Raw genomic sequence first — 107,944 nt, forward strand, 5'->3', positions numbered from 1 at the left:
CATAGGTTAGATAGGCCAACTTCTGGAGTTATAATTTTTGCAAGAACCTCTAAAGCTTTAGAGCGTTTAAATAAAATGTTACGTGACAAGGAAATTCATAAAACGTATTGGGCTGTTGTAAAACATTATCCAAAGAAAGAAAAAGTAACATTAATCAATTACCTGAAAAAAAATCCGAAGAATAATAAATCTAGTGTTTTTCAAAAGGAAATTGAAGGCTCTAAAAAAGCAATTTTACATTATTCTACTCTAAAAAAATTAGACAATTACGCACTCTTAGAAATTGATTTAGAAACAGGAAGACATCATCAAATTAGAGCGCAATTATCTAATATAGGATATCCTATTAAAGGCGATTTAAAATATGGTTTTAACAGAAGTAACAAAGATGGAAGTATTCATTTACATGCCAGAAAAATAGAATTTATACATCCTGTTGCTAAAGAGAAAATTTCTATTCTTGCACCAACACCAAACGATGTAATTTGGAACGCATGTAAGTAATTACTATATTTAAGAAATTAAATTCTAAATGAAATCCCTAAAATACTTTACCATTTTAGTTCTACCATTAATAGTATACATTTCTTTTACAAATAAAGGTTGGCTTACTTATTTACCTGCACTTGTTTTTTTTGGATTAGTTCCACTTTTGGAGTTTTTTATAAAACCTAACACCCATAATCTCTCAAAAGAAGAAGAAAAAATAGAAAAAGAGAACAAACTATACACGTATTTACTATATGCAACTCTACCCATGCAATTTGCGTTCTTAATCTTCTTTTTTTATGCAATTCAAGAACCAAACCTTAATAACTCAGAAATCTTTGGTAGAATTTTTGGAATGGGTATCATGAGTGGAGTAATAGGTATTAATGTAGGTCACGAATTAGGACATAGAAACCAAAGGTTTGATGAATTTATTGGCGAAATTTTATTGCTTTCATCTTTAAATACTCACTTTTTACCCTACCATAATGGAGGTCATCATTATAATGTTGCCACACCAAAAGACGCAGCTACTGCTAGAAAAAACGAGGTTTTATTCATTTTTTGGATTCGCTCTCATTTTACAAGTTACTTCCAAGCTTGGCAATTAGAAAACAAACGCATGAAATCTTTAAATAGAGATTTATTTCATTATCAAAATAGAATGATAATATATACACTTTGCAACATATTTCTACTAGCACTAATCTATTTTATTTTTGGGCAATTTGTGCTATTCGCATTTATAGCAGCAGCAGTAATTGGCATTCTTTTATTAGAGACCGTAAATTATATAGAACATTATGGTTTGTTGCGTAAAAAGAACAATCATGGAAGATATGAACGTGTAAAAAGAAACCACTCTTGGAATAGTAATCATCAAGTTGGGCAAGTTTTACTTTTTAATTTGTCTAGACATTCGGATCATCATTATAATGGTTCTAAACATTATCAATTATTAAAATCATTGCCAGAAAGTCCGCAAATGCCAACAGGTTATCCAGGCATGATGTTACTTTCGTTTATACCGCCAATTTGGTTTTGGGTAATGAATAAAAAATTAAATAAGCTATCATAGATACTTTATGAATCAAGAAAAAACAGTTTCTGCAGCAATTAACTACAGAAGATCAGTAAGAATTTATGATGACAAGAACCCCATACAAACAGAAATTGTTAAAAAATGTTTAGAACAAGCTGCTTTGGCTCCTAATAGTAGTAATATGCAGTTGTGGGAGTTTTACCACATCACTTCTAAAGATATTATAGGTAAAATTGCGCCTTTCTGTTTTAATCAAAATGCAGCAAGAACTGCACAGCAATTGGTGATTTTTGTAACGCGTAAAGATTTATGGAAAAAGCGAGCACAAGCCAATTTAAAGTTTATTGATAAAAAATTTGGAGCAGATAACCCAAAAAGCGAACAATCTAGTAGAGAAAAAACAGCAAGAAATTATTATGGTAAAATTATACCTTTTGCTTATGCTGATTTTTTGGGAATTCTAGGTTTTTTAAAATTTATAATGGTTACAATAATTGGTTTTTTCAAACCGATTTACAGGCAAGTTAGAAAAAGTGATATGAGAATTGTAGCTCATAAAACTTGTGGTTTAGCAGCAGAAAACTTTATGATATCTATGGCTGCAGAAGGTTATGATACTTGCCCAATGGAGGGTTCAGATACACTTAGGGTTAAAAATTTGTTAGACTTACCTTTTGGTGCTGAAATTAACATGATAATTTCCTGTGGAATTAGAGATCCAAAAGGTGTTTATGGAGAACGTTTTAGAATTCCATTCAACGAAATTTACAAAGAAGTATAGCTTAAGCTAATCTTTTGGCTGTAAGACCAAAACATTTTCGCTTTTCTTTATTTCTTCCTCATTTAAACTCATTTTCACAAATTTACCATCTACAAATTTTTGAGCTTGATCTTTATAATGCTCACTAAAAACATTACCAGATTGACCTGTTGGTAAAATTGCTGAACTGTTTTCTATGTCAGAAAAATCGATAACTCTTCTTGTTGACGGGCCAGCTGTAATTTTATAAACTCCTGTACTATCTAATTTAAAAATTTGATTATTAATTACTTCATTACCTCCTATAGTTTCAAATGGACCAACATTAAAAATGCTTCTTAAAATGCCACCTGCTTTACCAATAGCATGTTCATGCTCTAAAGAAATTACTCTTTTCCACAACCAATTATCAACATTTTCTCCTAACTGATTTTCTAAAAAAGCATACGTATCTAAAAATGAAGAGGTAATAATTTCTGCTCTAGATTCTTTTCTAGATGCAGTTTTTACATTATCCCACCAAATGGAATTTTCTCTATTAATTTGAATTGGCAATGCCTGATCTTGCAATTGAGAATTAATAAACAACTCGAAACTTCCTCCTAATTCGTCTTTATAAGTAGCTGCTAAAACTTCGTATAAAAATCGATTGTAAATAGTTGGTGCAATTGCTTTTTTTTGATAATCACCATTCCAATTTTCTAGAATAAAAATTGCTTTTTTCTGTGAGGTAGATAAATTCTCTTGATCTACACACTGTATTAAATCATTTGCAATATCAGAAACTGTAGCAGACTGCACATCATAAATCATATTTTGTACATCTTCTTTCGTAAAATCGTTTTTTTTATTTAATAAAGCTGATATTCTCTTAGCTCTATCTTGTGGTTGATAATATCCTGGATACAATTTACCCCTAACAGAAGCTGGCTGATTATTTGCAGAATACACGTAATTCCAAGAAGGATTCACTGCTTGCGGATTTTCATCAAAAGGTAAAAATTCAGTTATTTCATCATTTCCAGAAGCACCATTTAAATACAATTTAGAAGACAAACTATCTCTTAATTGATATAGTTTAGCAGAGGCAAACCAAGCTATATTTCCTTTTGCATCTCCATACATTACATTTAACCCTGGAGCATTTATTTTAGCCACAGCCTCTCTAAATTTTGATAATGATTTTGTATGAGACATTTCATAAGAAACATCTAATTGCTCATTTTTTAATTGCGTATATAACCAATGCATGGCTATAGGTCTATCGCCGTTCATATGAGAAATTAAACCATTCATTATGGGGCCATGTTTAGATACTTTTACAATAAAAGTAGTATCAGCTTCATCTTTAATTTTTATGTTTTTACTTAATAGTTTGTAATCTTTATAACCTTCTGAGGTTTTATATTGATTGTCATTATCGACATTGTTTTCCTCTACATAAAAATTTAAATCATCATTAGCTAACATGGTTAAACCATAAGCATATTCTCTATTATGCCCTAAAAGCGGAAATGGCATTAAGGCTATGTTAAATCCGAAAATTTCAAAATCTGGAGTTTTTATATGATTTTCGTACCAAACAGAAGGTTGTGAATAACCAATATGAGGATCATTTGCAAAAAGCACTTTTCCGTTCTTAGTTTTTTCTGGTGCTATTACCCAAGAGTTACTCCCAATAAAAGTAGACACTGGTAATTTATCCATCAATCTACTTACTGCTGCAGAAAGTTTACCCTTAATTTCTTTAGTCTCGTATTTATTTATGGTTAACTCATTAAGATCAGTCGTCATTATTTCATTCAAATATGCATCACCTAACTTCTCTTTTATCTCCGTTAAAAGAGGATCTGTTTTATGGGCTACAGCAAAACTGAAAGCCATATAACCAAACACATTGTAAACATCTTTAATTGTATAGTTTTCTTTTTCTACACCTACTAAAGAGAACTCTATAGGAGTTTTACCTTCGTTTATGTATTGGTTAATTCCATTTAAATAAGCCTCTGTTGATAAATAAGACTGACTATTTTTATCTATTGTTGCAATGGTTTTTTCAGCAGCTTCTTCTATACCTAAACCCGAAAAAAACACATCTGTTTGTAACAAATCTTTTCCAAATATTTCAGACAATCTACCAGAAGCAATTCGTCTAATCAGCTCCATTTGCCATAATCGGTCTTGTGCATGAACGTAACCCAAAGCAGTATATGCATCTTGCTGATTTTGTGCTTCAAGATGCGGAACACCAACCTCATCAAAATAAACCGTTACTTCATCAGATAAATTATTTAATTTTAATTCTCCAGAATAATTAGGTTGATAACTTTTAGAATACATCCATGCACCTAAAACTACAAGCACTATTAAAACTAAAATAACTTTTAAAGTTTTTTTGATAAATTTCATTTGAAAAGTTTTGATGTAGCCAAAGATAAAATAATTATGTTGTATTTTTGATACACTAACAATTTGATGATTTATGAATAAAATTCAAATGGTTGATTTGCAAAAACAATATCAACAGATAAAAGAAACTGTAGACAACACAATACAAGATGTTTTAAACTCATCTTCTTATATAAATGGCCCTTTAGTTAAAGATTTTCAGAAAGATTTAGAGGCTTATTTAAATGTAAAACATGTTATCCCTTGTGCAAATGGAACAGATGCTTTGCAAATAGCAATGATGGGCTTAGGATTAGAGCAAGGTGATGAAGTTATTACTGTAGATTTTACATTTGCAGCAACTGTAGAAGTAATTGCGTTGTTAAAATTAACACCTGTTTTGGTTGATGTTGACAAGAAAACCTTTAATATAGACATAGATGCTTTAAAAAAGGCAATAACACCAAAAACAAAAGCTATAGTCCCTGTTCATTTATTTGGGCAAGTTGCAAATATGGATGCCATTTTAGAAATAGCAAAAGAACACAATCTATTTGTTATTGAAGATAATGCACAAGCAATTGGAGCGAACTACACCTTTAAAGATGGTGCTCAACAAAAAGCAGGTACTATTGGAGATGTAGGTACTACTTCTTTTTTTCCATCTAAAAACCTAGGTTGTTATGGAGATGGAGGTGCTATTTTTACAAATAATGATGAGCTGGCACACACCATTCGTGGAATTGTAAACCATGGAATGTATGAGCGCTATTATCATGATGTTGTAGGTGTAAATTCTAGACTAGACTCTATACAAGCAGGAGTTTTAAAAGCAAAATTACCTCATTTAGATACCTATTGTACTGCTAGAAGAAATGCGGCTCGTTTTTACAATAATGCTTTTGCAAATCATTCTGCAATTGTAACACCAACTGCACAATCTAACAAAACAGCCAACTGTGGCCAAATTTGCGAGGTTTGTGATTGTCATGTATTTCATCAATATACTTTACAAATAACAAACGGTCAAAGAGATGCTTTACATAAACATTTGTTGAGTAAAGAAATTCCAAATGCTATATATTATCCTGTAGCTTTACATGCCCAAAAAGCATATAAAGATGACAGATATTATGAAGCAGATTTCCCTGTGACTAATGAATTAATAAAAACGGTTATTTCATTACCTATGCACACAGAATTAGAGGAAGATCAATTGCAATTTATTACTAACACAATTTTGGATTTTTTAAACTAAATTCATCAGATACAATTAACCTTTTTTTAAAAAGTTAACCAATGAAAAAGATTTTAGTAACAGGAGGTCTAGGATTTATAGGCTCTCACACAGTAGTTGAACTACAAAACGAAGGTTTTGAAGTTGTAATTATAGACGACCTATCTAACACCACCTTATCAGTTTTAGACAGCATTACAGATATTACAGGCGTAAAGCCAACATTTCACAAAGCAGATGTTCGAGTTAAAAGTGATATTAAAACTGTTTTTGACGCTCATGATATAGATGGTGTAATTCATTTTGCAGCTTTTAAAGCTGTTGGTGAAAGTATAGCGAAACCATTAGATTATTACGAAAATAATTTAAGCTCTTTAATTTACATGTTGCAAGAACTAAGAGATAGAAAGTTAGACAATTTTATTTTCTCGTCTTCTGCCACTGTCTATGGAGAACCAAACCATTTACCTATAACAGAAAATGCTCCTGTTAAAAAGGCTGAATCTGTTTACGGAAACACTAAAAAAATTGGTGAAGAAATTATAAGAGATGCAAGTAAAGCTTATAGCATTAATGCAATTGCTTTACGTTATTTTAATCCAATAGGTGCACATGCTTCTGCTAAAATCGGTGAATTGCCTCTGGGTGTTCCTCAGAACTTAATTCCATTTGTAACACAAACAGCTGCAGGTATTCGTGAGCAATTATCTGTTTTTGGAGATGATTACCCAACCAAAGATGGTACTGCAATTCGTGATTATATTCATGTAGTAGATTTAGCCAAAGCACATATAGCAGCTTTAAAAAGATTAATCAATAAAAAGAATAAAGAGTCTTTTGAGTTTTTTAATATTGGAACAGGTAAAGGTACTTCTGTATTAGAGGTAATTCATACCTTCGAAAAAGTAAATAACTTAAAATTGAATTACAAAATTATAGGCAGAAGAGATGGAGATGTAATGTCTTGCTATGCAGATACTACAATTGCAAATAACGAATTGAATTGGAAAACAGAAATTGAGCTAGATGAAGCCTTACGTTCTGCTTGGCAATGGCAACAAAAACAATCTGTTTAAAAAAAGAAAACCTCAAAAACACCATAATGCTTTTGAGGTTTTTTTATTGAAGCAAATTTCAATTACCCTTTAACAGGAACAGAAACTCTGGTTTTCCCCCAGCCTAAATGCATCATTGCTTCTTCATCTTCACCATCAAAAACAATAGAAAAAGCTTCTAGACTATTTTTAGCTTGAGAAACCGCTGCTTCTACTCTTGCAACGTCTTCTTTTTTATCATAAAAGTAAGAACCCCAAACATTTTTTTGGTTACTTAAAATTACCGTCCAATTTCCATATTTAGGAATTGTAAATAAAGTATAGGTTCCTGCCTTTACTCTTTTATCTCCAAACATTACATTTTTATAAAATGTAATTTCTGCAGCTTCATTTGCACCTGTTCTCCATACTTTTCCATTTGGAGCTAACTTGTCTAAAGATCTTCCTTTTAACTGTGGTCTACTATAAATCACCTTTACAAGTTTATCTGCTTCTCTCCAATTAGAAGGATAAGATGCAGCATCCATAGGGCTTACATCCATTTTAGGAAATTCTTGAGCAGTAACTTCTGAAGATGAAATTAAGGCGATTGTAAAAATTGCGATTGTAAAAACTGCTTTTTTCATGTTTATTAAATTTTAGTTTTTGTTGTATCTCTGTCTTCCAAAGTTATAAAACCTTGCACAAAAGCGACTTATTTTTTAATGACAATTGCAGTCTGAACTACAACCTTTAGATTGTCTTGTAGGCAATACATATTTTTTAACTAAAAAAAGTAGTGCAAATGCTAACAAAACATAAACAATAACTTCTTGCATTAACTTAATATTTGATAGGTTAATAAAGAGGAAACATAGGCTAAAAATGCCATTCCAAATAATTGAATTAAAGGCCACTTCCAAGTTTTTGTTTCACGTTTCACAATGGCTAATGTTGCCATACACTGCATAGCAAAAGCATAAAACACCATTAAAGATATACCTACAGGGAAATTAAATTGCTTTTTACCTGTATCTGGGTTTATCTCTGAAGCCATTTTTTGTTTAATGGTAGTTGTATCTTCATCATCTGCTTGAACACTATAAATTGTAGCTAAAGTACCTACAAAAACTTCACGAGCTGCAAATGATGTTATTAATGCGATACCAATTTTCCAGTCATAACCCAAAGGCTTTATAGCTGGCTCTATAGATTTACCCAACATACCAATGTACGATTTCTCTAATTTGGTTGATGCTATTCTTTGCTGAATCTCTTCTTGACTTAAATTCTGATTTTCAACTTTGGCAATTACAGTTTGTTCTGCATTCTTAAACTCATCACCTCCATTAGAAGCCAAAAACCAAAGAATTACAGATAATGCTAATATTATTTTACCAGCGCCAAAAACAAATGCTTTTGTTTTTTCTACAACTTCGTAAAACACATTTTTAAAGGATGGTAGTTTATAATTTGGCATTTCTATCACAAAAAATGACCTTGCCTTTATTTTTAAAGTTTTATTTAAAATGTATGCTCCTAAAATTGCAGAAGCAAAACCGAGTGCATACAACAACAATAAAACCAAACCTTGTAAATTTAAGAACCCTAATATTTTAGTGTCAGGAATAATTAGTGCTATCAAAATTGCGTAAACTGGTAACCGAGCAGAACAAGTAGTAAATGGTGTAACTAAAATGGTAATTAAACGTTCTTTCCAGCTACTTATGGTTCTTGTTGCCATTATTGCAGGTATCGCGCAAGCAGTTCCAGAAATTAAAGGAATTACACTTTTACCATTCATACCAAACCGTCTCATGATTTTATCCATTAAAAACACAACTCGACTCATGTAACCAGTTTCCTCTAAAATGGCTATAAACAGAAATAAGATAGCTATTTGCGGAATAAAAATTACAACCCCTCCAATTCCAGGAATAATTCCTTCTGTTAATAAATCTGTAAAGACGCCTTCAGGCAAGCTATTTCTTGTAAAGTTTGCAAGTTCAGCAAAAATACCGTCAATAAAATCCATAGGTACAGAAGCTATATCAAATATAGATTGAAAAATGATGAGTAAAATCAAAAAGAAAATAGCATAACCAAATATCTTGTGTGTAAATATTTTATCTAACCTACTTCGTAAATCTTTTGCTTTAGATTTATCTACAATGTAGGTTTTCTTTAGTATTTTATTAATTTCTTGATATCTGTAAATCGTTTCTTTATGTTGATATTTTTTTAATTTAGGAACATCTTTCTTAAAAGACAACAACTTTTCTTTCTCTTCTTTTGTAATGGTATCTGGATAATTATTTTGAGTTACCATTAACCACAATTCATACAAAGAGTAATTGGGGCTTATTTTCTTGAGATTTTCAAAATAATCTGGATCTATCTTAGAATTGATACCACATAAAGGGGATGCTTTTGCTACAACATGACAACGAATTATTGCTTCTTTAACGTCTTGAATACCTTCATTTTTTCTTGCACTAATTAAAACAACCTCTGTATTTAACTCTTTTTTTAAGAGTGATAAATCGATAGAAATGCCTTTTCTATTCATTTGATCTACCATATTAATAGCCAATACAGTTGGTATTTCTAAATCCTTAATTTGAGAAAAAAGTAAAAGATTACGTTTTAAATTTTCGACATCTGCAACTACTAAAATTACATCTGGAGATGCTGCAATGTCTTTTTTAAGTAACGTTTTTAAAACGATACTTTCATCTAAAGAAGTTGGATTTATACTGTATGTACCTGGTAAATCTGTAATGATTGCATTTTGTGTAGCAGACAGTTTACTTTTACCTAGCTTTTTATCTACAGTAACACCTGGATAATTACCAACTTTTTGGTTTAAACCTGTAAGTTGATTAAACAATGAAGTTTTACCTGTATTTGGATTACCTATTAAAGCAATTTTGATATCGTTTTTAGACATTAAATTTCGCTTTTAAGGATTTGAATAATTGCTGCAGTCTCTTTTCTAATAGCTAAATGACTACCATTTACGCATATATAAATTGGATCTTTTAGAGGTGCTTGCTGTATTAACTCTACTTCAGCCCCAGGCAAACAACCCATTTCTAATAACTTTAATGGAATTATCTCTAAAGATTCTTCAGATATATAACCAATTTCCCCAATATTTAAAGATGCAATTGTATTCAAAAGATTTTTTATTTGGTTAGCAAAGATAATACTTTAGAATGATTCTAAACAAGTTATTTGCGTTCATATTCTTCTTTTAACAAAACCATATCATCTTTCAACTTTTGCATGTCTTCGTTGTTAGTCCCATCATAATACCCACGTATGCGTCTTTCTTTGTCTACCAAAACAAATTGCTCTGTATGAATAAAGTCATCTTCTCCTCCATCACCATCTTCTATTACAGCAAAATAACTTTTTCTTGCTAACTCGTATATGTGTTTTTTAGCACCTGTGGTTACATTCCATTTACCATCAATAACACCTTTATATTTTGCATATTCTTTTAATACAGGAACACTATCCATAACTGGTGTAACTGAATGACTTAGAAACATAATATCATTATCAGCTTTATAATATTCTTGAAGCTCGTTCATATGATATGCCATTGTTAAACAGATATTGGTGCATCTTGTAAAAAAGAAATCAGCAATGTAAATTTTATTATTATAGTCTTTCTGAGTTATGTTTTCTCCATTCTGATTAATCAATTCAAAATTTGCAATGGTATGGTCTTTAGTTATGTGCTTCATCGATTCGTGCACCAAACTTGGGTTTACATCTGAAGGACTATATACTTTTAACTTCTTATCTACTTTTAATAAGTGATAAAACACAGGGACAGTTATTGCAGAAAAAATGACTAAAAAAATTAAAGTAGCCTTACTTTTTTTAAAAAAGGTAACATCCATAGTACATATAATATTATACAAATTTACGGTTTAAAAAAATCAGAAAAAAGCGGTCATATGTCTTTGTAACTTAAAAGACTGTTAATTTACAAATACTGGGTTTAAGTTTACTTTTTAAACTCTCATTAAAAATGTACCTTTGTGGCTTTTATAAATTAGAGGAAACACCAAATGGAAATCATAATAAAAGCATCACAATTCATTTTAAGCTTATCATTATTAATTGTTTTGCACGAATTGGGGCATTTTATCCCTGCAAAATTATTTAAAACAAGAGTAGAAAAATTTTATTTATTCTTCGATTACAAATTTTCTATTCTAAAGAAAAAAGTGGGGGAAACCGTTTACGGTATTGGTTGGATTCCTTTAGGAGGGTATGTAAAAATATCTGGAATGATTGATGAAAGCATGGATACTGAACAAATGAAACAACCTGCTCAGCCTTGGGAGTTTAGATCAAAACCAGCATGGCAACGTTTAATTATCATGTTAGGTGGTGTTTTCGTAAACTTTGTACTAGGTATCTTTATCTACATCATGTTAATGTATTCATATGGAGAACAATATTTACCAAATGATAATGTAAAAGATGGGGTCTGGGTACAAGACTCTTTAGCTATGAATTTAGGATTACAAACTGGTGATAAAATTTTAACGATAGATGGTCAAAAGATTAAAAAATTCGCCAATTTATCTTTAGAATTTATTAATGGTAATCGTTTTGAAGTTGAAAGAAATGGAGAAATACTATACCAAGATATACCTACAGATTTTATTTCTCAATTAATGGACAGAGGTAAAAATGCAGGCCCTTTTTTATACCCACGCTACCCTTTTGTTATAGGTCAAATTTCTGAAGATTCACCAAATTTAGAAAGCACACTAGAAGCTAAGGACATCTTAATAAGCATAAACGGAACGCCTTTAAAATATTATGATGAAGCTAAGCGTATTTTAGATATGTATAAAGGCCAAGAAGTAACTGCCACTGTAGTAAGAAACAATACAAATAAAGAACTTAATTTACAAGTTACAGAGCAAGGGACTTTAGGAGTTGTTTTTACCGCTGTTCCATTATCTGATTTAGAAAAATTAGGATATTATGACCTAGCCGATATTGAATATTCATTTGGAGAAGCAATTCCAGCAGGAGTTAATAAATCATGGAAAACTTTAACTGATTACGTAAAACAATTAAAGAAAATATTTAATCCTAGCACAGGAGCTTACAAAGGCTTAGGTGGTTTTATTTCTATAGGAAGTATTTTCCCAGATGAATGGAGTGCAGTATCTTTTTGGAACATAACCGCTTTCTTATCCATTATGTTAGGTTTTATGAACTTATTACCAATACCAGCTTTAGATGGTGGTCATGTTGTGTTTACACTTTGGGAAATGATTACTGGAAAAAAACCAAGAGATAAATTTTTAGAATATGCACAGTTAGTAGGTTTTGTTTTATTGATAGCACTACTTCTATTTGCAAACGGAAATGATTTATTTAGGTTACTAAAGTAAATTCAACAAATAAGAAAAACCTTACTTCTAGTAAGGTTTTTTTATACTTATATAGAGCGAAAATTATTACACTAAACAGTTTTAGTCAACTTTTTTCAACTATCTCTTGTTCTTTAAAACAAATCTATTTGATAGCAGTGGTGCTAAAAATGTTTAATTATAATTCGTAAAAAAACCATTGCGCTAAAAAATAGTGCAATGGTTAAATGAATATTTATACCTAAATATTCCTCTAAAGATTATAACGTAAACCAAATAAAACAGAAGTACCTGGCATTGGCACATAACCCGTTTCTATATAATCTGCATCAAATATATTATTAGCAGTTACAGTAAAACTAAATTTATTAAAATCTACAATTACAGAAGCATCCCAAACATTATAACTTTTACCAATAGTTCGTTCTGCATGTTTATATATAATATTTTGTCTTACATTTTTAAACAGCTTACTTGCAAAACAAGTTATAAATTGGTGCTTTAAGGTGCTTAAAGAATAACGCGAAAATTCTTTCTTTTCTTCTGTAAAATTATCATCTAAAAAACTATATCCAAATGATAGAGTTTGTTTAAATTGATTAATTTTAAAACGGTAATCTGCATTAAACTCAAAACCTTTTGTATTAAATTTTGGAATATTAGTTGCAGCATACTTTGAGTTTAAATCGAATCTAATAAAATCAATTAAATTATCAGCATCTCTATTAAAAAATGCTATAGAAGTTGTAAATCTATCTGAATTATATTTCAATCCAATTTCTTGCGCAAATGCTTCTTCTGGTTTTAAATTTTCGTTACCAATAGTACTTCTGTCATTATAAAACAAATCTGTATATGTTGGTATTCTATACGTAACCCCTAAATTACCATAAGCTTTTAAATTATCAGACAAATTAAAACCAATGTCTAATCCTGGAAAAGCATGGAATTTAAAATCAGAAAAATAAGTAACCGCAACTCCAGGAGTAATATCTATTTTGTCATCTACTAATTTAAAACGGTGTTCTAAAAACAAATTTACCATGGTTCTTTTTCTATTTCCCAAATTATTACTGCTAATAAAAACTCTAGAAATATCTACTCCAAAACCTGTAACTCCTAAATTTGATGTGTAAGAAGCATTTGTTTCTAAACCTACCTTATTAGTAATATGCAAGTTTCTATACACACTTGGATTGTCTCTTATATACACATAATCATCTTGACCTCTTTTCCAATAAACTCTTGGTGTAATTTTAAATTTTTCCGTTTTAAAAACAGTAGAAGCACCTAACAAACTACTTTGCGTTTCTTCATATTGTTCAGTGGCAGTTGCACTTGCATAAAAACCGTTTGCACCAAATTTTTTATCAAAAAAAGTAGCAATTACTTCTATAGGTTGCTCCTTTTTATTAAAAATTCCTTTTAAGAAATAATTGTTGTTATCATAATCTGAATTATTTCTGTAACCGTCAGAAGTTAAAGCACCAACATGTGCAATAAAAGACGAATTCTTAAACTCTTTACCAACAGTTACAGAACCATTTAATTGGCCAAAAGAACCTGCTTCTAGATTTGCAGAAACTGTGTTTTCTAAATTCTTTTTTGTAACAATATTTATAGCTCCTGTAAATGCATTTTGCCCAAAAACTCTGGCAGCAGGACCCTTTATAATTTCTATTCTTTCTATTACTTCTATAGGCAAAGCAGCATTCATGGTGTGGTGCCCAGTTTGTGCATCATCCATTTTAATACCATCAATCAATAATAAGGTTTGATCAAAACCACCACCTCTAATATATAAATCTGCTTGACTACCTGCAGTACCTCTTCTTCTAATATCTACACCTGCTACTAATTGTAAAAGATCTGCAACATTGGTTGCGGCACTATTTGCAATGTTTTTACTAGTCACAATTTTAATAGTTCTAGAGTTTTCTTTAAAAGGAATGTCTATTCTAGTTGATGTAATTACAACCTCTTTTAATGTATCGTTCTGTATCGTATTTGATTGAGCTCTAAATAAAGAAGAACTGGTTAAAATAATAACAAGTAATAGAGAATTTTTAATTTTCATAATATAAAGTTAAATCTACTGCAAAAATCGTAACTTTATGGATAAATTTAATAGTCCGGTTTTGCACATGGAAGATAGTCCACTTTTATCGATAATTCAAAATAACATCAATTTTGATAAATCTAAAACGCAAGCAATTTACATTCAGGCTGCTCAAAATTTTATTGGCCTATTTCAAAGAAAAATAATTCTAGAAAAGACAAAATTACCCGGCACAAGAGCGCTAGCTAAAACTTTACAAATACACAGAAATACTGCTGTTGCAATTTATGATGAGTTAGCTTCACAAGGTTGGGTAGACATAAAACCCAATAAAGGAACGTTTGTATCTGTCAGAAAAACAACTTCTACTAACAAAAAGAGTAAGACTGATTTTTCTACAAAATCTACGATTTCTGAAACTACTGGATTCCATTTTCAAAAATCGTTTCACTTGGCGTCTACAGTGCAATCAACAGAAGCAAAATACTCTATAAATGATGGTAAGCCAGACTTACGTTTGCATCCTGTACATCAATTTACAAGATGGTATAGTGCAGCCATGAAACGAAAAACTTTAATTAAAAAATGGAACAGACCACAAGAGGCTTCACTTTCTATGTTTCAAACACAATTATGTAATTATTTAAATGCTACAAGAGGCTTAAATGTAAGTCCAAAAAACTTAATTAACACAAGAAGTACTGAGATGAGTTTGTACATTGTATCTCAGCTTTTAATTCAGAAAGATGATGTTGTTTTGGTAGGCGAATTAAGTAATTACGCTTCAAACATGATTTTTCAGCAGGTAGGTGCTAAGCTGATAACAATACCTGTTGATGAAGAAGGTTTAGATGTAGAATTTATCAGAAAAAATTTTATTAAAAGTAGCATTAGGTCTGTTTATGTTTGTGCCCACAGAGATTACCCTACGACTACTACCTTATCCTATAATAGAAGAAAAGCATTACTGGAATTGGCCAAAGAATTTGGCTTTGCCATTATTGAAGATGATTTTGATTATGATTTTCAATTTGATGGCTCTCCTAATTTACCAATGGTAAATTCAGACGAAAATGGATTGATAATTTACTTAGGTAAACTCGGCCAATCATTATTTCCAAGCTTTCAAACAGGGTTTGTAATTGCTCCAGAGAACTTAATTCAGGAAGCTAAGAATTATCTTTACTTAATAGATGAGCAAGGAGATCTTATACAGCAACAAATGTTATCTGAACTTATTAATGAGGGTGAAATTTATATATTAATGCAAAAAAATATTGTAGTCTATAAAGAACGAAGAGATTACTTACATCAATTACTTACTCATCAATTTAAAAATATTGCTACTTGGAAAATTCCTAATGGAGGTTTAGCCGTTTGGTTATCTTTTACACAAAATATTCCTTTAGTAAAATTGGCTAAAGAAGCTGAAAAAAATAATTTATTTTTGCCTAAAACTATTTTATATCAAACTAAATCTAATTGTGCTATTCGATTTGGCTTTGGTCATTTAAATAAGGAAGAATTGGGAAAAGTCGTTTACATATTAAAAAATGCGTACGAAAGCATTAATACCCATAAAATACCTGTTTAAAATCATTATATTTAGATAAACGTTTTAATTTGCATACTCATGGACATAACAAGCAATCTTATTTTTTTTAAACCAGAAAAAACGCCACATGAAGGTGCATTATTAATTGATACTGGAATTTCTGCAGGATTCCCTTCAAATACAGAAGATATTGTTGGCGAAAAAATTTCTTTAGATGAATCTCTTATCAAAAATAAAAACACGACTTTTTATGCAAAAGTAAGAGGTCAATCTATGATAAATGCAGGTCTAAATCATGATGACTTGTTGGTTATTGATAGAAGTTTAGAACCTGTAGATAAAAAAATTGCAGTTTGTTATATTGATGGTGAATTTACAGTAAAACGGTTACGAGTAAAAAATGATGAAATTTGGCTGCAACCAGAAAACCCCAATTACCCAATTATAAACATTACAGAAGATAATGATTTTATGATTTGGGGTATTGTAACTAACGTTATTAAAAAAGTATAAATTATTTTTTTAGAATATTTTATTATTGTTTTTCGATATTTTTATATATTTGCATTGTTATAATGTATGAAATGAAAACAACTAATAAATTAAAAATAGCATCTTACTTTTTAAAATTTTTAATGAGCATTCAAATAATTATATGTCTAGTCCTCATTTTTGTCTATTTCCATTCTATGACTGCTCCAGAAAACTATAATAGTTTAACAATTAACACAAATAGAGATATCATCTTTAATTTTGATGTAAATGAAATCCCTCAAACATATGATGATTGGAAAGAAACAAATCAGCTTTATCATTTCAATTTATTAAATGATTATTATAAAGCATATGTTATTTGGTCTAAGGTGATAATGTTTACAGGTTTCTTCTTTATACTTTTCTTTTTAAACAAATTCCTAAAAAACACTAATAGTTTTATCTTGTTTTTTGAAAAAAATATTAAAATTCTAAATAAAATTATTTATTTAATTATAAACTTATTTATTCTAAATTTTCTTCTAAAAGGATTTACAATAAAACCTTTAACGATGGTTTTTGATAATAACACATCGCATTTTTTAACGAAAAGAAGTGCCTCTTTAAATATTGTATTTTATTATCCTTTAGCAATAATATTCTTTTCTATTTTAAAAGTAGTTTTTAAACTAGGACGAGAGCTAAAACAAGAAAACGATTTAACCATATAATATGGCAATTATTGTAAATTTAGATGTAATGCTTGCAAAACGCAAAATGCGCAGCAAAGAGTTGGCTAAAATTATTGGCATAACCACAGCAAACCTATCTGTCTTAAAATCGGGAAAAGCAAAAGCTGTTCGTTTTTCTACATTAGAGGCTATTTGTAAAGCCTTAGATTGCCAACCTGCAGATATATTAGAGTATCAAGAAGATTAAGACATAAAAACTCCGAATTTTCATTCGGAGTTTTTAAATAATTTTAATAGTACTTTATCTATTTTTAGGCTCATCCATATTCATAAACAATATGTCTGTATCTGTAACCTCTTCACCTAGTAAATACTTACTAAAATGATCTGCTCTTAACCAGAAAGAATACTCTGTCATGCTTCCAAAACCATGTCTTTGGCCTGGCATAATCATAAATTTAAAACGTTTATGCGCTTTAATTAATTCGTTTGCCATTCTTATCGTTCCTGCAGGATGCACGTTATTATCCATATCTCCATGAATTAACATTAAGTGTCCTTTTAAATTTTTAGCTAAAGATTGATTGTCATCAATTTTATATTTATGCGAAACTTTACCTTTCTCATCAATTTCTTCTTTAACTCCATGATGTGTTTCAGACCACCAAGAGTTATACACGTTGTTATCATGATTTCCTGCAGAAGAAACTGCTGCTTTAAAGAAATCTGGATACACTAACATTGCTGCTGTAGACATAAAACCACCTCCTGAATGTCCGTAAATACCTACTTTTTCGATATCTATATAATCATGTCTATTAGCCAATTGTTGTGCTACATATTTTTTGTCAGCCAAACCATAATCACGTAAATTACCATAACCATAGTTATGATACCATTTAGATCTGTCTGGATGACCTCCTCTGTTACCTAATGTAATTACTACAAAACCTACTTGAGCCATTCTGTCTAAACGATCCATTCTATAAGAAAAAGACTTATTTACAGCTTCGGTTTGTGGCCCAGGATAAACATATTCTAATAACGGATATACTTTAGTAGTGTCCATGTCAAAAGGCTTGTATAGTACACCATAAATATCTGTAATTCCATCATCTGCTTTTACTTTAAACGGTTCAGGAAACTTGTATCCAGAAGCAAATAATTGCGATAAATCCGCAGTTTCTAAATCCATTACTTTACGTCCATTAGCATCTCTGACTTCAGATTTTGGTACAGTGTTTACTCTAGAGTAATTACTAACAAAGTATTGATTTGAATCTGACATGCTTGTATTTGCTGTAAAATCACCTGGATCTAAAGTTCTCATTCCAGAACCATTTAAGTTGATTTTATACGTATGTAAATAATAAGGGTCTTGTTCTTTGTTTACACCATTTGCAGTAAAAAACAACTTTCTGCTTTTCTCATCTAACCCTGCAAAACCATCTACATGATAATCACCTTCTGTAATTTGGTTTTTTAAATTACCTTCTGCATCATATAAATAAAAATGTGCCCAACCATCTCTTTCTGCCCAATGTAACATTTCTGTTTCATTGTTAAACAACACTAATGGTCTAGACTCAATATATGTATTAAATCGTTCTTCAATTAAGGTTTTGTATTCTCCTGTATTTAAATCTGCAACATTAATATCGTACTTTTTACGATCTCTCGAAATTACACTAAAATAAAGTTTGCCTTTTTTTGACAATAGTAAAGAAGGTGTAAAATCATCATCTCTTTGCGATTGTTTTCTTGGCGCTCTAAATACATTTAAACTTTGCTGACGAGTAGAATCTAGAGGAACTGTAATATGCGTTTTACTTGGAATATCAAAAATCATTAATTGTGATTTGTAATATTCTTGTTCTCCTGGCATATGATATTTATAGGTTTCTAGAGTAGGCCTTTTGTTACCTGTAGAATTGATAACCCATAAGTCTTTAATATGTCTTGAATCTGATTTTTCGAAAACAAACTTTTTAGAATCATGAGACCAAGTGCCCCAAACTCCTTTTTTTTTGTCTTTATTTTTTTCTACATCTTCATTGTCTTGACCTCTACCTCCCCAAGTATATCCATAATTCTCTTCACCATCAGTTGTCCATTGGTTTTCTACAACAGTAGTATCTTTTTCGTCTTTAATAAACTTTTTAAAGTTTACTTTATCCATCCAATAAATGTTATGATTTTTACCATATAGAACAATTGAACTATCTGGAGCAATATTTGCCCAACGTTGCCAAGGCTTTTTCTCTAGCTTTTTAGTATCTATAATAGTTAAGCCATTACTACCTAATCTGTATTCTAAATGGTACGTTTTCTTCTCCATTTTAGGCTTTTTCTTTCTAACTTTTTTAGAAGCAGTAGAATCTTTCTTTTCTTTTTTTTTATCTTCATCTACAACCTCTACCTCTTCTGTAGATGTAACCCTAACACGAATTGCATTTTCTGCTTCGTTAAATTTAAAATTAAATCTTGGTAAATGTTTTGCATCATAAGGATCTTTAGTGATTTCTGTTAACCATTTTGCCATTTTTACATTATCAAATAATGGTTTCTTGGTCTTTTTATCTACATCTACTATGTAGTGATTTGAACCTTCAGAAGTTTTATATGCATACCAAAAACGGTTTCCTTTTTTTAGCCAATGAGGGCTAACTGAAGTAGAATGCACCATTTTAGCAAGGTTTTTTGGCGAGTATTTAGCTGCCTGTCTGTAGTTAGGTTTTGGAGTTTCTTGAGCAGATACAACAGAAATAGCAAAAAGAAACACAAAAAATAAAGTAATTTTTTTCATTTGAAGTGTAAGATTAGTTTGAATTATTTATAAAGTTGACCAAAACTATCTAGACTGCAAATTTTTTAAGAAATGTTTGTTAAAATTTTAACAGTTTACCCCTCAGTTTAGGTTCCTTTTCTCAATAAAGAAGCGCTTTAATAATAAAGAGCAATCATTTTCTAAAATACCTGAAGTAACTTTTGTTTTAGGATGTAATTGTGCTCCTAAATTTACAAAGCCTCTTTTAGGCTCTGAAGCTCCATAAACAATTCTAGCTATTTGAGACCAATAACTTGCGCCTGCACACATTTGGCAAGGCTCTAAAGTTACATACAAAATACAATCTTTTAAATATTTACCTCCTAAAAAGTTAGCAGCTGCTGTAAATGCTTGCATTTCTGCATGTGCAGTTACATCGTTTAATATTTCTGTTAAATTATGAGCTCTTGCAATAATTTGATTGTTTAATACAATAACAGCACCTACAGGAATTTCACCTTTATCAAAAGCAATTTCTGCTTCCTGATAGGCTTTTTTCATAAAATAAGTGTCATCAAAAGGCTGAATCATGTTTTTGGATCTAAAAACTCAATATTACAAAATTTGATATTGTATTTTTGTAAACTAATGAAAAACTTATTAGCCAACATATCAAATCCTTCAGATTTAAGAAAACTGAATTTAAGCGAACTTCCAGAACTTGCGAAAGATCTGAGAGCATTTATTATTGATATTGTTGCTACTAAAGAAGGTCATTTAGGTGCAAGTTTAGGAGTTGTAGAGCTAACCATTGCATTACATTATCTATTTGACACACCTAATGACTTATTGGTTTGGGATGTAGGTCATCAAGCCTATGGGCATAAAATATTAACGGATAGAAAAAGTGTTTTTCATACCAATAGACAATTTAACGGAATTGCTGGCTTTCCTTCGAAACAAGAAAGTAATTTTGATACTTTTGGAGTAGGACATTCCTCTACTTCTATTTCTGCAGCTCTTGGTATGGCTATAGCCTCAAATTTAAAAGGGGAAACAGAGAAACATCATATTGCTGTTATTGGTGATGCTTCTATTGCAAGTGGAATGGCTTTTGAAGCTCTGAACCATGCAGGTGTTTCTAAGGCAAATATTCTAATTATTTTAAATGATAATGCAATTGGCATAGACCCTTCTGTAGGTGCTTTAAAAGAGTACTTAACTCGAGTAAAATCAGATAAAAAACTAGCAGCTCAAAACAACATTATTAAAGCTTTAAATTTTAATTATTCAGGTCCTGTAGATGGTCATAATTTACCAAAATTATTGTCTGAATTAGAACGACTAAAAAAAGTTAAAGGCCCTAAGTTTTTACATGTTATCACTACAAAAGGTAAGGGTTTACAGAAAGCTGAAGAAGACCAAATTACTTATCATGCCCCTGGAAAATTCGACAAGATTTCTGGAGAGCGATTAGAGAAGGTAGACAGTTTGTTTACTAAATATCAGGATGTATTTGGTAAAACTATAGTAGAATTGGCCAAAGAAAATATCAAGATAGTAGCAATTACACCTGCAATGTTAACTGGTAGTTCTTTAAAATTGATGATGCAAGAAATACCTGACAGAACTTTTGATGTTGGTATTGCAGAGCAACATGCAGTTACACTTGCTGCAGGAATGGCTACACAGGGTTTAGTGCCTTTTTGTAATATTTATTCCACTTTTTTACAAAGAGCGTACGATCAAGTAATACATGATGTTGCCTTGCAGAATTTACCTGTAATATTTTGTTTGGATAGAGCTGGTTTGGTTGGTGAAGATGGTGCAACACATCATGGAGTTTTTGACATTGCTTATTTAAGATGCATACCCAACCTCATAATTTTCGCTCCAAGAAACGAAATTGAATTACGTAACATATTATATACTGCTCAATTAGGCTTAGAACAACCAATTGCTATAAGATACCCAAGAGGTTACGGAAAAAATAAAGATTGGCAACAACCTTTTTCTAAGATTGAAATTGGTAAAGCTGTTACTTTAAAGCAAGGTGATGAAATTGCTATACTTTCTATTGGAACAATAAGTGATAATGTAACACAGGCTATATATTTAGCTCAAAATAAAAAGTCTTTAGCACATTTTGATATGCGATTTATAAAACCCCTTGATAAGGAATTGTTAAATCATATTTTTAGTAATTTCTCTAAAATAGTTACTGTAGAAGATGGCACAATCACAGGAGGTTTTGGTTCATCAATAGTAGAATATGCAGCTAAAAATAACTTTAAAAATAATATACAAATCGTTGGTATTCCTGACGATTTTATAACTCATGGAAGTATCTTAGAACTACAAAAAGAAGTTGGCTTAGATAGTAATTCTTTGGCCAAGCTTTTCTCTAAAACATAAAAAAAGGCACTGTAAACGGTGCCTTTTTTTTGTTTTACTATTTTTAATTATTTAATGATAATTTTCTTTGAAGTTCGCACTCCATTTTCATCAAAAAGATATAAAAAATACATGCCTGCATTTAAAGAAATACTCATCTGTTGTTCTTTTTGAGAAATAAAATCTATTGTTGAATTGAAAGCCTCTCTTCCAGAAACATCATATATTTTAACTTTTGTTTTCGCAAAACTATCTCCAGCATAAATCGTAAAATTACCATTTGAAACTGTTGGATAAACTGCAAATAGATCTTTATTATCTATAACGTCTTGCACAGAAGCTGTTGCAGCATTTATATTTTTTATAGCCCACCCGTATGAATTAGCCCCAGCATCTGCAACTAATTTAAATCTAAAAACAACAGTCTGACCAGGAGTTAACCCTTTGTCTATTAAATTAATTGTTTGCGTTTTAAATAAACCTTCATCATACATAGCAAATGAATCATTGTAGGTAGACAACCAATCTGAAAACCTTCTTGCATCGTATTTATCTAATACAACCCAATTTTCTAGATCCGAAGAAGCCTCAATAATTACATAGTCATAAAACGAATTTAGGTCAGACAAATTATCTGTATAAGGCTCAACTATAGCTACATCAGTATAGGTAAGTGTATTGTTACCATGTGAAATAAGCAGTGGTTTCTTTAAAATTGTAGTATATGTTGTGTTATTGGCATAAGGATGGTCAGCTATGTTTAATACATTACTATCAAAATAAACTCCGTCGTCTATTTTAAATTCACCATCATAGGTGTACACGTCTAACTCAGAAAATTCGGCAATATTTACATTTGCAGCTGGTGTATCAAAATTTATGATATTTACAGTTTCTTCTCTAATTCCAGAAGATAAACCTACAGAATCATCAAAAAGCTGCACTCCAATTTTGTGAGTTCCTTCAGTTAACCCTTCAGTTTCAAAAGTATACGTAACCCCTGTAGTGTAATCTTGTATCACTTCTCCTACCTCTACATCATCAACAAAAAACTTAGCTCTACTTACTTCTTCTACAGTTGCGTTATAAGACACAATTGATCGAGAACTTTCAATACCCTTTTGTCTTAAAGACACATCTGGCGCTACTAAATAAACAGGTAACGTATAATTTTGTAAAGCAGATATGGTTGCAGACCAAACTCCTCTTCCATAAGTTGCTATAACTACTTGATCGTTAACAATTCTCATATCATATGTAGCAACAGGTATAAAACCTTCTACCAGATTCCATGTTGTTCCACCGTCTAAAGTTTCTACAATACCAATATCTGTTCCTGCCCAAATAATATTTTCATCAAAAGGCATTTCTAAAACGCAGTGAACAGCTACATCTGGGAAACCTCTTCTTTCTCTTGAAGCAAAACCTGTAATATCTGTCCAGGTTTGTCCCAAATCATCAGTTTTTAAAATCTTTGCTAAACCTTGTGATGCAAAAGATACATACGCTCTATTTTCTTCTTTATAAGAAGGTGAAATTCCAGTAATAAAAACATTCTGATCTCCTTCAGGATTATCATAAGTTCCGGTTGCATTAAATGTTTGACCATTGTCTCTAGAAACATGCATAACATAAGAACCACTTTCTGTCATTGCTGCTCCTGCCCATACAATATTTGGGTTTGCATGTGAAGCTTCTACATTTAATGCACTTGTTGCGCTAGGCGTATAATTATTAAAAATTTCACTTAGTGACCAAGAACCTCCAAAATCTGTAGACCTCCAAACACCATTCGTAGAAATTGCAAACACAACATCTGGATTGTTGTCTACGTTAGATAGTTTAGAATAGAATGGCGACAAATTTCCATTTCCAGAATCTTCAAAATTAGTTAGAGCTCCGTTATTATCTATATACCTTCCAATATTTCCGTAATTTTGCGAAGCAACAATATAGTTACCTGGCTTATTATAATGCCAAACTGCTTCAAAACCGTCTCCTCCTAATATTTTCTGGTACGACTTCGTTAAACTCGAATTACTTCCAGATGAAATCCAGGAACCATTGTCTTGAGCACCTGCAATGTAGTTATCTGATCCATTTTGTTTTGTTGCAGCATAAAACTGAGTACTATTTTTTCCTGCTGCAGTTCCAGACCAAGTCCCTGCGATTGCTCCAGGATTTGATCCGTAAGCTGTACTATACACTCCACCATCATTAGCCAGAAGAATTCTAAACTCTTGGTTATTACCTAATATATAAGACAAACCATGTTGATCAACATGAACACCAGAATTAATTTGATTATTATCGTAACCAGAAGCAATAGATTGAAAAGTAAAATTCGTACTAGTTATAGTAACCTTAAAGACAGCAACACCTCCAACATAAAAAGTATTAGTATTATAAGGATGAGCCATTATTATATTATCATACCAACCTTGTCCTGTAAGTAAATTTGCATTTGGGCTAGAAGTTGTTAATTTTGTATAAGAAGCACCTTTATCTGTAGATTGATAAAAATCTGTGTTTGTATAGGTACCTCCACTTCCTGAATATACACTTAAGAATATGTAATTTGTATCTGCAGGAGAAACTGCCAATTCAAAACGGGAATGGTTTCCATTAAAATCTGCTCTATCAAAAGAAGTAGACCATGTTAATCCTCCATCTATACTTTTTACGATTCCAAAGTTTCCGACAGAACCATATTGAATATTAAAATCTGTTGGATCTGCATCAAGATCTTGAACAGTTCCAGAGGAAACGAAAGTTTGAGTCCAATTAGCACCACCGTCTATAGTTCTATAAATACCCGATCTTGTACCTACCAAAAGATTATTTTTATCATTTGGATTAATAATTATCCTTCCAATATCACCAAAACTTATTGTATTGGTTAAACTTTCCCAAGTTGCACCACCATCTATTGTTTTATAAACACCAGAGCATCCAATAGCTCCTAAGTTTCCAAAAGGCTCACCAGTACCAACGTATAATGTGTTTTTATCTTGTGGACTAATTACAATAGTAGAAGTTGCTAAATTTGGTATTGTAGTATCTGTAAGGTTTACAAAAGTAGCTCCTGCATCTTCTGTTAACCAAACACCACCACCAACTGTTCCAAAAAACCAACGATTTGCATTGGTAGGATCTACTGCAATTCCTCTAGTTCTTCCTGGAACATTTGCAGGTCCTCTTTCTGTAAAAACAGTAGTTATTTCAGTATCTTTTTTAAGACTACGGTTTTGTGCTTTTAACTTTTTAAACTCTTCTATTAAATACCCTTTTTTATAGGTTGATTTTTCTGCATTAATAGGTTTTCTAATTTCATTTTGATAATCAGCCATAAACTCAATCCCTTTTTTATGTTTAATATCAGGATTTTTTTTATGTCTTTTTTCTTTAATGACTTGAATCTTTGCTTCTGCTGGTTTTTCTAAAATTTTTTGGTTTTCTAAATTACAAGAAACTGCTGCTATTCCTAAAAGTGCAAGTAAAAGGTAATTAACTTTTTTCATTTATTTGATTTCTATTATTATGCTATAGTTATTATTATTGTTGCTATTGTTGTTTGATAATAATTCACTTTTGTTGTCTTTCTTAATCATTCCTATATGAGGATAGCCTTTTAATTCTGTATTAGTATACCAAACTAATTTTGTCCCTTCAAAGCTTCCACATTTTATTACTTTCTCAGTATTTATGTCCAATACTGTATAGTCTATTATTTTTTTGATCATTAGATCATTTTTAAAGCTCGTTACAAGCATCATCGTTTTCGATAAGTTGTACGTTTTTTCTACGATACTATTAACACTTGTTTTTGCAGTGTAATTTATAGCATTTGAGGTTAATTGCTTGCATTTACAAGAGGTTAAAAAAAGTAAAAAAAAAAGAGCTGATACAGAAATCACTCTATTTTTCATTTTATTAAATTATTATTAATTAGTAAAAATAAAGCTAATTATTTAATATTAAAACAATTTAACTGTTAATTTTTTAAGATTTTAAAACATTAAACATAACAATAAAGTGAAGTTGTTATAAACAAAAAATGGAGGCTAATTAGCCTCCATTTTTTATTTATATATTAATTTTTATCGAGGTATATCATCCATAGAAATTTTTCTAACAATTGCATATTTAGCATAATTAGTTTTATTCTTCTTCTTATATGAAAGAACAACTTCATTTGCCTTTAATTCAAATGGAAATTCTACATTCTCAATTAAAGTCAATTCTTTATTGATACTTCCAGAAATACTAAAAGTATCTTCATTAACTTTAGAAGGTATAATTTGATTTCTAAAATAAATAGCCAATAGCTTAATCTTAGCAGTATCAAATTGATTGAAATTCAAATTTACTTGAATATAAGTATCCTCATCTGCAATTGCTGGTGAAATTTCTTTAAAAAAACCTTCATTTAATTGTAACTTGTTTTCTTTTACTAAGCTAAAATCTTGCGACTTACACCCCATCAAAAAAACAACCAGAAAGCAAGAAAATAAGATTTTCATAGTTTTAGTTTTTTACAAATTTTCTAGAAATAGCCTTATTATCTTGATTTAATTTTACAATGTATAAACCTTTATCCAAGCTAGACACATCAATTGATTTTTGATCTAAAGCACCTTTTAATACTTCTTTACCTCTAATATCATAAATAGCAAATTTTGTTTCGTTAGATAGTTGAATATCATTAGAACCAAACTGCAATTTAAGTTGAGTTGGATTTGGATACATTGCTAAAGTAATTGTATCTATTGAATTATCATCAACAGACAATGATTCATTAAGATCTGCTTGATAAATTCCATTCCCATGAGTACCCATTAATAAAATATTATCTGATGGCCTATATACCAAACCGCTAACTACCGGAATTCCCATAGTACTTGCACCCTCTAAATTCCAATCTTGAATCGTTGGATCGTTTGAACTAAACAAACCTCTAGCTGTACCAACAAAGTATGTGACTTGCCCATCTACTAGAGCAATAGCACCTGCTCTTAAAGAAAACGCTTCTAAATTACGTTCAACTTCTGTCCAAGTTGGGGTTGCAGCTGTTGCATTATTTGTAACAAAAACATTCCTAATATCATCTCCATAACTTGCATAAGTAACCATTACAATATCTGGATTTGTTGGGTGTACAGCAATATCAGAGGTGTATTGGCCATTATTAATTTGTGTAGCATCAATCTGAACTTCATTTGGTGTTATTTTTACTAGAGAAGTTAGGTCTGTTGCATTAATTGGATCTTTTAATCTGAATACATTACCACCTCTACCACCAATAAACAAGTAACTATTTTCTGCATCATAAGAACCCCTTGTTGTCTCAAACGTCGTAATTCTTTCTGAAAAAGGAGTATTTCCTACTAAAGACCACGTGCTACTTGTTACATTCTCTGCATTATCCGTTCTTAATAAGCTTCCATTACTTGCGTAATAGATAACATTTGGATTATCTGGATCCATATGAAAATAGGTAACAAACTGACTTGGGTAAGCTTCTCCTGCATCAGTAGTTGGGGTAATTGTTGCTGTTATAGAGTTTTCATCACCTCTATACATTAGTCCATTTTGAGTTGTTACATAAGTAATATAGCCTGAAGCTAAAAAACCTGTTTTTGGAGTGACTGAAACTGCTGCTCCATCTCCTCCAAATAAATCTGACATAGTAGAATTGTCAGGATTTCCTGCATCTATACCCCCAATTGTAGTTCCATTATCTTGTGCTCCTCCAATAACAAAATCATTCCCTTCTTCATTTACCATATTTACGTGGTAATATTGATAGGTTAAGTAATCATTATTTAAATTTTGCCACTGCACAAAATTACTTGAAATATTTGTTGTTTTGTGAACACCTCCATCTGTGCCTGTAAAGAAAGTAGTACCATCTTCGCTCCAAACTAAAGAATGAATGTCTGGATGGTGTTCTACTTCTCCTTCTTTATAAATACCATAACCATTTACACCTGCATACCCACCAATTCTTTTAAAAGTTGGGTCTGAGGTTATATTCTCTATCTTGTAAACATTAGTACCTCCAATTGTTACAAAATTTTCGTTATCTGGTTTTACAGAAATCACTAAATCGTATGCACCTTGAATAGAAAATGGATCATTACCATCGCTATCACCACCGTCTTCATCTGGTAGTTTGTCGCTATAATTTACCCAAGTAGATGTAGCAAAATTATATTGCCACAAGTCAGCTTCTGGAACCCTATTCCCTTCTTTATTACTTTGTCCGTTATTATAGAGCATGTATAATATATCTTCATTTGATGGCGCTAAAGCCAATGTGATTCTATTTGATGGCCTAAAATCTGTAGAAGTAGGGTTTATTTGAAGCCAAGTTCCATTTCCTGTAGCAGACGTATACACACCTCTATTAAAAGTACCTCCTCCATCTAAAGAAGCAAAAACTCTACCAGTACTTGCAATAACTACATCTGTCCACCCTCTATCTTCAGCTCCTAATTGTAACTCTATAACTGGACCTGACTCACCAAATCTATAAACTCTACCTGCAGTACCAACAAACAAATCTCCTGTTATAGGATGTACTTCTAAATCTATAATAATATCAAAAAAACTGTCAAATGAATCAAAATTACTAGACGTAGTCTCCATTTGCTGCCATGTTAAACCACTATCAGTAGATTTCCATATTCCGTTTCCTAAGTAACTCTCTTGTAAGCCAGCACTATTTCCTCTATACTCGCCTGTCCCATAATACCAAATATTCTGATGACCATCTCTTGGATCTTGAGCAATTGCTGTAACATTATGAATATCATTTAAACCAGAAACTTTTGTCCAAGAACTTCCGCCATCTACAGTCCTAAAAACTCCACTACTAACACCACCTGCAATCATTGTGTTACCAGTTGCATCACTTAGATCAATTTTTACTGACCTTGTTCTACCTCCTAAATTAGAAGGTCCTCTACTTATAAAATCATAAGTGGTAGCTCTTGCAAAAAAATTATTTTCCTTTTCTATAATAGCAGTTGCTAATTCTTTGTCTTTTTCTAATTGAGGAATTGTTCCTGTTGTTGGATTTTTTTGCATATCAAAATCATGCAACCATCTAGCTTCTGTATCTTCAGCTTTCTCAGCTAAAGTCTTCTTCTTTTTTTTTGGTAAATTAGATTCATCATTGTTTTGAACGTTACAAGATAAAACAAAGCCCATTGTAAACACAATAAGCATTACATTGTAGATTTTTTTCATGTGTTTATTTTAAAATATATTTCCAAATATTTTTCTTCGAAGTCTAATAGCATAACTATCAGACATCCTAGAAACGTAAGTACAAACTGCCATTATTCTATCGTATTGACTAACAGATTGACTAACGTATTCTTGAGGCATTAAATTTACTAATAAGTTATCATAATTACTATTATTGTTTTCAAAATTATTATTGATAGCTGTTATAAAAACATCTAACAAATCGCCTATAATTCTATAACCTGCAACTTCCTTTTCTAACACCTCTTTGCTTTTGTAGATTTTATCGATACTTATTTTTATAATATCATTAATTTGTGCTTCATACTTACACTTATCTAACAAAGAATTTTTAAAATCACCATTTAAAATACCCTCTTCGTTCTTTAAAAAAATGGTTACAGCTTCATCAATTAACGCATTAATTGCAATTGCTCTTAAATAGGCTGTTCTATCTTTGGTATGTTGCAAGGCATAATATTTATCTCTGTTGATGCCATGAATTAATTTAGACATGTATTCTAGGGCATAATCTTCATCAATTAACCCTAGATTGATACCATCTTCAAAATCAATAATCGTATAGCAAATATCATCTGCAGCCTCTACCAAATAAGCTAATGGATGTCTGTAAAAAGAATTGGATTCTGCATTTTTAGGTTTCATTCCTAACTCTGTAACAACGTCTAAAAATGCCTCTTTATCAGATTGAAAGAATCCGTATTTTTTATCTACAATATGATTCGTCGGTTTTTTAGGTAAGCTTTCTTTTGGATATTTTAAGAATGCTCCTAAAGTTGCATAACACAAGCGTAAGCCTCCTGAAATACCCTCTCTAGATTCTGTAAGAATTTTAAATCCGTTTGCATTACCTTCAAAATCTACTAAATCTTGATATTGTTTATCAGAAAGTTTTGCTTTGTATTGCAAACCTTTACCGGTTTTAAAATATTCGCCTATTGCTTTTTCTCCTGAATGACCAAAAGGTGGATTTCCAATATCATGAGTTACAGAAGCTGCTGCTACAATTGCTCCAAAATCATTAAAAGTATAGCCTAATTCTACTAGATTTGGATGACGTTCTAACAACACCTTACCTACTCTTCTACCCAGAGTTCTACCTACTACAGATACTTCTATACTGTGGGTTAATCTTGTGTGTACAAAATCGGTTTCTGATAATGGAATTACTTGTGTTTTGTCTTGTAAGCTTCTAAAAGCTGATGAAAATATGATTCTATCAAAATCTACTTCAAAGCCCAAACGTGTTTCGTCTTGTCCAATTCTTGGTCTTTTTTTAATATCACCGAAACGTTTTAGAGAAAGTAATTGTTCCCAGTTCATAATATGCTGAATTTACTTGAGCTGAACTTGATTTAATAGTTCAGTATCTATTTTTAAGATTTTCGAAAATACAAAAAGAGAGGCATTTCTACCTCTCTTTTTATCAAGTTTTAATTTATTTGGTTTAAGAACCACACATTAAGCAATCGTCATCTGGCCCTGCTCCTTTTGAGGCATCTACCATTGCTTTGAATTCTGCTGGTGTCATTGGCTTTTCTTCTTCAATAACTTCTGCTTTCTTTTCTTTAGAAACTGTAAACTGAATTGCATTTACTGCAGATTTTGTTCTTAAATAATACATCCCTGTTTTTAAACCAGATTTCCAAGCATAGAAATGCATTGATGTTAATTTCCCATAATCTGGATCTTTTAGGAATAAGTTTAATGATTGAGACTGATCGATAAAATACCCTCTATGACGTGCCATATCAATAACATCTTTCATACTCATTTCCCAAACTGTTTTGTACAATTCACGTAAATCAGCAGGAATTTCTTCAATGTGTTGAATAGAACCATTTGCACGCATAATGCTTTCTTTCATATCATTATCCCACAAACCTAATTCCACTAGGTCTTCTAATAAGTGTTTGTTTACTACAATAAACTCACCAGACAACACTCTTCTTGTATAAATATTAGAAGTGTATGGCTCAAAAGCTTCATTATTTCCTAAAATTTGAGAAGTAGATGCTGTTGGCATTGGTGCTACTAACAACGAGTTTCTAACTCCATGCTTCATAACTTGTTTACGTAGTTTCGCCCAATCCCAATTACCGCTTAATTCATCATCATTTACACCCCACATGTTAAATTGGAATTCACCCTCAGACATTGGAGACCCTTTAAAAGTAGAATATGGTTCTTTTGCTTTTGCAATTTCCATAGATGAAGTTACAGCTGCAAAATACATCGTTTCAAAAATATCTTGATTTAGCTTTTTAGCTTCTTCACTTGTAAATGGCAAACGTAAATTAATGAAGGTATCTGCTAATCCTTGAATACCTAAACCTACTGGTCTATGTCTAAAGTTTGAGTTTTCTGCTTCTTTTACAGGATAAAAATTAGCATCGATAACTGTATCTAAATTACGTGTTACCTTCTTAGTAACATCGAATAATTTTTTATGGTTAAAATACTTCTCCCCATTTTCTCTTTCAGAAACGAACATTGGTAACGCAATAGAAGCCAAGTTACATACAGCAACTTCGTCTTTTGCAGTATACTCCATAATTTCTGTACATAAGTTTGATGAACGAATGGTACCTAAATTTTTCTGATTTGTTTTTCTGTTAACAGCATCTTTATACAACATATAAGGAGTTCCAGTCTCAATTTGAGATTCTAAAATCTTCTCCCATAATTCACGAGCTTTAATGGTTTTTCTTCCTTTACCTGCAGCTTCATAACTTGTATATAGGCGTTCAAATTCTTCTCCATACGTATCATATAAATGAGGACATTCGTGAGGGCACATTAATGTCCACTCACCATCTTCTTGTACACGTTTCATAAATAAATCTGAAATCCACATTGCATAGAATAAATCTCTTGCACGCATTTCTTCTTTACCATGATTTTTCTTTAAATCTAAAAAGTCGAAAATATCTGCATGCCAAGGCTCTAAATACATTGCAAAAGAACCTTTACGCTTACCTCCACCTTGGTCTACATAACGTGCTGTATCATTAAAAACACGTAACATTGGTACAATACCATTAGAAGTACCGTTTGTACCTGCAATATAAGAACCTGTAGCTCTAATATTGTGTAAAGACAAGCCTATACCTCCTGCAGATTGAGAAATCTTTGCAGTTTGCTTAAGTGTATCGTAAATACCTTCTATACTATCATCTTGCATTTGCAATAAGAAACAAGAAGACATTTGAGGCTTTGGTGTACCTGAATTAAATAGAGTTGGAGTTGCATGCGTAAAATATTTTTTACTCATTAACTCATAAGTTGCAATAGCTTCATCAATATCATTTTTATGAATACCAATAGAAACACGCATTAACATATGTTGTGGACGCTCTGCAATTTGACCATTCAACTTTAATAAATATGAACGTTCTAAAGTTTTAAAACCAAAATAATCGTAATTAAAATCTCTATTATAGATGATAGTAGAATCTAGCTTTTCTGCATTTGCTTTTATAATTTCGTAAATGTCATCTGCTAACAGCGGCGCCTTTTTCCCTGTACGTGGATTTACATAGAAATATAAATCATCCATCGTTTCTGAGAATGATTTTTTTGTGTTTTTATGTAGGTTAGATACTGCTATTCTTGCTGCTAATTTTGCGTAATCTGGATGAGCAGTGGTCATAGTTGCCGCAGTTTCTGCAGCTAAATTATCTAACTCAGGCGTGGTAACACCATCATACAAACCTTCAATAACGCGCATGGCTACTTTTACAGGATCAACAATTTTATTTAATCCATAACACATTTTCTTAACTCTAGCAGTGATCTTGTCGAACATCACTGGCTCTTTTTTGCCATCTCTTTTTAGTACGTACATTTGGTTTGTTTGTTTAGTTTATTGATTATTTATTGAGCCAACAAATCATCCACATTTGGGGGCTTTTATTTTACCCAATGAAGATTGGGTAACTATTATTTTAAAAATTATGCCTTTTGTAATTAAAAGTCTGAATCGAAACTTATGCTTCCAGTTCCACCAGATTTAACCCCAGCTTTTTGATATTCTGATACTCTTTTTTCGAAGAAGTTTGTTTTCCCTTCTAAAGAAATCATTTCCATAAAATCGAACGGATTTGTAACATCATATACTTTTTCACAACCAAATTCTAACAATAATCTATCTGTTACAAATTCTAAGTATTGTGTCATCAACTTTGAGTTCATACCAATTAAACTTACTGGTAATGATTCTGTCACAAATTCTCTTTCAATATCTAAAGCATCAACAATGATTTCTTTAATTCTCTCTTTAGGCACTCTATTTACAATATGATTGTTATGTAAATGAACTGCAAAATCACAGTGCATACCTTCATCTCTAGAAATTAATTCGTTAGAAAAAGTCAAACCTGGCAACAGACCTCTTTTCTTTAACCAGAAAATAGAACAGAAAGCTCCTGAAAAGAAAATACCTTCTACTGCTGCAAAAGCAATTAAACGCTCTGCAAAAGAATCAGATTCAATCCATTTTAAGGCCCAATCTGCTTTTTTCTTAATAGCAGGAAAAACTTCAATTGCTCTGAATAACCTATCTTTTTCAACTTCATCTTTAACATAAGTATCTATTAATAAAGAATACGTTTCTGAATGAATGTTTTCCATCATAATTTGAAAACCGTAGAAAAATTTTGCTTCAGAGTATTGCACTTCATTTACAAAATTTTCCGCAAGATTTTCATTTACAATACCATCAGAGGCTGCAAAAAATGCCAAAATGTGTTTTATAAAATAACGCTCATCATCTGTTAACTTAGTAGTCCAATCTACTAAATCTGAGTGTAAATCAATTTCTTCTGCAGTCCAAAAACAAGCTTGTTGTTTTTTATACCATTCCCATAAATCATTATGCTGTATGGGGAAAATTACAAAGCGACTATCATTTGGTTGAAGGATTGGTTCTTGTTTAGACATGGTTTTGTTTATTTTGAGCGTTATTGAATATTATTTAATCGTTAAGAACGACCTCTACAAATATTGAAATTTTTGTTTCAAAATGAAAGACCTACTTATTCACAAATGCTATGAAGTTTTTAACAAAATGATAAAAAAATGGAAAATCAGGCTTTTTATATTTTATTTTAATGTGTTGATTTTCAATGTCTTGTAAAGTTAAAATCTTCTTAAAGCCCAATCTCATTGACATTCTTAAATTCTTTTTTTAAAACTTTTTATTTTTTTTGTTTTAAAAAAAATAAGTGGTTCAAAAAATATAATGAAGGTTAAACAAAATGATTCATTAGTAAAAATTTAAAATGATAGCTTTTTAAGTATTATATTTGTAGTATTATTAACATTTATTATATATCAAAGTGAAAAACGGAACAGTAAAATTCTTCAACGAGTCTAAGGGATTTGGATTTGTAATTGAAGACGGTTCAAAAACAGAGTATTTTGTGCACGTATCAGGATTAATTGACGAAATTAGAGAAGGTGATGCAGTAGAATTTGACCTGAAAGAAGGTAGAAAAGGTTTAAACGCAGTAGACGTTAGAGTAATCTAATTATATTATTTAGAATTTTTTTACATAACAACAAGTCGCTTATTTTTTTTTAAGCGACTTTTTTTTAGCTTATTTTTGTAACGACAAATAAAATTTAATGAAAAAAAGGTTTCCGAAATTTGTACAAATAGCTATTATTTCTTTGTACTTAATATTTTTAGCAGGCTCTATTGTTAGGATGACAGGTTCTGGAATGGGTTGTCCAGACTGGCCAAAATGCTTTGGGTACTACATACCACCTACTTCAGAAGAAGAAATTACATGGAAACCAAACACAACTTACAAAAAGGGTTTTATCATTATAAAAAATGAAGTTTTATTTGTTGCTGCAAAAGACCTTCAAACCACAAAAGAGTTTGATTTAAAAAACTGGAAAAAATATACCAAACATGATTACACCGTTTTTAACAAATACCACACTTGGACAGAGTATATTAATAGACTAGTATCTGTACTAGCAGGTTTTGTTTTTCTATTTTTAGTCTACGGATCATTAAAGTACTGGAAAGAAAACAAAAAAATAACACTTCTTTCTTTTGGTGCATTCTTTTTAATGCTATTTGAGGCTTGGCTAGGAAAAACTGTTGTAGACACAAATTTAACCCCAGCAATTATCACTCTACATATGGTAGTTGGATTAGTCATCATTGCACTACTCTTAAATTTAAAATTCATCATATCCTCTAAAAAAACATATCCTTACAACGCCCTATTTAACAAACTATTAATTATTTCTGTAGTATTTTCATTGATTCAAATTGCAATGGGAACTCAAGTACGACAATTTATAGATGAGCAGGTTAAGCTTTTTGGTTTTGAAAATAAAAATCATAGCTTAATGAACCCTAACTTAAAATTTTATTTACATAGGTCTTTTACGATCGCTATTGTTCTTGTAAACTTCAGCTTGTTATACCTTAACCAAATTAAAAAGCTTGGATACAAACTGATAAATTGGATTGTTTTTTTAATATTTTTAGAAGCAATTACTGGTATTTTAATGTATTATGCAGAAATTCCGATTGGCACACAGGCTATACACTTAATGGCAGGAGCACTACTCTTTGGAATGCAATTTTATTTATGGCTACAGAGCAGAAAATTTACTAAGGCATAAAGCTTGCTTCATTAAATTATAAGGCTAGTTCTAATAAGAAAATTAAACCTAAAGTTACGGGTGTGCATTTACCCAAACTTCCCCGTCAGAAAAATACTCTTTTTTCCAAATAGGAACCTTTTCTTTTAAAGTGTCTATAGCAAATTCACAAGCTAATATAGCAGCTTTTCTGTGCTTAGAAGAAACTGCAATAATAACAGGAACCTCACTAACTTTTAACAAACCCTCTGCGTGATGAATCGCTATTTTATAGATGTCATATTTTACTAGAGCAGCATCTGCGATTTTTTGCATTTCTTTGATCGCCATTGGTTTATAGCTAGAAAAATCTAATTGCCTCACTTCTTTTCCTTGTGTATCATTTCTAACTGTACCTACAAAAACTGAAATACCTCCACAAATAGGGTCTTCTACAAAACGATAACATTCTTGTAAATCCAATTGATTAGAAGTTAATTCTACTGAAGTTCTCATAAATTTTATAAACTCATAGTGTTAGAAAAACAAAAATACAAATTCGTAATGTATCTTTGTTTTAAATTAAACATACTTAAAGAAATGACAAAACTATTTAGATTAATTAGCTTTCTAGAAGGGGTTTCTTACTTACTCTTACTGTTTGTTGTTGCGACACCAATTAAATACACACAAGGAGACAGCTCTTATGTTAAGCTATTAGGCATGCCACATGGCATTTTATTTATGTTATATATTGTATTTGCTATCGTGATTAAAAAACAAATGAAATGGAATCTAAAAGATCTGGGAATCGTCTTAATTTGCGCAATAATTCCTTTTGGTACTTTTTTTGTTGATAAAAAATATTTACGTTAATTACCCGCCACTTACCGGAGGAATTATAGCGATAATATCTGTTGAATTTAACTCTAGTAAATCTTGTGCATATACTTCGTTAACAGCTATTGCATACGAATTTAATTTTTCTAAAACAGGGTAACTTTTCTTTAAAGCTTTTTTAAAATCAGCTACTGTTGTGTTTTTTTGTAGGTTCATGATGGTTTCATTAGCCCCCACTAAATCTCTTGTTATTCCGAAAAAAAGTACTTTAAGTGTCATAGTTTACAAAAAAATTAAAAGGTTAAATTAAAGCCTAATAATAAACCATCATTCTGAATACCATCATGAAATGATTTAATATAATCTATTCTTAAGAAGCGCCATTTCCCAAAACCTATATTCTCTAAACCGATAGCAACTTCAGAATACTGTTTTGTATCTGACATATACATTGTTTTGGCACTTGTAATTATATGATAATTCAAAATACTAAGTACTGGAAGTTTTGCTAAAAGAGCTCCTTTAAAATTGTGCTCTATGTGTGCTTCTACATATTTGTTATTTGAGAAGAAACGATAATACTCTAATAAACCAAAATTATTTTTACGATTACCATCAGTCACAATAAACATTTGATTCCCTTTTACTTGTAAGTTATCCATGAACGCAATATTTTTCTTTTCAAAAAAGACTCCTGCTCTTAAATAATAGAAAAAATCACCATAATTACCTGTATTTAGATTCTGAGTTAAGCTAGCTGTAATTAAATCTGAATTAAATTCGTCATTTTGTGCACCAAATGTTTTTCTGAAATTTAAATTAAGTAGTGGATATTTACGATTACCGACGTTAACCTTTCTATCTGGGTAAGACAAGTATTTCTGCCCAAAAGCAAAAGAAGCTCCAATATTTAAAGTTACTATTTTATGAGATGTAAAAACAGAACTGGTAAAGTTTTTTGGTTCTAGAGGATTATTAGAGGTGTAAGGATCGTTTTTACTCTGTCTTGCAAAAGAATAATTTGTAGTATTAAAAAGTGGTTTTCTATTTGCGTACTCTAAAGACGATGATAAATAAATTCCATTAGTAATCTCCTCAGAAAAGTCAATTCTTACAAATTCCTTTTCATAAATTTTCATGTAGTTTAATCTCCTTGTTAACGTCCGTATTAAATTGTCCAACTTTTTAATTGGATTTCTCCCATTGAATTGCGCTGTTGTTACACCTCCAGAAATTGTTAACCTTGGCTTTGAAATGTTATTCCATTTTTTAGAAAATGAAATAACAGGTCTTAATTTACGTTCTGAAAAACCATAATTAACATTCGCCGAAACACGCCACCATTTACCTGTTTTATTCAGTTCTTCAAAATAACTCAATCCAACAGAACCATTTAACCCTTGTACTGTGTTAAAACTTACACCCAAAAGAGGACCACTGTAAGAAAGAGCTCTATTCTTGTAAGAGTTATTATAAGTATATCCTAATAAAGGATTAAACCAGTTGAATAAATTATTTTTGGCATCTAGTGAGTCTAAGTACTTTTTTGATTTTCGAACAACTTTTATACTATCTTTTACTTTGTAATCATTTACCTCCTCTTTTGTTAAGGCTACCGGCCTTAAAGTGTTCCAAAAAATAGTATCTTTTTTTGTAGCATTTTTCTCGAAAGTTAATACCTCATTCTTAAACGTACTTTCAGTAAAATTTGGAGAAAAATTATAATCAGAATATACGTAAGAAAATTTTCCTCTTGGTTTAAATCCAAAAATAGAAATATCAAAAGTTATAGACTGACTAATTAACACCCATCCTTCTATAATAGGGGAATAAGCATAGCCTTGTTTTAGCCCTAAAGAGTTTACAAAAGGAAGATTTACTTGAAGCCCAGTGGTTGTTAAATCGCAACCATATATAGCCCAATCATCTTCTACAATATAAATATACCCTTTAAAAACTCGGTCGTTTTTCCTTTTAGGTATTACTTTTATTTTATTAATTAACCTGTTATTTGAATCGTAAAAACTACCTTCTAATTTGTAAGTGTAGTAACCAAATGCGTTTGAAGAAATTGGAGAAACCAAATCATTAAAAATTGCAATGCTGTTTTCGTAAAGATCAACATTAGAATCCTCTGCCCTATTAAAACTCACACCATTATCTTCTCCAGAAACCTTGGAAGCTATTATTTTTTCTTTAAATCTTTTCGGTTTTTTTTGAAAAGAAATATCAGAAAATGTCTCTGACAAATAAATAATTCCACTTCTAGTCGTATCTAAACCTCCTCCAAAATCTCCAGTGCTTTGCCCAAGAAATTTTTCTGGTGCTTCTTTAATTCTTGTAAGTCCTCTAGAGTAAAATTTTGCAGTATAATTAGCAAATTTATTTGTATTAATTTCTTTATTAGCAATTGCGTTACTAACAATTATATTTGCAGGATTCTGACTTGTAAAAATAGAAATTCCACTTAAGGAAACACTCTCTTCCTCTAAAGTTACATTTAAATAATAAGGTAATTCTGAAAAAGTAATTGACTTCTTTTTTGTTTTAAAACCTAGCATTTGAAAAACAAGCGTGTAATTACCTGGCTCTTTAATAGTTAATTCGTAAACCCCATTATCATTAGAGGTTGTACCATTTACTGTCTTATCAAGATAAATACTCACAAAAGAAAGAGGCTGATTTTTAATATCAGTTACAACCCCCTTAATTTGGGCGCTACAGTAAAAAGCTGCACTTAAAAAAAAGAAAAAGAGATTTTTTTTCATTCAAATATTTTATTATGTAGACGCAAACATACTGGTAATGTTACAAGAAAACCTTTAAAAATTGTTAAACCTGTTTATTCAATTTTAATTTAAGTTAGAACGACAAGTTTAGCAGATTGTTTTTTGGATCTTTAAACAATACTTTACAAAAAGGTTTCGTTGTAAAAAGAATAGAAAACATTTTACAAAGCTTACACTGAAAAGTATATATTTGTATGATTATATAAGGAAATAAGTATTTATGAGCAATTCAAGAAAAAGACACGAAGCCTTACTATACCACGCAAAACCAAAACCTGGTAAAATTGCAGTTTTACCTACAAAAAAGTATGCTACTCAGCACGATTTAGCATTGGCCTACTCCCCAGGTGTTGCAGAGCCTTGTTTAGAAATTGCAAAAGATAAAAACAATATTTATAAATATACATCTAAAGGAAATTTAGTTGCTGTAATTTCTAACGGAACTGCTGTTTTAGGATTAGGAGATATTGGTCCTGAAGCCTCTAAACCTGTAATGGAAGGAAAAGGGCTTCTTTTTAAAATATTTGCAGATATTGACGTTTTTGACATTGAGGTAGACGCTACAGATGTAGACAAATTTATTGAAACTGTAAAAGCGATAGCTCCAACATTTGGAGGCATTAATTTAGAAGATATTAAAGCTCCAGAAGCTTTTGAAATAGAAACTCGTTTAAAAGAAGAACTAGACATTCCTGTAATGCATGACGATCAGCATGGTACTGCAATTATTTCAGCAGCTGCATTAAAAAATGCTGTAGAAATCTCGGAAAAAGATATTTCTAAATTAAACATAATTGTGAACGGCGCAGGTGCTGCAGCCATATCTTGTACACGTTTGTATTTAGAATTAGGTGCAGTTAGAGAAAATATCATCATGTGTGATAGTAAAGGGGTTATCAGAAAAGATAGAGATAATCTAACTTCTCAAAAAGCTGAATTTGCGACCTCGAAAGATGTTCATACTTTAGAAGAAGCAATGCAGAATGCTGATGTTTTTATAGGGCTCTCTACAGGGAAAATTGTTACACCAAACATGCTTTTATCTATGGCAAAAAACCCAATTGTTTTTGCTATGGCAAACCCTGTCCCAGAAATAGAGTATGACTTAGCTATAGCAACTAGAGATGATATTATAATGGCAACAGGTAGATCTGATCATCCTAACCAAGTAAACAATGTACTTGGTTTTCCATTTATTTTCAGAGGTGCTTTAGATGTAAGAGCAACAAAAATTAATGAAGCTATGAAGCTGGCCGCAGTTCATGCCCTTGCAGACCTAGCAAAAAAATCTGTTCCAGAACAAGTAAATATTGTTTATGATGAAGTAAGTTTAAATTTCGGAAAGGAATATATTATCCCAAAACCTTTTGACCCTAGATTAATTTATGAAATTCCACCAGCAATTGCAAAAGCAGCAATGGAGTCTGGTGTAGCTTTAGAACCTATTACAGATTGGAATGCGTATAGAGAAGAATTAATGGAGCGTTCTGGTTCTGGAAGTAAAGAAATTAGACAAATTCACAATAGAGCTAAAAGAAATAAAAAACGAATTGTTTTTGCTGAAGCAGATCATTTAGATGTCTTAAAAGCAGCACAAAGAATACAAGAAGAAAAATTAGGGCTACCTATTTTATTGGGTAGAAAGGAATTAATTCTTGAATTAAAAGAAGAAATTGGTTTTACAGAAGAAGTACCAATTTTTGATCCTAAAACAGATGAAGAGAACGATAGAAGAGAGCGTTTTGGATTGGCATATTGGCAAACAAGACAACGCAAAGGAAGAACACTAACAGAAGCAAAAAAATTAATGCGAGAGCGTAATTATTTTGCTGCTATGATGGTTAATGTTGGAGAGGTCGATGCTTTAATAACAGGTTATTCAAGACCCTACCCAACAGCTGTAAGACCAATATTAGAATCCATTCCAAGAGATAATGGTACTTCTAAAATAGCAGCATGTAATTTAATGCTTACCAAGCAAGGGCCAATATTTTTGGCAGATACCACTATAAATGTAAACCCTACCGCAAAAGATTTGGTAAAAATTTCTCAGATGACATCTAATTTGGTAAAGATGTTTGGAATGAAGCCTAATACAGCTATGCTTTCTTTTTCTAATTTTGGATCTACAAAAAGTGAGTCTTCTCAAAAAATTAGAGAAGCCGTTTCGTATATTCATCGTAATTTCCCAAACGCTATTGTAGATGGAGAAATTCAAGCAGATTTTGCTTTAAATCCAGAAATGCTAGCCAAAGAATTTCCGTTTTCAAAATTGAATGGAAAAAAAGTAAATGTTTTAATTTTCCCAAATCTAGAATCGGCAAATATTACCTATAAACTTTTAAAAGAAACACAGGGAGCTGAATCTATTGGACCTGTAATTCTAGGGTTAAGTAAGGCAGCACATATTGTTCAGTTAGGGGCAAGCGTGGATGAAATGGTAAACATGGCAGCCTTAGCCTGTGTAGATGCACAACAACGAGAAAAGAAATAAAGAACAAAACTATGATTACACAAATTAGAGGAAGATTAGTTGAAAAAAGTCCAACAGAGGTTGTCGTAGATTGTAGTGGAGTTGGCTACTTGCTTCATATTTCATTAAATACTTTTTCTAGTTTGCCTGAAGATGAAAACGTAATTCTATACACACATCTATCTATTAGGGAAGATGCTCATACTTTGTTTGGATTTATTAATAAAACTGAGAGAGAAGTCTTTAAACTTTTAATTTCAGTTTCAGGAGTTGGTCCAAGTATTGCAAGAACCATGTGCTCTTCTATGACTTCAGAAGAAATACAACAAGCCATAGCTTCAGAAAATGTAGCTATAATTCAATCTGTAAAAGGAATTGGAGCAAAAACAGCACAACGTGTTATTGTAGACTTAAAAGATAAGATCTTAAATACCTTTGCTACGGACGAAATTTTTGTTATTACGAGCAATACAAATAAAGATGAAGCGTTATCTGCATTAGAAGTATTAGGTTTTAATAGAAAACAATCTGACAAAGTAGTTTCCTCTGTTTTAAAAGAAAACCCAGAAGCTTCTGTAGAAAATATTATAAAACTTGCATTAAAAAACTTATAATCAGTTGCATAAGTTATTAAATAACACAGCTTTTTACACCTTATTTACCTTTGTAATTTGTTTTTCTTTGCAAGGACAAAACAATCGTAAAAAAGATACTCTAGAAATAAAAAATGATACTTTACAACTTAAGTATGATTTTAAATACACCCAAAAAGGTGGATTTTTCTTAGATGATTTAGCAAAAAAAGAAGTGGTTTTTGACAAGGAACTCAATAAATACGTGATACTCGAAAAAATTGGGGACTATTATACAAAAACACCTATTTATTTAACGCAAAAAGAATACCAGGCATATCGATTAAAAAGAGATATGCTTCAATATTTTAAAGAAAAGGTAAGTGCCACAAATAGTAAGAAAAAAGGAGCAGCAGAGGCACAAAAAGACTTATTACCAAGTTATTATGTAAATTCAAAATTTTTTGAAACTATTTTTGGGGGGAATAAAATTGAATTTACTCCCACAGGAAATTTAAATTTAAAGCTTGGTTTTATTTATCAAAATACAGAAAACCCTCAAATTTCAGAGGAAAATAGAAGTAGTTTTACTTTCGATTTTGACCAACAAATTAATGCAAGCATAAGAGCAAAAGTTGGAGAGCGATTAGAGTTTACTGTAAACTATGACACACAGGCAAGTTTCGATTTTCAAAACCTAGTAAAAGTAGATTACAAACCAACAGAGGACGACATATTGCAAGGAATAGAGGCAGGTAATGTTTCTATGCCAATAAAAAACTCATTAATTAACGGTGCACAAAGTCTATTTGGTGTAAAAGCAAAATTACAATTTGGTAAAACAACGGTTACTGGTGTGTTTTCTCAACAAAATTCAGAAAGTAAAACAGTAGTTGCTGAGGCTGGAGCTTCCATACAAGAGTTTGAGTTAAGAACTACAGATTATGATAATGATCGTCATTTTTTCTTATCTCAGTTTTTTATAGACAATTATGCAAATTCGTTAAAACAATACCCACTAGTTAGCAGTCAAGTAAACATTACTAGAATTGAAGTTTGGATTACAAACAGAAACGCAACTACAGAAGACTTTAGAAGTATTGTGGCACTGGCAGATTTGGGTGAATTGAATAGGCCAGGTAGTGATTATCAAAACTTAGTAGACGATAAAAACACAGTCCAGCCAGTAAATCCGGTCGGAATTACTACTAATGGAGACACATTTTATTTACCACAAAACAATGCAAACTCTATTTATAGTCCTACTATTTTAAGTGGTATAAGAGATGTCTCTAATGTGGATAACACCTTGCAAACTCAATTTCAAATGGAGCAAGGTACAGATTACTCTATTTTAGAAAACGCACGGAAATTAACTACAAATGAATATAATTTAAACTCTAAGCTAGGGTACATTTCCTTAAACAGACGTTTAAACGATGGAGAAGTTTTAGCTGTAGCTTATGAATATACAGTGGCTGGCTCTGTAGCAGGTAGTACAGAAAAATCATTTAAAGTAGGAGAATTCTCTAATGATGGTATCCAGGCCCCTCAAAACTTAGCGGTTAAATTATTGCGTTCTGAAGTTTTACAAACAGTAAGACAAAATCTCCAAACAAATGAAGCAGAGGCTTTCCCTACGTGGAGGTTAATGATGAAAAATATTTATGCCCTAGGTGCTTATCCATTAAGTAGGGACGGATTTAGGTTTGAAATACAATATAGAGACGATCAAACAGGTATTGCCTCTAATATTTTACAAAATGCCAATACTCCCAATATTCCAAATACTCCCTTAATACAAGTTTTAAATTTAGATCAATTAGATCAAAGTCAATTTAGAACTGCAGACGGTTTTTTCGATTACGTAGAGGGTATTACAGTAAATTCACCTAACGGCTATATTATTTTTCCGGAGCCAGAACCTTTTGGAAACGATTTAATCTTGGACCCATCTGATCCAAATGATATTGGTTTAGACGAAAACTTGGACAAACAATTTCTATTTAAAGAATTGTATTTAAATACAAAAATTAATATTCAAAATAACTTTCAAGCAAAGGATAAGTACTTTTTAAAAGGGTATTTTAAATCAGAAAGTGCAGGTGGTATTCCCATTGGTGCTTTTAATGTGCCCCAAGGCTCTGTAATCGTTACAGCAGGCGGAAGGCAATTGGTAGAAGGGGTAGATTTTGTAGTAGATTACTTACAAGGGCGTGTGCAAATTATAGATCCAGGTTTACAAGCTAGTGGAACACCTATAAGTGTTTCTACAGAAAATAATGCTGTTTTTAACCAACAAAGAAAAACCTTCATGGGAATTGATGTTGAACATCAATTTTCTGAAAATTTTGTATTAGGAGCCACTGTATTAAATATTATGGAAAGGCCTTTAACTCCTAAAATAAATTTTGGCTCTGAACCAATTAATAATACCATGCTTGGTTTAAATATAGATTTTTCTTCAGAGGTACCATACTTCACAAAATTGGCCAACAAATTACCCTTTGTAGATACAGACGTTACCTCTAATATTTCTGTAAGAGCAGACATGGCTTACTTATTACCGGGAACACCAAGTGGTATTGATGTTACAGGTGCAGCTACGTCTTACATAGACGATTTTGAAGCTTCTCAAGTACCCATAAGTTTATTATCTGCTTTAGATTGGTATGAAGCTAGTACTCCAAAAAACCAATCTAATGACCAATTTAATGGCGCTAGTAGTGATTTATCATACAATTATAAAAGAGGAAAATTAGCTTGGTATAGTATTGATCAAATATTTTATGGTTTTGGAGAAACACCTCCAAGTATAAATGCAGATGATTTGTCTAGAGCAGAAACAAGGCAAATTAATTTTAATGAACTATTTCCAAATCAACAGTTTGATATTACACAGAATACACAAATAAGAACTCTAGATTTAGCTTATTTCCCAGAAGAAAGAGGTTCTTATAACTATAATCCTAATGCGATAATACAAGGGGACAAAGCTATTTTACCAAACCCGGAAAGTAATTGGGGTGGAATAATGCGTCCTTTAAATACAAATAATTTCGATCAGGCTAATGTTGAGTATATTCAATTTTGGATAATGGATCCGTATCAAAATTATTCTTTAACAGAAGAGGAAGGTTTGCCTACAGGTATTAATCCAAACGACCTTTCCAATCAAGTTGGTGATTTATTCATAAATCTTGGTAATATTTCAGAAGACATTACCAAAGACAACCGTAAAATGTTTGAGAATGGTTTACCAGAAGATGGCGCTAAAATTGATGGGGTAAATGTAAATAGTACTATCTGGGGAGATGTTCCTAGAAACCCCTCAATAATTTATGCTTTTAGTGAAGAAGATATTGCAAGAACCAACCAAGATTTAGGCTTTGACGGATTGAATAATGACGAAGAAAAAAGCTTGCCAAATATTGCCTCTAAATTCTCCAATTTATCAGATCCAGCAGCAGACGACTTTCAATTTTTTAGAGGAAGTTCATTAGATGGTATAAATGCATCAATCATAAAAAGGTATAAAGATTTTAATAACACTCAAGGTAACTCACCTACCTTAAATCAATCTCCAGAAACATACCCTACCTCTTCTACAACTTATCCTGATGTAGAAGATATCAACAGAGATCAGACCATGAATACTGTAGAGAGCTTTTTCGAATATCAGATTTCTATGAATAGGAACGATTTACAAAAAGGAAGAAACTTTATTGTAGACGAAAAAACAACTTCGGTTACTCTCGAAAATGGCGATTCACAAGAAACCAAGTGGTACCAATTTAGAGTTCCTATTAGAAACGGTAAACCTGTAAATGGCATTACAGATTTTAATAGCATTCGTTTTATTAGAATGTATGTTACTAATTTTAAAATGCCTGTTGTACTTCGTTTTGGAGAGTTAGATTTGGTTAGAGGAGATTACAGACGTTATGTAAGAACCATAGATCCAGCTATAAATCCAGATAGAGCTTTAACACAAGACGAATTGAAAAATTTTGAAGTAGGTGTCGTAAGTATAGAGCAAAATAACGGAAGTTATATTCAACCTCCAGGAATAGAAAGGGAAAGACTACAAGGAAGTACTACCGTTCAACTCCAAAATGAACAGTCTGTAACTTTAAAAGTAACGAATTTAGAACCCGGAAAAACAAGAGCTATCTATAAAAATATAAGTGTAGATTTAAGACGATTCAAAAACCTTAAAATGTTTATGCATTTAGAAGGTGATGAGGGTTTTTCTGGAGTTATTAGGCTAGGAACAGACTTAAATGACAACTATTATGAAGTAGCATTACCATTAACTATAAGCTCTGGGGGTACAAGTCAGTTAGATATTTGGCCTGAAGCCAATAATTTAAATGCGCTTTTAGAAACATTTGGAAAAGTAAAATTAGAAAGAGATGCTATTGGTGCTCCCATAAACGAGCTGTATACATCTAACACACAAACTACAGATGTGCCTTACACGATAAGCGTAAAGGGGAACCCAACTTCTGCACAAATTAGAACTATTCTGTTAGGTTTAAAAAACACAACTAATGTTAATAGAACAGGTGAAATATGGTTCAATGAATTAAGAGCTGCAGGTTTTGATAATGATGCTGGCTGGGCAGCAGTTTTAAATGCAGATGCAAATTTTGCAGATGTTGCCAATGTTTCTGTCTCTGGAAGTATACAAACAATAGGGTTTGGAAATGTAGAGGATAGAGTAAACCAAAGAAGTTTAGATGAAACCAAAGAGTACGATGTTTCTACAACCTTAAATTTAGGAAAAGTAATAACACCAGAAAAATGGGGAGTTCAACTACCAATGACTTACAGTGTAGGAGAAAAATTTATTGATCCTAAGTTTGATCCTCAATACCAGGATGTATTATTAGAAGATGCTATTTCACAAAATCCAAATAGTGAATTTTCTAGAGATTATACTAAGAGAACAAGTATTAGTTTTATAAATGTAAGAAAAAATAGAAATCCAAATTCTACAAAAAAACCAAGGTTTTATGATATTGAAAATATTGCAGTTTCTTATGCACATAACAAAGAATTTCATAGAGATTATAATATAGAGAAATATATTAACGAAAATGTTACTGCCTCTGCAACCTATAATTATAAGATCAATTCATCTCCCATAGAGCTTTTTAAAAACTCTGAAAAATTTAAGAATAAATACTGGCGTTTTATAAAAGACTTAAATATAAATCCAGTCCCAAGTATTATAGCCCTTAATTCTAGGATTAACAGAAGTTATAATGAGCAACAATCACGTAACTTAGTACAAGGATTGTCTGCACAGCCAGAATTGGTTCAAAGAAGGTTTTTATTTGATTGGGATTATACCATTGGGTTTAACTTAACAAAATCAATAGATCTTAACTTTAATGCAACCAACAATTACATATATGATGCGTTTGGAAGTGGGGAAGAATTACAAATTTTTGACAACTTCTTTAATACAGGTAATGCAAACCAATACCATCAAAAATTAAATGGAACATACCAACTACCTTTTGATAAATTTCCTTTTTTAAGTTTTGTAAAAGCAGATTATGGATACACTGCAGATTTTGACTGGCAAGTACAATCTCAAGACGAAACTATTTCAACACAAATAGGAAATGTAATTCAAAATGCAAATACACATAATCTAAATACCACTTTTTCTTTTGATAAAATGTATAAAAATGTTGGGTTCGAGAAACTATTATTAACTAAACAACAAAGAAAATTAGCAAAAGAAAATAAAAATGCTAGAATAAGACCAAAGAAGAATTTGCCAATAGGAAAGAAAATACTTAAACTTTCTTGGGACTTACTAACCGCTGTAAAACAAGCCACTATTAGTTACTCTGAAAATAATGGACAATATTTACAAGGTTATGACCAAGAGATTGGCTTTTTAGGAGGTGCACCCACATCTTTTGCTTTTGGGAGTCAAGTAGATATTAGAAACAAAGCCCTAACTAACGGTTGGTTAGTAACACCAAGGGCTTTAGTAGACGATCCAAATACGAATATAGATGAGAGTGCTTTTTATAATAAAACATACTCTAGAACACATTATAACAAATTAGATTATAATTTTACGTTAAAACCTATAAGAGATCTAAATATAGACGTTAGAGGTAATAAAATTAAAACATCAGACCTCTCTCAACAGTTAGATATCGTCGCAGATGGATCTGAAAATGGTTTTATAGATTTTGATATTGACGCTTTTGAAACAGGGAACTTTAGCACAAGTTACTCTATGTTTGGTACTGCATTTACTAATGGTGATGCATTATTTGAGAAAATGAAAGAATACAGAAGTACAATAAAAAATCGATTTGTTAGTGAGATTCCAAATGCAAACCCTGATGGTTTTGGAGAAAACAGTCAACAAGTTTTACTACCCGCATTTTTAGCAGCCTACTCTGGTAAGAATCCAAATACCATAGCAACAGGTTTATTTAGAAATATACCAATTCCTAATTGGACATTACGTTACAATGGTTTAATGAAATTAAAATGGTTTAAGAAAAACTTCTCTACGTTTATAATTTCACATGGGTACAGATCTTCGTATACACTATCTAGTTTTACCAACAATTTAAAATATAAAGATGCAACAAAATTTACCAATGTAAATGCTGCAGGTAATTTTGAAGCCGAAAGATTAGTAGGTGCTGCTACACTAGTGGATGAGTTTTCTCCTTTAGTAAAATTAGACATGAAAATGAAAAATTCTTTTTCTATCAGAGGAGAAGTAAAGAGAGACAGAACATTAACTATGAACTTCAACAACAGCACACTAACAGATATTGCTGGGACAGAATATATATTTGGTGTAGGGTATGTTTTTAAAGAAGTAAAGATGAACACCCGTTTTACAGGTAAGAAAACAACTTTAAAAGGAGACATAAACCTAAGAGCAGATATATCTTTAAGAGATAACTTAACACAAATTAGGTATATTGATGAAGATAATAATCAAATTAGTGGTGGGCAACGATTATTTTCTATTAAATTTGTAGCAGATTATAGATTAAGTAGTAGTTTAACAGCATCTTTTTATTACAATCATCAAACATCTAAATATGCAATATCTACAACTTTTCCAAGACAAGCCATTAACGGCGGAATCAATATTATCTATAATTTAGGCGGTAATTAAACAACTTATAAAAGTAAATCAAATGAACATTCCAGCGAATTTAAAGTACACAAAAGATCACGAATGGGTTAAGATTGATGGCAATATTGCTACTGTAGGAATTACAGATTTTGCACAAGGGGAGTTAGGAGATATTGTGTATGTAGATGTAGATACATTAGACGATACTATAGAAGAAGGGGAAGTTTTTGGCTCGGTAGAAGCTGTAAAAACAGTATCTGACTTATTCATGCCTTTAACAGGAGAAGTTATTGAATTGAATGATGCTTTAGAAGATGATCCTGAATTGGTGAATTCAGATCCTTATGAAAAAGGATGGATGATTAAATTAGAAATTTCTGACAAATCTCAATTAAAAGACTTATTAGATGCTGAAGCGTATAAAAGTCTTATTACTGGGTAAATTTATTTATATAGCTATAGCCATAACATTTGCAATCGTTTGTTTAAGTTTATTTAAACTACCTAGTAATGCTAAAAGTATAAATAATATTGATAAAGTTTACCACTCAATTGCATACTTTTCATTAGCAATAACTTGGCTGATAAGTTTTCATAAAAAAAAGAATACTAAAATGCTTATTGTATTTGCTTGTATTTTTTTTGGCATAATAATTGAAGTTATACAAAGTAAATTTACGAATTATAGAATAGGTGATTCGTTTGATATTATAGCAAACTCCGTAGGAGTTTTATTCGCACTACTCTTCTTTAATCTGGTTTTTAAAAAAAAAGCATATTAATTAAACTGAGAGTTGTTTATAAGACAAATTTTTATTTAAATTAGCAATCTATTAAAAATGCTTTTCAATGCAAATTAAGAAAAATCCAAAATCGAATTTAGAAAATTTTAGCAAAATTTTCATGCAAATAGGGCTTGTGTTAGCTTTGTTCGTAACATATGCAGCAATAGAACAGAAAACCTATGATAAAACGTATGGTGATTTAGCTGTCGTAAATATGAATGCTGAAATGGAAGAGGAAATTCCAATTACAGAAAGAATAGAGCCAGTTAAACCTAAAACACCACCACCTCCAACTCCAGAAAAGATTGAAGTAGTAGAAGACGAAAAAGAAGTAGAAGAAACTGTAATTGAATCTACAGAAACTGATGAGGACGATGCTGTTGTTGTTGAAGAGATTGTAGAGATCGAAGAAGCAGAAGAAGTAGTTGAAGATGTAAGTTTCATGATTATTGAAGACGTTCCTGTTTTTCCTGGGTGTAAAGGGAATAAAGTTGAGCTTAAAAACTGTTTTAGTAAAATGGTACAAAAACATTTCTCAAGAAAGTTTGATGCTGAATTACCAAATGAATTAGGATTATCACCAGGTAAAAAAAGAGTTTTCATAGGTTTTAAGATTGACAAACAAGGTAACATTGTTAACGTACAAGCAAGAGGACCTCATCCAAAAATTGAAAGCGAAGTTATTAGCGTAATGAACAAATTACCTAAAATGAAGCCAGGTAGACAGAGAGGTAAACCAGTAGGCGTAAAATATAGTATTCCTTTTTCTTTAATTGTAGAGTAAAAAATACTTAACACAACATAACTAAAACGTTTAGAACTTTTCTAAACGTTTTTTTTGTTTTACATTTAAATTCATATGAATAGTAAAAATCACCTTAAGTACAAATAAAATGAAAATAATTTCAACCAATATTGGTAAGCCTACTGAATTTATTTGGCAAGGAAAAACTGAGACTACTGGTATATTCAAAAAACCTATAAACGAACCTGTTTTCCTTACTAAAAATGATGTACTAAATGATGAAGTTACCAATCGGTTAAATCATGGGGGTTATTACAAAGCTTGTTATCTTTTTTCTGCAGATCAATACCCATATTGGAAAGAACTATATCCAAATTTAGATTGGACGTGAGGTATGTTTGGGGAAAATTTAACTGTTATGAACTTTGATGAAAAGCAAGTTTATTTAGGGGCTATTTATAAGGTTGGTAAAGCAGTTGTATAGGTTTCTCAATATAGAGAACCTTGCTACAAGTTTGGGTATAAATTTGGTACTCAAAAAGTATTAGAACAATTTATAACACATGGTGATGGAGGTACATATTTAAGTGTTCTAGAGGAAGGATATGTAAATATAAATGATGAATTTATACTTATAGAAAAACCTAAAAATAGTTTAACTGTCTACGATCTATTCCAAGTAGTTTTTAGTAAAAACAAAGATCAAGATTTATTAAAAATCGCTGTAAAAAGTAAAGCGATTCCACCAAAAAAAAGAATGCTATTAAGTAACTATATTAAATAAAAGTAAATTAATGACAAACTATAAAGGGTTATAGAAATAAAACAAAAAAAGCTCAATAAAACGTTATTTTATTAAGCCTTTTAGAGTAGTATAAACGATTCAATTAATCGTTGTTTACAGCTACTTTAGAATCAGGCTTCCATACATTCACTGAAGCAATTGCATTACTTTCGTAATTAATTTCTTTTAAAGAATCCGCTGTCCATACGAACCACTTACCTATTTTTTTTCCATTATTATAATACGCTAATTGTACTTTGTTTCCATTCTTATCAAAACGAACCCATTCTCCTGTCAATTTTTTATCCTTAAAAAAACCTTGGGTTTTTATAGAACCATCTTTATAATAATAAGTTGCTTTCACTAAATCACCATGAGCGTTAAAAGTCGGTTTTTGTTCTTGAGCATACCCTATCATCGTAAGGCTAAATATCATTATTGCTAAAATATTTTTCATAGTTTTATATTTTAAGGTTTACATTTCCTTTACAAATATAATAAATAAGTTACAATTAATCAACAATCACATAACATTAATTTAACATTGAGTAAATAAACTGATGTAATCATCTAATAATCATATGTTTAACCATAAATAATTGTTAACATTAGAAGAAATAATAAAGGAAGTATAACTATTTACACGCTTACTCTTTTTTAATTTTGAAATAAAATGTACAGAAAGACTAAAAAAATAGATTACGTTTTTTTTTGAGGAACTGCTATAAAGTCCTTCAAATAAAAAGGTTCAAAATATGCAACATCTTCAAAAGTATTATTTACATATTTTTCATACGATAAAAAAGCCATTTGTTCTGAAGATGGAAATTTGCCATCTATAAACTTTGCATTTTTATGTTTTATTACTGGTTTGCATTTTAAAGCACCATCTCCTAAAAAAGTAACTAATCCCTTATTTAAATAATTTAAGTAAGTATTATCAGTTACAATTTCTGCCTTAATACCACGTAAAGATTGGTTTTGAATACTAAAAACATCTGAATATACTTCCATTCTTCTAGCATCTATCATAGGTATTATGCAGCCCTCTGAGATTGATATAGCATTAGCCAATGACTGTAATGTATCTATAGAAATTAATGGAATATTATTTGCAAAGCAAAGCCCTTTTGCTGCAGAAACTCCAATTCTAAGACCGGTGTATGATCCAGGGCCTTTACTAACAGCTACTGCGTCAATATTTTTAATTGTAAGTTGGCTCTCTTTTAATACATTTTCTATAAATGGATGTAAAACTTCAGCGTGAGAATAATTCCCATTATTTAATTCTTTTACTGCAATTACTCTTCCTTTACTAGCTATACTTACCGAACAATTTTTTGTAGCAGTTTCTATATTTAAAATAATGCTCAAATCTATTTTTTTTTCAAATATACTTATAAAAAAAACCTCACTAAAAGTGAGGTCTAAATTTATATATGTAAACTATTATTTATTCTAAAATTAAATCACCCGCATAAAACTGCAGAACTTTCGTTTTAAATACATAATCGTATTTAGATCTTATAAGAGTAGCCTGTGCATTTACCAATCGTGTTCTTACTTGATCAAAATCGAATTGTGTCATCGCACCAAAATTATAGCGCTCTTGCGCATTTTTAAAAGATTCTTGCTGAGCCTCTAAAGATATTTTTGCAGCTTCATAACTTTTAAGAGCCGTTTTAACATCTAAAAAAGACTGCTCGATGGTTTGTTTTAAATTTAATTTTTCACTCTCTAAACGAGTTTCAAATATGCTTTTACTTATGAAAGCCTGTGAAACTCTATTTTTTGTTTGGAAACGATTAAAAATTGGAATACGTATATTAAATCCAAAACCATATCCTAAGTTATCATTCACTTGATCAAAAAATTCTGTATTACTAAATCCTGGAGGTAAATTTAAATTGTATCCATAATTGGTAGAAAGACCAGCAGAGGCGGTTATAGAAGGTAAAAAGTCTGCTTTTGAAATTTCTATACTCAAATCAGCATTTTCAATTGCCAATTTTGCTCTTTCTATTTCAGGAAGATTGTCTAAAGATTTTTCATAAATATTATTAGAATCTGTGTAAAACAAGTTTTCTGACGGGGAGCCAACGTCTACAGGAGCGACATCAAATCCTTCAGCAGGGATTTGTAAAATTTGAGCTAAATTTAACAAAGCCAAATCCAAGGCATTTTCTTGTGTGATTACAGTTTGTAGATTTGAAGCTGCAGTAGATTCTGTATTTAGAAGATCTCCTTTAGGTATTACTCCAGATTTAAATCTACTTTTTGCGGCTATAATTTGATTTTCACTAATCTGATACTGTACTCTAGCAGCATTTAAATTTTCTTTTGCAAAAAGGACGTTTAAATAACCATTAACTACAAATAAAGAGATATCGTTTTCGATTTTCTTTAAATCTAATTGACTAGATTTTACACCTAACTGTGCTTGCTTATAGATATTCGTATTTCTGAAACCGTTAAAAACGTTAACACCTGAGCTTAAATTTATAGACCCTCCAAAGAAACTGGTATTTACCCTATCTTGAGATACCGGATCAAAACCAGTACCAAAATTTAAATTACCGCCTGTATTTCCTGACAAATTAGGAAGAAAGTTACCTTTTGCAATAGCCACATCAACTTCTGAGGAAGCAAGATTTAACTTATTTTGTTGGATGGAAATGTTTTTACTTAAAGCTTCATCTACACATTCTTTTAAGGTCCATTGTTTTTGCGAAAAAGTTGCAATAGACATAAATAAAACGAGCAGCACTATAGATTGATTTCTCAAAACTTAAATATTTTTTTGGTTGATTAACAGATCCTAATTAATAAATAAAAATGTTTTTATTTCAATTTATTAGTAAGACGTTTAAAAGTAAAATTTGTTACATAATTTTACTCTTATTGAAATGTTAATTTTTAATTCTCTTTCTATACCTATATAGAGTAAAGAATAATACCCCAATTAATAAATAAGGAAAAACCATTAAATAAGTAATTCCGTTGTTTACTCCTTCTGCCATAGAAATATCGCCAGTTTCAACAACTGCTTTACACATGGCACATTGAGAAAAACCAATGTTAGAGATTCCTATAAAAAACAAGAGTACTAATGACTGTTTAATTTTAAGCATAATAAGGAGAAATCATAACGTAAACTATAACACCGGTAACGGCCACATATAACCAAATTGGAAAAGTTTTTTTAGCTATTTTCCTATGGTCCGCAAAAAGACCAAGTTTTGCTTTCATATAAGTTAACAAAACAAAAGGGATTACGATTATTGACAATACAATATGGGTTACTAAAATAAAATAATATACATAAGCTATAACCCCTTTACCTCCAAAAACTGTTGAATCTGAAGTCATGTGATATGCAATATACATTACTAAAAAAGCTAAAGAAAGTGCAATTGCGGTTGTATTTAACTGCTCATGTAACCTTTTATTTCCTTTCTTAATAGCTACGACTGCAACTATTAGAACAACTGCTGTTAAGCCATTAATGAAAGCATAAATTGGTGGTAAAAAAATTAAAGGTTCAACATCGAAACCTAATTCTCTTAAATTAATTCCAAATAAAGCAGCGACTGCTAATGGAATAATAATAGTTAAAACGGTAATAATTTTTTTGTATTTTTTTTCTTGGGCTATATTATTCATTCAATAGTAATTTAATGTCTTCTTTTAATTCTTTCATTTGGTCTGGAAAATCTTTATCTCCTAAAGCACTATAATACATTAACGGATTACCTAAATCATCTTTCCTAGATCTGATATAGCCATTTTTATCTACAAGGGCAAATAAACCTGAATGCTCAAAACCACCATGAGACTCCTCTCCTTTACCAACATATAATTTAAAACCTTTAGTAGATAGTTCGTAAACGACATCTTGAGACTTTCCCGTTAGTAGATGCCAGTTTTTGTGAGTTATATCGTTATTCTTTGCATATTCTTTTAAAACAGCTGGAGTATCAATGTCTGGTGTTATAGATATTGATGCAATTCCAAACTCAGGATTCCCAAAAAATGCATTTTGTAGTACTACCATTTTTTGATTCATAATTGGGCAAATACTTGGGCAAGTTGAAAAGAAAAACTCAACCACATAGACTTTATCTTCATAAGAAGCGTTGGTTATGGTTTTACCTTCTTGATTTATAAATTCAAAATTAGGTACTTTACCAAACTTTAGTAAAACAGAATCATCAAATCTGTTTACTATTTTAGGAATTGCGTAGATTCCGAATAATAAAATAACAAAAGTAATACCTACATAAGAATACTTTTTTTTCATAAAACTATTTCTTTTCTGCTTGCTTTATTTTTATTTTTTTCTTTAAATGCTGCGTAGTATTCGTAATACAAAACTTTAATATCATCTTTCAGTTTACTTTTTAAAACAGAAACTGAATTTATATTATAACCATACATTTTGCCGTCTTTGCTGTCTTCATCTTGGGTTCTACCTCTTAAGTTTCCTTCTCTGTCAATTAGATATACATAATTTGAAGCTAGATTGTTTAAAGACTTATTCGTTGCTAGAGCATCATAGAAACCATCTATTTCAACTTTTGAACTTTCTAAAAAAATCCAACTCTTCATATCTGTAAAACTAGATAGTTTTTCTTTTAACTGTTTCACATTATCATTCTGACCTTTCGGATAAACAGCAATAATTTGAAAACGTTTATAATCTAAAAATGATTTGTAAATTTTTTCATTTAAAGCTAATACACCCGGTTGCATTTTTGCGCTCTCAGTTCCTAAGAAACAAATAATAGAAATGTGATCTTTAAAAGTGTTTCGCTTAGTGCTATCTATCTCAGAAATATCTACAATATCTTTAGTTAAAATAGGCAACTTTGTAAAGTTGTTTGTTCCTGTAGATAAGACTAAAAATAGTAATAAAGGAAAAATAAATAATAAGAATAAAACAATTCTTTTTTTAGTAAAAAACTTCATTTACAAATAAGTTTTAAAAAAACTAACTAAATCTTAGCGAATATATAATATAGAAAAAGGTGGTTAAAACCACCTTTTAATTTTTTACCAACGAACTAGTGGTGCCAGAGTATCAAACAGATAATTTCCTTCTATAAGTAGCAATGTTACTAAATAACAGATTAAGAAAATTCCTGTCCAAACAACAGCTCTTCTAAACCATTTTTTTTCTCCTTCTAAGTGCATAAAAGACCATGCTATATAGTAGGCTTTAAATAAAGTTAGAATTATGAAAATCCAGTTTAAAGGACTAGTCCCTAGAAAACTTGTTTTGTGTAATAAATCAGGTTTAATAATACCTAATGCTACTTCAACAATAGTAACTACAGATAGTAAACCAAATACCATCCATATTTTCTTAACGTTTGATTCGTGTGTGTGTGCCATTTGTTGTTAATATTTTTTATTTATACTAAGTAGAAGAAAGTGAATACAAAAACCCAAACTAAATCTACAAAGTGCCAATACAATCCTACTTTTTCTACCATTTCATAATGCCCTCTCTTTTCATATGTTCCTAGAATGACATTGAAAAATATAATGATATTTAACACAATACCCGAAAGTACGTGAAAACCATGAAATCCTGTAATAAAGAAGAAAAAGTTAGCGAATATAGTATTCCCATATTCATTTACCTCTAAGTTAGCACCTTCTACTATTTGTTCAGCTTTTGCTAATTCAGCCAATCCTTTTTCTCTAGAAAAAATAATTTTTTGTTTTTCTTCTAAATTAATTTGTTCACTTCTAACAAATATAGAAGGGTTTGCTGCGTAAGAAGTCTTTATCTGAGCCAAAGAGTAATTAGAAACCTCTTCACCACTTTCAAACCATAAGCCATTTTTCTTAGTATGGGTTACTCTACCATCATTGCGTTCTCCAACAACAAAATCAGACAAAGCGATCTGATGACCATCTTTAACAAACTGTAATAATTTACCATCTGTAGTTTTAACTGCTCCGTATGTACCGTTAATAAACGTATTCCATTCCCAAGCTTGAGAACCTACGAAAATTAAACCTCCAATAATAGTGGCAAACATATACCAAGTTACTTTACTTTTCTTCATTTGATGCCCTGCATCAACAGCTAATACCATAGTTACTGAAGAAAAAATTAAGACAAAAGTCATAAACGCTACGTAGTACATTGGGAACTCCCCATGTATAAAAGGAATGTGCGTAAATACTTCATCTGCAATTGGCCAAGAATCAATAAATTTAAAACGCGTTAAGCCGTAAGCTGCTAAAAATCCTGAGAATGTTAATGCATCAGAAAGAATAAAAAACCACATCATCATTTTACCATAGCTAGCGCTAAATGGTCTTACTCCACCACCACTCCAAGTGTTTTTTCTGTCTGAAGGTATAGCAATATTTGCTTCCATAAATAATATTTAATTAAAATCTAAAATTTTTGTCAAAATTAATCAATTTTCATCACCTAATAAAATAGAAAAAGAAAAATAGATAAATCCATAATAAATCTACAAAATGCCAAAAAATAGCTCCTAATTCAAAGCCTAATAAGTCTTCTGGCTTGTATTTGTATTTAAAATGATTATAAATAACAACAAACAGCACAATAATCCCTGCGAAAATGTGAAGTATATGCATAAATGTTATACCAATAATAAAAGAGGTAGAGACTGTACTCTCTGGTCCTGTAAAAAATAAACCGATACTTTTTAGTTGATTAAACCCTACATACTGCTGCCAAATGAAACCGATACCTAATATTAAAGTAACAACCACGAGAAGCAGTGATAATGCTCTTTTGTCTTTCTTTAAAAAATATTGTGAAAGGAATAATGTAAGGCTACTTATTACTATTAAAACTGTACTGACAAAGAAGGCTTGAGGTAAATCAAAATCTACCCAATCTTCTCTCTTCATGCTTATTACGTAGGCACTTGTTAGACCTGCAAAAAACATAACCATACTAATCATGGCAATCCATAACATTGGTTTTGCTGATTTCTTTTGAGCCACTTTATACTCTTGCTCTAATGCTTTTTCTTCTATCATGATCTATTGTAAAAATTTATCAATTACATATATTACTTGTACAATGGTAATGTATACAACACTAGCCAGCATCAATTTTCGTGCATCTGTGTTTTGTTCTGTTTTATGTAGTTTAACTCCAAAGTAAAGCATCATTAAACCTAACAATGCTACTATCACAGCAGTAGCTGGGTGGATAAAAAACTCTCCCGATACTTTTAATACAGGGATTACAGAAACTAAAATCATAATCACTGTATAAAAAATAATCTGCTTTACAGCATTTTTATCTTTAGTGTCAGTTGGTAACATCATAAAACCTGCTTTTTTGTACTCTTCGTATTGCAACCAACCAATGGCCCAAAAGTGAGGAAATTGCCAAAAAAATTGAATCATAAATAAAACCCCTGCCTCTATTCCAAACTGATTAGTTGCTGCTACCCAACCTAACATAAAAGGAATTGCTCCAGGAATTGCGCCCACAAAAACAGTTAACGGCGTAACAGACTTTAACGGAGTATATACAGAAGTATATAAAAATATAGAAATTGCTCCAAATAAAGCTGTTTTTGGATTTATAGAATATAAAATTGTTAGCCCTAAAATTGTAAATAACAACGCAATAAACATCGCAAAATTCACAGTCATTCTTCCTGTTGGAAGCGGCCTGTTTTTTGTTCTAAACATTAAGGCATCCGTATCTTTTTCAATAACTTGATTAAATGCATTTGATGCTCCCACCATAAAAAAGCCGCCCAAAGAAAGCAGTAAGAGTACTTTTAGACTAACTATATCTACAGCCAATAAATATCCAGCAACAGAAGAAAAAACAACACTTAGAGACAAGCCAACTTTAGTAAGTTGCTTTAAGTCTGACAAAAGTGTCTCTTTTGCTATTTTTGTATCTGAAATTACAGTCGAATCCATACTCTGAGAATATTTTACAAAGATATTTGATAATTATGAATTTACCACATAATTATGTGGTTTTGTGGTGTTAAAAACATAAAAAAACCCACTCAAAGATGAGTGGGAAAATTGCTATGAAAAAGAAAAAGTGTGATTTATTCAACCACTTTGTAAATATAATTATAATTATTCAGAAAAATCTTTATAATTTTCTTTTTTTGAAAAATCTTTTGCTTTTTTAAACTTAACAAAGGTGTTTAATGAAAAAAGTTCTTGTTTGTTTTTAGAGTAATTGAAAAGGGAATCTAAAGAGTACTTTGAATTTTTATTAAATCTTAGGCGAAGTGTGTCTTGATTAAACTGAAAAAACCCTCTATAAACGCATCTTTGATTCTTTTGAATAATTTTTAACTCAAAATAATTATCTGAAAATAATGTCAATCTTCTTGTATCCTTGGAAGTCTTAGGAGTTTCAAAAAGGTTTATTTTTGTTTTAAAAAAGTTCTCACCATGATAATTTAAAAATAAGGACAAAACTATACAATAAATCACGGCTATTAGAACAGGCCTATAATTAAAAAGTTCTTTTTTTAGAACTATATTGTAAAAATTATTGAATAAAATAACAAGAAAAACGACTATAAAACAGATAATAAAACCTGTAATAATTAACAATTCTTTTACTCCAAAACAATAGTCACCAAAATGTATAAGGAACGTTAAAGGCAGTAAAGCTATTGAAATCAGTAATAAATATCTCTTTCTAATTTTCATTAAGTCCTTTGTTCTAAAAAATTGTTTATTTAATTGTTTTCTTGTTTTATTTTTTAGAAAATCTAGCTAGTGCTTTTTTTGTAAAATCGGACAGCACCAATTCTCCAGAAACCTGAGCTCTTTCTATTAGTAGTTCTTTCCAATGGTCTGTATTTTCCCAAAACACTTTCTTCATTTCTGCTAGTGCTTGCGAATTGTAAGATGCCAATTTTTGTGCAAAAAAGTCAATTTCAGTATCTAATTCTTTAATATTCTCGTAAACTTTAGTATACAATCCTTTTTCTTTAGCCCAATAAGCGTTTTTCCAATTGGTGCCATCTAAAGTCAATTCGCTTAAGGCTGCCAACCCTATTTTACGTTTTACAGCTGGCTCTATAACAAAAGGGCCAATACCTATGGTTAATTCAGACAATTTTATGGAAGCTGCTTTTGTAGCTAAAACATAATCACAAGCTGCAGCTAAACCTACTCCTCCACCCACAGTTTTTCCTTGAACTCTTCCAATAATTAACTTGCTACAGGTTCTCATTGCATTGATCACATTTGCAAAACCTGAAAAGAATTGTTTGCCTTCTTCTAAATTACGAATAGCTACTAATTCATCAAAAGAAGCACCTGCACAAAATGCTTTTTGTCCTTCAGATTTTAAGATAATTACAGCAACTTCATCATTATTAGAAATGGCATCAAACTCTTTTGCTAAGCGACCTAACAACTCACTTGGAAATGAATTACTTGCAGGATGTCCAAACTCTATAGTTGCGATATTTCCTTGAATATTGGTGTATAAACTTCCATTTTGTCTTGTAGTACTCATGTCTAAAGTTTTATCAAAAGTAGGGTATTAAATATGAAAAATCAATGTAAAAATAAAGTCATTATGCTAGCATAATGACTTTAACGTATTCTTAATAACTTAGGTTAATTTAAAAAATATTAACCTACAATATTTACAATTTTACCTGGCACAACAATTACCTTTTTAGGTGTTCTGCCTTGCAATTGTGCTTGAGTTTTTTCGTGTTCCATTACTGTTTTCTCAATTTCTTCTTTAGACAAATCTAAAGGAAGTTCTAATGTAAAACGCATTTTACCATTAAAAGAAATTGGGTAATTCTTAGCAGTTTCTAGCAAATTTTTTGGCTCAAAAACTGGAAAAGGAGCAGTTGAAATCGATTCATTATTGCCTAACAAACTCCATAATTCTTCTGTAATATGTGGTGCATAAGGTGATAATAAAACCAATAAAGGCTCTAAAATTTCACGCTTGTTACATTTTAAAGCAGTTAATTCGTTTACAGCAATCATAAAAGTAGAAACTGATGTATTAAAAGAGAAATTCTCTATATCTTCTTCTACCTTTTTAATAGTTTTGTGTAAAGTCTTTAACTCATCTTTGGTTGCTTTTTCTTCTGAAACTTCAAATTGCTCTCCATTAAAATACAATTTCCATAATTTCTTTAAGAATGATGAAACTCCAGAAATACCAGAAGTTTTCCAAGGTTTAGTTTGCTCTAAAGGCCCTAAAAACATTTCGAATAAACGCAAAGCATCTGCACCATATTCTGCAACAATATCATCTGGGTTAACCACATTGAATTTAGACTTGGACATTTTTTCTACCTCACGTCCTACTTTATATACTTCATTTTCTAAGATAAATTCAGCATTTTTAAAATCAACATTTAGAGGATGATTTTTAAAACCTTCTATATCTAGCTCATCAGAGGCATTTACCAAAGAAACGTCAGAATGAATAGGCTGAACACTCTTCCCTTCAATTAACCCTTTTGAAAAAAACCTATTTGTCCCTTCCTCTCTGTAAACAAAAGCACTTGTCCCCAAAATCATTCCTTGATTTATCAACTTTTTTGCAAATTCATCTACAGGAAATACGCCTTTGTCAAACAAGAATTTTTGCCAAAAACGAGCATATAATAAATGACCAGTTGCATGCTCTGAACCACCTATGTATAAATCAATATTTTGCCAATAATCTAAATTTTCTTTAGAAGCAATTTCAGTATCATTCTGTGGATCCATATACCTATTAAAGTAATATGAACTTCCTGCCCAACCAGGCATTGTATTCAATTCTATTGGAAATACAGTTTCATTGTCAATTAAATCGTTGCTTACCACTTTATTTGTTTCAGAATTCCAAGCCCAAACATCAGCATTTCCTAAAGGTGGTTTTCCATCTTCAGTTGGCAAGTACTTTTCCACTTCTGGCAAAACAACTGGCAAGTGCTTTACATCAATCATTTGAGGCATACCCTCTTTATAATATACAGGAAATGGCTCTCCCCAATAACGTTGTCTGCTAAAAACTGCATCACGTAATCTGTAATTTATTTTTCCATAACCAAAGCCCCTTTTTTCCATTTCGTAAATGGCCAATTTTAAGGCTTTCTTATATTTTAATCTTGATAAAAAGTCTGAGTTTGCAATGACAGTGCCTTCTTTATCTGCGTGAGCAGCTTCAGAAATATCTACACCTTCAAAAATATTAGGAATTGGAATATCAAAATGTTTTGCAAAATCATAATCACGTTGATCTCCACAAGGAACAGCCATTACAGCTCCAGTTCCATAAGAGGCTAACACATAATCTCCAACCCATATTTGCACTTTTTCACCAGAAAAAGGATGAATTGCATATGCTCCTGTAAACGCACCAGAAATGGTTTTAACATCAGCCATTCTATCACGTTCAGAACGTTTTGCTGTAGCTTCTATATAAGCGTTTACTTTATCTTTCTGCTCATCTGTTACAATTTGTGAAACCAACTCGTGTTCTGGAGCTAATGTCATAAAACTTACTCCAAAAATAGTATCAGGTCTTGTGGTAAATACATCTATTTTCGCATCAAAACCATCTACTTTAAAAGAAACCATTGCTCCTTGAGAACGTCCAATCCAATTGGTTTGAGAATCTTTAAGTGGTTGTGGCCAATCGATGGTATTTAATCCATCTAACAAACGTTGTGCATAAGCAGAAATTCGCATAGACCATTGTGTCATTTTTTTACGAACAACAGGATGACCTCCTCTTTCTGAAACTCCGTTTACAATTTCGTCATTAGCTAAAACTGTACCTAATGCAGGACACCAGTTTACTTCTGTATCAGAAAGAAATGTTAATCTGTATTGTAATAAAATTTCCTCTTTTTGAATTGTAGTAAATCCACTCCAATCTTCAGCAGTAAAAGAAATAACCTCATCATCACAAACTGCATTTACAGTAGCATTTCCCTCTTTTTCAAAAACTGAAATTAAGGTAGCTATGTCTTCTGCTTTATCCTTATCTTTATTATACCAAGAATTGAATAATTGAATAAAAATCCACTGAGTCCATTTATAATACTCAGGATTTGAAGTACGTACTTCTCTACTCCAATCAAAAGAAAACCCAATTTGATCTAATTGTCTTCTGTACGTTTTTATGTTTGCTTCTGTAGTTTTTGCAGGATGCTGCCCAGTTTGAATAGCATATTGTTCTGCAGGTAATCCAAAAGAATCATAACCTTGTGGATGCAACACATTAAAGCCTTTATGACGCTTGTAACGTGCATAAATATCACTAGCAATATATCCTAAAGGATGCCCAACATGCAAACCTGCTCCTGAAGGATAAGGAAACATATCTAACACATAGTATTTAGGCAAATCAGAGCTATTAGAGGCTTTGAATGTTTGGTTCTCTGCCCAATATTTTTGCCAATTCTTCTCTATTTCTTGATGATTGTATTGCATCTTATCTCTATTTTAAGCCTGCAAATTTACGTTTATTCTATGAAAGAATAAATTCGAATTTTAACATTATTACTCTTACAATCATTTTGTAAATTAGCGACATAAATTTTTAACTAAAAGAATAAAAAAAGGATTCTTTAAACTGTAACTCCACTTGCAGTAACGCCTCTATCAATCTTACGCATTAACCCCTGCAATACTTTTCCTGGCCCTATTTCTATGAATTCAGTTCCCCCATCTGCCACCATAGCTTGTATGCATTGTGTCCATTTAACAGGTGCGGTTAATTGTGCTATTAAATTACTTTTAATAGTTGTTGCATCTGTAATAGCCTTTGCTGCTACATTTTGATAAACTGGACATTTTGGTTCGCTAAAGTTTGTTGCCTCAATAGCTGCTGCTAGCTCTGCTCTAGCAGGCTCCATTAAAGGCGAATGAAACGCTCCTCCAACAGGTAATAATAAAGCTCTTCTTGCTCCTTTTTCTGTTAATACTTCACAGGCTTTTTTTACGGCTTCTACATCTCCTGAAATCACCAACTGGCCAGGACAATTGTAATTTGCAGCAACGACTAGACCTTCTTCTATTGCTGCACATGTTTCTTCTACAACTGCGTCCTCTAAACCTAAAACTGCAGCCATTGTAGATGGAGTTTGCTCACATGCTTTTTGCATAGCTAAAGCTCTTTTAGAAACCAAACGTAATCCATCTTCAAAAGACAAAACACCATTGGCAACTAATGCAGATAACTCTCCTAAAGAATGCCCAGCTACCATTTCTGGCTGAAAAGTATCACCTAAAACCTTAGCTAATATTACTGAATGTAAAAATATTGCTGGCTGTGTTACCTTTGTTTCTTTTAGTTCTTCTGCTGTTCCAGTAAACATAATATCTGTTATAGAGAACCCTAAAATATCATTGGCTTTTTCAAACAACTCTTTTGCCAAATCAGAGTTTTCGTATAAATCTAAACCCATTCCTGTAAATTGTGCTCCTTGTCCTGGAAAAATATATGCTTTCATTGTAAATTATTTATTCGTTGAATTCTTTTTAAAATTTGAAAGCGACAAAAATAACGAAATTTAGTTAGAGCTTCATCTTTAGCATTCTTAGCCTCATTTACAATTCTATCTTCAATCAAAATTTGTAACTTCGTTCATATGAATAAAAATGATAAACGTACTGCAGATCGAATTTACCTCATCTTAGCAGCTCTTTTTATAGCTTCTTTAGTAACATCTAATCTAATTTTTCAAAAGTTTTTTTATTGGTATCCTTTTCAGCTAGAAGCTTTTGACGTAAAGTTATTTGAAGTTTCGGTGGGCTTACTCCCTTACCCAATTACATTTTTAATTACAGATATACTCTCTGAAATTTATGGTAAAAGAAAAGCAAATGAAGTAGTTATTGCAGGTATTTTTGCATCTTTCTTTTCTTTATTAATTATTTACATTTCTAAAGAAGTTCCAGCAACTTCTTGGTCTCAAGTAAATGATGCTACTTTTATAGAAGTTTTTGGAGCTGCTCCTTTAGCAGTTTTAGCATCTATGTTAGCCTACTTGTTTGCGCAATTTATAGATATTAGAGTGTATCACTTTTGGAAAAAACTTACCAAAGGCAAACACTTATGGTTAAGAAATAACTTTTCTACATTTTCTTCTCAGTTTATAGATACCATGACTGTACTATTGTTACTTTGTTCTTTTGGTATTATAGATTGGAGTAAGTTCTGGGGATTATTACTAAGTGGGGTACTTTTTAAAATGATGATTGCTGCTTTAGATACACCTTTATTATATGCAGCTGTCTATGCATTTAGAAAACGATTCAATTTAAAAGTAAACGAAGAAATATTAGATTAACTTTTTTGTAATTTTCTTAAAGTCAATTCGTCTAAAAAAGAAACAAAAACAAGATGAAGAAAATATTTACACTCCTTTTTGCGCTAATCTCTTTTTTAGAAGTGAAAGCGCAGACCTCTATCTTTTCTAATTTATTAGAAAAACACGTTACCAGTGAAGGTGTTGTAGACTATGCAGCATTTAAGGCTGATGAAGTTCGATTAGACATATACCTTACCTATTTAGAAAATACAAATCCAGATAAATCATGGTCTAAAAGTCAACAAAAAGCTTTTTGGATGAATGCTTACAATGCGTATACCATAAAATTGATTTTAGAGAACTACCCTATTAACTCGATTATGGATATTAAAAAAGATGGAAAATCGGCTTGGAAAATTCCATTTGCTAAAGTAGGTAGAAAAACTTACACCTTAAATTATATTGAACACGAAATATTGCGAAAACAACTTTTTGACCCTAGAATTCATGTGGGTGTAAACTGTGCATCTATCTCTTGCCCTAAAATTTTAAACAAAGTCTTTACTGCTGGAAATATAGATACTACTTTAGAAATATTAATGAAAGAATTCATCAATGATTCTTCAAGAAATAAAATCGGGAAAAAGTACATACAAATCTCTTCTATTTTTGATTGGTTTCAGCAAGATTTCACAAAAAACGGTAGTGTAATTGATTACTTAAACAACTATACAGAATTCAAAATTAACGCAAAAGCAAATATCTCATATTTGAAATACGATTGGGGTTTGAACAGTAAATAATTACTATCTTTCAATTTTAAAAATAAATTCAATTTATGTCTAAAACATATTATGATGATGCTGATTTGAGAAAATTCAGCAAAATTACAGAATGGAGTGAAGAATTAGGAAACAAGTTTTTCGATTATTATGGAAAAGTTTTTGAAGAAGGAGCATTAACTGCTCGTGAAAAATCATTAATAGCACTGGCTGTGGCGCATACAGAACAATGTCCTTATTGTATAGATGCCTATACAAAAGATGGCTTACAAAGAGGTATAACAAAACCAGAAATGATGGAAGCCATTCATGTGGGCGCTGCAATTAAAAGTGGTGCAACTTTGGTTCATGGAGTTCAAATGATGAACAAAGTGAACAAATTAGAAATGTAAGCAGAGACCAATTTTTTGCTTTTGTAAAAAATGTGTGAATCGCTTATACTCGCAAAAGCGAGTATCTATAAAACCAAACCATTATTTTCTTCAAACATAAATTAAAGAACCAAAAAAAAGATTCTGAATTAAATTCAGAATCATAATAAAAAATAAAAGTGATACTGAATCAAATTCAGCATGAAAAAATCATTAAAAGCCAGAAATAACGATATTGCCAATACTTCTCGTCAACTAGAAATCCTTTCCAACGGAATTTTTGCCGACGGTGAGTTGCCTACATTTGCAAAAAAGATTAAAGAAACCAACCAATTTCCGTTACGTCCAAAAAAATTAGAAATTCTTCAAATCAACTTGGGCTATATGTGCAATCAAGTATGTGAGCATTGTCATGTTGATGCTGGGCCAGACAGAAAAGAAATTATGACTGTTGAAACGATGCAGCAATGCTTGGAGATTGTCAAAAAAACAAAGGCACATACCTTAGATTTAACTGGTGGTGCTCCTGAAATGAATCCTAATTTTAGATGGTTTGTAGAAGAAGCTTCTAAAGCAGGTATTAAAGATTTTATCGTACGTTCTAACCTAACCATTATCAGAGCGAACAAAAAATTTCACGATTTACCGGAATTCTTTAAAAAACACAATGTTCATATTGTGTCTTCTATGCCTCATTGGACACGTGGAAAGACAGATAAACAAAGAGGAGATGGTGTTTTTGATAAATCGATTAAAGCCTTACAAGAACTAAATGCTGTGGGTTATGGAATGCCTGACTCTAATTTAAAACTAGACTTGGTATATAATCCTTCTGGTGCTTTTTTACCTGGAGATCAACAAGCTTTAGAAGCTGAATTCAAAAAAGCATTGAAAGCTGATTTTGACATTCACTTTCATAGTCTTTTTGCCATTACAAATTTACCTATAAGCAGGTTTTTAGATTACTTAATTGCCTCAGACAATTATGAAGATTATATGTATGCTTTACTAGATGCATACAATCCTGCAGCAGTAGAAAATGTAATGTGTACCAATACCATTTCTATTAGTTGGGAGGGTTGGCTGTATGACTGCGATTTTAACCAAATGCTTAACTTAAAAGTAGCCAGTAAAATTAAACACGTTTCTGACTATAATGAAGAATTGTTACAAGATAGAAACATAATTATAAACCAACATTGTTATGGGTGTACAGCAGGAGCAGGAAGTAGTTGCCAAGGAACTGTTGCCTAATTAAAAATATAAATATCATGAGTTATTTAGAGACTACACACAACGTTTATAAAGAAGCAGCTTTAACTCCAGATGTGGGGTTATGTTGTACAACAAATCCGATTTGGGAATTACCAGGACTAAAAATTCCTAGAATTATGCAAGAAATGAATTATGGTTGTGGCTCTACTGTTCATGCTAGAGATTTAACCAATAACCCTAAAATGTTATATGTAGGAGTTGGAGGCGGAATGGAGTTATTACAATTTGCATATTTCAACAGAAATAAAGGTGGTGTTATTGGCTTAGATGTGGTTGATGAAATGTTAGAGGCATCTCGTAAAAACTTTAAAATTGCCGAAGAACAAAACGATTGGTTTCAAAGCAATTTTGTAGATCTAAGAAAAGGAGATGCCATGAATTTACCGGTTGAAGACAACTCCATTGATGTGGCTGCACAAAACTGTTTGTTTAATATTTTTAAATCTGACGATTTAAAAAAAGCAATTGCAGAAATGTATAGAGTATTAAAACCACATGGTCGTTTAGTGATGAGTGATCCTACTTGCGAACAACCAATGAATGATACTTTGCGAAACGATGAACGTTTGCGAGCGCTTTGTTTAAGTGGGAGTTTACCAATTGCTGACTATGTGAAAGTATTAACAGATGCTGGCTTTGGAACTATAGAAATAAGAGCAAGAAAACCATATCGAATTCTAGACCCAAAAAAATACCCTACAGAAGAATTAATTTACATAGAGTCTATTGAAGTTGCTGCTATTAAAGATCCAATGCCTTCAGATGGCCCTTGTATTTTTACTGGAAAAACAGCAATTTATTATGGTAATGAAGATTTTTTTGATGACAATGCAGGTCATGTATTGCTAAAAAATCAGCCTTTAGCTATTTGCGATAAAACTGCTGGTGTTCTTGCTGGTTTAGGCAGAACTGATATTTTTATCTCTGAAAGTACTTACCACTATGATGGAGGTGGATGTTGTTAAAACAATTGGTTATCAATTGTTATTCACCTTAGACTCATAAATCAATCTAAATTTCGAATGGATTTGTTAGTTAGTATAAAGTGAAAATCTAAAACAGAAACAACATGAAAAACCTTTTAATTCTTTTTTTAGTAATAAGTACAACTACGCTTGGACAAACAAAATTAGACAAACTTCTTTCTAAGTGGAACAAGAGAAATGTACCTTACATATCAGTAGAAACACTGGCCTTACCTAAAACAAATGCAATTTTATTAGATGCTAGAGATCAAAGTGAATTTGATGTAAGTCATTTAAAAAATGCAGTTCGTGTAGGATATAATGATTTTAAATTAAAACAAACAATACTCAATTTACCAAAAGATAAAGATGTAAAAATTGTTGTGTATTGCTCATTGGGTATTCGCTCAGAAACTGTGGCACATAAATTAATGCAAGAAGGCTATACCAATATCTACAATTTATATGGAGGAATTTTTGAATGGAAAAATGCCAACTTTAAGGTGGTAGATACCTTAGGAAATCCCACAGAAAAAGTACATACATTCAACAAAAGTTGGAGCAAATGGCTTCATAGAGGAAAGAAAGTGTATTAATGTTTGATTATAATAGTTTTAGACTCTCAGAAGAATGCTTTTTCATACTAAATGCTTACCGCTAATAGGGCTATAGTCTTATAAAAATTTAAAATGAATAATAATCATTTATGCACAAAAACCTTCTACTTATTTTTACCAGAAACCCTGAATTAGGTAAAGTAAAAACGCGCTTGGCAAAAACAGTTGGCGATGAAACTGCTTTAGAAATCTATAAATTTCTCCTAGAAAAGACTAGAGATGAGTCGCGTAATGTAAACGCTGACAAAGCTGTTTACTACTCTGTAAAAGTGAGAGACAATGATATTTGGAATGCTGAAACCTATCAAAAATTTACTCAAAAAGGCGAAGATTTAGGGTATAGAATGCAGTATGCCTTTGAGCAAGGATTTAAAACGGGTTATGAAAAAGTGCTAATCATTGGTAGCGATTTATATGATTTATCCTCAGAAAATATAGATTATGCTTTTCGTACATTAGACAATCATGATGTAGTTCTAGGGCCAGCAGAAGATGGTGGTTATTACTTATTAGGCATGAAGACCTTACATGCATCTGTTTTTCATAATAAAGAATGGGGTACATCCACAGTTCAAAAAGACACCTTAGCCAATTTAACCCATCAAAAGGTAAAATTATTAGAAACTAAAAATGATATAGATTTGTATGAGGATATTGAAGGCATCCCAGAAATTATGAATCGCTTTATCCATACTAAAAAATAAAATACATTTGCGCATTATGAAAGCAGCACAGTTACAAGAAACCATCACTTTTTTAAAAGAACAAGGCATCACTGCTCCAGAGGTAGGTATTGTATTAGGTACTGGTTTAGGAAAACTGGTAAACAAAATAGAAATCGTAAAAGAGATTGCGTATACAGATATTCCTAACTTTCCTATTGCTACAGTAGAATTTCATTCAGGTAGAATTATCTACGGAAAATTATCTGGTAAAATGGTTGTGGTGATGTCTGGGCGTTTTCATTTATATGAAGGATATACGCCTTGGGAGGTTACCTATGGTATACGAACCATGCATGGCTTAGGCATTCAGCATTTATTAATTTCTAATGCAGCAGGTGCTATTAACTTAGATTATACCAAAGGCGATTTAATGTTGATTGAAGATCATATTAATCTACAAGGCAGTTCCCCTTTAGCTTTTAAAGGCGCTAATGAATTCGGAAACATCTTTGCAGATATGCTTGAACCCTATTCAAAAAAGATGAATACAGCACTGAATTTAATTGCTACCGAAAATAACATTCAACTGCATACAGGAACGTATGCAAGTGTATTAGGGCCACAGTTAGAAACTAAAGCCGAATATAGAATGTTGCAAATTTTAGAGGTAGATGCAGTAGGCATGAGTACTGTACCAGAAGTAATTGTGGCCAAGCAATTGAATTTACCTTGTGCAGCTATTTCTGTATTAACAGATGAATGTGATCCTAAGAATTTACAACCTGTAGACATTGCTGAAATTATTGCTATTGCTGGCCAAGCAGAACCTAAAATGATTATACTATTCAAAGAGGTGCTAGCTAAGTTGTAATTGTACCTTTCTGATTTTATCTATGAACCACAGCTTTACATCTTTTATTTTAGAAAAAACAGGCGCTACTTCTTTACAAGAAGTGGAGCTCATTCAAGAATTATGGAGTGGCTATGGGTACATTAAGCGCTTTGCCTTAGAAGGTAGCCCTTTGAAAACTGTGGTGGTTAAAAATGTACGATACCCAAAACAACAGCAACACCCAAGAGGTTGGAACTCCCAATTTGGTCATGAACGCAAGTTAAAATCTTATCAAGTGGAAACAGCTTGGTACACCCAATATGCACAACACAGCAAAGCACGTTTGCCCAAATGTTATGGTATTCGTCAACAAAATAACGAAGTGTGTATTGTTCTAGAAGATTTAGATGCTGCTGGTTACACATATCGAAAACAAGATGTTTCTTGGCAAGGAATTGACAACTGCTTGGCATGGCTTGCCAATTTTCATGCATCTTATTTAGGGCAAACCCCTGAAAATTTATGGGCTATTGGTAGCTACTGGCATTTGGCTACAAGACCGCAAGAATTAGCAGTTTTAGCAGATGCTCCTTTAAAAAAAGCAGCACCCTTCATCGATCAGAAATTAAACGATTGCAAGTATACAACCTTTATTCATGGAGATGCAAAATTGGCCAACTTTTGTTTTTCTGCCAATGATGAAGTAGCCGGTGTTGATTTTCAATATGTTGGTGGTGGTTGTGGTATAAAAGATGTTGCCTATTTTATCGGTAGCTGCTTACCAGAGCAAGAATGCGAACGTTTAGAAGCCGATATTCTTACCACCTATTTTACGCATTTGCATGCAGCCTTAGACACAGAACACAAAGCATTAGAAAAAGAATGGCGTACTTTATACCCTTATGCTTGGGCAGATTTTCATCGTTTTTTAAAAGGATGGAGTCCTGGGCATTGGAAACTAAATTCGTATAGCGAACGTATCACGCAACAGGTAATTATAGAACTTTCTAATGGACTTTAACGTATTGGCAAAAATTGCTTCAAAGGCTGTTCTAGAAGCAGGTAAGGTAATACAGAATGCCTTACATAAACCTATTGAAGTACAACATAAGGAAGGTGGCAACACCTTAGCATCACAAGTAGTTACTGCTATAGATGTAGCCTGTGAAAAAGTAATTCTAAAACACTTAGCACCTACTTGTATAAAGTACGATCTTGGGTTGTTGACGGAAGAAACCGAAGACGACCAAAGCCGATTTACCAAAGACTATTTTTGGTGTATAGACCCTTTAGATGGCACATTGCCCTTTATTAAGAAACATCCAGGCTTTTCGGTTTCCATAGCACTAGTCTCTAAAGAAGGTATTCCAGTAATTGGAGTAGTTTTAGACCCTACAAATAGTACCTTATATGTGGGCATAAAAGACCAAGGTGCGTTTAAAAATGGAAAAACTTGGGAGTTACCTCAACCCAAAAATACACTTACATTCGTTAGCGATAAAACCTTAGCAAACACCCCACAAAAAGAACAAATTTTAGGGCATATTGAAAAGCATTTAGAAGAATTGGGTTTAACACAATTTAAGGAAGTTTCAGGTGGTGGAGCTGTGTTGAATGCCCTTTTAGTAGCTGAACACAGACCAGCACTACTCATAAAACCTACCAAATTAGCACTTGGAGGTGGAAGCCTATGGGATTTTGCAGCAACTGTTTGTATTTTTAGTGAATTGGATTTAAAAGCCACATCATATAACGGTAATCCTTTAGATTTGAACTCTAAAACTAGCACATTTTTAAATACACAAGGGGTATATTTTTATTCTTTTTAAGAATTAATTAGACTTTTCTTAAAGACAATTATTGCTTTTTGTATATTTGTTAAATACAATGAACAAGTATTTAAACATTATAAAAAACTCGTATTCAGGATACTGGAACTACCTGAAAAACTCCGTTTTGCTGGAGTTAAATTGGGAGAATTACTTTTATGGGTTACTAATTATTTCTTTTGTAGTTTGGGGTCTAGAAGCTATGTTTCCTTGGCGTAAAAACCAATCTTTGTTTCGTAAAGATTTTTGGTTGGATACCTTTTACATGTTCTTTAACTTTTTTCTATTAAATCTTATTGTTTTAATTGCTTTATCCAACACTGCAGCCGAAATCTTTAATGATTTGTTAGGGTTTATCGGTTTAACTATAAGTAGTTTTCAGTTGCTAGATTTAAATATCCTACCTTTTTTACTACGTATCTTTATTTTCTTTATTGTAGTCGATTTTACTCAATGGTGGACGCATCGTTTACTGCATAGAGTCGATTTTTTATGGAATTTTCATAAAGTACATCACTCCGTAAAAGAGATGGGCTTTGCAGCCCACTTGCGTTACCACTGGATGGAACCTGTAATTTACAATTCGTTGCGCTATATTCCGCTTGCCATTATTGGCGGGTTTTCTCCACAAGATGTTGGTATTGTTCATTTCTTTAACATTACTATTGGACATCTTAACCATGCAAATATTAATTGGGATTATGGATGGTTAAAATATATTTTAAACAATCCAAAAATGCACATTTGGCATCATGCTAAAGAGTTGCCTAAAGACCATAAGCATGGGGTGAATTTTGCACTAACCTTGAGTGTTTGGGACTACTTATTCAAAACCAATTATATTCCTTATTCAGGAAGAGATATTGAACTTGGTTTTGAAGATGATTCGAGCTTTCCAAAAAATTTTGTGCAACAGGAATTCTATCCATTAAGTAAAAGTAAATAGATTTGTTAGCTATTAGTATTTTGTCCTAAGTTTTTACCATTTTTAAGCTAAAGCGATCTTTCTATTTTTAAAACATGTAATCTAGATAACTCTTTTACAATTGCAAACACTAATTATATACCCTACATTTTAAAGAAAAAAATACCTTACTTCTCTTTTTTATTATTTGTATAAGTATTTTTTTGGTCTTTTATTTGGTTGTTTGGAACAAAAATATACAAATCAAAGATGACTGTATCATTAAAATTTTAGACAAAATGTGTACCTTTACCTAAGTAAAAAACAAGATTATTTTAATAATAATTTGCAATCTATAAACTAACATAACGTCTATTTTCTTCTACAAAGACTCTATATGATATTTGATTTACTTTATTTTATTAATATTATTCTGTCTATTCTAATAGGTGTTTTTCTATGGTTTAAGTTAAAACCAAACAACTTTTCTCTGCATACAAAATCTCTAGCGGCTTATTTAATCTTTAATGCTATTTGTTTAATACTTGAACTAGTGCTTTTAAACCTCCATGGATATCTCCAACAACAAATGTGCGCATTACATTTAATTAAGCTCCAAAATTAGAATCTTTTTCTCTAAATAAAAAAAGCGTGTATTAAGTTTACATTAAACATTACCTGTTAGCATATAAGCTTGTAATAAGTACTTCTGTAGGTTTATTTTGCGGTGTAAATCTATTGTTTTTTAAACCGCCAACAAATTCATGGTTATGAAACCACTTCCATAAAAAACCTCCTGCAAACCAATCCTCTCCCCAAAACTGATTATAAATGGCTTGTAGCGCATTTGTTTGTGCGTTAAGGTTTACTTTATCTTGAGTGCGAGAAAATTCCCATGGCCTTTTAGCATTGTAATCAATACTTCTATACCCAAACTCGGTAAATAACACAGGCTTTTTAAACTTTTGCTGTATGGCTAGTATTGCCTATTTGTGAATGTCCCAACTTTCTTCTAACTCTAAAATAGTTGGAGTTTTTGATGCGCTTAATGGAAAATAAGCATCTATTCCAATAAAATCTAGTTCGCCCCACAAAGAAAAGCGCTTGTATTCGTCCCAATTAACAGCATATGTGAGTTTACCTGAATAAATAGATCTGATTTCCTTTATTAAGGAGCTCCAATAATTGGGTCTATTGAGCACGAACTCTTTTAACTCTGTCCCAATGCAAAGTAAACCTGCTTTTAACTGTTCTGCGGCTTTTGCGTAAGTAAGTATATATTTTCTGTAAGAAGATTCCAATAACTTCCACCCTTCTTTTGTATTTGGTTTTAAATTACCTGTAAAAACCCCTCTACGTAACCATATATGCGGTTTAATCATAATATGAATTCCTGATTTTTGAAACTCATTGGCATACTGTAGTAATCCATTTTCCGTTTCGCCAAACCACTCTCCTTTAGTGTTAAATTCAATTTTTGGAATAGCTTTATCTCTAATAATACCATAAGGCATTAACGCTATATAGTTGCTATTTGTTTTTAAAACAGGAGTAATATGTTGCTGATTAATTGGTTCTCTAGAAGCCACAAAGCTTAATCCATTTATTTTTTGAGACAAAATTTTAGAGGAAATACTTAAAAAGATACCTAGAATTAAAATAGTACACTTTACATTCATAAGAGTTAAAAATACAGTTTTTTTTATTACAAATTTTTCTAAAAATAAAAAAGGAGACTGGACTTTTATTAACTCGAGAGAAAACAATGCTATATTCGCTCTTTTTATTTATAATCATTTAAAATTGGATATTTCTTTTAAGTTCTTAACTTTAGCTTCGACAGAATGTAAAGAATCTATCAACTAATTATGGAACATATTGTAATTATTGGAAATGGAATTTCTGGAGTTACAGCTGCAAGACATATCAGAAAAAATTCTGACAAACAGATTACTATTGTCTCTGCTGAAACCAAATACTTTTTTTCTAGAACAGCACTCATGTACGTGTACATGGGACATATGAAATTTGAACATACTCAACCTTACGAAAATTGGTTTTGGGATAAGAATAACATCAACTTAAAAGAAGGGTATGTAACGCAGGTAAACACTGATGATAAGTTACTAAGTTTTAAAGACAACTCTACTTTATCCTATGATAAACTAATCATAGCTACAGGTTCTAAACCCAATAAATTTGGCTGGCCAGGAGAGGATTTAAAAGGAGTTTTAGGCATGTACCACAAACAAGATCTAGAAAACTTAGAAATCTATGCTCCTAATAAAGAAGTGTGTAAAAGAGCAGTAATTGTTGGTGGTGGTTTAATAGGAATTGAATTGGCAGAAATGCTAAGAAGTAGAGACATACCTGTTACCTTTTTGGTACGTGAAAGTAGTTTTTGGAATGAGGTTTTACCTGCCCAAGAATCTGAAATGATTAATAAACATATTTTAGAACATCACATAGACCTGCGATTAAGCACTCATTTAAAAGAGATAAAATCTGATGAAAACGGAAATGTAAAGTCTGTTGTTATCGAAGAAACTGGCGAAGAAATACCTTGTAATGTACTAGGTTTAACTGCAGGGGTTTCACCAAACATCAACTTTTTAAAAGATTCTGGAATAGAGACTAAAAAAGGTGTTTTGGTAAACCGATTTCTAGAAACCAATATAAAAGATGTTTATGCGATTGGTGATTGTGCAGAGCAAAACGAAGCTATTGGTCTACGAAGAAATATTGAAGCTATTTGGTACACAGGAAGAATGATGGGTGAAACATTAGCACAAACTATTTGTGGAAAACCTAGAGAGTACAACCCTGGACATTGGTTTAACTCCGCTAAATTTTTAGACATTGAATACCAAACCTATGGTTGGGTATTTAGCGAGAGAAATAAAAAAAAGTATGAAACCTATTTTCAGTGGAAACATTCCAAACAAAATAGTTGCATTACCATTTCTTACGATGCTAAAACTCAACAATTTTTAGGGATAAATACCTTCGGAATTCGAATGCGTCACGAGAAATTTAATCAATGGTTAACCGAAAAACAATCTATACAATATGTTTTAAAGCATTTAAAAGATGCTAATTTTGATCCTGAATTTTATAGCTTATACGAAAAACAAATTATAGCCAAATTCAACATAGAAAACAATACACAACTAAGAGTAAAACCAAAAAGTTGGAAGCGTATATTTTCTAAAATATAAATCATACACCTTAAAAAACAGATTCTTTGAAAATTTTACAACAATTAGGCTTAACCGTTTTTCTAATAGCTCTTTTGCTATTTACATCGAGTATTTTTACAGGTAATTTTTCCATGAAACAGAAAGACTTTGATGCTTTTTTGACTGAAAAAAACTATAAAAGCGAACATTTTACTGAAGCTTTACAAAAAGCTATTGTAACACCAGAACCCTTGTCTATATTTGAATTTTCTAAAAGAGTTAGACAAGCTGTTGCTGATAATAACGCTTATTACAATACTCTAATTAAAAAATACAATGCAGAGAAAAACTGGAAGAAAAAAGGAGCTCAATATCAATATAAAATTAACGGCAAACCACATAGCATTAGTTTTGAAATTGCTAAAAAAGCAGGTAATGGATTTGTAAAAGAAAATGCAGGACTTAGCTGGCTGCTTACCTTTGGGCTCGGTATTGTTGGAGCACTGCTTTTTATACTACCTAACATTATTTTATTAGGAAAGCCAGGTATTAAAAATAATCATATTTATCAGCAATCTGCAACCAACAGAGGTTTTATGGCTTGGTTGGTTTTAGTATACCTCGTCGTTTTTTACTTAGTACTCTATTTTATGGCAGACTATTTAGTAAATTGGACCTTTATGCTAGACCCAATAAGCAAGGCTCTAAATGGAGGACCTGCTTCACAATGGTTTGTTTATGGTTTTCTATATTGTACTATTATGCTAACCATGGGGGTTAGAATGTATATTAAATACAGACACAACAAATACCAAATTATTAGAACAACCTCGGTACTATTCTTTCAAATTGTTTTTGCTTTTCTTATTCCGGAAATTATGACCAGCTTAAACATGCCAGGTTATGATTTTAAAAATGCGTTTCCTCTAGACTATGATTTCTTTTTTGAATGGAATTTAAAAAGCTTAACCGAAAGTGGTGGTATAGGTATTTTTATTCTAGTTTGGGGTATTGTATTAACTTTAATCATTGTGCCAGTTATGGTATACTTCTTTGGTAAAAGATGGTATTGTTCTTGGGTTTGTGGTTGTGGTGGATTAGCTGAAACTTTGGGCGACCCTTACAGACAACATTCTAACAAAAGCTTAAGTGCATGGAAGTTAGAACGCTGGTTAATACACTCAGTATTGGTTTTTTCTTTAGTAATGACTTTAGTAACCTTGTATTGTTATTTTTCTGGAACTTCTTATTTTTTAGGTATAAAGTCGCAATGGATTAAAGATACATACAGCTTTTTAATAGGTGCATGGTTTGCAGGTGTTATTGGTACAGGCTTCTACCCAATTTTTGGAAATAGAGTGTGGTGTAGATTTGGTTGTCCATTGGCTGCTTATTTAGGTTTAGTGCAACGTTTTAAATCGAGATTTAGAATTACCACCAATGGCGGGCAGTGTATTTCTTGTGGAAACTGTTCTACATACTGTGAACAAGGAATTGATGTAAGAGCCTATGCACAAAAAGGAGAAAACATTGTAAGATCTAGCTGTGTAGGTTGTGGAATTTGTTCTGCTGTGTGTCCTAGAGGAGTGCTGAAATTAGAAAATGGCCCTGAAGAAGGCAGAATTAATCCTACTGAAATTTTGTTAGGGAATGATGTTGACTTAATGCAATTGGTAAATAAAAAATAGAGTTCACTTAACAAAGACTTCATAATTTATTTAACATAAAAGTCTTATAAGTATAAAATATTGATACTTTTACTGCCAAAAAATAATTGCAAGCGAATATTTTAATAAAAATAACATCGATTTTAGTAAAATGAATACCTTAGTTACCGTAATTATCCCTGCATACAACGAGCAAGATGCTATTACTAAAGTCATACAAGATATCCCCGAATTTGTAAATGAAATTATTGTTGTAAGCAATAACTCTACAGACAACACTGAAGAAAAGGCAAAAAAAGCAGGTGCAACAGTATTACAGGAACAAAGAAAAGGATACGGGTATGCCTGTTTAAAAGGGCTACATTATATTGTACAGCAAAATACAAAACCAGAAATCATTGTATTCTTAGATGGAGATTACTCTGATTATCCAGAACAGTTAACCGAAATTATTACACCTATACTGCAAGAAAACATTGACTTTGTATTAGGTTCACGTGTAAAAGAATTGAGAGAAGTAGGTGCAATGACACCACAACAAATTTTCGGAAATTGGTTAGCTACTTTTTTAATGAAGGTGTTTTTTAATGCCCAATTTACAGATCTAGGGCCCTTTAGAGCTATAAAATACTCAAAACTATTAACGTTAGGAATGGAGGACAAAACGTATGGGTGGACTGTAGAAATGCAGCTAAAGATTTTAAAACAAAAAATGAGTTATAGAGAACTACCTGTAAAGTATCGAAACAGAATTGGAGTTTCAAAAGTTTCAGGAACTTTAAAAGGTACTATATTTGCAGGAGTTAAAATTCTTAGCTGGATTTTTAAATATAGTTTTAAGTAATGATTTTAGAGTACGCAATCATCTTTATTTACACCATTTGTTTAATGCTAATTTTCATGTATGCATTAGCACAATTAAACCTTCTTATCAACTACCTTAAACACAAGAATAAAGAAGACAATGCTGCTAAATTTGATTTTAGAAATCCAGATGAAATTCCGTTTGTAACCATACAACTTCCTGTTTATAATGAACTGTATGTAATGAAGCGACTTTTAAAAAATATCGCAAAAATAGACTACCCAATTCAAAAATTAGAAATTCAAGTTTTAGACGATTCTACAGATGAATCTGTAGAAAAGACAGCAAAACATGTTAAAAAAATTCAAGAATTAGGAATTGATATTCAACATATTAGAAGAAGTAATAGAGAAGGATTTAAAGCTGGAGCTTTAAAAGAAGGGTTAAAAATGGCAAAAGGTGAATTTATTGCTATTTTTGATGCCGATTTTTTACCAAAAAAAGATTGGCTCTACCAAACTGTTCCGTATTTTAAAGATTCAAGTATTGGTGTAGTACAAACCAGATGGGGACATATCAATAGAAATTACTCTACCCTAACAAGAATACAAGCGTTTATGTTAGATGCCCACTTTACGCTGGAGCAAGTGGGTAGAAATAGCAAAGGACACTTTATTAATTTTAATGGAACTGCAGGTATTTGGAGAAAAGAATGTATTTATGATGCTGGTAATTGGCAGGGAGACACTTTAACTGAAGATATTGATTTAAGTTATAGAGCACAGCTAAATAATTGGAAGTTTAAATATTTAGAACATGTAGAAACACCAGCGGAATTACCTGTAATTATTAGTGCTGCAAGATCTCAACAATTTAGATGGAATAAAGGTGGAGCTGAGAACTTTCAGAAAATGATTAAAAGAATTGTTACCTGTAAAAACGTTTCTTTTAAAACCAAAGTTCATGGGATTTTACACTTATTAAACAGCTCTATGTTTACCTGTATTTTTTTGGTTGCTATTTTAAGTATTCCAATGCTGTACATAAAAAATGAATATGCTCATTTAAAGAATTACTTTTATGTAATGAGCTTTTTTGTGATAAGTTCTCTTATTTTCTTTGTGTGTTATTGGCATATGTATAAGAATATTTATGGGGGCGGTTTTGTAAAGTTCTTTAAGTATATAGGTGCTTTTTTTACCTTCTTTTCAGTAGCAATGGGATTTTCTCTACACAATACTATTGCAGTTTTAGAAGGTCATTGGGGTAAAAAAAGTGAATTTATAAGAACTCCAAAATTTAATATTAAAACCATTAAAGATGGTTGGAAAAACAATAAGTACATTAAGAAAAAAACCTCTGTACATGTTATTTTAGAAGGACTATTAGCTGTCTATTTTGTATTTGGTATGTATAGTGCATTTGTAGTTGGTGATCAAGGAGGAGATTTTGGGTTATTCCCTTTTCATTTTATGCTATTTGTTGGTTTTAGTTATGTGTTTTTCAAGTCTGTATTTTCTAAAGCCTAATGCTAGTTAATACAAGATATAGAAACACTGCTTGTATACTGCTTAGTTCACTTTTTTACTTTTATATTGCATATTTTTTAGACAGAACTAACTTTACAGTACTCTTTTCAGTATGGCTAGGTTTATTTGGGTGTTTTTATTTTCTAGTACAAAAACCGAGATTATCATTTAAAAACTTGGTGTGCATAGCATTTGTTTTCAGATTAATATTTCTATTTGTAGCGCCCAATTTATCGCAAGATTTTTTTCGTTTTATTTGGGATGGCCGTTTACTCTTAGAAGGTATAAATCCATATTTATCTTTACCTGAAAGCTTAATACAAAATATTAAATACCCTATTGCAGATGCTCGAGAACTGTATAAAGGCATGGGGGAGTTAAATGGAAGTCATTATACCAACTACCCCCCTTTAAATCAGTTATGTTTTTTAATTGCAGCACTATTTGCCAGTAAAAGCATTTTTGGTTCAGTTTTGGTTTTACGAGCACTCATCATTCTAGCAGAATTAGGAATTTTCTATTTTGGAAAAAAACTGTTGCAAGCATTAGATCTACCAAAACATAATATATTTTGGTATACATTAAATCCGTTTATCATTATAGAACTTACAGGAAATTTACACTTTGAGTCGGTGATGCTTTTCTTTTTTATATGGGGAATGTATCTTTTGCAAAAAAGAAAATGGATTTTGGCTGGTGTTTTAATAGGCTGTTCAATTTCCGTAAAGCTATTACCATTTTTATTTTTGCCATTATTTTTTAAACTATTTATTCATAAAAAATCAAACTTAAGTTTAGCAAAACAATGGTTACAACTTATTGTTTTTAACCTTATAATTTTGGTTACTGTTATCATTTTTTCCCTGCCTTTTTTATCAGAAAATCTAATTTCAAATTATGCTAACTCTGTTGGCTTGTGGTTTGGTAAGTTTGAATTTAATGCAAGTTTCTACTATTTGTTTAGAGCTATAGGATATTGGTTTAGAGGCTATAATGAAATAGAAATTATTACCAAAATAACACCTATTTTAACCATACTTTATTTTATCTACCTAACCTTCTTTAAGAAAAACAATCAACATAAGGTCTTATTTATAAGTATGCTTTTTGGTTTATGCTTTTACTATTTTACCTCAACAACTATTCACCCTTGGTACCTGGCAACACCTTTATTGCTTTCAATATTTACCAAGTATAAGTTTCCAGTATTTTGGACACTGGTAATTATTTTAAGCTATCAGGCTTACGCAAATTTACCTTGGCAAGAAAATTTGTGGTTTGTTGCTCTAGAGTATATATTATTATTTAGTTTTATGATCTTTGAATACAAAACACAAAACAAAAAGAGAAACATTATTTTTAAGTAATCGACAAGACATCATTTATATTTTCATATCTTCGTAATTAAACGTTTTTAGATGAAAAAGCTAACCATAAAAGATATCGCTAAAGAGTTTAAAGTCTCAATTTCTACTGTATCTAAGGCTTTAAATGATAGTTATGAAATTAGCCAAAACACTAAGGAGAAAATTCAAAAATACGCCAAAGAGCATAATTACAAACCAAATTTTAACGCGCTCAGTTTAAAAAACAGAAGCACAAAAACAATTGGGGTAATAATACCTACAATGTTAAATTACTTTTTTGCTCAGGTGTTTAAAGGAATCGAGAAAACAGCTTTAGAAAAAGGATATAAAGTAATTACTTGTATCTCTAACCAATCTTATGATAAAGAAGTAGAAATTATAGAAATGCTTTCTAACGGAAGTATTGACGGCTTTTTATTGTCTATGGCTAAAGAAACCGAACTCAACCAGAAGATAAGTCATTTTAAAGAATCTATTGCAAATGGTACGCCAATTGTGATGTTTGATAGGGTTGCCAAATCAATTTCTTGCGATAAAGTAATTACTGACGATTTAGAGGGAGCCACAAAAACGGTTAAGTATTTATATAAAAAAGGCCATAAAAATATTGCGTTTGTTTCTACAATGAGTGATTTACATATTGGTAAACAACGATTAGAAGGTTACAAAGAAGGTTTGAAAAATGTTGGATTAGCCTATAATGAAAGCCTAGTGCTTAATATTGTTGAGCAAGACTATAAAAAGTATAAAAATATTGTTAGGCCATTTATAAAAGATAATGCAATAGATGCTGTAATTACTACAGGAGAATCTGTAGCAATATCAGTGATGAAAGCAATTAAAAAGAACAACCAAAAAATACCGAAGGATGCTGCAGTTATTGCATTTTCTAATGGTATTTTATCTAGACACTCTAGTCCTAAAATGACTACAATTAGTCAACATGGAGAGCAAATGGGTGCTACAGCTGCTGGAATTCTTATCGAAAAACTAGAAAATAAAACCACAGAAATTACTACAGAAATCATAAAAACAGATTTGGTAATTAGAGATTCTACTCGAAAATAATGACAGCTTTTTCTAAAGTTAAACTTATTGTCTCTGATATGGATGGAACACTCCTAAATTCTAAAGGAGAAGTTAGTGCTGTCTTTTTTAAATTATTCAAAGAACTAAAGAAAAGAAATATTACGTTCTGTGCAGCAAGCGGAAGGCAATACAACAGTATTATAGCAAAATTAGACAAGATTAAGGATGGTATTTTTGTAATTGCAGAAAATGGAGGCGTAGCAAAACAAAAAGATAAGATACTATTATCTCATTATTTAGAAAACAGAAACGTATTACAACTCATACCCATTTTAAGAAAAATAGAGAGTGCAAACATGGTTTTATGTTGTGATGGAGAAGCTTTTATTGAAAGTAAAGACAAATACTTTATCAAACATTTTCAGGAATACTATCACAGCTTTCAACAAGTAGAAAATCTAATGGAAGTTGCTGAAACTACTGCTGTTTTTAAAATTGCTGTATATCATTCTCAGTCATCAGAAAAATATATTTATCCAAAATTACAATCAATACAAGATACTGTTTTACTAAAAGTGTCTGGTAAAAATTGGTTAGATATTTCTGATAAAAATGCAAACAAGGGTGAGGCCTTAAAAAAAATTCAAGAATTACTTGGAGTATCTAAAGAAGAGAAGATGGTTTTTGGAGACTACCACAATGATATAGAGATGATGCAAGAAGCCGATTTTAGTTTTGCAATGGGTAATGCTCATAAAGACATTAAAGCCTTAGCTAAATTTAGCACTGAGACCAATGATAACAATGGTGTTGAAAAAGTAATTAAAGAATTACTTGATGCTCTTTAATCTTTAAATTCTACAGTACTTTGTCTTTCTCTATTTACCCTTAATTGGGTTACATCTGGCCTAGAATAGTGCCCAACAACATCAAAGTTTTGACGCTCTCCTAAAACACGATTAAAATCTAATGTTTCTATAATCAAACCCTCTTTTTCTAATACAGGCTCAATTAGCCATTCTCCATCAGGACCAGCAATGCAAGAACCTCCATTTGCCAAAACTTCTGGAGCATCTTTTACAATTTTATCATAATGAGGTACATCTTTAGGAAAATCTGACTTTGCCATTAAACTCGATACAGAAATTACAAACGAACGTGATTCTCTTGCTATAAAACGAGTAATATCTTTTGTATTATGCTCAGATCCAGGCCAAACTGCAATATGCAAATTTTCTCCTAATCCATACAAAGCAGTTCTAGGTAAAGGCATCCAGTTTTCCCAGCAGTTTAGACCACCTACTGTAAACTCCTTTAGCGAATGAACTTGTAAGCCATTTCCATCTCCAGGTGCCCAAGTTAAACGTTCATCAAAAGTAGGTTGTAATTTTCGGTGCACAGACTTTATGATTCCTTCTTCATTAATATATACCAAACTTGCATAAATACTATGACCTCCTCTATTTTCTGCACGCTCCATTATACCTAAATAAATAGCTATTTTGTATTGTTTAGCAAGTACACAAATAGCATCTAATTCTCCTTTTTCTATAGTTATGGAATTACGAATATAATGTGCGTGAATTTCTTTTTGAGTGTTTGAGTTCCAAGCAGCACCATTGGTTAATGCTATCCAAAATGGATAACCAGGAAGTAAGGCTTCACCAAATACAATAAGTTCACAATTTTCTTGAGCTGCATCTGTAATTGATTTTTCTATTTTCTGCAACGTCTTTTCCTTGTTTAACCAAACAGGAGAAATTTGTGCTAAAGCTACTTTTAACAAATTCTTGCTCATCCTTTAAATTTCGATATTTACTACTAAGCCCTCATTAGATCTTACATTAAAAACAGTTTCGTCTTCAAAAATTAAATACTGCCCTTTGATACCTACTAATTTACCTGTATAGGTAGGTGTTTTAATTAAATTTAAACTTTTTGGTTTTAATGGATATTGGGTAACTGGAAAGTTAATATTAGTTTCTGTATTACTTTCAATAAAGTATTCTGTGGCTTCTGCAGGAATGTATTCTTTTAATTTCTCTCTCCATTCTACTAAATTAACATCTTCAATATCATTCTTTAGCATTTTACGCCAATTGGTTTTATCAGCAACATGTTCTTTTAAGGCAACTTCTGTGATACCTGCTAAATATCTATTAGGCACTTCTACTATTTCTATAGCTTCATGCGCCCCTTGATCTATCCATCTTGTAGGTACTTGTTGTTTTCTAGTAACACCAACTTTTACATTGCTAGAATTGGCCAAATACACAATGTGCGGTTGCAATTGCACAAGTTTTTCATAGGTTAAATCACGATCTTCTTCATCTAAATGTGCTTTACTTAACTCTGGTCTCATAATCCAGTCTGCTGCTTGGGGAATATCAAAAAAACACGATTGGCAGTATCCTTGTCTATATATTTTTTTTTCTGAATGACAATTTAAACACTCATAAGAAACAAAAGAAAGTTTTATCTCTTTAGACAGCAACTGATTCATATTTAAGAAATCGGTTTTCATATCTAAATAATATTGAACTTCTTCTCCAATCTCACTAATCATTTTTCTTAAAACTCCTTGGTATTGCATAAATAAATTTTTGTTATTTTTAGCTTATTAACAAACTTACAAAAAAAACGAATTCAATTTATGGCTTTACCTATTGTAAATTCAATCATCTCTTGGTTTTTAAAAAAAAGGATTCATCAAATAGAATTGTTTTTAAAATACCCAAATGATGTGCAGAATGAACTTTTATTAAAGCTAACACATACAGCTAAAGGAACTGAATTTGGAGAAAAACATGCCTTTAAGAATATTAAAAGCTATACCGACTTTAGCAAAAATGTACCTATTCAGAAATACGAAAGTATTGAACCACTCATTGACCGATGTAGAAAAGGAGAACAGAATTTATTTTGGCCATCATCTATTAAATGGTTTGCGAAAAGTAGCGGTACCACAAATGCAAAAAGTAAATTTATACCCGTTAGTGGTGAAGCTTTAGAATATTGCCATATGAAAGGAGGGAAAGACATGCTTTGCTTGTATTTACACAACAATCCTGAAACTAAACTTTTTACTGGTAAAGGCCTAAAATTAGGAGGTAGTTCTGCAATATACGAAGACAACAACTCTTATTTTGGAGATTTATCTGCTATTATAACTGAGAATTTACCCTTTTGGGCAGATTATAGTTCCGCACCTAGTCAGGAAGTTTCGCTTATGGCAGAATGGGAAACAAAAATGGAAGCCATTATAGATGAAACCATTCACGAAAATATTACTAGTTTAGTTGGTGTCCCAAGTTGGATGTTAGTCCTTTTACAACGTGTTTTAGAAAGAACAGGAAAACAAAATATTTTAGAAGTTTGGCCAAATTTAGAGGTCTATTTTCATGGAGGAGTAAATTTTAACCCCTACAGGGAACAGTATAAAAAAATAATACCTAAAAAGGATTTCAAATATTTTGAAACCTATAATGCCTCTGAAGGTTTTTTTGCATTACAAGACACTAACAGTTCTAAAGAACTTTTGTTAATGTTAGATTATGGGATTTTTTATGAGTTTATAGATATGAAAAGCTATCAGGGAGAAACTTCTAAAACAATTCCTTTATCTGATGTAAAAGAAGGAATAGATTATGCATTAATAATTACAACAAATAGTGGTTTGTGGCGCTATTTAATTGGAGATACCATTCGTTTTACCTCTTTAAATCCTTATCGTATAAAAATTACTGGTAGAACTAAGCACTACATTAATGTTTTTGGTGAGGAGTTAAATATCGAAAATGTAGAAGACGCTTTAAAGTTAACCTGCGAAAAAACAGGTGCTTTAATATCCGAATATACAGTAGGGCCAATTTTCATGAAAGACAAAAAAAGTGGTGGTCATGAATGGATAATTAATTTCACAAAAGAGCCTGAAAACATGAGTTACTTCACAGAAATATTAGACAATTCCCTAAAGGCAATTAACTCAGATTATGAAGCTAAACGCTATAACTCTATGACATTGGCTATGCCAAAAATTCATGTTGCTAGGAAAAACTTATTTTACGATTGGTTAAAAAAGAAAGGCAAATTAGGAGGACAACACAAAGTGCCAAGACTTTCCAATTCAAGAGCTTTTTTAGAAGAGCTCCTAACTTTACAGGATTAAATTTTACGTGCTACCACATAATCTATCATTTTTAGTAGAGAGTCTTTATAAGGAGATTCTGGATAGTTATTTAATATTGTAATGGCTTTGTTTTTGTAAGAATTCATTTGAGATATCGTATAATCTATACCCCCATTCTCTTTTACAAACGCAATCAACTCTTTAACACGCCCTTTATTTTTATTGTGTTTTTTTATGGTATTAATAATCCATGCTTTTTCTTTAGCTGTGCAATTGTTTAGTGAATGAATTAAAGGCAATGTCATTTTTTGCTCTTTAATATCAATACCTGTTGGCTTCCCAATTTTTTCGTCTGAATAATCAAATAAATCGTCTTTAATTTGAAAAGCGATGCCAATGTACTCTCCAAATTTTCGCATTTGCTGAACGGTATCTTGCTTAACCCCCACTGAAGCTGCTCCTATACCACAACAAGCCGCAATAAGTGTTGCTGTTTTTTGACGAATAATATCAAAATAAATATCTTCTGTTATGTCTAACTTTCTAGCTTTTTCTATTTGTAACAATTCGCCTTCACTCATTTCACGAACAGCAATAGAAATTAGTTTTAACAAATCGAAATCTTCATTATCAATAGAAAGTAACAACCCTTTAGATAATAAAAAATCACCCACTAAAACTGCTATTTTATTTTTCCATAAGGCATTTATAGAATAAAAACCACGTCTTCTATTAGAGTCGTCCACTACATCATCATGCACCAAAGTTGCAGTATGTATTAGCTCTACAACAGAAGCTCCTCTATACGTTCGCTCATCAAAACCTCCATTAGAAACCATTTTTGCTACTAAAAAAACAAACATAGGACGCATTTGTTTTCCTTTTCTACGAACAATATAATAAGTAATTCTATTTAGAAGTGGCACTTTAGAAAGCATGGAATCTTTGAACTTTTTTTCAAAAAGTTCCATCTCTTTCTTTATAGGTTGTTTTATAAGTTCTACTGGTTTCATAAAAAGTGAACTAATTGAATATCTGTGGTATCAAAAATACGAAATATAAACAAGAAGAGGCTTTGTTCTACAAGTGGATTACTAAAAATAAAACTAAGCTTTGTTTGCTAGTTGGCCACAAGCTGCATCAATATCCTTTCCCCTACTTCTTCTTACGTTTACTGTAATATCGTGCATTTCTAGATTAGAGATATAATTATTTAATGCAGCATTACTCGCTTGCTGAAATTGCCCATCATCTATTGGATTGTATTCTATTAAATTTACTTTACAAGGCACATATTTACAAAACTGGACTAAAGCAGAAATATCTTCTTTTTTATCATTGATACCCTCCCAAACCACATATTCATAGGTAATTGCCTTTTTGGTTTTTTCATACCAATATTCTAATGATTCTTTTAAATCTTGTAAAGGAAAAGAGGTATTAAAAGGCATAATAGAGGTACGTACTTCGTCTATGGCTGAATGTAAAGAAACTGCAAGATTAAACTTTACTTCTTCATCTGCCATTTTTTTAATCATTTTTGGCACACCAGATGTAGATACTGTAATTCTTTTTGACGACATACCTAAACCCTCTGGAGACGTAATCATTTCTATAGATTTTAGTACATTTTTATAGTTCATAAGGGGCTCACCCATACCCATAAACACAATATTTGTTAGCTTTTTATTGTGGTACAATCTACTTTGCTTATTAATAACTACCACCTGATCGTAAATTTCATCTGGGTTTAAGTTTCGCATTCTTTTTAAGCGGGCTGTTGCACAAAATTTACAATCTAAACTACAACCAACTTGACTAGAAACACATGCTGTAGTTCTTTTTGGAGTAGGAATTAAAACTGATTCAACAACCAAACCATCGTGTAATTTAATTCCGTTTTTAATAGTACCATCGTTACTTTTTTGCATCGAATCTACTTTTATATGATTGATTACAAAGTTCTCTTCTAACATTTCTCTTGTACTTTTAGAAATGTTTGTCATATCTTCAAAAGTATGCAGAGACTTACTCCATAACCACTCATAAACTTGATTTCCACGAAAAGCTTTATCGCCATTTTCTACAAAAAAATCACGTAATTGTTCTTTAGATAAAGCACGTATGTCTTTCTTATTACCCAATGGTCTAAAATTTTTAAAATAATGTTATAATTAGTGCAAAAATACACTAATATTTTAAGGTAAACTTTGGGAGCGTAAGCAGGTGGGTTAGTAACTGAAATGGCATCCTTTTTTAGTGTAAAAAATAGAATGAAAAACACGACTTGGTACTGAATTTCTTCAGGATAAAGAAAAGTTAAAAACAAAAAAACTGACAACCCTCTAAAGATTATCAGCTTTTAATTTGTTATTGTATTTGCTTAGATGATTAACATAGCATCTCCATAAGTAGAGAATTTGTAACCTTCTTTAACTGCTGTTTTATATGCTTCCATTAAAAAATCATATCCTGCAAATGCAGCTGCTTGCATCATTAAGGTAGATTTTGGCGGATGAAAGTTAGTAATCATTGTGTTTGCAATACTAAAATCATAAGGAGGAAAAATAAATTTGTTTGTCCATCCTGTATAAGCGTTTAGTTCTGAATTTGAAGATACCGAAGACTCTACAGTTCTCATCACTGTTGTTCCTACAGCGCATATTCTTCTTTTCTCTATTTTTGCGTTGTTAATTTTATTTGCAGAATTCACTGGTATTTCAATCTGCTCAGAATCCATTTTATGCTTCGATAAATCTTCTACCTCAACAGGACTAAATGTTCCTAAACCAACATGTAATGTCATTTCAGCAAAATCTACACCTATTATTTCTAAACGCTTTAATAAATGTTTCGAAAAGTGTAACCCCGCAGTTGGTGCAGCAACAGCACCTTCATTTTTAGCAAAAATAGTTTGGTAGCGCTCTGTATCTAATTCTTCTACTTCTCTATTTAAAGATCTAGGTAATGGAGTTTCACCAAGTTCCAATAATTTCTCTCTAAACGCTTCATAACTGCCATCAAATAAGAAACGTAACGTTCTACCTCTAGAAGTTGTGTTGTCTATAACCTCTGCTACTAAACTATCATCTTCTCCAAAAAATAATTTGTTTCCGATTCTAATTTTTCTTGCTGGGTCTACTAATACATCCCACAATCTGTTTTCAGCGTTTAATTCTCTTAATAAGAAAACCTCAATTCTTGCTCCTGTTTTTTCTTTATTACCAAACATTCTTGCAGGAAAAACCTTGGTATTGTTTAACATTAAAACATCTCCTTCATCAAAATAATTAATTACATCTTTAAAGGTTTTATGCTCTATAGTTTGGTCTGCTCTGTTCAAAACCATTAAACGAGACTCATCTCTATGTTCTGCAGGATATTTTGCCAATAGTTCTTCTGGCAACTCAAAATCGAAGTTTGATAATTTCATAAGTGTATTTTGGGATAAAAGTGCAAATATACGATATGAGAATAGGCGTTGTCAAGTGTTTAACACTTTATCTTTACAAATGGGTAATATTAATACCTATTTGCTTCATGTCTTTCCAGAATTTTTGGTATGACTTTGTAACTACTTCAGCATCATTTATTTTAATAGAAACTTTTAACGCTAATGGTGCAAAAGCCATTGCCATTCTGTGATCATTATAGGTATTTATAGCTATGTTACTATTAATGTTTGAAGCTGTTGCTACCTCTAAATTTTCATCTGTAATACTAACTTTAGCACCTAGTTTTGTTAACTCATCGTGTAGAGCTACCAATCTATCTGTCTCTTTTATTTTTAACGTATGCAAACCAGATAAATGACATGCAATACCTTCTGCAAAAGAAGTTACAGCTATAGTTTGTGCAATATCTGGAGCATCTTTTAAGTTTCTGACTAAAGTCTCTTTATTGGTGGTTTTTTCTTTTCTTAAGGTGATGAAATCTTTACCAAAAGTGGTTGTTACTCCAAAATGACTGTAGATATCTGCCAAGCAAGAATCGCCTTGTAAACTCTCTTGTTTATAAGCAGATAATTTAATTTCTGAGCCTAAATCAGCCAAAGCAATAATTGAATAGAAATAACTTGCTGATGACCAATCTGATTCTACTACAACAGTTTGAGTTTTTACGGTTTCTTTCGGAAAAACTTTAATAATATTTTCTTGAAAATTACTCTCTATACCAATTTGAGAAAGCAAGCTTAATGTCATTTTAATATATGGTACAGATGTTATTTTACCTGTTAATTCAATTTCTAAACCATTGTCTAATTTAGAAGCAATTAGTAATAAAGAAGAAATATATTGACTACTTACATTTCCATTAATTTGCACTTTATCTTTCGTAAGTTCTTTTCCTTTTATTTTTAATGGTGGGTAACCCTGCTTTTCAGCATACGTGATATCTGCACCTAAATCTTTAAGCGCATTTACTAAAATTTCAATAGGTCTGTTTTGCATACGTTCAGAGCCTGTTAAAATAACTTCTCTACCTTTATTTACTGCAAAATAAGAAGTTAAAAAACGCATAGCTGTTCCTGCATGACCTATATCTACCAATAAGTCTTCTGTAGTAAGTGCATGATGCATGTGTACAGAATCATCTGAATCAGACAGATTATCTATAATAATTTCTGGAAAAAGTTTTTGTAAAATTAATAATCTATTCGACTCGCTTTTAGAACCAGAGATTGTTATTTCTTCTTCTATTTTTTTATCGGTTAAAACATTTAACAATATGTCCATTCTAAAAATTGATTTATTTTCTTACTTTTAATTTTTAAATTTACAACAAATCAACATGAAAAAATTTATTTTTTTAGCTGTTTGCCTCTTTTTTTCTGCAAATTTCAAAGTTACTGCACAAAAAAAAGCTACCCAAATTTCTAGCGATAATTTTAGCGCTGTAAAATGGAGAAATATTGGGCCCTTTAGAGGTGGTAGAAGTGCTGCTGTAACAGGTGTGGCTGGTAAAGCAAACCTTTTTTATATGGGTGCTACAGGAGGTGGAGTTTGGAAGACGACAGATGCAGGTGGAACTTGGCAAAACATTTCTGACGGATTTTTTGGAGGTTCTGTAGGTGCTGTAGCTGTCTGTGAATCTGACAACAATGTAATGTATGTAGGAATGGGTGAAAAAACCGTTCGTGGAAATGTTTCCTCTGGAGATGGGGTTTGGAAATCTGAAAACGCAGGTAAAACTTGGAAACATATCGGCTTAAAAAACTCTAGACATATCCCTAGAATGCGTATTCATCCAAAAAATGCTGATATTGTTTTTGCAGGAGTCATGGGAGATTTATACAAACCGACTCAAGAAAGAGGAGTTTACAAAACAACTGATGGAGGTGAAACTTGGCGTAAAGTTTTATTTTCTAATGAAAATGCAGGGGTTGTAGACTTAATTATTGATCCTAATAATCCAAGAGTATTATATGCAACCACTTGGAATATCAGAAGAACTCCTTACAGTTTATCTTCAGGTGGAGAGGGTTCTGCACTTTGGAAAAGTACAGACGAAGGAGAAACCTGGATAAACATTTCTACCAATAAAGGTTTACCTGGAGGAATTTGGGGAATTGCAGGTGTAACAGTTTCACCTGTAAATTCTGATATTGTTTATGCCCTAATTGAAAATAAAAAAGGGGGTGTTTACAAATCTACAGATGCAGGAGAGACATGGAGGTTAATTAATTCTGAAAGAAAATTAAGACAAAGAGCTTGGTACTATACACGTTTGTATGCAGATACTCAAGATGAAGATATATTATACGTATTAAACGTGCGTTATCATAAATCTACAGATGGTGGTAGAACCTATAAAACCTACAATGCACCTCATGGAGATCATCATGATTTATGGATTGCTCCAGAAGACAATCAACGAATGATTATTGGTGATGATGGAGGAGCACAAGTTTCTTTTGATGCTGGTGAAAACTGGAGTACCTATATGAACCAACCAACGTCACAATTTTATAGAGTAACTACAGACAATCACTTTCCTTATAGAATCTTAGCTGCTCAGCAAGATAATTCTACCATTAGAATTTCTCATAGAACAGATGGACGTTTTATAACTGAATCTGATTGGTCTTCTACTGCAGGTGGAGAAAGTGCACACATAGCTGTAGATCCTTTAAACAATGACATTGTTTATGGAGGTAGTTATGGAGGCTATTTAACACGAGTAAATCATAAAACTGGAGAAACAAGAGCAATTAATGTTTGGCCTGACGATCCAATGGGGCATGGAGCTGAAGATTTTAAATATCGTTTTCAATGGAATTTTCCAATCTTCTTTTCACCAAACAACAAAAAACGTTTGTATGCAGCCTCTAATCATTTACATGCAACTGATGACGAAGGTCAGAGTTGGAAATTAATTAGTCCAGATTTAACTAGAAACGACCCTAAAACATTAGGCCCTTCAGGAGGTCCAATTACTAAAGACAATACTGGGGTTGAGTATTATGGAACTATTTTTGCAGCCACAGAGTCTGCATACGAGCAGGGTTTAATTTACACAGGCTCTGATGATGGTTTAGTACATGTTACTAGAAATAATGGTGAAACCTGGAACAACATCACTCCTAAAAAAATGCCTGAATGGATGATGATTAACTGTATAGAAGTTGATCCTTTTACGAAGGGAGGAGCCTACATTGTAGGTACTAAATATAAATCTGGAGATTACAAACCATATATCTACAAAACAGAAAACTATGGTAAATCTTGGGATTTATTGGTAAATGGAATTGGTAACGAAGATTTTACAAGAGCATTAAGGGCAGATCCAAAACGTAAAGGTTTATTGTATGCAGGTACTGAAAGAGGTATGTATATTTCTTTTGATGATGGTAAAAATTGGGAGAGCATGCAACTGAACTTACCAATTGTACCTATTACTGATTTAGCTATTAAAAACGATAATTTAATTACTGCAACTCAAGGGCGCTCTCTTTGGATTATTGATGATTTAACTGCAATTCATCAACTTACTAAAGACGTAGAGAAAAAAGATTTGTTTTTATACAAACCAAAAGATGCTTACAATTTAGCTGGTGGTAGAGGAAGAACCTCTAAAATAGCAGGTACAAATCATTCTGGAGGTGTAAATATGTATTATTTCATTAAAGAACTAAATGATAAAGATGTAGTCTCTATTTCTATTGCTGATGCCAATGATAATAATATAAAAACCTTTTCTATAAAGCCAAATAAAGATTTAAAAGAAGGCAAACTAAATGTTAAAGAGGGTAACAATATCTTTAATTGGAACATGATGTATGATGGAGCTGAGTCTGTAAAAGGAATGATTTTATGGTGGGCTTCTTTATCAGGACCAATGGCTTTACCTGGCAATTATAAAGCAACTTTAAAATTTAACGATAAAGCTCAATCTGAAACATTTACGATTCTAAAAAATCCTATTTCTGAAGCTACAGAAAGTGATATGAAAGCGCAGTTTGATTTTATAAATGACATCAACACTAAAATGACAGAAATTCATAAGGCTTTAAAAAACGTAAAGAAAGTTCGCAGTCAAGTTGGGTTGTTAAAAAAATCGATAACAGACAAAGAAGCAAATAAAGAATTGATTGATTTTGCTGATCAATTAATAAAAGACATGACTACTATTGAAGAAACTTTGTACCAGACAAAATCTAAAAGTGGACAAGATCCTTTAAACTTTCCTATTCGTTTAAATAACAAATTGGCACATTTAAATTCATTAACAAGAGTTGGTAATTATGCACCAACAAAACAAGCTATTGAATTTAAAAATGAAATAACTGCAACTATAGATGTTGAGTTGCAAAAATTATATAGCTTATTTAATAATAAGGTAAAAGAATTAAATGAAAAAGTGAAAAAGAGCAGTATTAACTTAATTCAAATTGATTGATTTTGAATTAAATTAAAATGGAAAAGCGGTCTTGAATAGGCCGCTTTTTTATTTCATATTTTTATTGGTAATATAAAGTCCATAAAAAATACTGATAAGAAATTTCATACTCCAAAACGACACCCATTTACCATTGGCAAAATTTTGTTGTGCAACTCCAGCAAAATCAAATGCTGTTATTAGACTCCAACTATTTACTAAAAGAGAAATTAAGGTCACAAAAAAGAAAAATGGAAGAGCCACTTTTAAAAAATTAGACCAAAATAAAGGTTGTTTAATTTTATCCGAAAATTTCATTATTTTAATTTTTTATTGTTGTGATGACGATCATGATCACGTTTTGTTTTAATGTCTAGTTTTTTATCAAAAGCCTCTTGTAAATTTACACCTGTTTGATTTGCCAAACACAAAACTACAAACATAACATCTGCCAATTCTTCACCCAAATCTTTATTTTTATCGGATTCCTTTTCGCTCTGCTCTCCATACCTTCTTGCTATAATTCTGGCAACCTCACCAACCTCTTCTGTTAGCTGAGCCATATTTGTAAGCTCATTAAAATAACGAACTCCATGCGTTTTTATCCAAGTATCTACCTGTTGTTGTGCGTTTTCTATATTCATTTTACAACTAAATTTAAGTTAAAAAATTACAAACTACTTTATAAAATTCTGTAGGATTTTCTGCGTGCAACCAATGCCCAGCATTCGAAATTGTGACTACTTTATTGTTTGGAAAATGAGAATTGATGATCATTTGCTCTTCAGGAAGAATGTACCCAGAGTTTTCTCCACTTAAAAAAAGAGTATTTTTATGAAACTGACTATTTTTAGGGAGTGGTTTGCCTACCTCCGAATTGTTTTCAGTTAAAGATTTCAAATTAAATCTAAAATCTAACACTCCTTTTTCTTTCCAATAAACGTTTTTTAGTAAGAATTGCCTTACTCCAAGTTCAGAAATATATTCTTTTAACTGATGATCTACCTTGCCTCTCGTATTTTGAATAGAAAAATCTATGGAATTTAATCCTGCTAAAATTGCATTATGGTGAGGCTTATATTCTTTAGGAGAAATATCTACAATAATTAATTTCTCAATTAAATCAGGGTATTTGGTTGCAAATAACATGGCTGTTTTACCTCCCATAGAATGACCTATTAAATAAACCTTTTCTAACTGATAAAACTGAATATAATCGTAAAGGTCTTGCGCTAACAAATCATAATTAAAAGACAAGTCATGAAAACTTCTTCCATGATTTCTTTGATCTATTAAATGAACCTGAAAATCTTTAGAGAAAGAATTTCCTAGAGTTTTCCAATTGTCAGACATCCCAAAATAACCATGTAAAATTAATAATGGATGACCATCTCCTACTACTTGGGAATGTAAAATATTACTTTCTAACATATTACTTTTTAGGTTTCTAAATAAAGCTTAGAATATTGTAATTTTTAGTTAACTACTGTACTAAAATAAACCCTATTTTAATTTATGTAAATACATGTTTACAACATTCTCTAGACCTAGATACAAGCTCTCTGCAATTAATTCATGCCCAATAGAAACTTCTGCTAAGTTTGGGATATTTTGTTTAAAAAATTGAATATTATCTACACTTAAGTCATGCCCAGCATTAATGCCTAAACCCAATTCATGAGCTACAATAGCTGCCTTTGTGTAAGGTTTTATAGCCTCTTCATTCCCTTTTTTAAACTGACTTGAAAACTCTTCTGTATAGAGTTCAATTCGTTCTGTTCCTGTTTTTGCAGCAGCTTCTATTAATTTCAAATCAGTATCTATAAAAATAGAAGTTCTAATTCCATTTTGCTGAAACTCAGTAATCATCTCTTTTAAGAAAGATTGATGTTTCACTGTATCCCAACCTGCATTAGAAGTAATGGCATCTACAGCATCTGGCACTAAAGTAACTTGAGTTGGTTTTGTTTCTAAAACTAGATCCATAAAAGATTGTATTGGGTTACCTTCTATGTTAAATTCAGTAGTTACCACCTCTTTTAAATCTCGCGCATCTTGGTATCGAATGTGTCTTTCATCTGGTCTTGGATGTATAGTAATACCTTGTGCTCCAAAACTTTGAATATCTGAAGCTACTTTTAGTAAATTAGGAACATTACCTCCCCTAGAATTCCGTAAAGTTGCTATTTTATTAATATTTACACTTAACTTTGTCATGATCTAAAATTAGATAACAAAGATAATTTATTAAATCATTTTATCCTATATTCGTAGAGCATGAATATTAACGATTACATCTTAAAAGAAATAAGAGCATTTCAATTACATGATAGTGTAAAAAAAGCGCAAGCAGTTTTTAAAAATTACCCTATTACACACTTTCCTGTCGTTGAAAATAATGTACTAATCGGTTCTTTCTCAGAAAATGATATAAACACGTTAGAAAAAACAACCGATAAACTTTCAGCCCACTCCTATCTTTTACAATTATTTTTTACTGATGAAAAAGCTACTACATTAGAGATTTTAAAAATATTTGCAACGCACAATACCACTATAATTCCAGTGGTCAATGAAAATAAAGAATATCTTGGTTATTATGATGTTTGTGATATTCTAAATGTGTTTGCTAGTGGTCCGTTTATGGCCGAAAATAGCGAAACTTTAGTGGTAGAGAAAATAACACCAGACTACTCCATAGCAGAAATATCACAAATTGTAGAATCTCATGGAGGGAATCTGTTGGGACTTTTTGTATCAGAAAAATCTGAAGATTTCATTCAAGTTACGCTAAAAATTGAAAGCAAATCGCTAAATGAAATCATTCAAACTTTTCGCAGATACGAATATGAAATAATTTCTAGTCACAAAAATGATATTTATCTAGAAGATTTAAAAAATAGATCAGACTATTTACAAAAATATTTAGAGATGTAATCCTTACATTTAAAAACTTCAACAAGGTGAAAAAAGTAGCAATTTACGGACAATCTTACTCAATTTCTGCAGAAAAAGAAATTCAGACTTTATTAAAAACATTAAAGGAACATAACATCGTTTCCTTCATAGAAAAGGAGTTTTATGAGTTGCTTATTGCAGGAAATAATTTAGATGAAAAGCACCCAACTTTTTCCCATTTTTCTGATTTAGACGCTTCATTTGATGTGCTTTTTACATTAGGGGGAGATGGAACTATTTTAAGAGCAGTTACTTATATTAGAGATTTAAACATTCCTATTCTAGGTATTAATACTGGTAGGCTAGGCTTTTTAGCCACCATTAACAAAACAGCAATCAAAGAAAGTATTCATTTGCTTTTAAATGGAGATTATACGATACAAGAACGTACATTATTAACTGTAAAAACTGATCCAAAAACAAACAAGTTTTCTGAATTAAATTTTGCGCTAAATGAAGTGACTATTGCCCGAAAAAACACGACATCTATGATTGGTGTAAAAACCTGTTTAAACGAAGAATACCTTACCAATTACTGGGCAGATGGCTTAATTATAGCTACACCTACAGGGTCTACAGGATACTCTTTAAGCTGTAATGGACCTGTAATTTCTCCAGACTCTAAAAATGTAGTAATTACCCCAATTGCACCTCATAATTTAAATGCAAGACCAATGGTTATTGCCGATAATACTCAAATTAAATTAACTATAGATTCAAGAGAAAAAGATTTTTTAATTTCTTTAGACTCTAGAATAACTACAGTTGAAAAAAACACTATAGTCTATATTGAGAAAGCACCATTTACAATTAAAAGTATCATCCCAAAAAATCAATCTTTCTTACAAACACTTAGAAGTAAATTATTATGGGGAGAAGATACTAGAAACGAAACCAACCTTTAAGCTTTAAATAACAATAAACAAGTTAAAAAACAGTTAATCAGAAAAGACTAAGTATTAACTTTATTAAGCAAATTGAAATTCCTATATTTGCTCGCTATTTTTACAGATGAAAAAAAGTATATTATTAATTGTATTTGTAAGCCTATCTAATGTTTTAACAAGTCAGGTGTATGAAGCAGGCGTATTTGTAGGAGGTTCTAATTATGTTGGAGATGTTGGTAGAACTAATTACATATACCCAAATGAAATTGCTGGTGCCGCATTTTTTAAATACAATTGGAATCCTAAAATGGCAATAAGAGCTACTTATAGTTTTTTACCTATAAGTGGTAACGATTTGAATGCAGATACTGATTTTAAAAGAGATAGAGGTTTAAATTTCACTAATACCATCCACGAATTTGCATTGGGTTTAGAGTACAATTTTTATGAGTATGATTTATCATCTCCAGAAAAAACTTGGACACCATATATTTTAGTTGAAATTGCCGGTTTTAACTACCAAAAAGTAGTAGCAGAACCGAGACCTGGTGATTTTGTTTTTGAAATAGAGAATAGCTTAACTATACCATTTGGTTTTGGATTAAAGTCTAAATTAATTGGAAATTTTGCCTTTGCTATAGAAGCAAAGTTTAGGTATACTTTTGTAAATGATATTGAAGAAACATCAATTGTAAATGTAGATGAGTTAAACAAGCTTATAGATAACAATAACGATTGGTATATGTTTACGGGAGTATCTTTAACGTATACTTTTGGAAGACCTGCCTGTTACACAAAAGGCTTGTAAGTAAATATGGATAAAAAACTAAACATCGATTTACAAAAAACACCAAAGCATGTTGCTATCATTATGGATGGCAATGGACGTTGGGCGAAAGGTAAGGGAATGAATAGAATTTTTGGCCATAGAAATGCATTAACAGCAGTTAGAGAATGTGTAAAATCTGCCTCTCAAGTAAATGTGAAAGCAATAACACTTTATGCATTTTCTACAGAAAACTGGAACCGACCAAAACTTGAAGTTGACGCGCTAATGAGTTTACTTATAAACTCTCTAAAAAAAGAACTTCCTGAATTTATGAACCAAGGTGTTCAAGTAAATTCAATTGGCTGTTTAGATAGCTTACCAAATAAAGCACAGAAAGTTTTAAAAGACGTTATTTTAGAAACTAAGAACAATAAAGAAATTGTGTTAACTTTTGCATTAAGCTACGGAGCAAGAGAAGAAATTGTTAACGCAATCAAAAACATATCTAAAAAAGTTGTTAATAAAGAACTTAATTTAGAAAAAATAGACGAAAATACTATAAATAACCATTTATATACATTTAATTTGCCCGATGTCGATTTAATGATAAGAACTAGTGGAGAACAACGCATTAGTAATTTTTTATTATGGCAGATGGCATATGCTGAATTATATTTTACAGATGTACTTTGGCCAGATTTTAGACAAGAACATTTCTATGATGCAATTATAGAATACCAGAACAGAGAAAGACGATTTGGAAAAACAAGCGAACAAATTACAGAATAAATTTTATACAAATTTAAGTTCTGTTGCCTTAGTGCTTTTTGCACTATTTTTTAGTTTTAGTGCAAACGCACAGATACAAAATGACAGTATTTCTAAGAATAACTCTGCCTTTAAAAAAGGAGAAGAATATATTTTAGGGGGTATCTCTGTTACTGGCCTTGTAAAGTTTAGTGAAGAAACTGTAAAAGTATTTACAGGTTTACGAAACGGACAAGCCATAAAACTACCTGGTGATAAGTTAACAAGTGCCATTAAAAAATTGTACGAAAGTAAGCAATTTAGAAACGTGGATGTGTATCTGGCTAAGTTAGATGGTAAAACCGTATATCTTCAATTTGATGTTCAAGAACTACCAATGTTAAAAGAGGTAACATTAGTTGGCATCAAAAAAGCAAAAGCAAAGGAGCTACTAAAAGAAGCCGAGCTTAAAGAAGGGGCTATGGTTACAGATAACCTTGTCGTAACTACTAGAAATTACTTTACAAAAAAGTATACCGATAAAGGGTTTCTAAAAACTAAAGTAACTTTAGACACTAAAAAAGATTCATCAGACATAAACGTGGTGAACATGAGTGTTTTTATAGACAAAGGATCAAAAATCAAAATTAAAGACATTAATTTTACTGGAAATAAAACTTTATCAAACAAGACATTAAGAAAAGCCATGAGCAATACCAAAGAGAAATTTTTGGGACGCTTCTGGAAAGGGTCTAAATACATCGAAGAGGATTACCAAGAAGATTTGGAGAGTATCTTAGACAAATACAGTAGAGAAGGTTTTAGAGATGCAAGAATTTTAAGTGAGGGTATTTCTTGGAATGAAGACAACACAATAGATATTAATATAGAATTAGAAGAAGGTAAACAATACCGTTTTTCTGACATTGTATTTGTTGGTAATAAAGAATATACCAATAAAGAATTGATGAAAGTACTTCGAATAGACAGAGGTGATGTTTATAATGGTGCTGTTTTAAAAGAAAGAGTAAAAGGTGATGGCTCTCCAACCTCAGAGGATTTATCGACACTTTATCAAGATAGCGGATTTCTCTTCTCTCAAGTTAATGCTGTAGAAACAAAAGTTGAAAACGACTCCATTACTGTAGAGATTAGAATTCGTGAAGATGAAAAAGCAAAAATTCAAAAGGTAACCGTTTCTGGAAATGACAAAACGAACGATCATGTAATTTTTAGAGAATTAAGAGTAAAACCAGGAGATCTATTCAGTAGAAGTAATATTATACGTTCTATTAGAGAAATTGGCCAATTGGGTTTTTTCGATCAGAACGTATCACCAGATGTTGTTCCAGATTACAACAATAAAACTGCAGACATTAACTTTAATGTTGTAGAAAAAGGTGGGAGTCAAATAGAATTACAAGGAGGTTATGGTGGAGGTGCCTTTATTGGTACTTTAGGTTTATCTTTCAATAATTTTTCTATAAAAAATATATTTAATAAGGAGGCATATACACCACTTCCTATGGGAGACGGACAAAGTTTGGCTTTACGTTTACAATCTAGTAGAACATTTAACACCTATAGTTTTTCATTTACAGAGCCTTGGTTAGGAGGTAGAAAACCAAAGTCATTGTCATTTTCTGTATACTCATCAACCCAGTTTCAATTAAATCCACAAACTTTTCAAGTAGACAGAGATCGTAGTCTAGGAATTGTAGGAGCCTCTATTGGCTTAGGACAGCGTTTAAAATGGCCAGATGATTACTTTCAACTTTCACAAACTATTAGTTATCAAAGTTTTAATTTAGATAATTATGGATTTAGAGTAGGCTCAAATATTTTAAATAATGGAACATTAAATAACCTTTCATACAGTGCTAGTATTACTAGAAACTCTGCAGGACCAAGTTTAATTTTCCCTACTTATGGATCAGAATTTTCTTTCGGTGTAAAAGCAACATTACCTTACTCATTAATAAACAATAAAGATTATTCTATAGCAGGTGGACTAAGTCAAGAAGAAACAAATGCGCAAATTGCAGAAAAATACAAATGGTTAGAATACTATAAATTGAGTGCTAAAGGAAAGTGGTACACTTCTTTTACAGATAAACTAGTATTAATGACCAACGCAGAACTTGGTTTTTTAGGCTATTATAATGCTGAAGTTGGATTATCTCCGTTTGAAAGGTATTTTGTTGGAGGAGATGGTATTGCTGTTTTTCAATTAGATGGAAGAGAAGTTGTTGGTTTAAGAGGTTACGAAAACAATCAATTATCACCATTAGAGGGTGGTTCTATTTACAATAAATTTCAGTTAGAACTTAGGTATTCTATTACAGATGCACCTTCTGCTTCTATTTATACATTAGGTTTTTTAGAAGCAGGAAACTCATATGACAATTTTCAAACATTTAATCCGTTTGAATTAAAACGATCAGCTGGTGTGGGTGTGCGTATTTTTATGCCTGCCTTTGGATTGTTAGGAATAGATTTTGCCCACGGGTTTGATCCTTTACCTGGCTTTACTGAAAAATCTGGTTGGCAAACACATTTTATTATTGGAAGACAATTCTAAGAAAACTGTACATTTGTAATGTCAATGTTTTTTTGGCATGGTTTTTTCTAAATATAGTTTACAAATGAAAAAAATATTTTTACTAGTCGTTCTTTTATTTAGTATTACCTCAGTTTGGTCTCAAAGAAACCAAATTATTGCATATATGGATATGAAATATATATTAGAAAATGTTCCAGAATACCTAAAGGCTCAAAACACGTTAGATGGCAAAGTAGCCAAATGGAGAAAAAAGTTAGATGATCAAGCAAGGCATATAGAAGTTTTAAAATCTGATTTAGCAAATGAGAAAGCAATTTTAACGAAAGACTTAATTGAGGAAAAGGAAGAGGAAATAACAGTAAAACAAATAGAGCTTCGTAGATTAGAATCGCTTTATTTTGGTCCGAATGGTAATTTGTTTACAGTAAGAAAACAGTTGGTAAAACCAATACAAGACCAAGTATACAATGCTGTACAAAGTATTGCTAAAAGAAAAAACTACGATTTTGTTTTTGAAAAATCTAGTGATTTAGTAATGCTATATTCCAATAAAAAATACGATATTAGCGATCTTGTTCTATCTACCATAGACAGAACAAGACTATCGGAGCAAAAAAAGGAAGAAAGAAAGAAAAAAAGAGCTACACCCGATAAGGAAATTACAGAGGTTCAAAAAGAACGTTTAAAGCAAAAAGAAGCGCAACAAAACAAAAAAGTAGAGGCTGTAGCTAAAAAAGTTGCAGATCAAGAAGCAAAGAAAAAACAAATTGCAGAAAAAAGAAAAGCGTTATTAAAGCAAAGAGCAGAAAAAAGAGCGCTTTTGAGAAAGAAAAAAGAAGAAGCTAGAAAAAAGAAAGCCGAAGCGCAAAAAGCAAAGGAAGATAATTAATAACAAAAGACAAGAATAATAATTAAATTAAAACAAGAATGAAAAATTTTAAATCGTTACTATTAATTGCTGTATTTACATTAGGATTTGGTGGTGTTGCAAATGCACAAAAATCGGGTCATATAGACTTCGAAAAATTAGTAGCTGAAATGCCTGCAACTAAAAAATTAAAATTAGATATTGAGAAGTTAGGAAAAACCTATCAAGATGAAGTTGAAGGTATGGCTAAGAAGCTAGATGCTAAGATGAAGAAATATACTCAAGAGCAAAACACGCAAACAAAAGAAATTAACGAAATCAGAGCTAAAGAAGTACAGCAAGAAAACCAAAGATATGAGCAGTTAAGACAAACTGCATATCAAGACATGCAACAAAAACAAGCAGACGGATTAAAACCTATTGTAGAAAAAGCTCAAAAAGCAATTGAAGAAGTTGCTGCTGCAAAAGGAATCTTATATGTTTTTGATGCCTCTATGGGTAAAGGACTTTTAGTTAAAAAAGGAGAAGACTTATACGCTGCTGTAAAAGCAAAATTAGGATTCTAAAAATCTCTTTTTTAAAGTATTAAAAAAAACCTACTTTTATAGTAGGTTTTTTTATTTTTACGACAGATGAAATTGAATTACAACCCTATAGGTTTTTTTGATTCTGGTATTGGAGGTACTTCTATTTGGAAAGAAGTTACAGCTCTTTTGCCAAACGAAAATACAGTTTATCTATCGGATAGTAAAAATGCACCTTATGGAGAAAAACATGCTGATGAAATTATTGCGTTAGCCATAAAAAACACAGAACTTCTTCTCGAAAACAATTGTAAATTAATTGTAGTTGCTTGTAATACTGCAACTACAAATGCCATAACTTACCTAAGAAAAACTTATGATGTGCCTTTTATAGGTATAGAGCCAGCAATAAAACCAGCGGCTTTAAAAACAAAAAGTAAAAAAATTGGTATACTAGCTACCAAAGGAACTTTAAATAGTGCATTATTTGAAAAAACATCGAGCACTATAGATCAACAAATAATTATTAAGGAAACTGTTGGAACAGGACTTGTACCTCTTATTGAAGCTGGTAAAATTGACTCTAGAGAAATGCAAGCATTATTAACGTCTTACATTAAACCCTTACTAAATGAACACATAGATTGTTTGGTTTTAGGTTGCACCCACTACCCTTACTTAATACCCTCAATACAAAAGATTACGGACAATCAAATAGAAATTATAGATTCTGGTTTAGCAGTTGCTAAACAAACTAAAGCTATTTTAGTACAACATCAAATAATTAATGATCGGAATACAGAAGCGCATCATCAATTCTTTATCAATACAAAAAAGACAGTGTTAGAAAATATTCTTAAAAATACTGTAGGAATTCAGATTACTGAAAAAGACTTTTAAAAACCACCAAAAGCAGCATTTATGTTCGGACAAGCTGCAGCTCTTGGAACTCTAGTCCATAAATTAATACCAACAGAAACTTGATGAAATCCTGTATTTGTTAGCACAGTATCGTTCATTTGGTTGGTATACGTATATGAGAATAAGTAATTTTGATAGTTTATACCAACTATAGGAGAAATGAATTCTGCATTCTCTATAGCGTTTGCATCAAAACCTCTTCTATATGAAAGTGCTGCCCAAAATTGAGTTTGTGAAATATTTTTGTACGCTTTTATATTAAAATCTGCAATACGTTGCCCAGTACTTTCTCTAAATTGTAACATTAAAGAAGGCTCAAACTGTACAAAAAGGTCTTCGCCAAAATAATATCCTGCGGAAAAAATATAATTTCTTAAATCTAAAGACTCTTGTACATTTAAATTATTTTTTGCAGTTAATAATAAATTTTTAACTGTAAAATAAGAAGAGAAACCTCCATAATGATAGGCAACACCAAAATCTGCATTATAGTAACTAGTGCTTTCTACAATTGGTGCTACTGCAGAATCTCCAGAAAAAGTTCTTTGATCTGATTGGTTTTGGACAAATGTAAAAGACAATCCAAAAGAAAGTTGATTAAACATCTTACCTGTACTCATTGGTAAGTGATAAGCATAAGTACCTTGTATTCCTTTTTGAGAGTGAAAACCATTCTTGTCATTAAATAACACTAAACCGTAACCCGCGTTAGAATATTCGTCAAATTTAGTATGAAAACTTAAGGTTTGTAATACTGGTGCATTTGGTATACCTGCCCATTGTTGTCTTGCTGTAAATCTTAATTTACTAGAGTTTCCTATTCCTGCAGCTGAGGGATGAACCAAATAAACATTATCAGACAAATAATCTTGATAAATTGGAAGTGTTTCTTGGGCATTAATTTGAAAAGAGAAAGTAATCATACACAAGAAAAGAATCCTAAAAGCGTGTAACTTCATTAAAGGCTAAATTAATTTTGAAAGTCAAATATATTCAATTTAAAAAGAATATTTTAAGATACTTTAATTGTTTTAGTTGATAACACTATTGAAATATCGAACATAAGTCTAACTCCAAAAGACTTAATCAACACTCATCACATAATGACTCTTATTATAAAAAGTTGATATAATGTAGTCTCTTATTCTACTGTTATTAACAGTTTCAACACAATTTTAATATTTAATTTCCTGGTTTAAAATCTTAATTAACTGATTCCCTGTTTTAATGTGATTTTCGTAAAACCCAGTTAAAAAGGTATTATTAGTGCCTCCTCGAAAGAGAAGTCGCATTATGATTTTG

General features: G+C 31.4%; 94 protein-coding genes and 1 pseudogene (1 of these 95 only partly in view). 50 read left to right on the top strand and 45 right to left on the bottom strand.

Going from position 1 to position 107,944, the window contains the following annotated elements; genetic code table 11:
* The 3 genes in view from Q0L44_RS01790 to Q0L44_RS01800 are tightly spaced (at most 28 nt apart) and all read left to right on the top strand, a layout consistent with a single transcriptional unit that may run on beyond the window.
* A protein-coding gene (locus tag Q0L44_RS01790; protein WP_296634433.1) for an RluA family pseudouridine synthase crosses the window boundary here: on the top strand, positions 1 to 504 show its 3' portion. 183 nt of this gene lie to the left of the window's left edge; only the last 504 of its 687 coding nucleotides appear in the window; its start codon lies beyond the left edge, outside the window; its stop codon occupies positions 502 to 504.
* A gap of 28 nt (positions 505 to 532) precedes the next feature.
* Positions 533 to 1,567, top strand: coding sequence for an alkane 1-monooxygenase (locus Q0L44_RS01795; RefSeq protein ID WP_296634435.1), 1,035 nt, complete (start codon positions 533 to 535; stop codon positions 1,565 to 1,567).
* A 7-nt stretch (positions 1,568 to 1,574) separates the two neighbouring features.
* On the top strand, positions 1,575 to 2,312 hold the full coding sequence (locus tag Q0L44_RS01800) for a nitroreductase family protein (RefSeq protein WP_296634438.1): 738 nt from the start codon (positions 1,575 to 1,577) through the stop codon (positions 2,310 to 2,312).
* Between the two features lie 6 nt (positions 2,313 to 2,318).
* Here the strand turns inward: Q0L44_RS01800 and Q0L44_RS01805 are convergent, their stop codons facing one another.
* The gene (locus tag Q0L44_RS01805) at positions 2,319 to 4,700 is read right to left on the bottom strand and encodes a penicillin acylase family protein (protein ID WP_296634441.1); all 2,382 of its coding nucleotides are present in this window, start codon (positions 4,698 to 4,700) and stop codon (positions 2,319 to 2,321) included.
* A 73-nt stretch (positions 4,701 to 4,773) separates the two neighbouring features.
* Here Q0L44_RS01805 and Q0L44_RS01810 point away from each other — a divergent pair, with 73 nt between their 5' ends.
* On the top strand, positions 4,774 to 5,937 hold the full coding sequence (locus Q0L44_RS01810; protein ID WP_296634444.1) for a DegT/DnrJ/EryC1/StrS family aminotransferase: 1,164 nt from the start codon (positions 4,774 to 4,776) through the stop codon (positions 5,935 to 5,937).
* 41 nt (positions 5,938 to 5,978) lie between these two features.
* A complete protein-coding gene (galE, locus tag Q0L44_RS01815) occupies positions 5,979 to 6,992 on the top strand; it encodes a UDP-glucose 4-epimerase GalE (protein ID WP_296634446.1) in 1,014 nt (337 codons plus the stop codon).
* A gap of 62 nt (positions 6,993 to 7,054) precedes the next feature.
* Here galE and Q0L44_RS01820 read toward each other — a convergent pair whose 3' ends face one another.
* From Q0L44_RS01820 to Q0L44_RS01835, 4 genes are all read right to left on the bottom strand, one after another.
* On the bottom strand, positions 7,055 to 7,597 hold the full coding sequence (locus Q0L44_RS01820; protein WP_296634448.1) for a DUF2911 domain-containing protein: 543 nt from the start codon (positions 7,595 to 7,597) through the stop codon (positions 7,055 to 7,057).
* Positions 7,598 to 7,788: 191 nt separating this feature from the next.
* Positions 7,789 to 9,900 (bottom strand): ferrous iron transport protein B, encoded by a 2,112-nt coding sequence (gene feoB, locus Q0L44_RS01825; protein WP_296634449.1) that lies wholly within the window; start codon positions 9,898 to 9,900, stop codon positions 7,789 to 7,791.
* Positions 9,900 to 10,130, bottom strand: coding sequence for a FeoA family protein (locus Q0L44_RS01830; RefSeq protein WP_296634451.1), 231 nt, complete (start codon positions 10,128 to 10,130; stop codon positions 9,900 to 9,902). Before Q0L44_RS01830 ends, feoB begins: the two co-directional genes overlap by 1 nt.
* A 53-nt stretch (positions 10,131 to 10,183) precedes the next feature.
* A complete protein-coding gene (locus Q0L44_RS01835; RefSeq protein ID WP_296634717.1) occupies positions 10,184 to 10,864 on the bottom strand; it encodes an SCO family protein in 681 nt (226 codons plus the stop codon).
* Positions 10,865 to 11,035: 171 nt separating this feature from the next.
* Between Q0L44_RS01835 and rseP the strand changes: the two genes are divergently transcribed.
* On the top strand, positions 11,036 to 12,382 hold the full coding sequence (gene rseP / locus Q0L44_RS01840) for an RIP metalloprotease RseP (protein ID WP_296634454.1): 1,347 nt from the start codon (positions 11,036 to 11,038) through the stop codon (positions 12,380 to 12,382).
* 232 nt (positions 12,383 to 12,614) lie between these two features.
* Here rseP and Q0L44_RS01845 read toward each other — a convergent pair whose 3' ends face one another.
* Complete coding sequence (locus Q0L44_RS01845) at positions 12,615 to 14,438, bottom strand: TonB-dependent receptor (protein WP_296634456.1); 1,824 nt, start codon at positions 14,436 to 14,438, stop codon at positions 12,615 to 12,617.
* Positions 14,439 to 14,505: 67 nt separating this feature from the next.
* Here Q0L44_RS01845 and Q0L44_RS01850 point away from each other — a divergent pair, with 67 nt between their 5' ends.
* From Q0L44_RS01850 to Q0L44_RS01865, 4 genes are all read left to right on the top strand, one after another.
* A complete protein-coding gene (locus Q0L44_RS01850; RefSeq protein ID WP_296634719.1) occupies positions 14,506 to 16,014 on the top strand; it encodes a PLP-dependent aminotransferase family protein in 1,509 nt (502 codons plus the stop codon).
* A gap of 39 nt (positions 16,015 to 16,053) precedes the next feature.
* Positions 16,054 to 16,488, top strand: a complete 435-nt coding sequence (umuD, locus tag Q0L44_RS01855; protein WP_296634459.1) for a translesion error-prone DNA polymerase V autoproteolytic subunit — start codon at positions 16,054 to 16,056, stop codon at positions 16,486 to 16,488.
* 176 nt (positions 16,489 to 16,664) lie between these two features.
* Complete coding sequence (locus Q0L44_RS01860) at positions 16,665 to 17,180, top strand: DUF2975 domain-containing protein (protein WP_296634461.1); 516 nt, start codon at positions 16,665 to 16,667, stop codon at positions 17,178 to 17,180.
* A 1-nt stretch (position 17,181) separates the two neighbouring features.
* Positions 17,182 to 17,388: a helix-turn-helix transcriptional regulator gene (locus tag Q0L44_RS01865; RefSeq protein WP_296634463.1), complete on the top strand. Its 207-nt coding sequence runs from the start codon at positions 17,182 to 17,184 to the stop codon at positions 17,386 to 17,388.
* Positions 17,389 to 17,442: 54 nt separating this feature from the next.
* Here Q0L44_RS01865 and Q0L44_RS01870 read toward each other — a convergent pair whose 3' ends face one another.
* Together Q0L44_RS01870 and Q0L44_RS01875 are read right to left on the bottom strand one after the other, a co-directional pair.
* A complete protein-coding gene (locus Q0L44_RS01870; RefSeq protein ID WP_296634468.1) occupies positions 17,443 to 19,947 on the bottom strand; it encodes a DPP IV N-terminal domain-containing protein in 2,505 nt (834 codons plus the stop codon).
* Between the two features lie 102 nt (positions 19,948 to 20,049).
* On the bottom strand, positions 20,050 to 20,499 hold the full coding sequence (locus Q0L44_RS01875) for a nucleoside deaminase (RefSeq protein ID WP_296634470.1): 450 nt from the start codon (positions 20,497 to 20,499) through the stop codon (positions 20,050 to 20,052).
* Positions 20,500 to 20,556: 57 nt separating this feature from the next.
* Here Q0L44_RS01875 and dxs point away from each other — a divergent pair, with 57 nt between their 5' ends.
* Complete coding sequence (gene dxs, locus Q0L44_RS01880; RefSeq protein WP_296634473.1) at positions 20,557 to 22,323, top strand: 1-deoxy-D-xylulose-5-phosphate synthase; 1,767 nt, start codon at positions 20,557 to 20,559, stop codon at positions 22,321 to 22,323.
* Between the two features lie 47 nt (positions 22,324 to 22,370).
* Here the strand turns inward: dxs and Q0L44_RS01885 are convergent, their stop codons facing one another.
* The 7 genes from Q0L44_RS01885 to Q0L44_RS01915 form a co-directional block, all read right to left on the bottom strand.
* The gene (locus tag Q0L44_RS01885; protein WP_296634476.1) at positions 22,371 to 25,823 is read right to left on the bottom strand and encodes a T9SS type A sorting domain-containing protein; all 3,453 of its coding nucleotides are present in this window, start codon (positions 25,821 to 25,823) and stop codon (positions 22,371 to 22,373) included.
* A complete protein-coding gene (locus Q0L44_RS01890; protein WP_296634478.1) occupies positions 25,824 to 26,231 on the bottom strand; it encodes a hypothetical protein in 408 nt (135 codons plus the stop codon).
* 171 nt (positions 26,232 to 26,402) lie between these two features.
* Positions 26,403 to 26,825 carry a hypothetical protein gene (locus Q0L44_RS01895; protein WP_296634480.1) on the bottom strand — a complete coding sequence of 141 codons (423 nt, stop codon included), beginning with the start codon at positions 26,823 to 26,825 and terminating at the stop codon, positions 26,403 to 26,405.
* 4 nt (positions 26,826 to 26,829) lie between these two features.
* Entirely contained in the window at positions 26,830 to 29,556 is a 2,727-nt protein-coding gene (locus tag Q0L44_RS01900; RefSeq protein ID WP_296634482.1) for a T9SS type A sorting domain-containing protein, read from the bottom strand.
* Positions 29,557 to 29,565: 9 nt separating this feature from the next.
* Positions 29,566 to 30,900, bottom strand: coding sequence for a dGTP triphosphohydrolase (gene dgt, locus Q0L44_RS01905; protein ID WP_296634485.1), 1,335 nt, complete (start codon positions 30,898 to 30,900; stop codon positions 29,566 to 29,568).
* A gap of 124 nt (positions 30,901 to 31,024) precedes the next feature.
* Positions 31,025 to 33,424 carry a ribonucleoside-diphosphate reductase subunit alpha gene (locus tag Q0L44_RS01910; RefSeq protein WP_296634488.1) on the bottom strand — a complete coding sequence of 800 codons (2,400 nt, stop codon included), beginning with the start codon at positions 33,422 to 33,424 and terminating at the stop codon, positions 31,025 to 31,027.
* A gap of 122 nt (positions 33,425 to 33,546) precedes the next feature.
* Positions 33,547 to 34,518: a ribonucleotide-diphosphate reductase subunit beta gene (locus tag Q0L44_RS01915; RefSeq protein ID WP_296634490.1), complete on the bottom strand. Its 972-nt coding sequence runs from the start codon at positions 34,516 to 34,518 to the stop codon at positions 33,547 to 33,549.
* 398 nt (positions 34,519 to 34,916) lie between these two features.
* Between Q0L44_RS01915 and Q0L44_RS01920 the strand changes: the two genes are divergently transcribed.
* Positions 34,917 to 35,108, top strand: coding sequence for a cold shock domain-containing protein (locus tag Q0L44_RS01920; protein ID WP_015481089.1), 192 nt, complete (start codon positions 34,917 to 34,919; stop codon positions 35,106 to 35,108).
* 97 nt (positions 35,109 to 35,205) lie between these two features.
* Complete coding sequence (locus Q0L44_RS01925; RefSeq protein WP_296634532.1) at positions 35,206 to 36,225, top strand: COX15/CtaA family protein; 1,020 nt, start codon at positions 35,206 to 35,208, stop codon at positions 36,223 to 36,225.
* A gap of 54 nt (positions 36,226 to 36,279) precedes the next feature.
* Here the strand turns inward: Q0L44_RS01925 and Q0L44_RS01930 are convergent, their stop codons facing one another.
* Complete coding sequence (locus Q0L44_RS01930) at positions 36,280 to 36,699, bottom strand: molybdenum cofactor biosynthesis protein MoaE (RefSeq protein ID WP_296634535.1); 420 nt, start codon at positions 36,697 to 36,699, stop codon at positions 36,280 to 36,282.
* Between the two features lie 84 nt (positions 36,700 to 36,783).
* Between Q0L44_RS01930 and Q0L44_RS01935 the strand changes: the two genes are divergently transcribed.
* On the top strand, positions 36,784 to 37,059 hold the full coding sequence (locus Q0L44_RS01935; protein ID WP_296634540.1) for a DUF3817 domain-containing protein: 276 nt from the start codon (positions 36,784 to 36,786) through the stop codon (positions 37,057 to 37,059).
* Here the strand turns inward: Q0L44_RS01935 and Q0L44_RS01940 are convergent, their stop codons facing one another.
* Both Q0L44_RS01940 and Q0L44_RS01945 read right to left on the bottom strand, forming a co-directional pair.
* Entirely contained in the window at positions 37,060 to 37,302 is a 243-nt protein-coding gene (locus Q0L44_RS01940; RefSeq protein WP_296634543.1) for a MoaD/ThiS family protein, read from the bottom strand.
* A gap of 14 nt (positions 37,303 to 37,316) precedes the next feature.
* Positions 37,317 to 39,791 (bottom strand): DUF5686 and carboxypeptidase regulatory-like domain-containing protein, encoded by a 2,475-nt coding sequence (locus tag Q0L44_RS01945; protein WP_296634545.1) that lies wholly within the window; start codon positions 39,789 to 39,791, stop codon positions 37,317 to 37,319.
* A gap of 241 nt (positions 39,792 to 40,032) precedes the next feature.
* On the opposite strand from Q0L44_RS01945, the gene Q0L44_RS01950 reads away from it, so the two are divergent.
* From Q0L44_RS01950 to Q0L44_RS11515, 8 genes and pseudogenes are all read left to right on the top strand, one after another.
* Positions 40,033 to 42,306 carry an NADP-dependent malic enzyme gene (locus Q0L44_RS01950; RefSeq protein WP_296634548.1) on the top strand — a complete coding sequence of 758 codons (2,274 nt, stop codon included), beginning with the start codon at positions 40,033 to 40,035 and terminating at the stop codon, positions 42,304 to 42,306.
* An 11-nt stretch (positions 42,307 to 42,317) separates the two neighbouring features.
* Complete coding sequence (ruvA, locus tag Q0L44_RS01955) at positions 42,318 to 42,899, top strand: Holliday junction branch migration protein RuvA (RefSeq protein WP_296634551.1); 582 nt, start codon at positions 42,318 to 42,320, stop codon at positions 42,897 to 42,899.
* Positions 42,900 to 42,903: 4 nt separating this feature from the next.
* Complete coding sequence (gene sprA / locus Q0L44_RS01960) at positions 42,904 to 50,031, top strand: cell surface protein SprA (RefSeq protein ID WP_296634553.1); 7,128 nt, start codon at positions 42,904 to 42,906, stop codon at positions 50,029 to 50,031.
* 22 nt (positions 50,032 to 50,053) lie between these two features.
* A complete protein-coding gene (gcvH, locus tag Q0L44_RS01965; RefSeq protein WP_296634556.1) occupies positions 50,054 to 50,434 on the top strand; it encodes a glycine cleavage system protein GcvH in 381 nt (126 codons plus the stop codon).
* Entirely contained in the window at positions 50,400 to 50,774 is a 375-nt protein-coding gene (locus Q0L44_RS01970; RefSeq protein WP_296634558.1) for a VanZ family protein, read from the top strand. Before gcvH ends, Q0L44_RS01970 begins: the two co-directional genes overlap by 35 nt.
* A 67-nt stretch (positions 50,775 to 50,841) precedes the next feature.
* Positions 50,842 to 51,561: an energy transducer TonB gene (locus Q0L44_RS01975; protein WP_296634561.1), complete on the top strand. Its 720-nt coding sequence runs from the start codon at positions 50,842 to 50,844 to the stop codon at positions 51,559 to 51,561.
* Between the two features lie 109 nt (positions 51,562 to 51,670).
* Positions 51,671 to 51,913, top strand: a complete 243-nt coding sequence (locus Q0L44_RS11510; protein WP_366084967.1) for a hypothetical protein — start codon at positions 51,671 to 51,673, stop codon at positions 51,911 to 51,913.
* A 105-nt stretch (positions 51,914 to 52,018) separates the two neighbouring features.
* Positions 52,019 to 52,306 (top strand): annotated as a pseudogene (locus Q0L44_RS11515) (MOSC domain-containing protein); the annotation flags it as partial.
* Between the two features lie 103 nt (positions 52,307 to 52,409).
* Here the strand turns inward: Q0L44_RS11515 and Q0L44_RS01985 are convergent.
* The 14 genes from Q0L44_RS01985 to fabD all read right to left on the bottom strand — a co-directional run bounded on the left by Q0L44_RS01985 (position 52,410) and on the right by fabD (position 65,781).
* A complete protein-coding gene (locus tag Q0L44_RS01985) occupies positions 52,410 to 52,763 on the bottom strand; it encodes a nicotinic acid mononucleotide adenyltransferase (protein ID WP_296634563.1) in 354 nt (117 codons plus the stop codon).
* Between the two features lie 242 nt (positions 52,764 to 53,005).
* Entirely contained in the window at positions 53,006 to 53,680 is a 675-nt protein-coding gene (gene tsaB, locus Q0L44_RS01990; protein ID WP_296634565.1) for a tRNA (adenosine(37)-N6)-threonylcarbamoyltransferase complex dimerization subunit type 1 TsaB, read from the bottom strand.
* A 79-nt stretch (positions 53,681 to 53,759) separates the two neighbouring features.
* On the bottom strand, positions 53,760 to 55,091 hold the full coding sequence (locus Q0L44_RS01995) for a TolC family protein (RefSeq protein ID WP_296634568.1): 1,332 nt from the start codon (positions 55,089 to 55,091) through the stop codon (positions 53,760 to 53,762).
* 124 nt (positions 55,092 to 55,215) lie between these two features.
* Positions 55,216 to 55,437: a hypothetical protein gene (locus tag Q0L44_RS02000; RefSeq protein ID WP_296634570.1), complete on the bottom strand. Its 222-nt coding sequence runs from the start codon at positions 55,435 to 55,437 to the stop codon at positions 55,216 to 55,218.
* Positions 55,430 to 55,969, bottom strand: coding sequence for a DUF420 domain-containing protein (locus tag Q0L44_RS02005; protein WP_296634573.1), 540 nt, complete (start codon positions 55,967 to 55,969; stop codon positions 55,430 to 55,432). Before Q0L44_RS02005 ends, Q0L44_RS02000 begins: the two co-directional genes overlap by 8 nt.
* Complete coding sequence (locus Q0L44_RS02010; protein WP_296634576.1) at positions 55,962 to 56,606, bottom strand: SCO family protein; 645 nt, start codon at positions 56,604 to 56,606, stop codon at positions 55,962 to 55,964. The genes Q0L44_RS02005 and Q0L44_RS02010 overlap by 8 nt, the downstream gene beginning before the upstream one ends.
* Positions 56,603 to 57,274 (bottom strand): hypothetical protein, encoded by a 672-nt coding sequence (locus tag Q0L44_RS02015; RefSeq protein ID WP_296634578.1) that lies wholly within the window; start codon positions 57,272 to 57,274, stop codon positions 56,603 to 56,605. Before Q0L44_RS02015 ends, Q0L44_RS02010 begins: the two co-directional genes overlap by 4 nt.
* Before the next feature lie 84 nt (positions 57,275 to 57,358).
* Positions 57,359 to 57,700 carry a cytochrome C oxidase subunit IV family protein gene (locus tag Q0L44_RS02020; protein WP_296634580.1) on the bottom strand — a complete coding sequence of 114 codons (342 nt, stop codon included), beginning with the start codon at positions 57,698 to 57,700 and terminating at the stop codon, positions 57,359 to 57,361.
* 20 nt (positions 57,701 to 57,720) lie between these two features.
* The gene (locus Q0L44_RS02025; RefSeq protein WP_296634582.1) at positions 57,721 to 58,701 is read right to left on the bottom strand and encodes a cytochrome c oxidase subunit 3; all 981 of its coding nucleotides are present in this window, start codon (positions 58,699 to 58,701) and stop codon (positions 57,721 to 57,723) included.
* A 52-nt stretch (positions 58,702 to 58,753) separates the two neighbouring features.
* Complete coding sequence (locus Q0L44_RS02030; protein ID WP_296634584.1) at positions 58,754 to 59,341, bottom strand: cytochrome c oxidase subunit 3; 588 nt, start codon at positions 59,339 to 59,341, stop codon at positions 58,754 to 58,756.
* Between the two features lie 3 nt (positions 59,342 to 59,344).
* Complete coding sequence (gene cyoE / locus Q0L44_RS02035) at positions 59,345 to 60,247, bottom strand: heme o synthase (RefSeq protein ID WP_296634586.1); 903 nt, start codon at positions 60,245 to 60,247, stop codon at positions 59,345 to 59,347.
* A gap of 802 nt (positions 60,248 to 61,049) precedes the next feature.
* Positions 61,050 to 61,820, bottom strand: a complete 771-nt coding sequence (locus Q0L44_RS02040) for an enoyl-CoA hydratase/isomerase family protein (protein WP_296634590.1) — start codon at positions 61,818 to 61,820, stop codon at positions 61,050 to 61,052.
* A gap of 119 nt (positions 61,821 to 61,939) precedes the next feature.
* Positions 61,940 to 64,759, bottom strand: coding sequence for a leucine--tRNA ligase (leuS, locus tag Q0L44_RS02045; protein WP_296634592.1), 2,820 nt, complete (start codon positions 64,757 to 64,759; stop codon positions 61,940 to 61,942).
* A gap of 137 nt (positions 64,760 to 64,896) precedes the next feature.
* Entirely contained in the window at positions 64,897 to 65,781 is an 885-nt protein-coding gene (fabD, locus tag Q0L44_RS02050) for an ACP S-malonyltransferase (RefSeq protein ID WP_296634595.1), read from the bottom strand.
* A 138-nt stretch (positions 65,782 to 65,919) separates the two neighbouring features.
* On the opposite strand from fabD, the gene Q0L44_RS02055 reads away from it, so the two are divergent.
* The 11 genes from Q0L44_RS02055 to Q0L44_RS02105 all read left to right on the top strand — a co-directional run bounded on the left by Q0L44_RS02055 (position 65,920) and on the right by Q0L44_RS02105 (position 74,864).
* Positions 65,920 to 66,621, top strand: coding sequence for a queuosine precursor transporter (locus Q0L44_RS02055; RefSeq protein ID WP_296634597.1), 702 nt, complete (start codon positions 65,920 to 65,922; stop codon positions 66,619 to 66,621).
* Positions 66,622 to 66,674: 53 nt separating this feature from the next.
* A complete protein-coding gene (locus tag Q0L44_RS02060; protein WP_296634599.1) occupies positions 66,675 to 67,385 on the top strand; it encodes a DUF547 domain-containing protein in 711 nt (236 codons plus the stop codon).
* Positions 67,386 to 67,420: 35 nt separating this feature from the next.
* Positions 67,421 to 67,756, top strand: a complete 336-nt coding sequence (locus tag Q0L44_RS02065) for an arsenosugar biosynthesis-associated peroxidase-like protein (protein WP_296634601.1) — start codon at positions 67,421 to 67,423, stop codon at positions 67,754 to 67,756.
* A gap of 180 nt (positions 67,757 to 67,936) precedes the next feature.
* Positions 67,937 to 68,989 (top strand): arsenosugar biosynthesis radical SAM (seleno)protein ArsS, encoded by a 1,053-nt coding sequence (gene arsS / locus Q0L44_RS02070; protein WP_296634604.1) that lies wholly within the window; start codon positions 67,937 to 67,939, stop codon positions 68,987 to 68,989.
* A 17-nt stretch (positions 68,990 to 69,006) separates the two neighbouring features.
* Positions 69,007 to 69,975 carry an arsenosugar biosynthesis arsenite methyltransferase ArsM gene (gene arsM / locus Q0L44_RS02075; protein ID WP_296634608.1) on the top strand — a complete coding sequence of 323 codons (969 nt, stop codon included), beginning with the start codon at positions 69,007 to 69,009 and terminating at the stop codon, positions 69,973 to 69,975.
* Between the two features lie 104 nt (positions 69,976 to 70,079).
* Positions 70,080 to 70,571: a rhodanese-like domain-containing protein gene (locus Q0L44_RS02080; RefSeq protein ID WP_296634612.1), complete on the top strand. Its 492-nt coding sequence runs from the start codon at positions 70,080 to 70,082 to the stop codon at positions 70,569 to 70,571.
* Between the two features lie 110 nt (positions 70,572 to 70,681).
* Positions 70,682 to 71,296 carry a TIGR04282 family arsenosugar biosynthesis glycosyltransferase gene (locus Q0L44_RS02085; protein WP_296634615.1) on the top strand — a complete coding sequence of 205 codons (615 nt, stop codon included), beginning with the start codon at positions 70,682 to 70,684 and terminating at the stop codon, positions 71,294 to 71,296.
* Between the two features lie 16 nt (positions 71,297 to 71,312).
* Positions 71,313 to 72,128, top strand: coding sequence for a purine-nucleoside phosphorylase (locus tag Q0L44_RS02090; protein ID WP_296634617.1), 816 nt, complete (start codon positions 71,313 to 71,315; stop codon positions 72,126 to 72,128).
* A gap of 22 nt (positions 72,129 to 72,150) precedes the next feature.
* Entirely contained in the window at positions 72,151 to 73,110 is a 960-nt protein-coding gene (locus tag Q0L44_RS02095; RefSeq protein WP_296634619.1) for a phosphotransferase, read from the top strand.
* Positions 73,100 to 73,918 carry an inositol monophosphatase family protein gene (locus Q0L44_RS02100; protein WP_296634622.1) on the top strand — a complete coding sequence of 273 codons (819 nt, stop codon included), beginning with the start codon at positions 73,100 to 73,102 and terminating at the stop codon, positions 73,916 to 73,918. Before Q0L44_RS02095 ends, Q0L44_RS02100 begins: the two co-directional genes overlap by 11 nt.
* A 58-nt stretch (positions 73,919 to 73,976) precedes the next feature.
* Positions 73,977 to 74,864, top strand: a complete 888-nt coding sequence (locus Q0L44_RS02105; RefSeq protein ID WP_296634625.1) for a sterol desaturase family protein — start codon at positions 73,977 to 73,979, stop codon at positions 74,862 to 74,864.
* A gap of 632 nt (positions 74,865 to 75,496) precedes the next feature.
* Here Q0L44_RS02105 and Q0L44_RS11520 read toward each other — a convergent pair.
* Both Q0L44_RS11520 and Q0L44_RS11525 read right to left on the bottom strand, forming a co-directional pair.
* A complete protein-coding gene (locus Q0L44_RS11520; RefSeq protein WP_366084971.1) occupies positions 75,497 to 75,772 on the bottom strand; it encodes a hypothetical protein in 276 nt (91 codons plus the stop codon).
* Between the two features lie 36 nt (positions 75,773 to 75,808).
* A complete protein-coding gene (locus tag Q0L44_RS11525) occupies positions 75,809 to 76,441 on the bottom strand; it encodes a hypothetical protein (protein ID WP_366084972.1) in 633 nt (210 codons plus the stop codon).
* A 249-nt stretch (positions 76,442 to 76,690) separates the two neighbouring features.
* Between Q0L44_RS11525 and Q0L44_RS02115 the strand changes: the two genes are divergently transcribed.
* The 7 genes from Q0L44_RS02115 to Q0L44_RS02145 all read left to right on the top strand — a co-directional run bounded on the left by Q0L44_RS02115 (position 76,691) and on the right by Q0L44_RS02145 (position 85,246).
* On the top strand, positions 76,691 to 78,040 hold the full coding sequence (locus Q0L44_RS02115; protein ID WP_296634627.1) for an FAD/NAD(P)-binding oxidoreductase: 1,350 nt from the start codon (positions 76,691 to 76,693) through the stop codon (positions 78,038 to 78,040).
* A gap of 26 nt (positions 78,041 to 78,066) precedes the next feature.
* On the top strand, positions 78,067 to 79,689 hold the full coding sequence (locus tag Q0L44_RS02120) for a 4Fe-4S binding protein (protein WP_296634630.1): 1,623 nt from the start codon (positions 78,067 to 78,069) through the stop codon (positions 79,687 to 79,689).
* A gap of 130 nt (positions 79,690 to 79,819) precedes the next feature.
* The gene (locus Q0L44_RS02125) at positions 79,820 to 80,512 is read left to right on the top strand and encodes a glycosyltransferase family 2 protein (RefSeq protein ID WP_296634635.1); all 693 of its coding nucleotides are present in this window, start codon (positions 79,820 to 79,822) and stop codon (positions 80,510 to 80,512) included.
* Positions 80,512 to 82,002 (top strand): cellulose synthase family protein, encoded by a 1,491-nt coding sequence (locus Q0L44_RS02130; RefSeq protein ID WP_296634637.1) that lies wholly within the window; start codon positions 80,512 to 80,514, stop codon positions 82,000 to 82,002. The genes Q0L44_RS02125 and Q0L44_RS02130 overlap by 1 nt, the downstream gene beginning before the upstream one ends.
* 179 nt (positions 82,003 to 82,181) lie before the next feature.
* On the top strand, positions 82,182 to 83,369 hold the full coding sequence (locus Q0L44_RS02135; protein ID WP_366084974.1) for a mannosyltransferase: 1,188 nt from the start codon (positions 82,182 to 82,184) through the stop codon (positions 83,367 to 83,369).
* Positions 83,370 to 83,420: 51 nt separating this feature from the next.
* On the top strand, positions 83,421 to 84,437 hold the full coding sequence (locus Q0L44_RS02140) for a LacI family DNA-binding transcriptional regulator (protein WP_296634643.1): 1,017 nt from the start codon (positions 83,421 to 83,423) through the stop codon (positions 84,435 to 84,437).
* Positions 84,437 to 85,246: an HAD family hydrolase gene (locus Q0L44_RS02145; RefSeq protein ID WP_296634646.1), complete on the top strand. Its 810-nt coding sequence runs from the start codon at positions 84,437 to 84,439 to the stop codon at positions 85,244 to 85,246. Before Q0L44_RS02140 ends, Q0L44_RS02145 begins: the two co-directional genes overlap by 1 nt.
* Here Q0L44_RS02145 and Q0L44_RS02150 read toward each other — a convergent pair.
* The gene (locus Q0L44_RS02150) at positions 85,243 to 86,196 is read right to left on the bottom strand and encodes a carbon-nitrogen hydrolase family protein (protein ID WP_296634648.1); all 954 of its coding nucleotides are present in this window, start codon (positions 86,194 to 86,196) and stop codon (positions 85,243 to 85,245) included. The two genes, Q0L44_RS02145 and Q0L44_RS02150, sit on opposite strands and share 4 nt — an antisense overlap.
* 3 nt (positions 86,197 to 86,199) lie before the next feature.
* A complete protein-coding gene (locus Q0L44_RS02155) occupies positions 86,200 to 86,991 on the bottom strand; it encodes a DUF2797 domain-containing protein (RefSeq protein ID WP_296634651.1) in 792 nt (263 codons plus the stop codon).
* 60 nt (positions 86,992 to 87,051) lie between these two features.
* Between Q0L44_RS02155 and Q0L44_RS02160 the strand changes: the two genes are divergently transcribed.
* On the top strand, positions 87,052 to 88,566 hold the full coding sequence (locus tag Q0L44_RS02160) for a GH3 auxin-responsive promoter family protein (RefSeq protein ID WP_296634653.1): 1,515 nt from the start codon (positions 87,052 to 87,054) through the stop codon (positions 88,564 to 88,566).
* Here the strand turns inward: Q0L44_RS02160 and Q0L44_RS02165 are convergent.
* From Q0L44_RS02165 to Q0L44_RS02180, 4 genes are all read right to left on the bottom strand, one after another.
* On the bottom strand, positions 88,563 to 89,540 hold the full coding sequence (locus tag Q0L44_RS02165; protein ID WP_296634655.1) for a polyprenyl synthetase family protein: 978 nt from the start codon (positions 89,538 to 89,540) through the stop codon (positions 88,563 to 88,565). The two genes, Q0L44_RS02160 and Q0L44_RS02165, sit on opposite strands and share 4 nt — an antisense overlap.
* 93 nt (positions 89,541 to 89,633) lie before the next feature.
* Complete coding sequence (gene rlmN, locus Q0L44_RS02170; protein ID WP_296634657.1) at positions 89,634 to 90,671, bottom strand: 23S rRNA (adenine(2503)-C(2))-methyltransferase RlmN; 1,038 nt, start codon at positions 90,669 to 90,671, stop codon at positions 89,634 to 89,636.
* 239 nt (positions 90,672 to 90,910) lie between these two features.
* Entirely contained in the window at positions 90,911 to 91,960 is a 1,050-nt protein-coding gene (gene queA / locus Q0L44_RS02175) for a tRNA preQ1(34) S-adenosylmethionine ribosyltransferase-isomerase QueA (RefSeq protein WP_296634659.1), read from the bottom strand.
* A gap of 73 nt (positions 91,961 to 92,033) precedes the next feature.
* Positions 92,034 to 93,263, bottom strand: coding sequence for a 3-phosphoshikimate 1-carboxyvinyltransferase (locus tag Q0L44_RS02180; RefSeq protein WP_296634662.1), 1,230 nt, complete (start codon positions 93,261 to 93,263; stop codon positions 92,034 to 92,036).
* A 55-nt stretch (positions 93,264 to 93,318) separates the two neighbouring features.
* Here Q0L44_RS02180 and Q0L44_RS02185 point away from each other — a divergent pair, with 55 nt between their 5' ends.
* A complete protein-coding gene (locus Q0L44_RS02185) occupies positions 93,319 to 96,426 on the top strand; it encodes a glycosyl hydrolase (RefSeq protein ID WP_296634664.1) in 3,108 nt (1,035 codons plus the stop codon).
* 48 nt (positions 96,427 to 96,474) lie between these two features.
* Here Q0L44_RS02185 and Q0L44_RS02190 read toward each other — a convergent pair whose 3' ends face one another.
* The 4 genes from Q0L44_RS02190 to Q0L44_RS02205 all read right to left on the bottom strand — a co-directional run bounded on the left by Q0L44_RS02190 (position 96,475) and on the right by Q0L44_RS02205 (position 98,622).
* Entirely contained in the window at positions 96,475 to 96,723 is a 249-nt protein-coding gene (locus Q0L44_RS02190) for a hypothetical protein (protein ID WP_296634667.1), read from the bottom strand.
* Positions 96,723 to 97,049: a nucleotide pyrophosphohydrolase gene (locus Q0L44_RS02195; protein ID WP_296634669.1), complete on the bottom strand. Its 327-nt coding sequence runs from the start codon at positions 97,047 to 97,049 to the stop codon at positions 96,723 to 96,725. Before Q0L44_RS02195 ends, Q0L44_RS02190 begins: the two co-directional genes overlap by 1 nt.
* A gap of 13 nt (positions 97,050 to 97,062) precedes the next feature.
* Positions 97,063 to 97,836, bottom strand: coding sequence for an alpha/beta fold hydrolase (locus Q0L44_RS02200; protein WP_296634672.1), 774 nt, complete (start codon positions 97,834 to 97,836; stop codon positions 97,063 to 97,065).
* Positions 97,837 to 97,908: 72 nt separating this feature from the next.
* Positions 97,909 to 98,622, bottom strand: coding sequence for a pyridoxine 5'-phosphate synthase (locus tag Q0L44_RS02205; protein WP_296634674.1), 714 nt, complete (start codon positions 98,620 to 98,622; stop codon positions 97,909 to 97,911).
* A 60-nt stretch (positions 98,623 to 98,682) separates the two neighbouring features.
* Between Q0L44_RS02205 and Q0L44_RS02210 the strand changes: the two genes are divergently transcribed.
* From Q0L44_RS02210 to murI, 8 genes are all read left to right on the top strand, one after another.
* Entirely contained in the window at positions 98,683 to 99,342 is a 660-nt protein-coding gene (locus Q0L44_RS02210; RefSeq protein WP_296634677.1) for a CBS domain-containing protein, read from the top strand.
* Between the two features lie 26 nt (positions 99,343 to 99,368).
* A complete protein-coding gene (locus tag Q0L44_RS02215) occupies positions 99,369 to 100,268 on the top strand; it encodes an NAD kinase (RefSeq protein WP_296634680.1) in 900 nt (299 codons plus the stop codon).
* A 106-nt stretch (positions 100,269 to 100,374) separates the two neighbouring features.
* The gene (locus Q0L44_RS02220; RefSeq protein WP_296634681.1) at positions 100,375 to 101,058 is read left to right on the top strand and encodes a DUF6089 family protein; all 684 of its coding nucleotides are present in this window, start codon (positions 100,375 to 100,377) and stop codon (positions 101,056 to 101,058) included.
* Between the two features lie 6 nt (positions 101,059 to 101,064).
* Positions 101,065 to 101,808 (top strand): isoprenyl transferase, encoded by a 744-nt coding sequence (locus Q0L44_RS02225; protein WP_296634684.1) that lies wholly within the window; start codon positions 101,065 to 101,067, stop codon positions 101,806 to 101,808.
* Entirely contained in the window at positions 101,777 to 104,347 is a 2,571-nt protein-coding gene (gene bamA / locus Q0L44_RS02230) for an outer membrane protein assembly factor BamA (RefSeq protein WP_296634687.1), read from the top strand. Before Q0L44_RS02225 ends, bamA begins: the two co-directional genes overlap by 32 nt.
* Before the next feature lie 64 nt (positions 104,348 to 104,411).
* Complete coding sequence (locus Q0L44_RS02235) at positions 104,412 to 105,218, top strand: OmpH family outer membrane protein (RefSeq protein WP_296634690.1); 807 nt, start codon at positions 104,412 to 104,414, stop codon at positions 105,216 to 105,218.
* A gap of 38 nt (positions 105,219 to 105,256) precedes the next feature.
* On the top strand, positions 105,257 to 105,763 hold the full coding sequence (locus tag Q0L44_RS02240) for an OmpH family outer membrane protein (RefSeq protein WP_296634692.1): 507 nt from the start codon (positions 105,257 to 105,259) through the stop codon (positions 105,761 to 105,763).
* Positions 105,764 to 105,829: 66 nt separating this feature from the next.
* The gene (gene murI / locus Q0L44_RS02245) at positions 105,830 to 106,621 is read left to right on the top strand and encodes a glutamate racemase (RefSeq protein WP_296634696.1); all 792 of its coding nucleotides are present in this window, start codon (positions 105,830 to 105,832) and stop codon (positions 106,619 to 106,621) included.
* Here murI and Q0L44_RS02250 read toward each other — a convergent pair.
* On the bottom strand, positions 106,618 to 107,601 hold the full coding sequence (locus tag Q0L44_RS02250; protein WP_296634699.1) for a type IX secretion system membrane protein PorP/SprF: 984 nt from the start codon (positions 107,599 to 107,601) through the stop codon (positions 106,618 to 106,620). The genes murI and Q0L44_RS02250 overlap by 4 nt on opposite strands.
* Positions 107,602 to 107,944: the final 343 nt, after the last annotated feature.

It is taken from the genome of Polaribacter sp., assembly GCF_024639685.1.
GTDB lineage: Bacteria > Bacteroidota > Bacteroidia > Flavobacteriales > Flavobacteriaceae > Polaribacter.

What these genes read in the sequence shown, in the direction of transcription:
- Q0L44_RS01795 (WP_296634435.1), top strand. Translation starts at nt 533, where the DNA reads ATGAAATCCCTAAAATACTTTACCATTTTAGTTCTACCATTAATAGTA.
- Q0L44_RS01800 (WP_296634438.1), top strand. Translation starts at nt 1,575, where the DNA reads ATGAATCAAGAAAAAACAGTTTCTGCAGCAATTAACTACAGAAGATCA.
- Q0L44_RS01805 (WP_296634441.1), bottom strand. Translation starts at nt 4,700, where the DNA reads ATGAAATTTATCAAAAAAACTTTAAAAGTTATTTTAGTTTTAATAGTG.
- Q0L44_RS01810 (WP_296634444.1), top strand. Translation starts at nt 4,774, where the DNA reads ATGAATAAAATTCAAATGGTTGATTTGCAAAAACAATATCAACAGATA.
- galE (WP_296634446.1), top strand. Translation starts at nt 5,979, where the DNA reads ATGAAAAAGATTTTAGTAACAGGAGGTCTAGGATTTATAGGCTCTCAC.
- Q0L44_RS01820 (WP_296634448.1), bottom strand. Translation starts at nt 7,597, where the DNA reads ATGAAAAAAGCAGTTTTTACAATCGCAATTTTTACAATCGCCTTAATT.
- feoB (WP_296634449.1), bottom strand. Translation starts at nt 9,900, where the DNA reads ATGTCTAAAAACGATATCAAAATTGCTTTAATAGGTAATCCAAATACA.
- Q0L44_RS01835 (WP_296634717.1), bottom strand. Translation starts at nt 10,864, where the DNA reads ATGGATGTTACCTTTTTTAAAAAAAGTAAGGCTACTTTAATTTTTTTA.
- rseP (WP_296634454.1), top strand. Translation starts at nt 11,036, where the DNA reads ATGGAAATCATAATAAAAGCATCACAATTCATTTTAAGCTTATCATTA.
- Q0L44_RS01845 (WP_296634456.1), bottom strand. Translation starts at nt 14,438, where the DNA reads ATGAAAATTAAAAATTCTCTATTACTTGTTATTATTTTAACCAGTTCT.
- Q0L44_RS01850 (WP_296634719.1), top strand. Translation starts at nt 14,506, where the DNA reads ATGGAAGATAGTCCACTTTTATCGATAATTCAAAATAACATCAATTTT.
- umuD (WP_296634459.1), top strand. Translation starts at nt 16,054, where the DNA reads ATGGACATAACAAGCAATCTTATTTTTTTTAAACCAGAAAAAACGCCA.
- Q0L44_RS01860 (WP_296634461.1), top strand. Translation starts at nt 16,665, where the DNA reads ATGACTGCTCCAGAAAACTATAATAGTTTAACAATTAACACAAATAGA.
- Q0L44_RS01865 (WP_296634463.1), top strand. Translation starts at nt 17,182, where the DNA reads ATGGCAATTATTGTAAATTTAGATGTAATGCTTGCAAAACGCAAAATG.
- Q0L44_RS01870 (WP_296634468.1), bottom strand. Translation starts at nt 19,947, where the DNA reads ATGAAAAAAATTACTTTATTTTTTGTGTTTCTTTTTGCTATTTCTGTT.
- Q0L44_RS01875 (WP_296634470.1), bottom strand. Translation starts at nt 20,499, where the DNA reads ATGATTCAGCCTTTTGATGACACTTATTTTATGAAAAAAGCCTATCAG.
- dxs (WP_296634473.1), top strand. Translation starts at nt 20,557, where the DNA reads ATGAAAAACTTATTAGCCAACATATCAAATCCTTCAGATTTAAGAAAA.
- Q0L44_RS01885 (WP_296634476.1), bottom strand. Translation starts at nt 25,823, where the DNA reads ATGAAAAAAGTTAATTACCTTTTACTTGCACTTTTAGGAATAGCAGCA.
- Q0L44_RS01890 (WP_296634478.1), bottom strand. Translation starts at nt 26,231, where the DNA reads ATGAAAAATAGAGTGATTTCTGTATCAGCTCTTTTTTTTTTACTTTTT.
- Q0L44_RS01895 (WP_296634480.1), bottom strand. Translation starts at nt 26,825, where the DNA reads ATGAAAATCTTATTTTCTTGCTTTCTGGTTGTTTTTTTGATGGGGTGT.
- Q0L44_RS01900 (WP_296634482.1), bottom strand. Translation starts at nt 29,556, where the DNA reads ATGAAAAAAATCTACAATGTAATGCTTATTGTGTTTACAATGGGCTTT.
- dgt (WP_296634485.1), bottom strand. Translation starts at nt 30,900, where the DNA reads ATGAACTGGGAACAATTACTTTCTCTAAAACGTTTCGGTGATATTAAA.
- Q0L44_RS01910 (WP_296634488.1), bottom strand. Translation starts at nt 33,424, where the DNA reads ATGTACGTACTAAAAAGAGATGGCAAAAAAGAGCCAGTGATGTTCGAC.
- Q0L44_RS01915 (WP_296634490.1), bottom strand. Translation starts at nt 34,518, where the DNA reads ATGTCTAAACAAGAACCAATCCTTCAACCAAATGATAGTCGCTTTGTA.
- Q0L44_RS01925 (WP_296634532.1), top strand. Translation starts at nt 35,206, where the DNA reads ATGAAAAAAAGGTTTCCGAAATTTGTACAAATAGCTATTATTTCTTTG.
- Q0L44_RS01930 (WP_296634535.1), bottom strand. Translation starts at nt 36,699, where the DNA reads ATGAGAACTTCAGTAGAATTAACTTCTAATCAATTGGATTTACAAGAA.
- Q0L44_RS01935 (WP_296634540.1), top strand. Translation starts at nt 36,784, where the DNA reads ATGACAAAACTATTTAGATTAATTAGCTTTCTAGAAGGGGTTTCTTAC.
- Q0L44_RS01940 (WP_296634543.1), bottom strand. Translation starts at nt 37,302, where the DNA reads ATGACACTTAAAGTACTTTTTTTCGGAATAACAAGAGATTTAGTGGGG.
- Q0L44_RS01945 (WP_296634545.1), bottom strand. Translation starts at nt 39,791, where the DNA reads ATGAAAAAAAATCTCTTTTTCTTTTTTTTAAGTGCAGCTTTTTACTGT.
- Q0L44_RS01950 (WP_296634548.1), top strand. Translation starts at nt 40,033, where the DNA reads ATGAGCAATTCAAGAAAAAGACACGAAGCCTTACTATACCACGCAAAA.
- ruvA (WP_296634551.1), top strand. Translation starts at nt 42,318, where the DNA reads ATGATTACACAAATTAGAGGAAGATTAGTTGAAAAAAGTCCAACAGAG.
- gcvH (WP_296634556.1), top strand. Translation starts at nt 50,054, where the DNA reads ATGAACATTCCAGCGAATTTAAAGTACACAAAAGATCACGAATGGGTT.
- Q0L44_RS01970 (WP_296634558.1), top strand. Translation starts at nt 50,400, where the DNA reads ATGCTGAAGCGTATAAAAGTCTTATTACTGGGTAAATTTATTTATATA.
- Q0L44_RS01975 (WP_296634561.1), top strand. Translation starts at nt 50,842, where the DNA reads ATGCAAATTAAGAAAAATCCAAAATCGAATTTAGAAAATTTTAGCAAA.
- Q0L44_RS11510 (WP_366084967.1), top strand. Translation starts at nt 51,671, where the DNA reads ATGAAAATAATTTCAACCAATATTGGTAAGCCTACTGAATTTATTTGG.
- Q0L44_RS01985 (WP_296634563.1), bottom strand. Translation starts at nt 52,763, where the DNA reads ATGAAAAATATTTTAGCAATAATGATATTTAGCCTTACGATGATAGGG.
- Q0L44_RS02000 (WP_296634570.1), bottom strand. Translation starts at nt 55,437, where the DNA reads ATGCTTAAAATTAAACAGTCATTAGTACTCTTGTTTTTTATAGGAATC.
- Q0L44_RS02005 (WP_296634573.1), bottom strand. Translation starts at nt 55,969, where the DNA reads ATGAATAATATAGCCCAAGAAAAAAAATACAAAAAAATTATTACCGTT.
- Q0L44_RS02010 (WP_296634576.1), bottom strand. Translation starts at nt 56,606, where the DNA reads ATGAAAAAAAAGTATTCTTATGTAGGTATTACTTTTGTTATTTTATTA.
- Q0L44_RS02015 (WP_296634578.1), bottom strand. Translation starts at nt 57,274, where the DNA reads ATGAAGTTTTTTACTAAAAAAAGAATTGTTTTATTCTTATTATTTATT.
- Q0L44_RS02020 (WP_296634580.1), bottom strand. Translation starts at nt 57,700, where the DNA reads ATGGCACACACACACGAATCAAACGTTAAGAAAATATGGATGGTATTT.
- Q0L44_RS02025 (WP_296634582.1), bottom strand. Translation starts at nt 58,701, where the DNA reads ATGGAAGCAAATATTGCTATACCTTCAGACAGAAAAAACACTTGGAGT.
- Q0L44_RS02030 (WP_296634584.1), bottom strand. Translation starts at nt 59,341, where the DNA reads ATGATAGAAGAAAAAGCATTAGAGCAAGAGTATAAAGTGGCTCAAAAG.
- cyoE (WP_296634586.1), bottom strand. Translation starts at nt 60,247, where the DNA reads ATGGATTCGACTGTAATTTCAGATACAAAAATAGCAAAAGAGACACTT.
- Q0L44_RS02040 (WP_296634590.1), bottom strand. Translation starts at nt 61,820, where the DNA reads ATGAGTACTACAAGACAAAATGGAAGTTTATACACCAATATTCAAGGA.
- leuS (WP_296634592.1), bottom strand. Translation starts at nt 64,759, where the DNA reads ATGCAATACAATCATCAAGAAATAGAGAAGAATTGGCAAAAATATTGG.
- fabD (WP_296634595.1), bottom strand. Translation starts at nt 65,781, where the DNA reads ATGAAAGCATATATTTTTCCAGGACAAGGAGCACAATTTACAGGAATG.
- Q0L44_RS02055 (WP_296634597.1), top strand. Translation starts at nt 65,920, where the DNA reads ATGAATAAAAATGATAAACGTACTGCAGATCGAATTTACCTCATCTTA.
- Q0L44_RS02060 (WP_296634599.1), top strand. Translation starts at nt 66,675, where the DNA reads ATGAAGAAAATATTTACACTCCTTTTTGCGCTAATCTCTTTTTTAGAA.
- Q0L44_RS02065 (WP_296634601.1), top strand. Translation starts at nt 67,421, where the DNA reads ATGTCTAAAACATATTATGATGATGCTGATTTGAGAAAATTCAGCAAA.
- arsS (WP_296634604.1), top strand. Translation starts at nt 67,937, where the DNA reads ATGAAAAAATCATTAAAAGCCAGAAATAACGATATTGCCAATACTTCT.
- arsM (WP_296634608.1), top strand. Translation starts at nt 69,007, where the DNA reads ATGAGTTATTTAGAGACTACACACAACGTTTATAAAGAAGCAGCTTTA.
- Q0L44_RS02080 (WP_296634612.1), top strand. Translation starts at nt 70,080, where the DNA reads ATGAAAAACCTTTTAATTCTTTTTTTAGTAATAAGTACAACTACGCTT.
- Q0L44_RS02085 (WP_296634615.1), top strand. Translation starts at nt 70,682, where the DNA reads ATGCACAAAAACCTTCTACTTATTTTTACCAGAAACCCTGAATTAGGT.
- Q0L44_RS02090 (WP_296634617.1), top strand. Translation starts at nt 71,313, where the DNA reads ATGAAAGCAGCACAGTTACAAGAAACCATCACTTTTTTAAAAGAACAA.
- Q0L44_RS02095 (WP_296634619.1), top strand. Translation starts at nt 72,151, where the DNA reads ATGAACCACAGCTTTACATCTTTTATTTTAGAAAAAACAGGCGCTACT.
- Q0L44_RS02100 (WP_296634622.1), top strand. Translation starts at nt 73,100, where the DNA reads ATGGACTTTAACGTATTGGCAAAAATTGCTTCAAAGGCTGTTCTAGAA.
- Q0L44_RS02105 (WP_296634625.1), top strand. Translation starts at nt 73,977, where the DNA reads ATGAACAAGTATTTAAACATTATAAAAAACTCGTATTCAGGATACTGG.
- Q0L44_RS02115 (WP_296634627.1), top strand. Translation starts at nt 76,691, where the DNA reads ATGGAACATATTGTAATTATTGGAAATGGAATTTCTGGAGTTACAGCT.
- Q0L44_RS02125 (WP_296634635.1), top strand. Translation starts at nt 79,820, where the DNA reads ATGAATACCTTAGTTACCGTAATTATCCCTGCATACAACGAGCAAGAT.
- Q0L44_RS02130 (WP_296634637.1), top strand. Translation starts at nt 80,512, where the DNA reads ATGATTTTAGAGTACGCAATCATCTTTATTTACACCATTTGTTTAATG.
- Q0L44_RS02140 (WP_296634643.1), top strand. Translation starts at nt 83,421, where the DNA reads ATGAAAAAGCTAACCATAAAAGATATCGCTAAAGAGTTTAAAGTCTCA.
- Q0L44_RS02145 (WP_296634646.1), top strand. Translation starts at nt 84,437, where the DNA reads ATGACAGCTTTTTCTAAAGTTAAACTTATTGTCTCTGATATGGATGGA.
- Q0L44_RS02150 (WP_296634648.1), bottom strand. Translation starts at nt 86,196, where the DNA reads ATGAGCAAGAATTTGTTAAAAGTAGCTTTAGCACAAATTTCTCCTGTT.
- Q0L44_RS02155 (WP_296634651.1), bottom strand. Translation starts at nt 86,991, where the DNA reads ATGCAATACCAAGGAGTTTTAAGAAAAATGATTAGTGAGATTGGAGAA.
- Q0L44_RS02160 (WP_296634653.1), top strand. Translation starts at nt 87,052, where the DNA reads ATGGCTTTACCTATTGTAAATTCAATCATCTCTTGGTTTTTAAAAAAA.
- Q0L44_RS02165 (WP_296634655.1), bottom strand. Translation starts at nt 89,540, where the DNA reads ATGAAACCAGTAGAACTTATAAAACAACCTATAAAGAAAGAGATGGAA.
- queA (WP_296634659.1), bottom strand. Translation starts at nt 91,960, where the DNA reads ATGAAATTATCAAACTTCGATTTTGAGTTGCCAGAAGAACTATTGGCA.
- Q0L44_RS02180 (WP_296634662.1), bottom strand. Translation starts at nt 93,263, where the DNA reads ATGGACATATTGTTAAATGTTTTAACCGATAAAAAAATAGAAGAAGAA.
- Q0L44_RS02185 (WP_296634664.1), top strand. Translation starts at nt 93,319, where the DNA reads ATGAAAAAATTTATTTTTTTAGCTGTTTGCCTCTTTTTTTCTGCAAAT.
- Q0L44_RS02190 (WP_296634667.1), bottom strand. Translation starts at nt 96,723, where the DNA reads ATGAAATTTTCGGATAAAATTAAACAACCTTTATTTTGGTCTAATTTT.
- Q0L44_RS02195 (WP_296634669.1), bottom strand. Translation starts at nt 97,049, where the DNA reads ATGAATATAGAAAACGCACAACAACAGGTAGATACTTGGATAAAAACG.
- Q0L44_RS02200 (WP_296634672.1), bottom strand. Translation starts at nt 97,836, where the DNA reads ATGTTAGAAAGTAATATTTTACATTCCCAAGTAGTAGGAGATGGTCAT.
- Q0L44_RS02205 (WP_296634674.1), bottom strand. Translation starts at nt 98,622, where the DNA reads ATGACAAAGTTAAGTGTAAATATTAATAAAATAGCAACTTTACGGAAT.
- Q0L44_RS02210 (WP_296634677.1), top strand. Translation starts at nt 98,683, where the DNA reads ATGAATATTAACGATTACATCTTAAAAGAAATAAGAGCATTTCAATTA.
- Q0L44_RS02220 (WP_296634681.1), top strand. Translation starts at nt 100,375, where the DNA reads ATGAAAAAAAGTATATTATTAATTGTATTTGTAAGCCTATCTAATGTT.
- Q0L44_RS02225 (WP_296634684.1), top strand. Translation starts at nt 101,065, where the DNA reads ATGGATAAAAAACTAAACATCGATTTACAAAAAACACCAAAGCATGTT.
- Q0L44_RS02235 (WP_296634690.1), top strand. Translation starts at nt 104,412, where the DNA reads ATGAAAAAAATATTTTTACTAGTCGTTCTTTTATTTAGTATTACCTCA.
- Q0L44_RS02240 (WP_296634692.1), top strand. Translation starts at nt 105,257, where the DNA reads ATGAAAAATTTTAAATCGTTACTATTAATTGCTGTATTTACATTAGGA.
- murI (WP_296634696.1), top strand. Translation starts at nt 105,830, where the DNA reads ATGAAATTGAATTACAACCCTATAGGTTTTTTTGATTCTGGTATTGGA.
- Q0L44_RS02250 (WP_296634699.1), bottom strand. Translation starts at nt 107,601, where the DNA reads ATGAAGTTACACGCTTTTAGGATTCTTTTCTTGTGTATGATTACTTTC.